The organism is Streptomyces sp. NPDC001914 (assembly GCF_042891215.1).
In the GTDB taxonomy this organism is placed as follows: Bacteria; Actinomycetota; Actinomycetes; order Streptomycetales; family Streptomycetaceae; genus Streptomyces.
Genome location: NZ_JBIASW010000010.1, coordinates 170937 through 286279 on the forward strand (window position 1 = coordinate 170937; position 115343 = coordinate 286279).

General features: G+C 72.1%; 95 protein-coding genes, 2 tRNA genes and 2 pseudogenes (2 of these 99 cut by a window edge). 28 read left to right on the forward strand and 71 right to left on the reverse strand.

Going from position 1 to position 115343, the window contains the following annotated elements; genetic code table 11:
• The 3 genes in view from ACFYYF_RS27290 to ACFYYF_RS27300 are tightly spaced (each overlapping or abutting the next) and all read left to right on the forward strand, a layout consistent with a single transcriptional unit that may run on beyond the window.
• On the forward strand, window positions 1-439 hold the 3' portion of the coding sequence (locus ACFYYF_RS27290) for a dipeptide/oligopeptide/nickel ABC transporter permease/ATP-binding protein (RefSeq protein ID WP_388780159.1). 1538 nt of this gene lie to the left of the window's left edge; 439 of the gene's 1977 nt are visible here — the last part of the coding sequence; the start codon falls outside the window, past its left edge; the stop codon is at window positions 437-439.
• Window positions 436-1506, forward strand: a complete 1071-nt coding sequence (locus ACFYYF_RS27295; RefSeq protein ID WP_388780161.1) for an oligopeptide/dipeptide ABC transporter ATP-binding protein — start codon at window positions 436-438, stop codon at window positions 1504-1506. The genes ACFYYF_RS27290 and ACFYYF_RS27295 overlap by 4 nt, the downstream gene beginning before the upstream one ends.
• A complete protein-coding gene (locus ACFYYF_RS27300) occupies window positions 1503-2438 on the forward strand; it encodes a dihydrodipicolinate synthase family protein (RefSeq protein WP_388780163.1) in 936 nt (311 codons plus the stop codon). Before ACFYYF_RS27295 ends, ACFYYF_RS27300 begins: the two co-directional genes overlap by 4 nt.
• Window positions 2439-2452: 14 nt before the next feature.
• On the opposite strand, the gene ACFYYF_RS27305 is transcribed toward ACFYYF_RS27300, so the two are convergent.
• The 6 genes and pseudogenes from ACFYYF_RS27305 to leuA all read right to left on the reverse strand — a co-directional run bounded on the left by ACFYYF_RS27305 (window position 2453) and on the right by leuA (window position 11083).
• A complete protein-coding gene (locus tag ACFYYF_RS27305; protein ID WP_388780165.1) occupies window positions 2453-3664 on the reverse strand; it encodes an exo-alpha-sialidase in 1212 nt (403 codons plus the stop codon).
• A gap of 197 nt (window positions 3665-3861) precedes the next feature.
• Window positions 3862-4539 (reverse strand): response regulator, encoded by a 678-nt coding sequence (locus ACFYYF_RS27310; RefSeq protein ID WP_388780167.1) that lies wholly within the window; start codon window positions 4537-4539, stop codon window positions 3862-3864.
• Between the two features lie 404 nt (window positions 4540-4943).
• Window positions 4944-6119: pseudogene (locus tag ACFYYF_RS27315) on the reverse strand (sensor histidine kinase); the annotation flags it as partial.
• An 85-nt stretch (window positions 6120-6204) separates the two neighbouring features.
• Window positions 6205-8286, reverse strand: coding sequence for an MMPL family transporter (locus ACFYYF_RS27320; protein WP_388780169.1), 2082 nt, complete (start codon window positions 8284-8286; stop codon window positions 6205-6207).
• A 164-nt stretch (window positions 8287-8450) separates the two neighbouring features.
• A complete protein-coding gene (locus ACFYYF_RS27325; RefSeq protein WP_388780171.1) occupies window positions 8451-9146 on the reverse strand; it encodes a TerB family tellurite resistance protein in 696 nt (231 codons plus the stop codon).
• Window positions 9147-9331: 185 nt separating this feature from the next.
• Window positions 9332-11083, reverse strand: a complete 1752-nt coding sequence (gene leuA / locus ACFYYF_RS27330) for a 2-isopropylmalate synthase (protein ID WP_361690577.1) — start codon at window positions 11081-11083, stop codon at window positions 9332-9334.
• 320 nt (window positions 11084-11403) lie between these two features.
• Here leuA and ACFYYF_RS27335 point away from each other — a divergent pair, with 320 nt between their 5' ends.
• The 4 genes from ACFYYF_RS27335 (at window position 11404) to ACFYYF_RS27350 (ending at window position 15587) form a co-directional block, all read left to right on the forward strand.
• Window positions 11404-12474, forward strand: a complete 1071-nt coding sequence (locus tag ACFYYF_RS27335; protein WP_388780173.1) for a M4 family metallopeptidase — start codon at window positions 11404-11406, stop codon at window positions 12472-12474.
• A gap of 33 nt (window positions 12475-12507) precedes the next feature.
• On the forward strand, window positions 12508-12774 hold the full coding sequence (locus ACFYYF_RS27340; RefSeq protein ID WP_361690571.1) for a protealysin inhibitor emfourin: 267 nt from the start codon (window positions 12508-12510) through the stop codon (window positions 12772-12774).
• A 243-nt stretch (window positions 12775-13017) separates the two neighbouring features.
• The gene (locus tag ACFYYF_RS27345) at window positions 13018-14322 is read left to right on the forward strand and encodes a GH1 family beta-glucosidase (RefSeq protein WP_388780176.1); all 1305 of its coding nucleotides are present in this window, start codon (window positions 13018-13020) and stop codon (window positions 14320-14322) included.
• Window positions 14319-15587, forward strand: a complete 1269-nt coding sequence (locus tag ACFYYF_RS27350) for an MFS transporter (RefSeq protein ID WP_388780178.1) — start codon at window positions 14319-14321, stop codon at window positions 15585-15587. The genes ACFYYF_RS27345 and ACFYYF_RS27350 overlap by 4 nt, the downstream gene beginning before the upstream one ends.
• A 237-nt stretch (window positions 15588-15824) precedes the next feature.
• Here ACFYYF_RS27350 and ACFYYF_RS27355 read toward each other — a convergent pair whose 3' ends face one another.
• The gene (locus ACFYYF_RS27355; RefSeq protein WP_361690562.1) at window positions 15825-16703 is read right to left on the reverse strand and encodes an NAD(P)-dependent oxidoreductase; all 879 of its coding nucleotides are present in this window, start codon (window positions 16701-16703) and stop codon (window positions 15825-15827) included.
• A gap of 119 nt (window positions 16704-16822) precedes the next feature.
• Between ACFYYF_RS27355 and ACFYYF_RS27360 the strand changes: the two genes are divergently transcribed.
• The 4 genes and pseudogenes from ACFYYF_RS27360 to ACFYYF_RS27375 form a co-directional block, all read left to right on the forward strand.
• Window positions 16823-17674, forward strand: coding sequence for a helix-turn-helix transcriptional regulator (locus ACFYYF_RS27360; RefSeq protein WP_388780181.1), 852 nt, complete (start codon window positions 16823-16825; stop codon window positions 17672-17674).
• A gap of 253 nt (window positions 17675-17927) precedes the next feature.
• Window positions 17928-18404 carry a hypothetical protein gene (locus ACFYYF_RS27365; RefSeq protein WP_388780183.1) on the forward strand — a complete coding sequence of 159 codons (477 nt, stop codon included), beginning with the start codon at window positions 17928-17930 and terminating at the stop codon, window positions 18402-18404.
• Between the two features lie 394 nt (window positions 18405-18798).
• Entirely contained in the window at window positions 18799-20088 is a 1290-nt protein-coding gene (locus ACFYYF_RS27370; protein WP_388780185.1) for a beta-xylosidase, read from the forward strand.
• Between the two features lie 127 nt (window positions 20089-20215).
• A pseudogene (locus ACFYYF_RS27375) lies at window positions 20216-21238 on the forward strand (WxL protein peptidoglycan domain-containing protein); the annotation flags it as partial.
• Here the strand turns inward: ACFYYF_RS27375 and ACFYYF_RS27380 are convergent.
• Both ACFYYF_RS27380 and ACFYYF_RS27385 read right to left on the reverse strand, forming a co-directional pair.
• Window positions 21135-21473, reverse strand: coding sequence for a P-II family nitrogen regulator (locus ACFYYF_RS27380; RefSeq protein ID WP_361687070.1), 339 nt, complete (start codon window positions 21471-21473; stop codon window positions 21135-21137). The pseudogene ACFYYF_RS27375 and the gene ACFYYF_RS27380 sit on opposite strands and share 104 nt — an antisense overlap.
• Window positions 21470-22777, reverse strand: a complete 1308-nt coding sequence (locus ACFYYF_RS27385; RefSeq protein WP_388780187.1) for an ammonium transporter — start codon at window positions 22775-22777, stop codon at window positions 21470-21472. Before ACFYYF_RS27385 ends, ACFYYF_RS27380 begins: the two co-directional genes overlap by 4 nt.
• Before the next feature lie 249 nt (window positions 22778-23026).
• Between ACFYYF_RS27385 and era the strand changes: the two genes are divergently transcribed.
• The gene (gene era / locus ACFYYF_RS27390; protein WP_361687065.1) at window positions 23027-24019 is read left to right on the forward strand and encodes a GTPase Era; all 993 of its coding nucleotides are present in this window, start codon (window positions 23027-23029) and stop codon (window positions 24017-24019) included.
• A gap of 63 nt (window positions 24020-24082) precedes the next feature.
• On the opposite strand, the gene ACFYYF_RS27395 is transcribed toward era, so the two are convergent.
• Both ACFYYF_RS27395 and ACFYYF_RS27400 read right to left on the reverse strand, forming a co-directional pair.
• Window positions 24083-24436 (reverse strand): cytidine deaminase, encoded by a 354-nt coding sequence (locus ACFYYF_RS27395; protein ID WP_365483597.1) that lies wholly within the window; start codon window positions 24434-24436, stop codon window positions 24083-24085.
• Between the two features lie 43 nt (window positions 24437-24479).
• Entirely contained in the window at window positions 24480-25301 is an 822-nt protein-coding gene (locus tag ACFYYF_RS27400) for a helix-turn-helix transcriptional regulator (RefSeq protein WP_388780354.1), read from the reverse strand.
• Between the two features lie 141 nt (window positions 25302-25442).
• Between ACFYYF_RS27400 and ACFYYF_RS27405 the strand changes: the two genes are divergently transcribed.
• Window positions 25443-26999, forward strand: a complete 1557-nt coding sequence (locus ACFYYF_RS27405) for an MFS transporter (RefSeq protein WP_388780190.1) — start codon at window positions 25443-25445, stop codon at window positions 26997-26999.
• A gap of 35 nt (window positions 27000-27034) precedes the next feature.
• Here ACFYYF_RS27405 and ACFYYF_RS27410 read toward each other — a convergent pair whose 3' ends face one another.
• From ACFYYF_RS27410 to ACFYYF_RS27430, 5 genes are all read right to left on the reverse strand, one after another.
• A complete protein-coding gene (locus ACFYYF_RS27410; RefSeq protein WP_355764430.1) occupies window positions 27035-27394 on the reverse strand; it encodes an MmcQ/YjbR family DNA-binding protein in 360 nt (119 codons plus the stop codon).
• Window positions 27391-28695, reverse strand: a complete 1305-nt coding sequence (locus ACFYYF_RS27415) for a hemolysin family protein (protein WP_361687052.1) — start codon at window positions 28693-28695, stop codon at window positions 27391-27393. Before ACFYYF_RS27415 ends, ACFYYF_RS27410 begins: the two co-directional genes overlap by 4 nt.
• On the reverse strand, window positions 28692-29189 hold the full coding sequence (ybeY, locus tag ACFYYF_RS27420; RefSeq protein ID WP_361687049.1) for an rRNA maturation RNase YbeY: 498 nt from the start codon (window positions 29187-29189) through the stop codon (window positions 28692-28694). The genes ACFYYF_RS27415 and ybeY overlap by 4 nt, the downstream gene beginning before the upstream one ends.
• A gap of 12 nt (window positions 29190-29201) precedes the next feature.
• Window positions 29202-30260 (reverse strand): PhoH family protein, encoded by a 1059-nt coding sequence (locus ACFYYF_RS27425; protein ID WP_361687046.1) that lies wholly within the window; start codon window positions 30258-30260, stop codon window positions 29202-29204.
• A gap of 189 nt (window positions 30261-30449) precedes the next feature.
• The gene (locus ACFYYF_RS27430) at window positions 30450-31553 is read right to left on the reverse strand and encodes a PfkB family carbohydrate kinase (RefSeq protein ID WP_361687043.1); all 1104 of its coding nucleotides are present in this window, start codon (window positions 31551-31553) and stop codon (window positions 30450-30452) included.
• Window positions 31554-31937: 384 nt separating this feature from the next.
• On the opposite strand from ACFYYF_RS27430, the gene ACFYYF_RS27435 reads away from it, so the two are divergent.
• A complete protein-coding gene (locus ACFYYF_RS27435; protein WP_388780194.1) occupies window positions 31938-33263 on the forward strand; it encodes an MFS transporter in 1326 nt (441 codons plus the stop codon).
• A 58-nt stretch (window positions 33264-33321) separates the two neighbouring features.
• On the opposite strand, the gene ACFYYF_RS27440 is transcribed toward ACFYYF_RS27435, so the two are convergent.
• The 10 genes from ACFYYF_RS27440 to hrcA form a co-directional block, all read right to left on the reverse strand.
• A complete protein-coding gene (locus tag ACFYYF_RS27440) occupies window positions 33322-34314 on the reverse strand; it encodes an adenosine deaminase (protein ID WP_388780196.1) in 993 nt (330 codons plus the stop codon).
• Window positions 34315-34375: 61 nt separating this feature from the next.
• A complete protein-coding gene (locus tag ACFYYF_RS27445) occupies window positions 34376-35281 on the reverse strand; it encodes a ribonuclease Z (RefSeq protein WP_361687034.1) in 906 nt (301 codons plus the stop codon).
• A 6-nt stretch (window positions 35282-35287) separates the two neighbouring features.
• Window positions 35288-35653, reverse strand: coding sequence for a histidine triad nucleotide-binding protein (locus ACFYYF_RS27450; RefSeq protein ID WP_361687031.1), 366 nt, complete (start codon window positions 35651-35653; stop codon window positions 35288-35290).
• Between the two features lie 109 nt (window positions 35654-35762).
• A complete protein-coding gene (locus tag ACFYYF_RS27455; protein WP_388780199.1) occupies window positions 35763-38975 on the reverse strand; it encodes a S41 family peptidase in 3213 nt (1070 codons plus the stop codon).
• A 74-nt stretch (window positions 38976-39049) separates the two neighbouring features.
• Window positions 39050-39613 (reverse strand): hypothetical protein, encoded by a 564-nt coding sequence (locus ACFYYF_RS27460; RefSeq protein ID WP_388780201.1) that lies wholly within the window; start codon window positions 39611-39613, stop codon window positions 39050-39052.
• Window positions 39614-39758: 145 nt separating this feature from the next.
• Window positions 39759-40151: a VOC family protein gene (locus ACFYYF_RS27465; RefSeq protein WP_388780203.1), complete on the reverse strand. Its 393-nt coding sequence runs from the start codon at window positions 40149-40151 to the stop codon at window positions 39759-39761.
• Between the two features lie 52 nt (window positions 40152-40203).
• Window positions 40204-40953 carry a 16S rRNA (uracil(1498)-N(3))-methyltransferase gene (locus ACFYYF_RS27470; RefSeq protein ID WP_388780205.1) on the reverse strand — a complete coding sequence of 250 codons (750 nt, stop codon included), beginning with the start codon at window positions 40951-40953 and terminating at the stop codon, window positions 40204-40206.
• Window positions 40950-42044 carry a nitronate monooxygenase gene (locus tag ACFYYF_RS27475; RefSeq protein ID WP_388780207.1) on the reverse strand — a complete coding sequence of 365 codons (1095 nt, stop codon included), beginning with the start codon at window positions 42042-42044 and terminating at the stop codon, window positions 40950-40952. The genes ACFYYF_RS27470 and ACFYYF_RS27475 overlap by 4 nt, the downstream gene beginning before the upstream one ends.
• Window positions 42045-42153: 109 nt before the next feature.
• Window positions 42154-43293 carry a molecular chaperone DnaJ gene (gene dnaJ / locus ACFYYF_RS27480; RefSeq protein ID WP_388780209.1) on the reverse strand — a complete coding sequence of 380 codons (1140 nt, stop codon included), beginning with the start codon at window positions 43291-43293 and terminating at the stop codon, window positions 42154-42156.
• Window positions 43294-44310, reverse strand: a complete 1017-nt coding sequence (gene hrcA, locus ACFYYF_RS27485; protein ID WP_037618735.1) for a heat-inducible transcriptional repressor HrcA — start codon at window positions 44308-44310, stop codon at window positions 43294-43296.
• A 176-nt stretch (window positions 44311-44486) separates the two neighbouring features.
• Between hrcA and ACFYYF_RS27490 the strand changes: the two genes are divergently transcribed.
• Together ACFYYF_RS27490 and ACFYYF_RS27495 are read left to right on the forward strand one after the other, a co-directional pair.
• Window positions 44487-45215 carry an MBL fold metallo-hydrolase gene (locus ACFYYF_RS27490; protein ID WP_388780211.1) on the forward strand — a complete coding sequence of 243 codons (729 nt, stop codon included), beginning with the start codon at window positions 44487-44489 and terminating at the stop codon, window positions 45213-45215.
• Between the two features lie 31 nt (window positions 45216-45246).
• Window positions 45247-46053, forward strand: a complete 807-nt coding sequence (locus tag ACFYYF_RS27495) for a DUF3097 domain-containing protein (protein ID WP_388780213.1) — start codon at window positions 45247-45249, stop codon at window positions 46051-46053.
• A gap of 231 nt (window positions 46054-46284) precedes the next feature.
• Here the strand turns inward: ACFYYF_RS27495 and hemW are convergent, their stop codons facing one another.
• Window positions 46285-47523, reverse strand: a complete 1239-nt coding sequence (gene hemW / locus ACFYYF_RS27500) for a radical SAM family heme chaperone HemW (RefSeq protein WP_388780215.1) — start codon at window positions 47521-47523, stop codon at window positions 46285-46287.
• 87 nt (window positions 47524-47610) lie between these two features.
• Window positions 47611-49755, reverse strand: coding sequence for a SpoIIE family protein phosphatase (locus ACFYYF_RS27505; RefSeq protein WP_388780217.1), 2145 nt, complete (start codon window positions 49753-49755; stop codon window positions 47611-47613).
• Window positions 49756-50046: 291 nt separating this feature from the next.
• On the opposite strand from ACFYYF_RS27505, the gene ACFYYF_RS27510 reads away from it, so the two are divergent.
• Complete coding sequence (locus tag ACFYYF_RS27510; protein ID WP_361686999.1) at window positions 50047-50631, forward strand: response regulator; 585 nt, start codon at window positions 50047-50049, stop codon at window positions 50629-50631.
• Between the two features lie 59 nt (window positions 50632-50690).
• Here ACFYYF_RS27510 and ACFYYF_RS27515 read toward each other — a convergent pair whose 3' ends face one another.
• The gene (locus tag ACFYYF_RS27515; RefSeq protein ID WP_361686996.1) at window positions 50691-52562 is read right to left on the reverse strand and encodes an AMP-dependent synthetase/ligase; all 1872 of its coding nucleotides are present in this window, start codon (window positions 52560-52562) and stop codon (window positions 50691-50693) included.
• Window positions 52563-52788: 226 nt separating this feature from the next.
• Complete coding sequence (lepA, locus tag ACFYYF_RS27520; RefSeq protein ID WP_388780219.1) at window positions 52789-54657, reverse strand: translation elongation factor 4; 1869 nt, start codon at window positions 54655-54657, stop codon at window positions 52789-52791.
• Window positions 54658-54972: 315 nt separating this feature from the next.
• Between lepA and rpsT the strand changes: the two genes are divergently transcribed.
• Window positions 54973-55239: a 30S ribosomal protein S20 gene (rpsT, locus tag ACFYYF_RS27525; RefSeq protein ID WP_103553320.1), complete on the forward strand. Its 267-nt coding sequence runs from the start codon at window positions 54973-54975 to the stop codon at window positions 55237-55239.
• A gap of 358 nt (window positions 55240-55597) precedes the next feature.
• Here the strand turns inward: rpsT and holA are convergent, their stop codons facing one another.
• The 8 genes from holA to leuS form a co-directional block, all read right to left on the reverse strand.
• Window positions 55598-56584 (reverse strand): DNA polymerase III subunit delta, encoded by a 987-nt coding sequence (holA, locus tag ACFYYF_RS27530; RefSeq protein WP_388780222.1) that lies wholly within the window; start codon window positions 56582-56584, stop codon window positions 55598-55600.
• 201 nt (window positions 56585-56785) lie between these two features.
• Entirely contained in the window at window positions 56786-57031 is a 246-nt protein-coding gene (locus ACFYYF_RS27535; protein WP_361686991.1) for a hypothetical protein, read from the reverse strand.
• A 98-nt stretch (window positions 57032-57129) separates the two neighbouring features.
• Window positions 57130-57960, reverse strand: coding sequence for an arylamine N-acetyltransferase (locus ACFYYF_RS27540; RefSeq protein WP_361686988.1), 831 nt, complete (start codon window positions 57958-57960; stop codon window positions 57130-57132).
• 4 nt (window positions 57961-57964) lie between these two features.
• Window positions 57965-60808 carry a ComEC/Rec2 family competence protein gene (locus ACFYYF_RS27545; protein ID WP_388780225.1) on the reverse strand — a complete coding sequence of 948 codons (2844 nt, stop codon included), beginning with the start codon at window positions 60806-60808 and terminating at the stop codon, window positions 57965-57967.
• Between the two features lie 122 nt (window positions 60809-60930).
• Window positions 60931-61701, reverse strand: a complete 771-nt coding sequence (locus ACFYYF_RS27550; protein WP_388780227.1) for a ComEA family DNA-binding protein — start codon at window positions 61699-61701, stop codon at window positions 60931-60933.
• 659 nt (window positions 61702-62360) lie between these two features.
• Entirely contained in the window at window positions 62361-63206 is an 846-nt protein-coding gene (locus ACFYYF_RS27555; RefSeq protein ID WP_361686979.1) for a DegV family protein, read from the reverse strand.
• A 72-nt stretch (window positions 63207-63278) separates the two neighbouring features.
• Complete coding sequence (locus ACFYYF_RS27560) at window positions 63279-64010, reverse strand: hypothetical protein (protein ID WP_388780228.1); 732 nt, start codon at window positions 64008-64010, stop codon at window positions 63279-63281.
• A 143-nt stretch (window positions 64011-64153) separates the two neighbouring features.
• Window positions 64154-67045 carry a leucine--tRNA ligase gene (gene leuS, locus ACFYYF_RS27565; protein ID WP_388780230.1) on the reverse strand — a complete coding sequence of 964 codons (2892 nt, stop codon included), beginning with the start codon at window positions 67043-67045 and terminating at the stop codon, window positions 64154-64156.
• Between the two features lie 421 nt (window positions 67046-67466).
• Here leuS and ACFYYF_RS27570 point away from each other — a divergent pair, with 421 nt between their 5' ends.
• Window positions 67467-68756, forward strand: coding sequence for a cytochrome b/b6 domain-containing protein (locus tag ACFYYF_RS27570; RefSeq protein WP_388780232.1), 1290 nt, complete (start codon window positions 67467-67469; stop codon window positions 68754-68756).
• The gene (locus tag ACFYYF_RS27575) at window positions 68753-70369 is read left to right on the forward strand and encodes an NADH-ubiquinone oxidoreductase-F iron-sulfur binding region domain-containing protein (RefSeq protein ID WP_388780234.1); all 1617 of its coding nucleotides are present in this window, start codon (window positions 68753-68755) and stop codon (window positions 70367-70369) included. Before ACFYYF_RS27570 ends, ACFYYF_RS27575 begins: the two co-directional genes overlap by 4 nt.
• Window positions 70370-70483: 114 nt before the next feature.
• Here ACFYYF_RS27575 and ACFYYF_RS27580 read toward each other — a convergent pair.
• The 9 genes from ACFYYF_RS27580 to ACFYYF_RS27620 form a co-directional block, all read right to left on the reverse strand.
• Window positions 70484-70556, reverse strand: a tRNA-Ala gene (locus ACFYYF_RS27580).
• Between the two features lie 313 nt (window positions 70557-70869).
• The gene (locus ACFYYF_RS27585; RefSeq protein WP_361686964.1) at window positions 70870-71103 is read right to left on the reverse strand and encodes a hypothetical protein; all 234 of its coding nucleotides are present in this window, start codon (window positions 71101-71103) and stop codon (window positions 70870-70872) included.
• 639 nt (window positions 71104-71742) lie between these two features.
• A tRNA-Ala gene (locus ACFYYF_RS27590) sits at window positions 71743-71815 on the reverse strand.
• Window positions 71816-71931: 116 nt separating this feature from the next.
• Entirely contained in the window at window positions 71932-72615 is a 684-nt protein-coding gene (locus ACFYYF_RS27595) for a histidine phosphatase family protein (protein ID WP_361686961.1), read from the reverse strand.
• Window positions 72612-73055 carry a ribosome silencing factor gene (rsfS, locus tag ACFYYF_RS27600; protein WP_361686958.1) on the reverse strand — a complete coding sequence of 148 codons (444 nt, stop codon included), beginning with the start codon at window positions 73053-73055 and terminating at the stop codon, window positions 72612-72614. Before rsfS ends, ACFYYF_RS27595 begins: the two co-directional genes overlap by 4 nt.
• Before the next feature lie 126 nt (window positions 73056-73181).
• Window positions 73182-75002 (reverse strand): LytR C-terminal domain-containing protein, encoded by a 1821-nt coding sequence (locus tag ACFYYF_RS27605; protein ID WP_388780237.1) that lies wholly within the window; start codon window positions 75000-75002, stop codon window positions 73182-73184.
• A 17-nt stretch (window positions 75003-75019) separates the two neighbouring features.
• On the reverse strand, window positions 75020-75754 hold the full coding sequence (gene nadD, locus ACFYYF_RS27610; RefSeq protein WP_388780239.1) for a nicotinate-nucleotide adenylyltransferase: 735 nt from the start codon (window positions 75752-75754) through the stop codon (window positions 75020-75022).
• Between the two features lie 68 nt (window positions 75755-75822).
• Window positions 75823-75984 carry a hypothetical protein gene (locus ACFYYF_RS27615; RefSeq protein WP_355774590.1) on the reverse strand — a complete coding sequence of 54 codons (162 nt, stop codon included), beginning with the start codon at window positions 75982-75984 and terminating at the stop codon, window positions 75823-75825.
• 127 nt (window positions 75985-76111) lie between these two features.
• Entirely contained in the window at window positions 76112-76270 is a 159-nt protein-coding gene (locus ACFYYF_RS27620; RefSeq protein WP_361686949.1) for a hypothetical protein, read from the reverse strand.
• 103 nt (window positions 76271-76373) lie between these two features.
• On the opposite strand from ACFYYF_RS27620, the gene ACFYYF_RS27625 reads away from it, so the two are divergent.
• Window positions 76374-77531 (forward strand): M48 family metallopeptidase, encoded by a 1158-nt coding sequence (locus ACFYYF_RS27625; protein WP_388780242.1) that lies wholly within the window; start codon window positions 76374-76376, stop codon window positions 77529-77531.
• 69 nt (window positions 77532-77600) lie between these two features.
• On the opposite strand, the gene ACFYYF_RS27630 is transcribed toward ACFYYF_RS27625, so the two are convergent.
• The 5 genes from ACFYYF_RS27630 to proB form a co-directional block, all read right to left on the reverse strand.
• Window positions 77601-78671: a hypothetical protein gene (locus tag ACFYYF_RS27630; RefSeq protein WP_388780244.1), complete on the reverse strand. Its 1071-nt coding sequence runs from the start codon at window positions 78669-78671 to the stop codon at window positions 77601-77603.
• Window positions 78672-78794: 123 nt separating this feature from the next.
• Entirely contained in the window at window positions 78795-79409 is a 615-nt protein-coding gene (locus ACFYYF_RS27635; protein ID WP_388780246.1) for a hypothetical protein, read from the reverse strand.
• Window positions 79410-79645: 236 nt separating this feature from the next.
• Entirely contained in the window at window positions 79646-80932 is a 1287-nt protein-coding gene (locus tag ACFYYF_RS27640) for a glutamate-5-semialdehyde dehydrogenase (protein WP_355771252.1), read from the reverse strand.
• Window positions 80933-80993: 61 nt separating this feature from the next.
• A complete protein-coding gene (locus tag ACFYYF_RS27645; protein WP_361687090.1) occupies window positions 80994-81452 on the reverse strand; it encodes a hypothetical protein in 459 nt (152 codons plus the stop codon).
• Between the two features lie 287 nt (window positions 81453-81739).
• A complete protein-coding gene (proB, locus tag ACFYYF_RS27650) occupies window positions 81740-82846 on the reverse strand; it encodes a glutamate 5-kinase (protein WP_388780356.1) in 1107 nt (368 codons plus the stop codon).
• A gap of 256 nt (window positions 82847-83102) precedes the next feature.
• On the opposite strand from proB, the gene ACFYYF_RS27655 reads away from it, so the two are divergent.
• Window positions 83103-84503, forward strand: a complete 1401-nt coding sequence (locus tag ACFYYF_RS27655; RefSeq protein ID WP_388780249.1) for a polysaccharide pyruvyl transferase family protein — start codon at window positions 83103-83105, stop codon at window positions 84501-84503.
• A gap of 129 nt (window positions 84504-84632) precedes the next feature.
• Here the strand turns inward: ACFYYF_RS27655 and ACFYYF_RS27660 are convergent, their stop codons facing one another.
• The 13 genes from ACFYYF_RS27660 to ACFYYF_RS27720 all read right to left on the reverse strand — a co-directional run bounded on the left by ACFYYF_RS27660 (window position 84633) and on the right by ACFYYF_RS27720 (window position 105029).
• On the reverse strand, window positions 84633-85769 hold the full coding sequence (locus tag ACFYYF_RS27660; RefSeq protein WP_388780358.1) for a glycosyltransferase family 2 protein: 1137 nt from the start codon (window positions 85767-85769) through the stop codon (window positions 84633-84635).
• A gap of 242 nt (window positions 85770-86011) precedes the next feature.
• The gene (locus ACFYYF_RS27665) at window positions 86012-88117 is read right to left on the reverse strand and encodes a hypothetical protein (protein WP_388780251.1); all 2106 of its coding nucleotides are present in this window, start codon (window positions 88115-88117) and stop codon (window positions 86012-86014) included.
• 170 nt (window positions 88118-88287) lie between these two features.
• Window positions 88288-89787 carry a bifunctional cytidylyltransferase/SDR family oxidoreductase gene (locus ACFYYF_RS27670; protein ID WP_361686929.1) on the reverse strand — a complete coding sequence of 500 codons (1500 nt, stop codon included), beginning with the start codon at window positions 89785-89787 and terminating at the stop codon, window positions 88288-88290.
• A 193-nt stretch (window positions 89788-89980) separates the two neighbouring features.
• Window positions 89981-91204 (reverse strand): hypothetical protein, encoded by a 1224-nt coding sequence (locus ACFYYF_RS27675; RefSeq protein ID WP_388780254.1) that lies wholly within the window; start codon window positions 91202-91204, stop codon window positions 89981-89983.
• A 156-nt stretch (window positions 91205-91360) separates the two neighbouring features.
• Window positions 91361-92911, reverse strand: coding sequence for an alkaline phosphatase D family protein (locus tag ACFYYF_RS27680; protein ID WP_388780256.1), 1551 nt, complete (start codon window positions 92909-92911; stop codon window positions 91361-91363).
• 167 nt (window positions 92912-93078) lie between these two features.
• On the reverse strand, window positions 93079-94593 hold the full coding sequence (locus tag ACFYYF_RS27685) for a VCBS repeat-containing protein (protein WP_388780258.1): 1515 nt from the start codon (window positions 94591-94593) through the stop codon (window positions 93079-93081).
• Window positions 94594-94885: 292 nt separating this feature from the next.
• Window positions 94886-96322, reverse strand: a complete 1437-nt coding sequence (obgE, locus tag ACFYYF_RS27690; RefSeq protein WP_388780260.1) for a GTPase ObgE — start codon at window positions 96320-96322, stop codon at window positions 94886-94888.
• 225 nt (window positions 96323-96547) lie between these two features.
• Window positions 96548-96802 (reverse strand): 50S ribosomal protein L27, encoded by a 255-nt coding sequence (rpmA, locus tag ACFYYF_RS27695; RefSeq protein ID WP_037618784.1) that lies wholly within the window; start codon window positions 96800-96802, stop codon window positions 96548-96550.
• A 16-nt stretch (window positions 96803-96818) separates the two neighbouring features.
• On the reverse strand, window positions 96819-97139 hold the full coding sequence (gene rplU, locus ACFYYF_RS27700; protein WP_030601628.1) for a 50S ribosomal protein L21: 321 nt from the start codon (window positions 97137-97139) through the stop codon (window positions 96819-96821).
• Between the two features lie 257 nt (window positions 97140-97396).
• Window positions 97397-101458 carry a ribonuclease E/G gene (locus ACFYYF_RS27705; RefSeq protein WP_388780263.1) on the reverse strand — a complete coding sequence of 1354 codons (4062 nt, stop codon included), beginning with the start codon at window positions 101456-101458 and terminating at the stop codon, window positions 97397-97399.
• A 262-nt stretch (window positions 101459-101720) separates the two neighbouring features.
• On the reverse strand, window positions 101721-102509 hold the full coding sequence (locus ACFYYF_RS27710; RefSeq protein WP_361686909.1) for a TIGR03936 family radical SAM-associated protein: 789 nt from the start codon (window positions 102507-102509) through the stop codon (window positions 101721-101723).
• A 48-nt stretch (window positions 102510-102557) separates the two neighbouring features.
• A complete protein-coding gene (locus tag ACFYYF_RS27715; protein WP_388780266.1) occupies window positions 102558-103817 on the reverse strand; it encodes a hypothetical protein in 1260 nt (419 codons plus the stop codon).
• A 78-nt stretch (window positions 103818-103895) separates the two neighbouring features.
• Window positions 103896-105029, reverse strand: a complete 1134-nt coding sequence (locus ACFYYF_RS27720; RefSeq protein ID WP_388780268.1) for a glycosyltransferase — start codon at window positions 105027-105029, stop codon at window positions 103896-103898.
• 734 nt (window positions 105030-105763) lie between these two features.
• Here ACFYYF_RS27720 and ACFYYF_RS27725 point away from each other — a divergent pair.
• Window positions 105764-106360, forward strand: a complete 597-nt coding sequence (locus tag ACFYYF_RS27725) for a collagen-like protein (protein ID WP_388780270.1) — start codon at window positions 105764-105766, stop codon at window positions 106358-106360.
• A 356-nt stretch (window positions 106361-106716) separates the two neighbouring features.
• A complete protein-coding gene (locus tag ACFYYF_RS27730; protein ID WP_388780272.1) occupies window positions 106717-107478 on the forward strand; it encodes a hypothetical protein in 762 nt (253 codons plus the stop codon).
• Window positions 107479-107620: 142 nt separating this feature from the next.
• Here the strand turns inward: ACFYYF_RS27730 and ACFYYF_RS27735 are convergent, their stop codons facing one another.
• Window positions 107621-109105, reverse strand: a complete 1485-nt coding sequence (locus ACFYYF_RS27735) for an APC family permease (protein WP_388780274.1) — start codon at window positions 109103-109105, stop codon at window positions 107621-107623.
• A gap of 101 nt (window positions 109106-109206) precedes the next feature.
• On the opposite strand from ACFYYF_RS27735, the gene ACFYYF_RS27740 reads away from it, so the two are divergent.
• Window positions 109207-109380 carry a hypothetical protein gene (locus ACFYYF_RS27740; RefSeq protein WP_388780276.1) on the forward strand — a complete coding sequence of 58 codons (174 nt, stop codon included), beginning with the start codon at window positions 109207-109209 and terminating at the stop codon, window positions 109378-109380.
• A gap of 142 nt (window positions 109381-109522) precedes the next feature.
• On the opposite strand, the gene ACFYYF_RS27745 is transcribed toward ACFYYF_RS27740, so the two are convergent.
• Window positions 109523-109987: a hypothetical protein gene (locus ACFYYF_RS27745; protein ID WP_388780278.1), complete on the reverse strand. Its 465-nt coding sequence runs from the start codon at window positions 109985-109987 to the stop codon at window positions 109523-109525.
• 278 nt (window positions 109988-110265) lie between these two features.
• Here ACFYYF_RS27745 and ACFYYF_RS27750 point away from each other — a divergent pair, with 278 nt between their 5' ends.
• Entirely contained in the window at window positions 110266-110736 is a 471-nt protein-coding gene (locus ACFYYF_RS27750; protein WP_388780280.1) for a VOC family protein, read from the forward strand.
• Window positions 110737-110927: 191 nt separating this feature from the next.
• Here the strand turns inward: ACFYYF_RS27750 and ACFYYF_RS27755 are convergent, their stop codons facing one another.
• The 3 genes from ACFYYF_RS27755 to ACFYYF_RS27765 form a co-directional block, all read right to left on the reverse strand.
• Complete coding sequence (locus ACFYYF_RS27755; RefSeq protein WP_361686894.1) at window positions 110928-111776, reverse strand: RNA polymerase sigma factor SigF; 849 nt, start codon at window positions 111774-111776, stop codon at window positions 110928-110930.
• 197 nt (window positions 111777-111973) lie between these two features.
• Window positions 111974-112273, reverse strand: a complete 300-nt coding sequence (locus tag ACFYYF_RS27760) for a SpoIIE family protein phosphatase (protein WP_388780282.1) — start codon at window positions 112271-112273, stop codon at window positions 111974-111976.
• Between the two features lie 615 nt (window positions 112274-112888).
• The gene (locus ACFYYF_RS27765; RefSeq protein ID WP_388780284.1) at window positions 112889-113335 is read right to left on the reverse strand and encodes a MarR family winged helix-turn-helix transcriptional regulator; all 447 of its coding nucleotides are present in this window, start codon (window positions 113333-113335) and stop codon (window positions 112889-112891) included.
• Between the two features lie 109 nt (window positions 113336-113444).
• On the opposite strand from ACFYYF_RS27765, the gene ACFYYF_RS27770 reads away from it, so the two are divergent.
• Both ACFYYF_RS27770 and ACFYYF_RS27775 read left to right on the forward strand, forming a co-directional pair.
• Window positions 113445-114374 (forward strand): alpha/beta hydrolase, encoded by a 930-nt coding sequence (locus ACFYYF_RS27770; RefSeq protein WP_388780286.1) that lies wholly within the window; start codon window positions 113445-113447, stop codon window positions 114372-114374.
• A 24-nt stretch (window positions 114375-114398) separates the two neighbouring features.
• Window positions 114399-114551 carry a hypothetical protein gene (locus ACFYYF_RS27775; RefSeq protein ID WP_388780288.1) on the forward strand — a complete coding sequence of 51 codons (153 nt, stop codon included), beginning with the start codon at window positions 114399-114401 and terminating at the stop codon, window positions 114549-114551.
• A 15-nt stretch (window positions 114552-114566) separates the two neighbouring features.
• Here the strand turns inward: ACFYYF_RS27775 and ACFYYF_RS27780 are convergent, their stop codons facing one another.
• Window positions 114567-115343 carry the 3' portion of a protein kinase gene (locus tag ACFYYF_RS27780; protein ID WP_388780290.1) on the reverse strand. 588 nt of this gene lie beyond the right edge of the window, so only the last 777 of its 1365 coding nucleotides appear in the window; the start codon falls outside the window, past its right edge — the gene reads right to left on this strand; it ends in the stop codon at window positions 114567-114569.

Here is a 115343-nt window from a genome sequence, read left to right on the forward strand (position 1 = left end):
CGTGACGGTCCAGGCGCAGGTCATGGAGCTGCTGTTGCGGCTGCGGGCGGAACTGGACTTCGCCCTGGTCCTCGTCTCGCACGACCTCGCGCTGATCTCGGCGGTCACCGACCGGGTGGTCGTGATGTACGGCGGTCAGATCGTCGAGACGGGGGTGACGGCGGACCTGGTGGAGTCCCCGGCCCACCACTACACGCGCGGGCTGCTGGGCAGCGTCCTGTCCCTGGAGTCGGCGGCCGAGCGCATGACGCAGATCAGGGGGGTCGTCCCCTCCCCCGCAGACTTCCCGGCCGGCTGCCGGTTCGCCGACCGGTGTCCGATGGCCGACGAGACGTGCCGGACGACGGCACCCGACCTCCTCGGCACGCCCGCGCACACGGCGGCCTGCCACCACCCGGCCGTCGACCTGGTGACCACCGAGAGCGAGGCCGTGACATGAGTTCATCCCCGGCGGACCCGCTCGTCCGGCTCTCCGACACGCACGTCGTCCACCGGGCGCGCAGCGGCGGTGTGTTCACCCGGGACCGGGTGTACGCGCTGACCGGCGTCGATCTCACCGTCGCGCCGGGCGAGACGATCGGCGTGGTCGGCGAGTCGGGCTGCGGCAAGTCGACGCTGGCGAAGGTGCTGGTGGGGGTGCAGCGGCCGACGTCCGGCACGGTGACCTTCCACGGCCGCGACCTGTGGTCCCTGAAGCCGGACGAGCGGCGCACGGTGGTCGGTGCCGGCACGGGCATGATCTTCCAGGATCCGTCGACGGCCCTGAACCGGCGGATGCCCGTGCACCGGATCCTGCGCGACCCGCTGGACGTGCACCGGCGCGGCGGCGCGGCCGAACGGGCGGACCGGGTGAAGGAGCTGATGTCCCTGGTCGGCCTGCCCCGGGCGCTAGCGGACGCGCTGCCCGGACAGCTCTCGGGCGGCCAGCGCCAGCGGGTGGCGATCGCCCGCGCCCTGGCCCTGGACCCCGTTCTGGTGGTGGCCGACGAGCCGACGAGCGCGCTGGACGTGTCGGTGCGCGCGCAGATCCTCAACCTCCTGCTGGATCTGCGGGAACGCCTCGGGCTGGCCATGGTGTTCGTGTCCCACGACATCCAGACCGTCCGCCGGATGAGCGACCGGGTGATCACGATGTACCTCGGCCGGATCGTCGAGGAGTCCCCGGCCGGCGAGGTCACCGACGGCTCGCGTCACCCGTACACCCGGGCGCTGTTCTCGGCGACCCCCGGCCTGCTGGATCCCGTCGAGCCGATCCCGCTGACCGGGCCCGTCCCCTCGGCGACGCACCCGCCGAGCGGCTGCCCCTTCCGCACCCGCTGCTGGAAGGCGGACACGCAGTGCGCGACCCGGATGCCGGAGTTCACGGCCGCGTCGGCGCCCGGCCACCGCTTCCGGTGCCACCATCCTGTCGAGGAGGGCCACTCGACGCGCGCCCTGGTGGCGCAGGCCGAGTCCGCCGCCCTGGCCGACGTTCCGTTCCAGCAGCACATCCGGGAGCCTTCATGACCTTCCCCGCCCCGCTGACCGGTGTCGTACCGCCCGTCTGCACGCCCCTGACACCGGAGGGCGAGGTGGACGTCCCGTCGCTCACCCGGCTGATCGACCACCTGGTGGACGCCGGGGTGCACGGCCTGTTCGTCCTCGGCTCGACGTCCGAGGTGGCCTATCTGACGGACGCGCAGCGCAGGCTCGTGGTGGAGACGACGGTGGCGCACGTCGCCGGCGGCCTCCCCGTCCTGGCCGGTGCCATCGACATGACGACGCCCCGTGTCCTGGACCACGCGCGCGCAGCCCGTGCCGCGGGCGCGGACGCGATCGTCGTCACGGCGCCGTTCTACACCCGCACCCATCCCGCGGAGATCGCCCGGCACTTCCGCCTCGTCGCCGAGCGCGCCGCGCTCCCCCTGTTCGCGTACGACCTCCCGGCCTCCGTCCACACCAAGCTGAGCCCCGAACTGGTCCTCGAACTCGCCGCCGACGGCGTCCTGGCCGGTCTGAAGGACTCCAGCGGCGACCTCGGTGCCTTCCGCACGGTCGTCACCGGCGCCCGTGGCCGCCCCGGCGCCGGGGGCTTCACGTCGCTCACCGGTTCCGAGGTGGTCGTGGACTCGGCGCTGGCCCTCGGCGCGGACGGCGTGGTCCCCGGCCTGGCCAACGTGGACCCGGTGGGCTACGTACGGCTGTACGAGCTGTGCGCGGCGGGCGACTGGGAGCGGGCGCGGGCGGAACAGGAGCGGCTGTGCGAGCTGTTCGGCCTGGTGAACGTGGGCGACCCGGCCCGGATGGGCGGCAGTTCCTCGGCGCTCGGCGCCTTCAAGGCCGCGCTGTCCCTGCGGGGCGTCATCGACTGCGCCGCGACGGCGGAACCCCAGGTGCCGCTGTCGCAGGGCGAGATCGAGCGCGTCGGGAAGTACCTGGCCTCGGCGGGACTGCTCTGAGCCGGAGCCCGTCCTCACCCGAGCAGTCCGCTCAGCGGCAGCCGCCGGAACTCGATGGTCTCGTACGGGCCGGCGTCGCCCGTCTCGTAGAGGATGCCGACCCGGGAGGCGCCGAGCTGGACGAGGTCCGAGTAGGCGGCTCGCCGCGCGGACAGCGTGACCGCCTTGTCGAAGTCCGCGCCGGCGGTCGTGCTGCGCCAGACGGCCATGGACCGGCGGACGGTGGGGGCGGAGGGGCCCGAGAAGAGGAGCGGGGCGAAGCGGCCGGTGAGCTGGAGGACGCTGCCCTGGACGACGGGGACGTCGTTCAGGTCGGGCTGGACGGCGAAGGGGCGGTCCAGGGTCTCGGCGCCGTCGCTGGAGTAGGAGTCGAGACGGTTGCCGGTGCTCGTGCCGTTCTGATCGCGCGAGGTGAAGTAGAGCCTGCCGTCGGGCAGTTCGGCCACCGAGCTCTCGTTGGCGTTGTCGGTGCCGTCGTAGGAGTCGTCCACGAAGCCGAGCCGCCAGGTGCGCCCGCCGTCGTCGCTGTAGAGCGCGTGCGCCCCGTAGTACCTGGCCTCCTGGCCGGTGTCCGTGGACCCGGCGGGCGGGGCGGCGGAGTGGTTGGCGGGCACGACCAGGCGCCCCGCGTGCGGTCCGTGGCGCAGCGCGATCGCGTGGCCGGGCCCGGTGGCGTACCAGCGCCAGCCGGGCGGCTTCGCCTCGTCCGTGATGTCCCGCGGGGCGGTGAAGTGCCGTCCGTCGTCGCGGCTGGTCTGGACGAAGACGCGCCGGCTCTGCTCGGCGGTGGCCTCGCCCCGCATGATCTGCGCCTCGGTGACCGCACCGCTGTTGTAGGAGGTGAGCAGGACGATCCGGCCGGTCCTGGGGTCCACCACCGGCGCCGGGTTGCCGCGGGTGTCGCCGTCCCCGGAGGCGACGACCCGCATCGGGCCCCAGGTGCAGCCGCCGTCGAAGGAGCGCCTGAGGACGACGTCGATGTTCCCGGTGTCGCCCGCACCGCTGTGCCGCCCCTCGGCGAAGGCGAGCAGGGTGCCCGCCCGGGTCGTGACGGTCGCCGGGATGCGGTAGGTGTCGTAGCCGTCCTGGCCCGCCGTGTACGGAACGGAGGAGACGCAGTCCCCGGCGCCGCGGGGCGCGGCCGAGGCGGCGTGACCGGTGGCGGCGAGGGCGGTGAGGACTCCGGCGGTGGCGGTGACCGCGACCATGCGGCTCATGCTGGTCATGACACTCCCTGGACTACGTCGACTGTGTCAGACATGGAACGTGGGACGTGGGATGTCCCGGTGAACCTAATGTGCCCAGGGGGTCGCGGCAATACCCGTGGCCGCACGACGTGGTGACGGGACGTCAGTCGATTCCGGTCTCGCTTTCGGCCGCTGCTGACGGGGTGGGAGCGGCCCCGGTTCTCGGCCGCCTCCGGTCAGGCCCGGCCCGTGTCTCCGGGAGTCACCAGGCCCGACTCGTACGCCACGATGACGAGCTGGGTCCGGTCGCGGGCGCCCAGCTTGCCCATGATGCGGCTGACGTGGGTCTTCGCGGTGAGCGGGCTGAGCCCCAACGCCGCGGCGATCTCGGTGTTGTTGAGGCCGCGCGCGACGAGGGTGAGCACCTCGCGCTCGCGCCCGGATAGCTCCTCGGGACCGCCCGCCGCGAGCGCGGGGGCGGAGGGGGCGCGCAGGAAGCGGGCGACCAGCCGGGCGGTGGGGCCCGGCGAGAGCAGCGCGTCCCCGGCGGCGACGGTGCGGATCGCGTCGAGGAGTTCGGCGGGCCGGGTGTCCTTCACCAGGAAGCCGGAGGCGCCCGCGCGCAGCGCCTCCACGATGTGCTCGTCGGTGTCGTACGTGGTGAGCACGAGCACCCTGACCCCGGCCAGGTTCTCGTCGGCCGCGATGAGCCGGGTCGCCTCGATGCCGTCGAGGTCGGGCATGCGGATGTCCATGACGACCAGGTCGGCGCGTCCGGCGCGGGCCAGCTCGACGGCCTCGCGGCCGGTGGCCGCCTGCCCGACGACCTCCATGTCCCGCGCGGACTCCACGAGCATGGCGAACGCGGCCCGTACGAGGTTCTGGTCGTCGGCGAGAACCACGCGAATGGTCATCGATCCCCACCCTCGCCCGTCCCGGCCCCGGGACCGCCTGCGGGAGGCCCACCGCGCACGGCGCCCGAGCCCCGCACGGACAAAGCCCCGGGCACCTGCCCCGGCACAGCCGGCCGACCCGACACCGGGCGCCGGTCCGGCTCGGTGAGCTGGTGTGGCTCCGGAGGCTGATCCCGCTCAGGACGCTGGTCTGGCACCCGGCGCTCATCCGACGCCGGACGCTGGTCCGGCTCGGGACGCTGATCCGGTACCGGAGGCTGATGCGTCGCCGGGCGCTGGTCCGGCGCGGGGATGTGGTGTTGCTCCGGGCTCTGATCCGACGCCAGACGCGGATCCCGCTCAGGGTGCCGGTCCGGCTCGGGGAGTTGGTGTGGCTCCGGACGTCGGTTCGGCGGGGGCGTGCGGAGGGGGAGGATCGCCTGTACGGCGAATCCGCCCTCCTGCCGGGTTCCCGTCTCCAGGGTGCCGCCCACGCTGCGGGCCCGCTCCCGCATCCCCACGAGACCGAAGCCGGGCGGGCCGCCCGCGTCCCCGATGCCGTCGTCCGTGACCCTCACCCGCAGGGCCCAGCCGTCCGTCTCCAGCTCCACGCGGACGCCCGCCCCGGGCCCCGCGTGCCGCACCGCGTTGGTCAGCGCCTCCTGGACGATGCGATAGGCGGCGGCTCCCACGGCGGTGGGAACACCGTCGGCCCCCGCCACGGACGGCGCCTCCACCCGCGCGCCCGCCGAACGTGCCGCCGCCACCAGGTCGGGCACGCCGTCGAGGCCGGGCAGCGGGCCCCGGCCGTCGCCGCCGCCGTGCTCGGTGTCGCGCAGTACCTCCAGCGTGCTGCGCAGTTCGCCGCGCGCGGTCCGGCAGGTCTCGGAGATGTCGTCGAGGGCCTGGGCGACGGCCGTACGGTCCAGGCGCTCGGGGTCGGCGGCCAGGACGTGCGCGGCGACGGAGGTCTGCACACCGATCAGGGTGATGCTGTGGGCGAGCAGGTCGTGCAGGTCCCGGGCGATACGCAGGCGCTCCTCGGCGACCCTGCGGCGGGCCTCCTCCTCGCGGGTGCGTTCGGCGCGCTCGGCGCGTTCGACGACCGAGGCGAAGTACTGCCCGTGCACCCGGACGTACACACCGAGCACGATGAACGCGACGATCCAGCCGGTGATGCGCAGCGCCTGGGCGCCCTCGGCCGCGCCCTGCCCGAACTTGACCGTGAGCATGATGCCGATGACCCCGCCGCCGACGGCCAGGGAGCGCAGCGGGCTTCCCGTGACGGCGACGGTGAACAGCGCGGTCATCGAGACGAGCAGCGGTGCGCTGTGGTCGAAGTCGAGCGCGTGGTAGGGGGCGACGCAGGCGACGAGCCCGAGGAACGCGGGGAGCGGGGCGCGCCGGCGGAAGACCATCGGAGCGTGGGCGGCGACCAGCAGGGTCCAGCCGAGCGCGTCGGGCCGCCGGCCGTCCATCGGCACGGTGAGCGCCACGGTCGTGTCGAGGAGCAGCAGCACGCCCGCGATCAGCGCGTCCTGGCGCAGGACCCGCGCCGGGTCGGTGGTGCCCCGGTGCCCGAAACCGGTGAGGTGCAGCATGCGTTTGACGTCCACCGCTTCATCTTCCGTGAGGGGGCGCCCCTCCGGGAGAGAGAGGGGCGCCCGATGTCCGGTGTACGACCGCTCAGCCGACGCCGACGGGCTCCTGGCGCCCGGCCGCCTCGGGGGCCGGTTCGCGCGAGAGGCCGCCGGGCCACCACACCTTCCGCCCCAGGGCCACGCTGGCGCTGGTCACCAGGTACGTACGGACGAGGAAGGTGTCGAGCAGCACCCCGACCGAGATGACGAAGCCGAGTTCGACGAGCTGGAGGAGCCCCATGTTCGTGAGCACCGCGAAGGTGGCCGCGAGGACGAGGCCGGCCGAGGCGATCACGCCCCCGGTGGTGCGCAGCGCGGTGAGCGCGGCGGCGGCCGGTTCGGCGCCGGAGAGGGATTCCTCGCGCATCCGGTGCATGAGGAAGATTCCGTAGTCGACGCCGAGGGCGACCAGGAACACGAAGGACAGCAGGCCGAGGCCGGGATCGGTCCCCTCGAACCCGAACAGCGGGCCGAAGACGAGTCCGCCGAGGCCGAGGGCCGCGCCCCACACCGCGATGACGGCGGCGACGAGCAGCAGCGGCGCCACGAGCGAGCGCAGCAGCAGGACCAGGATGAGCAGCACCGAGAGGAGGACGATCGGGACGACGACGAGCCGGTCGCGGGCGTTCGTGTCCTGGAGGTCGAGCTGCTGGGCGCTCGGGCCGCCTACGTACGATCCGCCGAGGTCCGCCCGCAGGGCCTTGATCGTGGCGGTCTCGGCCGCCGACTGCGGGGCGCCGCGCGCGATGACGGAGATCTCGGTCCAGCCGCCGCCGCTGCGTCCGCGCTCGGCGCTCGCGACACCGGTGTGCCCGCGGACGGCGGACAGTGTGGCGTCCGTTCGTCCGGTGGGGGTGATCACGGTGATGGGCTGGGTGCCCTGTCCGGGGTAGGCGCGGGCGAGTGTCTCCATCGCGGTGACCGAGTCGGGCCGGTGGACGAAGGCGTCCTCCTGCTTGAGCGCACCGGGCAGGTTCAGGGTGCCGAGGGCGAGCGCCCCGAGCAGGACGGCTCCGCTCGCCAGGACGACGAGCGGCCGGCGGCCCGCCGAGGACCCCATGGCCGCGAACAGGCTCCGGCGCCGCACCGGCTCGCTGCCGAAGGCGGGGACGAGGGGCCAGAACACCCGCCGGCCGAGCAGCACGAGTACGGCGGGCAGCAGGGTCAGCATGGCGAGAAGGGCGCAGAGCACGCCGATCGTGCCGGTCGGTCCCATGCCCCGGCTGCTGTTGAGGTCGGCGGCGAGCAGGCAGAGCAGTCCGGCCGCGACGGTCCCGGAGGAGGCGAGCACGGCGGGCCCGCAGCCGCGCAGGGCCACCTTCATGGCGTCGTAGGGCCGCTCGACGCGCCGCAGTTCCTCCCGGTAGCGGGAGATGATCAGCAGGGCGTAGTCGGTTCCGGCGCCGAAGACGAGGATCGTCATCATGCCCGAGCTCTGGCCGGAGACGCTCGTGCCGAACGCCTGGTGCAGGCCGTAGGCGACGCCCATCGACAGATAGTCCGCGACCCCGGCGACGGCGAGCGGCACGAGCCACAGCAGCGGGCTGCGATAGATGAGGACGAGCAGGACGGCGACGACGGCGACCGTGGTGTAGAGCAGCGGTCCGCCGAGCGAGTTGTAGACCTCGGACGCGTCGGTGGCCAGTGCGCCGGGCCCGCCGACGACGACGCTCATCCCGTCGGTGTCGCGGGCCACGTCGCGGACGTCGTTCACGAACGCGTCGCGCTTCTTCTCGTCGGTGCCGGGCGCGGTGCTGGCGACCGGGTACATCACCGTGCTGCCGTCGGAGGACGGCACGGCCCGGGGCGTGCCGGTCAGCGGGTTCGCGCGGGTGATCGCGGCGACCTGGCGGGCCGCGGTGTCCCGGTCGGCCTGCCGGAGCCCTCCGTCGCGGTGGTAGACGAGCACCAGTTCGGTGCTCTCGCCGCCGGGCAGTCGGTCCTCGATCTTCGCGACCAGCGTGGAATCCGCGCTCGACGGCAGATAGTCGACGGCACGGTCGTGCTGCACGTCGGACAGCTTGGCCGCGAACGGGCCGACGACGGCCAGCAGCCCGATCCACAGCGCGAGCACCGCCCACGGCACGGCCCGCCGCCGCGACCGCGTACTTGTCTCTCCGGCCCCCATGGACAGGGCCTCCCTTCGGTCCGGATGTCTGTTACCGCTTCCAGACTTCCGGCCCGAGGCCCCCCTTTCGTCGCCCGCGGGAGCGAGCCGGTCCCTACTGCGCCGGGTGTGCCGGGGCCGCCGTTACTCCCCGGGGAGTACGGCGGCGTCGGGCGTCCACGCCGTTACGACGGGGTGCGGGCCGTGGCCAGGAGGTGGGTCACGTCGTCCGAGCAGATCGTCAGGGCCGCGCCGACGGTCGTGAGGACGTCGCGTTCGGCGGGGGTGTAGGGGCCGTCGGCGAGGGCGATGCGGGCGCCCTGGAGGAGGATCGCCTCGCGGCCCGTCACGGCGAGGTGCGGGGCCAGCGGGTCCAGGGCCTCGTGGAGCTCTATGGCCAGACTCGCTCCGCAGGGCTCGCCGAAGAAGCGGCCCGTGTCGGCGGCCAGCGCCTCGACGAGGGCGCTGAGCTGGTCCTCGGTGCAGTCGTCGAAGCCGGCCGAGCGGACGGTCGCGGCGGCGGTCTCAAGGGACGAGCGGGCGCAGCCGCCGCCCGCCGCGAGAACGGCGAGGGCAACGGTGTGGACGGCGTCGCGGAGCATCGCGGAGAAGCGGGTGGTGGTGGGGTGGTCCAGGACGTCGGCGCCGTAGTGGCTGCGGCAGGCCGCGCATTCGACGACGGGCCCGGTCTCGCCACGCGGCAGGACGGGAACACCCAGAAGAGTGAAGCGGCGCCGGCCGGTCAGCCGCTGGTAGTTGCGGTCGCCGCCGCAGCCGGGGCAGAAGAACTCCCCGTCGCCCACGGTGCTCCACGCCGTACGGGTGCCCAGGATGCGGGGAACCTGAACTGCACGACCGTTTCGTCCCCATCCTGGCAGCACGTCGCACACCTCCGTAACCACGCGGCAACATCGCCGCGCTGGCGTGATGTTAGCCACATTGGTGAGGTGTAGTCAGTACCTACGACGAGACCTGCTTGTGACCTGCACACGAATTGGCCGGGACACGACCCGGCCCCGCCCCCCTCGAAAGGCGGACGGGGCCGGAAAGAACCAGGTGAACGAGGTCAGCGGGCCGCGCGGTTGACGGCGGAGACGACGGCCTTCAGCGAGGCGCGTGTCGTGTTCGCGTCGATGCCGATTCCCCACAGGACCTTGTCGCCGATCGCGCACTCGATGTACGACGCGGCCTGCGCGGAGGCGCCCTCGCTCATCGTGTGCTCCTGGTAGTCCAGCAGGCGCACGTCGATGCCGATGGACTGCAGGGCGTCGAAGAAGGCGGAGATCGGACCGTTGCCGGTGCCGCCCAGGACGGTGTCGGTGCCGTCGACCGTGGCCTCGACGGTCAGGGTGTCCACGCCGTCCTTGTCCGTGGTGGACTGGCCGTTCCTGACCTGGATACGGCCCCACGCGTTGCCGGGGTTGGGCAGGTACTCGTCCTGGAACGTCGCCCAGATGTCCTTCGGCGTGACCTCGCCGCCCTCGGCGTCGGTCTTCGCCTGGATGATCTTCGAGAACTCGATCTGCATCCGGCGCGGCAGGTCCAGCTTGTGGTCGTTCTTCAGGACGTACGCGATACCGCCCTTGCCCGACTGCGAGTTGACCCGGATGACGGCCTCGTAGGAACGGCCGACGTCCTTGGGGTCGATGGGCAGGTACGGGACGGCCCACTCGATGTCGTCGACGGTGACGCCCTTCGCGGCCGCCTCGGCCTCCATGGCGTCGAAGCCCTTCTTGATGGCGTCCTGGTGGGAGCCGGAGAAGGACGTGTAGACCAGGTCGCCCACGTACGGGTGGCGTGCGTGGACCTCCATCTGGTTGCAGTACTCCCACGTACGACGGATCTCGTCGATGTCGGAGAAGTCGATCTGCGGGTCGACGCCCTGGGAGAACAGGTTCATGCCCAGGGTGACCAGGTCGACGTTGCCGGTGCGCTCGCCCTGGCCGAACAGGCAGCCCTCGACGCGGTCGGCGCCGGCCATCAGCGCCAGCTCGGCGGCGGCGACGGCGGTGCCGCGGTCGTTGTGCGGGTGGATCGACAGGCAGACGTACTCGCGTCGGGACAGGTGGCGGCCCATCCACTCGAAGCGGTCCGCGTGCGTCGAGGGGGTCGAACGCTCCACCGTCGCGGGCAGGTTGAGGATGATCTCGCGGCCCGGGCCGGGCTGCCAGACGTCCATGACCGCCTCGCAGACCTCCAGGGCGAAGTCCAGCTCGGTGTCGGTGAAGATCTCGGGGCTGTACTGGTACCCGAACTCGGTCTCGGGGCCCAGCAGTTTCTCCGCGTACTCGACGACCAGGCGCGTGCCGTCGACGGCGATCTGCTTGATGTCGTCCTTGGAGCCGCGGAAGACGACACGGCGGAAGACCGGCGCGGTGGCGTTGTACAGGTGCACGTTGGCGCGCTTGGCGCCCTTCAGCGACTCGACGGTCCGCTCGATCAGGTCCTCGCGGGCCTGGGTCAGTACGGAGATCGTCACGTCGTCCGGGATCGCGGTCTCGTCCTCGATGATCGAGCGGACGAAGTCGAAGTCCGTCTGGCCCGACGCCGGGAAGCCGACCTCGATCTCCTTGTAGCCCATCTTGACCAGCAGGTCGAACATCTCACGCTTGCGCGCGGGCGACATGGGGTCGATCAGGGCCTGGTTGCCGTCGCGCAGATCCGTGGAGAGCCAGCGGGGGGCGACGGTGATCCGGTTGTTCGGCCAGTCGCGGTCGGGGATGTCGACCTGGTCGTACTGGCCGTACTTGTGGACCGGCATCGACGTGGGCCGCTGACGGTTGGTACGGGCGTGCTGGCTGATCTGGCTGTCCGCCATGATGCGTAGGCTCCTCAGGATGTCCGAAAGGACGGCCGACGGCGCAACGCCAGACTCCGCGGGGAGGGGGTCGGCCTCGACTACAGGCCCTCGCCGCGGCAGCTAAGAAGAAGCAGCCCGAAACGCATGATGCTCCGCAGCCTAGCGGAGCCGCGCTCCGTGCGGAGGGCTGTATCAGTATGCGGGACCGCGCGCCCCAAAAAGGACAAAAAGTGCGCCATACCACTTCCGACCGGAATCCCCGGCTCCTTATCACCCCATTTCACTGATCATGGTTGCACGTAGTGACATGTGCGTCACTCAGTGCAAGGGTGCCGGGCATGAAGACCCACGGGGGCCACGAGCCCGTCCACTGCACCATCGTTCCTCCCCACGTCCTCGACCAGCTCGCCCGGCACGAGGACCCCGCGCTCTCCGGTCCCGCTCGACTGACCCTCGAGCGTGACGCCTACGAGCGCACCCACCGCCGGCTGACCACCGTCATCGGAGCGCCCGCCGTCGCCGCGCCACCGGGGGCCGGGGAACACACGCCGCACCGGACGATCTACGACGCCCGCCACCGCCAGGACCTCCCCGGCAAGAAGGTCCGCGGCGAGGGCGACAAGCCCGGCAAGGACGCCACCGTCAACCGCGCGTACGCCGGGCTCGGGGCGACCTTCGACCTCTATCTGAACGCCTTCCAGCGCACCTCGATCAACGGCGAGGGCCTGCCGCTCGACGCCACCGTGCACTTCGACACCGACTACAACAACGCCTTCTGGAACGGCGAGCAGATGGTGTTCGGCGACGGCGACGGCGAGATCTTCCTCGACTTCACCATCCCGGTCGACGTCATCGGCCACGAACTGACCCACGGCGTCACCCAGTACACGGCGAACCTCACCTACTTCGGTCAGCCGGGCGCCCTGAACGAGTCCATGTCGGACGTCTTCGGCTCGCTGATCAAGCAGTACACGCTCGGCCAGACCGCCGCCGAGGCCGACTGGCTGATCGGCGCCGGGCTGCTCGCCCCGCGGGTCACCGGCACCGCCCTGCGCTCCATGAAGGCACCGGGCACCGCGTACGACGACGACGTGCTCGGCAAGGACCCGCAGCCCGGGACGATGGACGGCTACGTCCGCACCGGCCGGGACAACGGCGGCGTCCACATCAACTCCGGCATCCCCAACCACGCCTTCTATCTCGTCGCCCAGGCCCTCGGCGGCCACGCGTGGGAGCGGGCCGGGCAGATCTGGTACGACACGCTGACCGGCGGGGAGCTGCCGGAGCAGGCCCTCTTCTCGGACTTCGCCCGGCTCACGCTCGCCGCCGCGCGGACGCGGTACAACGAGGGCGAGGAACTGCAGGCGGTCTCCAAGGCCTGGGAAGAGGTCGGAGTGACGCCCGCGTAACCCGGGCACCCGAGTCGTACGAGGAAGGACCCCATGCGTATCGAGGTACGGCGTACGGGCGGGTTCGCGGGCATCGAGCGCCGTGCCGAGGTGGACACCTCGGCACGGCCCGACGCCGCCGAGTGGCACGCCCTGGCCGAGCGGGCGCTCGCCGCCGGACGGGACACGCCCCCGGCCGGCATTCCGGACGGCTTCCACTACGAGATCACCGTGGGCGGCAGGACGGTCCACGCCGCCGACCCACGGCTCACGGAGGCCCAGCGCGAGCTGGTCTCCAGGGTGCTGAAAGAGGGGGCGTAGGGGCGGGGGCGGTGAGGCGGGGGTAGGGGCGGGGGCGTTGAGGCTGGGTCCAGAGGCGGGCCTGATGGGGTCCAGAGGCGGGGCCTGACGGGGGCGGCCCGAGCGAGGGCACTCGCGGGCGAGGCCCGACCAGGTTCCGGGGGGCACGCGCACGGCATGGGCCCGCGGGCGGACAGGGCACCGTCGGCCGCCGGTTCACGCCGAACCGTTGACTTCCGTTACCGCGGGTACAGATGATCGCGCATGGCGACCAACCCCCTCCCGCAGTTCCCGTCCGGCTTCCTCTGGGGCGTGTCCACCTCGGCCCATCAGATCGAGGGGGCCGTGGACGAACGCGCCCCCTCCGTGTGGGACGCCTTCACCGCCGGACCCGGTCACATCAAGGACGGCTCCACGGCGGCGGTGGCCTGCGACCACGTCCACCGCTACCCCGAGGACGTGGCGCTCCTCGCCGGCCTCGGCGTGGACGCCTACCGCTTCTCCGTCTCCTGGCCCCGGGTGAACTCCCCCGGCGGTCTCGACTTCTACGACCGCCTGGTCGACGCGCTGTGCGCGGCCGGCGTACGGCCCGTGCCGACCCTCTTCCACTGGGACCTGCCGGCGGAGCTGGACTGGGCGGACCGGGACACCGCCGAGCGGTTCGCCGCGTACGCCTCGGTCGTCGCGGAACGCCTCGGCGACCGCGTCAAGAAGTGGATCACTCTCAACGAGCCCGCCGAGCACACCCTGCTGGGGCACGCCCTCGGCGCGCACGCCCCCGGCAAGCAGCTCATGTTCGACGCCCTGCCGGTGGCCCACCACCAGCTCCTCGCCCACGGTCTCGCCGTACGGGCGCTGCGCGCGGCCGGGGCGGGCGACATCGGGATCGCCAACTCGCACGGCCCGACCTGGGCGGCCTCGGACCGCACCGAGGACGTGGAGGCCGCCGACTTCTACGACCTCCTGCTCAACCGGCTCTTCGCCGACCCCGTCCTGCTCGGCCGCTACCCCGACGGCATCGACGCGTTGATGCCCGGTGACGTCGAGTCGGACCTGAAGATCATCGGTGAACCGGTCGACTGGTACGGGATCAACTACTACCAGCCGACGAAGGTGGGCGCCCCCGAGGGCGCGGAGATCGAGTTCGGCGGACTCACCCTGCCCGCCGAACTGCCCTTCACCGTCAAGGAACTGGAGGGGTACCCGGTCACCGACTTCGGCTGGCCGGTGGTGCCCGAGGCGCTCACGGAACTGCTCACCGGCTTCCGCGAGCGCTACGGCGACCGGCTCCCGCCCGTCGTCATCACCGAGAACGGCTGCAGTTACGAGGGCATCGACGACCAGGAGCGGATCACCTTCCTGGACGGTCATGTCCGCGCGCTGCACCGGGCGCTGGAACAGGGCGTCGACGTACGCGGCTACTTCGTCTGGTCGTTGATGGACAACTTCGAGTGGGCGGAGGGGTACGCGCGCCGCTTCGGTCTCGTGCACGTCGACTACGACACCCTGGAGCGGACCCCGAAGGCCTCGTACGGCTGGCTGCGGGACGCCCTGCGGGCGCAGAGATGACCGCGGCCGACCCCGTCGTGCCCGCGCCCGTGTCCGCGCTCGCCGAGCCGACCGAACGGGTCGGCCGGGGCTGGACGTCCGCGCTCTCGCTCGCCAACGGGGCGATCTGGGTGGGCTGGTACGGCCCTTTGCAGATCCTCCTCGCCTCCCAGGCGGAGGACTTCGCGCCCGGCTCCGGCATGTCCAAGGAGACGATGCTGGCCTGGGTGACGGGTGCGGGCGCGGTCGTCTCGCTGGTCGCCAACCCGCTCTTCGGCGCGTTGTCCGACCGGACGACCGCGCGACGGGGCCGCCGGACGCCGTGGATCGCGGCCGGTGCGGCCGGGGGCGCGCTGTCCCTGCTGCTCCTCGCGGGCGCGGGCGGGGTGTGGACGATGGCGGCGGGCTGGTGCCTGGTCCAGCTCACCCTGAACGCCGCCTTCGCCGCGGTGACCGCGGCCGTGCCCGACCGGGTGCCGCGGCTCCAGCGCGGCAGCGTGGGCGGCTGGCTGGGGGCCGCGCAGATCCTCGGTGTGGTCGGCGGCACCGGGCTCGCGACGGCGGCCGGTGGAACCGGCGGCGGGTACGCGGCATGCGCCGTGTTCACGCTGGTGGGCGTCCTGCCGTACGTACTGCGCTACGAGGATCTGCGGCTTCCGGAGTCGGCCCGGCCGCCCTGGTCGGGGCGGGAGTTCCTCGCCTCCTTCCGGCTGAGTCCGCGCGAACACCCCGACCTGGCGTGGGCCTGGCTGACCCGCTTCCTGATCAACCTCAGCAACGCCCTCGTGCTGCTGTACCTGCTCTACTACCTGCGCGACCGGCTGCGCCTCGACGACCCCGAGCAGGGCGTCCTGGTCCTCACGGCGGTGAACGGGATCACGCTCCTGGCCACGGTCGTGGTGGGCGGGGTGTGGTCGGACCGGCTGGGGCGCCGCAAACCGTTCGTGATCTGGTCCGGGGTGCTGATGGCGGTGGCCACGGCGGCGCTGGCCTGCTGGCAGACCTGGCCCGGGGCGATCGCCGCCGCGGCCGTCCTCGGCATCGGCTTCGGCGTCTTCACCTCCGTCGACTTCGCCCTGATGACCGACGTCCTGCCCAAGGCCCTCGACCGCGGCAAGGACCTCGGCGTCATCAACATCGCCAACGCCCTCCCCCAGGTCGCGGCCCCGGTCCTGGCCGCGCCGATCGTGACGTACCTGGGCGGCTACCGGGTCCTGTACCTGGTCGCGGCGGTCGTCGGTCTGGCGGGGGCGGTGCTGGTGGTGCGGATCAAGGGGGTGGACTGACCCGGCGGCGGACCGGACCGGCGCCGCTCACCCGGGCGTCCGCCGGGCCAGGTCCGCCGACCCGGTCAAAGGGTCTCGGTCCCGGCCCGCCGACAGGGCCTCGGCAGCCCGGTCGCAGGGCCCCGCCCCGGTCTCAGGGTCTCGGCCTCGGCCCGCTCACAGGGCCTCGGCCGCCCGGTCGCAAGGCCCGGCGCCGGTCACAGGGCCCAGGACCGGCCACAGACCTCGGCAGCCCGGTCACAGGGCGCCGGCGTCGCGGGCCGTCCACAGGGACGGGTACACCGGGCGGAAGCCCAGGTCGTGGCGGATGCGGTCGGTGGACACGATGCCGTTCCAGGGGTCGGGGTCGGTGCGCTCGTACAGGGCGGGCGGCACCTCGACGCCGTTGATCCGGTGCAGGTCGACGGTGGTGACGGGGGCGTCGTCGGCGATGTTGTAGACCGGGGTGGCGCCCACGGCGGGGGCGTGCAGCAGCCGGAGCAGGCCCTGGGCGACGTCCGCGTGGTGGACCATCTGGAGCCGCTGGGTCGCGGCCCACCGCCCGGCCCACCGCAGCGAGGCGGCGAGATGCGGATCGCCCTCCCCGTAGACGAAGGGGAGGCGGCCGATCCGTACCTCCATGTCCGTGTCCAGGGCGAGCAGACCGCGCTCGGCCTCCGCCTTGGAGGCCGGGTAGGCACCCCACATCTCCCCGCCGGGCACGCTCGGGTCGTCCTCGGTGAGCGGGCGGCCCCGGCCGGTCCCGTACACCAGGTTGGTGCTGACCTGCACGAACCTGCGCACCCCCGCGGAGACGGCGGCGCGGCCCAGTTCCAGCGCGGCGTCGCGGTTGACCGCCCAGGCCTCGTCGTCCGGCACCCCCCGGAAGGCGGCCGCGATGTTCACCACCGCGTCGGCGCCCGCGAGGGCCTTGCCCAGCGTCTCGGCGTCGCGCAGGTCCCCGACGGCGATCTCCGGCCCGAGCCCGGTGGGGCCGGTGAGCCCGGCCAGGGGCGCCGCCCGGGACTCGTCGCGGACCAGGATCCTCACCCGGTCGCCGGCCGGGGCCTGCCGCAGCAGGCGGGGCACGAAGCGGCGCCCGACCTCGCCGGTGGTTCCGGTCACCAGTGTCAGCATGATGTGCTCCTCTCGTCGGGCTCCACCGTCCCCCCGTGCCGGGCGGGGCGGGAGAGACCTGCTGATCCGGGGAGCGGCGGTCCCTGGATAAGACCGGCGGCCCGGGTCACGCTGGAGACATGGACCGACCCGAGGTAGCCGACTTCCTGCGCCGCGGCCGCGCCCGTCTGGAGCCCTCCGACGTGGGGCTCCCGGCCGGCTCCAGGCGCCGCACCCCTGGCCTGCGCCGCGAGGAGGTGGCGGCACTCGCGGGCATGTCCGTGGACTACTACACCCGGCTCGAACAGTCCCGCGGTCCGCGCCCCTCCCGTCAGATGCTGGGCGCGCTGGCGCGGGCACTGCGGCTCACCGGCGACGAGCGCGACCATCTCTTCCACCTGGCCGGGGAGGAACCGCCGCGCGCCGCGGGCGCCTCCTCGCACGTGCGCCCCGGACTGCTGCTGATCCTCGACCGGCTGCACGACGCGCCCGCCCAGGTCGTGACCGACTACGGCGAGCTGCTCGCGCAGAACGCGATGGCGGCGGCCCTGACGGGCGAGGCCGAACCCGGGCGCAATCTCGTCCGCCGGTTCTTCACCGACCCGGCCTCCCGCACCCTCTTCCCGCCCGAGGACCGTCCCGGGCACGCCCGTTCCCACGTCGCCAACCTGCGCGCGGTCACCGCGGCCCGCCCCGGGGACCCGGCCCCGGCCGCCCTGGTGGCCGAACTCCGCTCCACGAGCGAGGAGTTCGCGGAGCTGTGGGAGTCCCACGAGGTCGCCGTGCGGCGCTCCGCGACGAAGCGCTTCCTGAACCCCACGGTCGGTCTGCTGGAACTCGACTGCGAGATCCTGCTCAGCTCCGGCGACAACCAGCTCCTCGTCGTCCACACGGCACGCCCCGGCACCGAGTCCCACGAGCGGCTGCGGCTCCTGCGCGTGGTGGGCCTGCAGGACCTCACCCCCGGGTCGGACTTCGGCCACTTTCGATGACCGTCGAGGGAAAGGGCTTCCCTTCCCTTGCAATCGCGAGGCGCCCGCGCCTCAATGGAACCGCACGTTCCGACGGACCGTCAGACACGCCTCCGCACGGCGTCCCGCACCCCGCACGCGGACGGTCCTCGTACACGTCTCCCCGCACCCTCACCGCGCACGGAGGTGAGGAGTCCGTGTGCCCGGACCAGGGCGGACGGCTCCGTCCCGACCATCCCCACATGGCAATTCCCCCACAAGGGAAGGGATTTCGATGAGAGGCAAGCGACTCGCAACGGTCTCGGCGTTAGCCGCCGGCACCCTCGCCGCGGCCGGCCTGGCCTTCGCGCCGGCCGCCGCGGCCGTCACTCCCCAGACGGCCACGATCAACGCGACCTGCACCATCGGCGGGGGTGGCGCGGCCACCCTGACGGCCACCCAGGACGGCACGGCCGCGACCATCACCCTCAGCTCGACCGCCATCACGGCCCCGATCCCGATCGCCGCGGACTCGGTGGCCTCGACGCTCTCCCTGATGAACGCCGGCGGCGGGACCACCGCCTTCAGCGGCAAGAGGAACCCCGCGATGGCGGCCGGCAGCGGAGTGTCCGTGGGCCCCCTCGACGGCACCGTCGCCCCGGGCGACAGCCTGGAGTTCTACGGCGGCTCGCTGAAGATGACGATCTTCGGCATCACGATCACCTGCACGGCGGACGCACCGCAGTCGCCGGGCCCGTTCGTCTTCGCATGATCCGCCGATCCGGCGATCCACTGATCCACTGATCCACTGATCCACTGATCCGCTGATCCGCTGATCCACTGATCCACCGCGCCACGACGTGAAGAGGGCCGGTGCCGCCCGCGCGCAGCGACACCGGCCCGGCTCCCCCTCCCCCTCTCCCTCCCCCTCGATCACCGTGCCGCCACCTCCGCGCCGGACAGCGACTCCAGTGCCCGTGAACCGAGTTGGTGACCATGACAGAAACTGATGGCCCATCAGTCGCTGGGCCGGGTCTCCATTGACTTCTCACACGACCGGCACATCAATGTCCCCCTGGCGGCGCAGACGAGCCGCTGCGCCCGCATCCCTCAGGAGGGGGGCAACACCCATGTCAACCACGGGTCCGACAAACCGAAGACGCCGCATGGCGGCACTGCTCGGGGCGACCGTACTCGCGCTCACCGTGGGAGGAGCGCTGGCCGCTCCGGCCGGAGCCGCACCCACGAACGTGGACTTCGCCACGCACTGCATCCCGCCGGCGATCGCGGGCATCCCGCCGATCGACGGCACCACCACCGCGAAGATCGCGGTGGACAACGCCAGTCCCCAGGTCGGCGACACGGTCACCGTGACCTACACGGTGGTCAGTCCCGCCGCCAGCAACCCCGTCGACCTCGCCCTGCCGGCCGACATCATGACGCCCACCGGCAAGGTCACGCTGGGCGGGGCGCAGACCGGAAGCGTCACCGTCGCCGGCCCCAAGAAGAACGACCCGGTGCCCGCCAAGGGCGCCTTCCCGTCGTTCAGCATGACCGGCACCTTCACCGTGACCGCGCCCGGCGCGATCACCCTGTCGCCCGGTGACTACAACATCCACACCAGCTACATCATGGAGCTGGACACCCCGTGCACGGTCACCAACCCGCCCGCCCCGGTGTCGGAGACGGTCACCGCGACGGGTGGACAGACCAACACCCGTGCCATCCAGCTCGGTTCGGCCTCCGGCAACCCCGGTGACAGCGTGACCGTCACCGGCAGCGACTTCACCCCGGGTGCCAGCGTCACCCTCGCCGGACGGTCGGGTGCCACCCAGACCGCCGACACGGCGACCGTGACCGCGAACGCCCAGGGCTCCTTCAGCGGCTCGCTCGTCGTCAACGACAAGACGACGACCGGCGTGATCGCGTACGAGGGAGGAAGCTGGGACCCGGGCACCGGAGCCGGTCCCGCCGTCTATGTCGTCATCGACAACACGCCCGTGCCCGACGGCAGCCAGAAGCTCACCACCACGGTGAGGGCGGGAACCCTGTCGATGACCCAGGCCGGGGACGCCGTCGCGCTGTCGGCGGTCGACTACGGCACGGGCGGCGCCTCCACGGGCGCCCTGAAGACGGTGACGGTCAAGGACTTCCGCGGCGGGCCCGCGGGCTGGTCCCTGACCGGCAAGGTCACCGACTTCACCGGCCCCGGCGCGAAGATCGACGCCGGTGCCCTGAGCTGGACCCCGGCCTGCGCCACCAAGGCCGGCAGCCCGAGCACCTGCCAGGCCGGCTCGTCCGGCACGGTCGGGACCTCGGGAGCGACCCTGGCGTCCACCCCCAACGGGACACTCACCGGTGGTGAGTTCACCGTCGACGCCGGACTGTCGCTGAACGTGCCGGAGTTCACGCCGCCAGGCTCCTACTCCGGTGTGCTCACGCTGACGCTCAGCTGACCGGTCCGCCACTCGACCGGTCGTCCGCACCCCGGTGGCCGGGCGCGCACCCGCCCGTCCACACAGGGACGCTCACGCACGACGAGAGCCGCCAGTCCGCCCATGCCGTCCGCGGGGGTCCGCACCCATGCGCAAGCCGTACGCCCTCCTCCTGAGCGTGTTCCTGGTCCTGCCCGCCCTCGTGGCCCTCATGGCCACGCCCTCGTACGCGGCCGACAACGGGAGCTGGTCGGTCTACCCGGTCTCCTCGCGCATCGCCGAGCGGCCCTACTTCTACCTCTCCGCCGACCCCGGCCAGACCCTCCGGGACAAGGTCACCGTCGCGAACAAGACCGACGGACCGCTGACGTTCCGGCTGTACGCGGCCGACGCCTACAACACCGCCCGCGACGGCGGTTTCGCCGTGCGCACCCTGGCGGAGAAGCAGCGCGGGGTGGGGGCCTGGGCCGAGCCCGCCCGCTCCCGGGTCACCGTGCCCGCGCACGGCCGGGTCACCGTGCCCTTCACGCTCCATGTGCCGCAGGGGGCCGAACCCGGCGACCATCCGGGTGCGCTGGTGGCGCTCGACGAACGGATCGAGACGGGCTCGGGCTCCCTCTCCGTCGGGGTGCGACGGGCCGTCGCCGCCCGGGTCTATCTCCGCGTCGGCGGGCCCACGGTCCCCGCCCTCGCCGTGGAGAAGGTCCGCCTCACCCACCACCAGCCGCTGATCCCCGGCATCGGATCCGGCACGGCCACCGTCTCGTACACCCTCCACAACACGGGCAACGTGACGCTGAACCCGAAGGTGCGCCTGAGGGCCGAGGGGCTCTTCGGGCGGACGCTGCTGTCCCGCGAGCTCGCGGACATCCCCTCGGAACTGCTCCCCGGCCAGCGGGTCCGGCTCACCGAGCCCTGGCACGGGTCGCCCCAGCTCGACTGGGGCGACGTGACGTTGACGGCCAGCGCGCCGGGGACCCGGGAGTCGGCGAGCGTGTCGTTCCTCGCGCTGCCGTGGCTCGTGGCCGTGCTGACGGTTCTCGCGTTCGCCGCGGCCGTGGTGACGCTCAGAGTGCGTCGGGCCCGCGTTCGCCCGTCCGTACCCGTACGACCGTCTCCACGGGTACGGACCACACCTTTCCGTCTCCGATCTTTCCGGTCTGCGCGGCCTTCACCACCGCGTCGATGACCGCGTCGGCCTCCGCGTCCCCGACGACGACCTCGATCCGGACCTTGGGGACCAGGTCGACCTGGTACTCGGCGCCGCGGTACACCTCGGTGTGCCCGCGCTGACGCCCGTAGCCGCTGGCCTCGGTGACGGTCATTCCGTGCACACCGAGCTCCTGCAGGGCGGACTTGACCTCGTCGAGTCGGTGGGGCTTGACGATCGCGGTGATGAGCTTCATGCCTGGGGCTTGACCTTCTGCGCGGCGGGAAGGGACGACGACACCGGGGCGCCGTGGCCCAGGACCCCGTGATCGTAGGCGCTCTCGGCGTGCACCGTAAGGTCCAGGCCGGTCCGCTCGTGCTCCTCCTCGGCGCGCAGGCCCATGAGCCGGTCGATCGCGCGGCCGATGCCGTACGTGGCGGCGAACGCGTACGTCCCGACGGCCGCCACACCGACGAGCTGCCGGCCGAACTGCCCGAACCCTCCGCCGTACAGCAGCCCCTCGGGTCCGCCGGTCATCGAGTGGACCGCGAAGACGCCGATGAGCAGCGTGCCGATGACACCGCCGACCAGATGCACCCCGACGACGTCCAGCGAGTCGTCGTAGTTCAGCTTGAACTTCCAGCCCACCGCGTACGAGCAGACGCCGCCGGCCGCGAGCCCGACCGCGAGCGCGCCCAGCAGGGACACCACCCCGCAGGAGGGGGTGATGGCCACCAGACCCGCGACCGCGCCCGAGGCCGCGCCCAGGGTGGTCGGGTGGCCGTCGCGGCGCTGCTCGACGAGGAGCCAGCCGAGCAGGCCCGTGCAGCCGGCGGCGAGGGTGTTGAGGAACGCGGCCGCGGCCAGCCCGTTGGCCCCGAGGGCGGACCCGGCGTTGAAACCGAACCAGCCGAACCACAGCAGTCCGGCGCCGAGCATGACCATCGGGAGGTTGTGCGGGCGCATGGCGTCCTTCTTGAAGCCGAGGCGCGGGCCGAGCACCAGGCACAGCGCGAGGCCGGAGGCTCCCGAGGCGATCTCGACCGGCATGCCGCCCGCGAAGTCGAGGGCGCCGAGGGAGTCCCGTATCCAGCCGCCCGGGCCCCACACCCAGTGCGCGACGGGAACGTATACGAGCAGGGCCCAGACGGGCACGAACACGAGCCAGGCCCCGAACTTCGCCCGGTCGGCGACCGCCCCGCTGATGAGCGCGGCGGTGATGACCGCGAAGGTGAGCTGGAAGGTGGCGAAGAGCAGGGTGGGGACGGACCCCTGCACGCTGTCCGGCCCGAGCCCGGCCATCCCGGCGTGCTCCAGCCCGCCGACGAGCCCGCCGAAGGCGTCCTCACCGAAGGCGAGCGAGTATCCGGCGGTCAGCCACACCACGGTGACCAGGGCGATCGACACGAAGCTCATCATCAGCATGTTGAGCACGCTCTTCGCGCGGACCATGCCGCCGTAGAACAGGGCGAGTCCCGGGGTCATCAGGAGCACGAGCGCGGTGGCGGCGAGCAGCCAGGCGGTGTCGCCGGTGTCGATCCGGGAAGCGGCCAGGGTCACGGTCTCTCCAGCGGAGTGGGGGGCACGGGGCCGGGGGCACGGGCGGGGGCGTCGTCAGAGCGTCGTGGGCGTGCGTTTCCGGTTGCGCACGCCCACGTTTCCGATGTGTTTCATTGCGGCGTGATTACCGATTCCTCACCATCCGGGCGGGCGGTTCCCGGCCCGGATCACCCCGCGCACGGGAAGCGGAACGACGGCTTCATGGGCGTCGGACGGCTTGGTACGGCGGGCGCCCGACGATCAGGGACAATGGGCGCCATGAGCGTTCGCAACCAGTCATCCGAGCCGTCCGAGGACAGGGGCACCTCCGGCGCCCCCGACACGGTGGAGAACCACCGCGCCGGCTTCGCCTGTTTCGTGGGCCGCCCCAACGCGGGCAAGTCCACCCTCACGAACGCTCTGGTCGGCCAGAAGGTCGCGATCACGGCGAACCAGCCGCAGACCACCCGGCACACCGTGCGCGGCATCGTGCACCGGCCGGACGCGCAGCTGATCCTCGTGGACACCCCCGGCCTGCACAAACCGCGCACGCTGCTGGGCGAGCGGCTCAACGACATCGTCCGCACCACCTGGGCGGAGGTCGACGTGATCGGCTTCTGTCTGCCCGCGAACGAGAAGCTCGGCCCGGGTGACCGTTTCATCGCGAAGGAACTGGCGTCGATCAAGAAGACGCCGAAGATCGCGATCATCACGAAGACCGACCTCGTCGACAGCAAGACGCTCGCCGAGCAGCTCATCGCGATCGACCAGCTCGGCCGGGAGCTCGGCTTCGAGTGGGCCGAGATCGTCCCGGTGTCGGCGGTCGGCGACAAGCAGGTGGGTCTGCTGGCCGACCTGATCGTCCCGCTGCTGCCGGAGGGGCCCGCCCTCTACCCCGAGGGCGATCTGACGGACGAGCCGGAGCAGGTCATGATCGCGGAGCTCATCCGCGAGGCCGCGCTGGAGGGCGTCCGCGACGAGCTCCCGCACTCCATCGCCGTCGTGGTCGAGGAGATGCTGCCGCGTGAGGACCGCCCGGCGGACAAGCCGCTCCTGGACATCCACGCCTTCGTCTACATCGAGCGCCCCAGCCAGAAGGGCATCATCATCGGCCCCAAGGGCAAGCGCCTGAAGGACGTCGGCATCAAGTCCCGCAAGCAGATCGAGGCCCTGCTGGGCACGCCGGTCTTCCTCGACCTGCACGTGAAGGTCGCCAAGGACTGGCAGCGCGACCCCCGCCAGCTCCGCAAGCTCGGCTTCTGAGGCGGCACGCAAACGTACGGCTCCGCCCCGGGGGACATCGCTTCCCCCGGGGCGGAGTCATGCTCAGCCCGCGGTGACCGTCGTGTGCACGACGCCGTCGAGCCCGGCCAGCAGCACCGGCGTGGCCGGCCCGCCGAGATCCCGTACGGCCGCGCGGTCCTCGTCGGTGACGGCCTCGGCCCCGGACACCACGGCCGCCGCCTCCAGGGACTTCGCCCCGGACGCCACGGCCATCGCCACGGCCGTCCGCAGGGCGCTCAGCCGCAGGGACTCCAGCTCCACGGTCCCGGCGACGTAGGTACGTCCCGTCTCGTCGCGTACGGCCGCGCCCTCGGGCACACCGTTGCGGGCCCGCGCGGAGCGGGCCAGGGTGACGATCTTGCGGTCCTCGGGGTCGAGCGCGCTACTGTCGGTCATGACCTGAGCATACGAAGTGCCGCCGCGGCCCCGTGCCGACGGGTCAGCCGGCCACCGGATACATCGAGCCTCGGCGCCCCTCCGGCGAGGCGAGCCACTCCAGCTTCGCGGCCGTGTTCGCCTCCGGCAGCGGGGTGTGCAGCACGATCGTGAGGTCGGGCCTGACCGGGACCTTCATCGCGGTGGACTCGACGGCCAGCAGTCCCACGAGGGGGTGGTCGAGTTCCTTGCGGATCTGCCCGGCGTCCTCGATGTCCCGCCGTCGCCACAGCTCCGCGAACTCGGAGCTGGCCCCGGTCAGCCGGTCCAGCAGTTCGCGGAACCCCTCGTCGTCCGGCGCCGCGGCGCACGACGCGCGGAACTGGGCCACGACGGTACGGGCGTTGCGTTCCCAGGTGCGTGAACGGCCGCGGTAGAGCGGGTCGGTGAAGAAGTCGAGGATGCAGTTCTGGGTGATCTCCGGGCGCATGCCGAGGACCACCGCGGCGGCGTCGTTGTACAGGACGCAGTTGTAGTACGGGTCCATGATGTGCGCCGGATACGGCATCCACGTGTCGATCAGCCGCCGCAGCCCGTCGCACATGTCCCGGTCCCCGGGGGCGACTTCGGGTGCGGGCGGGTTCAGTCCGGCCAGCGTGTACAGATGGCGCCGCTCGGTGTTGCTCAGCCGCAGCACGCGGGCGACGGAGTCCAGGACCTGCGGGGACACGGAGATGTCCCGCCCCTGTTCGAGCCATTGGTACCAGGAGGCGCCCACGCCCGCGAGGACGGCGACCTCCTCGCGGCGCAGCCCCGGTGTGCGCCGGCGGGCTCCGCCGTCCGGGAGACCGGCCTCGGCCGGCGACACCCGCGCCCTGCGGCTCATCAGGAACTCACGCAGTTCCGGGCGTCGTTGGGTCTTCGGCGCGTCCTCCGTCACGTGTCTCCCCCTTCGGTGACTGGTGGTGCGGCCACCAGCATAAGTTCCGGCTCCCCACGGATATTCCGGCCGCCGCAAGCTCTTGCCATGACCACAGAGACGACCACCGGGACGACCACCGAGTCCACCGCCCGCACCCCTGGCACCGGCACACCGGGCATCGATCCGGGCACCACGAACGGCCCCCGGGCCGACACCTCCACCGCCGCCCCCTCCCCCTCCTCCGCTTCCGCCAAGGACGGCCCGCCACCGCGCGCGGACCGGCTGTCCGGGCGCGACGCGCTCGTGCTCTTCGTGCTGTGCGCCGCCCAGTTCATGGTGGCGCTGGACTTCTCCGTCCTGAACGTGGCGCTGCCCGTGCTCGGCCGGGACCTCGGCATGAGCCCGTCGGCGCTCCAGTGGGCGGTCACCGCGTTCGCGCTGCCGTCCGGCGGCTTCCTGCTCCTCTTCGGACGCATCGGCGACCTGTCCGGCCGCCGGGGGCTGTTCCTCGCCGGGCTGACCGTGTTCGGGGCGGCCTCACTGCTCGCGACCTTCGCCTGGGACCCGGCGTCGTTCCTGGCCGGACGGGCCCTGCAAGGACTCGCCGCGGCGGCCATCGTCCCGACCGGCATGTCGCTGCTGACCACGACCTTCCCCGAGGGTCCCGCACGGGACCGCGCGCTCGGCATCTCCGGCACGCTCCTGTCCCTCGGCTTCACGGTCGGCATGGTGGCGGGCGGTGTCCTGACCGACGTGCTGGGCTGGCGTTCGACGATGGGGCTGCTGTCGCTGTTCGCGCTGGTCGTGCTGCCGCTCGCCACGGGCCTGCTGCCCGCGTCCCGCCCGCGGCACACGGACGCGGCGGACCGCCCCCGCCTGGACGTCCCCGGCGCGGTCACCGTCACCGGCGGCCTGCTGGCGCTGATCTACGCGCTGTCGACGGCGGCGGACCGCGGCTTCGGCGGGGCCGACGTCGTCACGACGCTCGCCCTGGGCGTGCTGCTGCTCACCGCCTTCGTCCGGATAGAGTCCCGCGCCGCCGCCCCGCTCGTCAGCCTGAGGATGCTGCGCCGCCCCACGGTGGCGTGGGGCAACGTGGGCGGTCTGGTCACCTTCTCGATGATGTCGACGGTCGTCTTCGCGCTGACCCTGTACCTCCAGGAGACGCTCGGCCTGTCGGCCTTCGAGACCGGTCTGGTCTTCGGCGCGCAGGGTCTGCTGTCGGCCGTCGCCGGGATCTGCGCGCCGAAGGTCATCGGCCGCTTCGGCGCCCGGCGCACGCTGGCGGGCTCGCTCGCCGGCCAGGGTCTGTTCGTGGCGGCGATGCTGCTGCTGAACGCGCACACCTGGTCGGTCTGGATCGCCACCGCCGGGGTGTCGCTGGCCAGCATGTGCCACCTGGGCGCGATCATCTCGTACGGCCTGACCGTCACCTCGGGCGTCCCCGACGAGGAGCAGGGACTTGCCACCGGTCTGGTGACCTCCACCCAGCAGGTGGGCATCACCGTCGGCATCCCGCTCCTCGGGGTCCTCGCGACCACGTCGGACGACCTGCTGAGCGGCGTCCACACGGTCCTCGCCCTGGACGCGGCGATCGTGCTCGCGGCGGCGGCCCTGGTCGCGGCCGGACTCCGGCGGCGCGGCGCGGCCCGCACCCGCTGAGACGGCGCCCGGCCGCTGAGACGGCCCGAGCCGGGTCAGGGACGGTCGAGGCGCAGCCGCTCGGCCCGCGGCAGACCGGCCACCACGAGATCGTACGAATCCTCGACGAGCTCCCGGACCAGGCGGTCCGGGAGCTCGCCGTCGACGGTCACCGTGTTCCAGTGCCGCTTGTTCATGTGATAGCCGGGGACGATCAGTCCCGGGTGCTGCTCGCGCAGCCGGAGCGCGTCGTCCGGGTCGCACTTCAGGTTGACCGTGAGCGGGCGGCCGTCGAGGTGGGTCAGCGCGAAGAGCTTGCCCAGCACCTTGAAGACCGAGGTCTCGGGGTTGAAGGGGAAGTCCTCGACGGTGGCGTTGAAGGACAGGCAGAACGCGCGCAGCTCCTGAGGGGTCACTCCGGTTTCTCCTCCCGAGGGGGTCCGGCCGGGCCGACGGGCTCGACGAGCACGGTGACGATCTTGTTCCGGCGGCCTGCGGCGGCCTCGGCGGTGAGCCGCAGCTCGCGTCCGTCGGGCAGTTCGACCACCGAGGAGGCCCCGGCGATGGGCACCCGCCCCAGGGCCTTGGCGAGCAGCCCGCCGACGGTCTCCACGTCCTCGTCGTCGTAGGCCTCGAAGCCGTACAGCTCGCCGAGGTCGGTGATGTCGAGGCGGGCGGTCACCCGGAAGCGGTCGTCGCCGAGCTCCTGGACGGGCGGCAGCTCGCGGTCGTACTCGTCGGTGATCTCGCCGACGATCTCCTCGAGGATGTCCTCGATCGTGACGATGCCGGCGGTGCCGCCGTACTCGTCGATGACGACGGCGACGTGGTTGCGCTCCTGCTGCATCTCGCGCAGCAGATCGCCGGCGTTCTTGGTGTCGGGCACGAACGTGGCGGGCCGCATCGCCGTGGACACCAGCTCGGACTCGGCGTCCCGGCTGATGTGCGTCTTGCGGGCCAGGTCCTTGAGATAGACGATCCCGACGATGTCGTCCTCGTTCTCGCCCGTGACGGGTATGCGCGAGAAGCCGGAGCGCAGGGCGAGGGTGAGGGCCTGCCGGATGGTCTTGTAGCGCTCGATGACGACGAGGTCCGTGCGGGGCACCATGACCTCGCGCACGAGGGTGTCGCCGAGTTCGAAGACGGAGTGCACCATGCGGCGCTCCTCGTCCTCGATGAGCGACTCCTTCTCGGCGAGGTCGACCATCGCCCGCAGCTCCGCCTCGGAGGCGAACGGGCCGCGCCTGAATCCCTTGCCGGGGGTGAGCGCGTTGCCGATGAGGATCAGCAGCGGCGGGATCGGGCCCATGATCCGGGCGAGCGGCAGCAGGACGTACGCCGCCGCGGTCGCGGTGTTCAGCGGGTGCTGGCGGCCGATGGTGCGCGGCGAGACACCGACGGCGACGTACGACACGAGGACCATGACGGCGATGGCGACGGCGAGCGCCTGCCAGGTCTTGTCGAACTCCTTCAGACAGGCGTAGACGACGAGCGCGGCGGCCGCCATCTCGCAGGCCACGCGGAGCAGCAGCGCCACGTTCAGATAGCGGGTGGGGTCCGCGGTGACCTGCGCGAGCTTGGCGCTGCCGCGCCGGCCGCTGCGGACCGCCTCCTCGGCGCGGAAGCTGGAGACCCGTGCGAGGCCGGCCTCCGCGCAGGCGGCGAGCCAGGCGACGACGACGAGGACGATGGCACCGACGACAAGCTGAGGGCTCATGACACGGTCGGGGCCGGAGACGGACCCGTGATGCCCTTCTCCGCGCGCCAGCCGTCCACGATGGCGGCCTGCAGACCGAACATCTCGGCCTTCTCGTCGGCCTCCTCGTGGTCGTAGCCGAGGAGGTGCAGCACGCCGTGGACGGTGAGGAGCTGGAGCTCCTCGTCCATGGAGTGCTGCGTCGGCGCGTCCTTGCCCTGCCGTTCGGCGACCTCGGGGCAGAGCACGATGTCGCCGAGCAGCCCCTGCGGAGGCTCGTCGTCGTCCTTCGACGGCGGGCGCAGCTCGTCCATCGGGAAGGACATGACGTCCGTCGGTCCCGGCAGGTCCATCCACTGGATGTGGAGCTGCTCCATGGCATCGGTGTCCACGACGATCACCGAGAGCTCGGAGAGCGGGTGGATGCGCATCCGTGCGAGCGCGTAGCGGGCGATGTCGAGGATCGCCTGCTCGTCGACCTCGGTTCCGGACTCGTTGTTGACGTCGATCGACATGGGGGTGCTGGTCTACTTCCCTTTGTGGCCCCGGCTCTTGTGGGAGCCGTTCTCGGTGCCGTTCTCGCTGTCGTACTTCTCGTACGCGTCGACGATACGGCCGACCAGCTTGTGCCGGACGACATCCTGGGACGTGAGCCGCGAGAAGTGGACGTCCTCGACACCCTCCAGGATGTCCTGGACCTGGCGCAGACCCGACTTCGTACCGCTCGGGAGGTCGACCTGCGTCACGTCACCCGTGATCACGATCTTCGAGTCGAAGCCGAGCCGGGTGAGGAACATCTTCATCTGCTCGGGGCTCGTGTTCTGGGCCTCGTCCAGGATGATGAAGGCGTCGTTCAGGGTCCGGCCGCGCATGTACGCGAGCGGCGCGACCTCGATCGTGCCCGCCGCCATCAGGCGCGGGATCGAGTCCGGGTCGAGCATGTCGTGCAGCGCGTCGTAGAGCGGGCGCAGGTAGGGGTCGATCTTCTCGTAGAGCGTGCCGGGCAGGAAGCCGAGACGCTCGCCGGCCTCGACCGCCGGGCGGGTCAGGATGATCCGGTTGACCTGCTTGGACTGGAGCGCCTGGACGGCCTTCGCCATGGCGAGGTACGTCTTGCCCGTACCGGCGGGGCCGATGCCGAACACGATCGTGTGCTTGTCGATGGCGTCGACGTAGCGCTTCTGGTTGAGCGTCTTGGGGCGGATGGTGCGGCCTCGCGAGGACAGGATGTTCTGCGTGAGCACCTCGGCCGGGGTCTCCTGGCCGTCGCCCTCCCCGTTCCCGCTCGCCCTGAGCATGGCGATCGAGCGTTCCACTGCGTCCTCCGTCATGGGCTGCCCCGTGCGGAGCACCAGCATCATCTCGTCGAACAGGCGCTGGACGAGGGCGACTTCACCGGCGTCGCCGACCGCACTGATCTCGTTTCCCCGGACGTGGATGTCGGCCGCCGGGAAGGCCTTCTCGATCACACGCAGCAGGGCGTCTCCGGAACCGAGAACGGTCACCATGGGGTGCTTGGCCGGGACGGTGAAGTGTGCGCGCGCCTGCCCCTGGGCGGGGCCGTGAGCTGTGGGTGTCTGAGTCATGGGCCGGCTCTGTAGGCCTGCGTATCCTCCTCGGTCGGCACGCTTGCCACACGGGCAGCCTTGCGGTTCCCAGCGTACGTCGCGGCGCTCACGGACCCGTAGGGCTTTTCTCGCGGTGACGAGGTCGTGACCTGAGGGCACGCCCGGCCCGGTCCGCCCGGGCCGGTCCGCCGGGCCCGCGCGGCCGTCTCAGACGGAGCGGCCGAAGCCGATCGTCGGGACCGCCCTGCGCAGCGGCCAGGGGCGGGTGACCTCGGGAAGCAGACCCTCCAGGAAGGCGTACCGGCTCAGGGCCGCCGGGTCCTGGTCGGCGACCGACTGCACCCGGCGCCACCAGGCGGCGATCTCCGACCAGCCGGGCGCCGACAGCGAGCCGCCGAACTCCTGGACCGAGAGCGCGGCGGTCAGTCCGGCGAAGGCGAGCCGGTCGGCGAGCGGCCAGCCCGCCAGGGTCCCGGTGACGAAGCCGGCGACGAAGACGTCCCCGGCGCCGGTGGGGTCCAGCGCCTCGACGGCGATCGCCGGGACCTCGGCGCTCTCCCCGGTGCGTCCGTCCACGGCGTAGGCGCCGTCGGAACCGAGGGTGACGACCGCCAGCGGCACGTGCTCGGCCAGCGCGTGCGCCGCCGCGCGGGGACAGTCGGCGCCGGTGTAGCGCATGGCCTCCTCGGCGTTCGGCAGGAACGCCTCGCAGTGCGCCAGATCGGCGAGGCCCGCCAGGTCCCAGCGGCCGGTGTCGTCCCAGCCGACGTCCGCGAAGATCCGGGTGCCCCGGCCCGCTGCCTGCTCGATCCAGGGCGCGCGGACCCCGGGGGTCAGCGAGGCGACGGCGGCACGCGCGTGCGGCGGGAAGTCCGGCGCGGGCTCCTCCGAGGGCGGCTCGTGCCCGTGGCTGACCATGGTCCGCTCGCCCTCGTACGCCATCGACACGGTGACCGGCGAGTGCCAGCCGGGCACGGTCCGCGACGGTGTCAGGTCGATGTGCTCGCCCTGCTCCAGGGCGTCCCAGCAGTACTCGCCGTAGTGGTCGTCGCCGAAGGCGGCGGCGAGGGAGGTCCGCAGGCCGAGACGGGCGAGGGCGGTCGCCATGTTCGCGACGCCGCCGGGGCTCGAACCCATGCCCCGCGCCCAGGACTCGGTGCCGCGCACGGGGGCGGAGTCGAGTCCGGTGAAGATGATGTCCAGGAAGACCGTGCCCGTCAGGTAGACGTCCCAGGGCGGTTCGTCGGCCGTGCGCAGCGCGGCGAGCGGGTCGACATGGGCCTGGCGGAACGGTCCCTCGCCGTTGATCACGGTGCGCTCCCTGGGGTGGTGCGGATCTGGCCAGTGTGCACCACGGCCGCCACCCGGGCCCGTGGTTCACGCCGGGCACCACGGCTCCACGGGGCACCCGGGCCCCGTCCCACCCGCCTGACCTGCGTGATGCGCTCCGGCGGCCGCTCGGGCGGGCGCCGGTGGGCCCGGGCCCGGCGCCCGGCTCCGCTCCCCGGTCGGTGGCCGGAAGGCGCGTTCTTACCCCGGGCCCACCGGCGCAAACAAAGAGTGCTCCAGATCACACCTGCGCGCCTTTTTCGCGCACCCCCCACCTTGATACAAATTGCCCGCGCGTTCCTGTCCGTCGACAGCCGCCCCTCCCCCTCTCTTCTTGAGCCGCTCTCGCATGCCCTGGGAACGCCCGTGTCCGCCCGCACCGCCACGCCCTGGCCCCTCGTCGCCCTTTTCACGGCCGGGTACCTCGCCGCGTATCTGCTCCCCACCACCGTCGGCCGCCTCGACGCAGGCCTCCCGCTGTCGGCCACCCAAGCCGGAGCCGTCGGCAGCGTCCTGCTGCTGAGCTCGGCCTCGGCCGGTTTCCTGCTCGCCTCCCGCGTCGACCGCTTCGGCCCGCGCGCCCTGGCCCGCGCCGGACTGCTCCTCGCGGCCGCCGGCTTCGGCACCGCCGCGCTCTTCTCGGCCGTCCCCCTGGTGATCGCCGGCGCGATCGTCGGCGGTTTCGGTTCCGGCACGGCCACCACGGTCGCCGCGACCGGGATCGCCGGCCGGTCCGATGCGCACCGGGTCACCACCCTGGGTCTGTTCGGCGTCTCCGGCCTCGCGGGCGCGCTGTATCTGACCATCCCCCACCTCGGCCCGGGGCACGGTCATCCGCTCGCCGCGATCGCCTGCACCGCGCTGCTCGCGCTCTGCCTGACGGGGCGCCTTCCCGCCCGCACCCCCGCCGACCGCGCCCGGCGCGCCACCGGCCCGCTCCCGCACCGCCGTTCCGGGCTGCTGCTCGCCGGCACGATGCTCTTCTGGTCCCTCGCACAGAACTCCCTGTGGGGCGTGAGCGGCCGGATAGGCCTGGCGCAGGCGGGGCTCACCGAGGTCGAGGTGGGCGCGGTCTTCGCGGTGGCGCTCGGCGCCGGACTCCTCGGGACGATCGGCGCGGGTGCCCTCGGCCCGCGGCTCGGCCGCGCGCTGCCGATCGGACTGGGCACCGCGCTGATCGCGGGCTGCATCGCGCTGAGCGCGGCGGCCACCGATCTGACGTCCTTCGCGACGGGCGAGATCGCCTGGAACGCGCTGTACCCGGTCGTGCTGTCGTACGTGATCGGCCTCGCCGCGTCCATGGACCCGCGCGGCCGGTGGGCGGTCCTCGTCGGTTCCGCGTCCTCGCTCGGTACGGCGTGCGGCCCGCTCACCGGCAGCCTGCTGTCCGAGCGGGCGGGCTACCCGGCCATGGGATCGGTCCTGGCGGCCGGCCTGCTGGTCATCGGCGTCCCGATGACGCTGGTGGCCCTGCGCCCGCGGGGAGCCGGCCAGATCGTCGAGATCCCCGTCGCCGAGATCCCCGTGGCGCAGCTCCCCGTCGTGGAGATCCCACCGGCGGAACTCCCCGCCGTCGAGATCCCCGTCGTGGAGATCCCGCTGGAGGGCGTGCCCGCCCAGCGGGAGGCGTACGGGACGGCAGGGCCCCTGCAAACGGCGGCCGCGCCCGCGCCCGGTCCCGTGAGCGTCTGACCGCCGCGAGCGCCCGCCCGGCCCGGCAGGAGGGGAGGCCGGGCGGGCGCTCGGCCGGCTACGGGAACACGTACGCCTCGACCTCGGCGATGTACCGTGCCCGCCGCTCCTCGTCGTGCTCCAGGAAGGACGCCTCGAACGAGTTGCGCGCCAGCTCCCGAAGCCGCTCCTCACCGAGTCCGAGCGCCTCGCGCACGGCGCCGAAGTTGTCGCCCGCGTAACCGCCGAAGTAGGCCGGGTCGTCGGAGTTGACCGTGCACAGCAGCCCGGCGTCCATCATGGCGGGCAGCGGGTGCTCCGCCAGGACGTCCACGGCGCGCAGCCGTACGTTCGACAGCGGGCACAGGGTCAGCGGCACCCGCTCGCGGACCAGCCGCGCGACGAGCTCGGGGTCCTCCATGCAGCGCAGCCCGTGGTCGACCCGCTCGACGCCCAGGATGTCGAGGGCCTCGGTGATGTACGCGGGCGGCCCCTCCTCGCCGGCGTGCGCGACCCGCCGCAGACCGAGTTCGGCCGCGGCCTCGTAGACCTCGCGGAACTTGACCGGCGGGTGGCCGACCTCGGCGGAGTCGAGGCCGACGCCGCTGATCCGGTCGAGGTAGGGCTTCGCGGCCCGAAGGGTGTCCATGGCGGACTCCGCGGACTCGTCGCGCAGGAAGCACATGATCAGCTGGGTGGAGACGCCGTGGGTCTCCTCGCTGCGCCCGAGCGCCCGCCACAGCCCCTCGACGACCGTCCCCATCGGCACGCCCCGGGCGATGTGCGCCTGCGGGTCGAAGAAGATCTCCGCGTGCCGTACGCCCTGCGCGGCGGCGCGCGCGAGGTAGGCGTCGGCCAGGTCGGCGAAGTCCGCCTCGGTCCGCAGGACGGCCATGAGTTCGTAGTACAGGTTCAGGAAGCTCTGGAGGTCGTCGAAGAGGTACGCCTTGCGCAGCTCCTCGGTGTCCGCGTACGGCAGGGTGACGCCGTTGCGCGCGGCGAGCGCGAAGGCCAGCTCGGGTTCGAGGGTGCCTTCGATGTGCAGGTGCAGTTCGGCCTTGGGGAGGGACATCGAAGCATCGTACGGTTCCTCCCCCGACGTACCGAAAACGGCGCCTTCCCGGTACGGCGTCTCAGTGCCGCTTCGGGACCGGCACCCGCACCAGGTCCTGCGCCACCGTCAGCTCGCCGTCGAACCCCGCGGCGCGGGCCTCGCGCTCGAACTCACCGGGGTCGGGGTAGCGCTGGCTGAAGTGGGTGAGCACGAGGTGCCGCACCCCCGCCCGCCTGGCCACCCGGCCCGCCTGGCCGGCCGTCAGATGACCGTGATCGGCGGCGAGCCGGCTGTCTCCGTCGAGGAAGGTCGATTCGATGACCAGCAGGTCGCAGCCCTCGGCGAGCGCGTCGACTCCCTCGCACAGCCGGGTGTCCATGACGAACGCGAACCGCTGCCCCCGCCGGACCTCGCTGACGTCGTCCAGCGAGACGCCCCGCAGCGTGCCCTCCCGTTGCAGCACGCCGACGTCGGGCCCCTTGATCCCGTGCTCCCTGAGCCGCTCCGGCAGCATCCGCCGCCCGTCCGGCTCGACCAGCCGGTATCCGAAGGACTCGACGGGGTGGGAGAGCCTGCGGGCCTCCAGGGTGTAGGCGGGGGTCGTCGCGAGGACGCCGTCGTCCGCGACCGGTGCCTCGGTCAGCGGGACCGTCTCGCGGTAGGCGGTGGCGTACCGCAGCCGCTCGAAGAAGTGCTGCCCGGAGAGCGGGTAGTGCGCGGTCACCTCGTGCGGGACGCGGTCGAGGTTGATGCGCTGGATCACCCCGCCGAGGCCGAGCGCGTGGTCGCCGTGGAAATGCGTGACGCAGATGCGGTGCAGGTCGTGCGCGGCGACCCCGGCACGCAGCATCTGGCGCTGGGTGCCCTCGCCGGGGTCGAAGAGCAGGCCCTCACCGTCCCAGCGCAGCAGATAGCCGTTGTGGTTGCGGTGCCGGGTCGGAACCTGGCTGGCGGTGCCGAGGACCACCAGTTCGCGTGCGGACAAGACCGGTTATCCCGGCGGCCACTGCATGCCGCGGCCGCCCAGGAGGTGGGCGTGCGCGTGGAAGACGGTCTGGCCGGCACCGCTGCCCGTGTTGAACACGACGCGGTAGCTCTCCAGTTTCTCCTCGGCCGCGACCTCGCCGGCCTCGCGCAGGACGTCCGCCGCGACGGCGGGCTCGGCGGCGGCCAGGGAGGCCGCGTCGGGGTAGTGCACCTTGGGGATGACCAGGATGTGGGTCGGTGCCTGCGGATTGATGTCGCGGAACGCCACGGTCGTGTCGCTCTCGCGCACCAGCGTCGCCGGGATCTGCCCCGCCACGATCTTGCAGAACAGGCAGTCGTCCTGGGGTTCCCCGCCCGGATCCTGCGCCATGCGTGTGCCTCCTCACGCCAGCCGATCAGTACCTCCGCATGCTAGCGGCCCCGCCGGGCGGACGGCTCGTGCGCGGCTCGCGCCGCCGCCGTCCGCCCGCGGGCAGAGGTCACAGCGGCGGCAGCGTGGGCGCGGCCTTCGCCGGGTTCTCCTCCAGGGCGGCCAGCGCGATCGCGACCGCCTCGTCGAGCTGGGTGTCACGGCCTGCGGCGTGGTCCTGCGGCGCCTGGACGACCTCGACGTCGGGATCGACACCGTGGTTCTCGACGCCCCACTCGTAACCCTCCATCCAGAAGGCGTACTTGGGCTGGGTGACGAGGGTGCCGTCGACGAGGCGGTAGCGGCTGTCGATGCCGATGACACCGCCCCAGGTGCGGGTGCCGACCACGGGTCCGATGCCGAGCGCCTTGATCGCCGCGTTGACGATGTCGCCGTCGGAGCCGGAGAACTCGTTGGCGACGGCGACGACGGGTCCGCGCGGCGCGTCCTCCGGGTAGCTGTAGGCGCGCAGTCCCCGGGGCAGGTCCCAGCCGACGATCCGCCGGGCGAGCTTCTCCACGACGAGCTGGGAGGTGTGGCCGCCGCGGTTCTCCCGGACGTCCACGACCAGGCCCTCGCGGGCCACCTCGACCCGCAGGTCGCGGTGGAGCTGGGCCCACCCGGCGCCGACCATGTCCGGCACGTGCAGATAGCCGAGGCGCCCGCCGGAACGCTCGTGGACGTAGGCGCGCCGGTCGGCCACCCACGCGTGGTAGCGCAGCGGCTCCTCGTCGGCGAGCGGTACGACGACGGCGTGCCGCGGGTCGCCGCCACCCGAGGGCGAGATCGTCAGCTCGACGGGCTTGCCCGCGGTGCCGACGAGCAGGGGCGCGGGCCCGGCCACCGGGTCCACCGGCCGGCCGCCGACGGCGACGATCGCGTCCCCGGCGCGCACCGCGACGCCGGGTGCGGCGAGCGGGGCCCGCGCCTCCGGGTCGGAGGTCTCCGAGGGGAGGATCCGGTCGATGCGCCAACTGCCGTCCTCGTGGCGGGAGATGTCCGCCCCGAGGAGACCCTGCGCCCGCTCTCCGCCGCTCCAGCCGCCGCGCGGGGTGACGTACGCGTGCGAGGTGCCGAGTTCGCCCTGGACCTCCCACAGCAGGTCGACGAGGTCGTCGTGGGTGGCGACCCGCTCCAGGACCGGCCGGTACCGGTCGAGGACGCCGTCCCAGTCGACCCCTCCGAGGTCCGGGCGCCAGAAGTTGTCCCGCATGAGGCGGCCGGTCTCGTCGTACATCTGGCGCCATTCGGCGGCCGGGTCGACGCTCTGGCGCACCCGCGACAGGTCGACGGTGATGTTCGTGTCGCTCTCGTCGTCGTTCGAGGCACGCCGGTCGCTGGGGACGACCTTGAGCTTTCCGTCGGTCCACAGCAGGACCCGCTTGCCGTCGCCGGTGACGGTGAAGTGGTCGGCGTCGGCGGCGAGATGCTCGATGCGCTGCTGGGCCAGGTCGTAGCGCTCCAGCTCGGTCTTGGGGTCCGGGTCGTCCGGGGTGGCGCGGGAGGCGCCGAGCACGCCGCGCACCGGGTGGCGCAGCCACAGCAGCCCGTCCTTGGCGGCGCGCAGCGTGGAGTAGCGGGCGGCCTCGACGGGGAACGGCACGATCCGGTCGGCGAGTCCGTCCAGGTCGATGCGGGTGCTGGGGGCGCCCTCGCTGTCGGGCGTCTCGTCCTTGTCGGGCGCCTCGAAGGGTCTGCCGTGCCGCTGCGGTCCGAAGGGGGACGGGGTCGTGGCGGCCAGGGTGATCAGATAGGGCCGGGAGCCGCCGACGAAGGCCAGGTCGAAGACGTGCTCGTCGTAGACGGGGTCGAAGGCGCGGGCCGACAGGAAGGCGAGGTGCTTGCCGTCGAGGGTGAACGCCGGCGCGTAGTCCCGGAAGCGCAGCGGGGTCGCCTCGGTGACCGACAGGTCGGTGGTGTTGGCGAGCTTGAGCTGGCGCAGCGGGCGGGGGCCGGGGTGCGACCAGGCGAGCCAGGCCGAGTCGGGCGAGAAGACGAGGCCGCTGACCTCGCCGTCCTCGCTGCGGTCGACCTCGCGGACCTCACCGCTCTCGCGCTCGACGAGCAGCACGCGTCCGTCGTGCGAGGCGACGGCGGCGCGGCTCCCGTCGGGTGCCACGGCGAGACCGAGGACCCGGCCGAGCGCGCCGGCGGCGAGCCGTCGCGGGGTTGCTCCGGGGGCGGCTCCGGTGGCGGGGGCGAATTCGAGGGCGTCGTCGCCCTCCGCGTCGGTCACCCACACCACGTGCTCCTCGCCCTCGGCGCGGAAGGCGCGGGGCATCCGGGCGCGGACGCCGGGTTCGGCGGCGAGCGCGCGGGCCGGGCCGGAGCGGTGGGTGACCCAGTGGACCGCGCCGCGGACGGAGACCGCGCTGCCGCGTCCGGTGTGGTCGGGGGCGGCGGAGGAGAACCAGCGCGCGGCGCTGACGGGGTGCGGCTGCTGGTCGACGCGCTGTCCGCCGAGCCGGATGCCGAGGCGGCGCGGCTCGGCGCCGTCGAGGTCTTCGAGGAGCCACGCCTCGCCGCCGGACACGTACACGACGCGGCTGCCGTCGGTGGCCGCGTGGCGGGCGTAGAACGAGTCGAGGGGTGTGTGGCGGCGCAGGTCGGACCCGTCGGCGAGGGAGGAGTACAGGGCGCCGACGCCCTCGTGGTCGCAGAGGAAGGCGATCCGCTCGCCGACCCAGAAGGGGTATTCGATGTTGCCGTCGACGTCCTCGTGCAGCCGGACGAACTCCCCGTCGCCGTCCCGGTCGATCCACAGCTTGCCCGCCGTGCCGCCCCGGTACCGCTTCCACCAGGCGGCCTCGCGCCCCATCGGGGCGGAGAGCAGGACGACACCGTTCCCGCCGTGGGCGACGTCGCCCACGGGCCCGTACGGCAGGGTCGTCGCGGGGCCCCCGTCGAGCGGGACGGCACGTGCCCAGGTGCGGCGCAGGCTGGCCTGTCCCTGGGTGCTGAGGGCGAGCACCTGCCCGTCGGGGGTCCAGCCGCGCACCTGGGTCTTGACGCTGCCCCAGTAGGTCAGCCGTTTCGCGGGGCCGCCGTCCAGGGAGGCCGCGTGGACCTCGGGGGCTCCGTCACGCGTCGACGTCCAGGCGACGGTCGTACCGTCCGGGGAGATGCGCGGATGGCTGACCGGGACGTTGTCGGCGCTGACCCGCCAGGCGCGGCCGCCGCCGTCGAGCGGGGCGGCCCAGATGTCGTCCTCGGCCGTGAAGACGACCAACTCGCCGTGCAGATGGGGAAACCGGATGTACGCGGAGGCTGCGGAATCGGTCACCCGATCACCCTATGCAGGGCGTGCGGGGCCCGGGTAGAGGTTCGGATCACTTGATCCCTGTACGGTCCGGCAGGTCACTTGCCCTGTGAGGGCCAGCAGGTGGGGTCGCCCTTGCACCACATCGTCCTCGTCACGGTGACGGTGACGGTGGGGTCGGGCTGCCCGCCGGTGGGACGGTAGGTGGCCGGCGGGGTGCGTCCGGCGCCGCAGTCGCCGAGGCCCTTGACGTGGAAGACCTGCTTTCCGCCGACGGTGGCGCGCAGATCGCCGCGTACGCAGGCGCCGTTGACGGCGCGGGTGACCTTGCCCTTGACGGTGATGGCCCGGCCGTCGCCGGTCTGGCCCTGGCAGTCGACGGTCGCCACGGTGTTCTCGCTCGGCGAGGGCGACTTTCCCGGCGTGTAGGCCTTGCCCGCGTTGCCCAGGCTCGCGGTGCAGGTGAGCCACCTCACGTCCACGTGCCGGTTGTTCAGCTCGCTGGTCGCCGTCTTGTCGGTCGTGTAGGCCACGGTCGCGGTGCTGAGTCCGTCCATGGGCTCGCAGCCGGTCATGGCGAACACCGCGACCGCGCCCAGCCCGGCGGCCGTCAGGACCCGCCCGTGCCTCGTCCGGTGTCTGGAATACCTCAGAGCCCCCATGGACCGCAGCGTGCCACCGCGCGGCGGTGCGCGGTAGACCGCATGCGGCCATCGGGGGCACAACCACCCGAAGGTGTTGCCCGGCGGGCCGGGGAAGCCGTAAGGTTCCCCGTTTGCCCGGTCCCGGCGGGCTCCTGACCGGCCGTCAGCCGAGCATCAGCAGCCACTCCTGGAGCTCCACCAGGTTGCCCTCGGGGTCCTTGAGGTGGGCGACGCGCATGCGGTCCGTCATGGGCGCCGGACCGTGCAGGAGGGTCGCGCCGCGCGAGACGACCTGCTCGCAGTAGGTGTCGAGGTCGTCCACCCGCAGCACGACCAGCGACCGGTGTCCGGTCACGGGGTCGCCGATCTCACCCAGTATCTCCGTCATCGCGGCCCGGTCCTGAAGGGCGATGCCCGCGGACCCGATGACGGGACTGAACTTCTCGTACGGTCCCTCGGCGGCGCCCGACTGGGGCTTGAGGCCGAGGACTTCGGAGTAGAAGCGGTAGCAGGCGGCGAAGTCGGAGACGAGCAGTCGTACCTGGGCGAGTTCCATGGGCTTCCCGTTCGATGTGCGGACGGTCGTGGTCGGGCCGGCGGGCGGTGGGTCAGGACCAGCGGCCGGTGCGGGCCAGCAGCAGCGCGGTGGCCACGGTCCCGGCCGTGGAGGTGCGCAGCACCGTGCGCCCCAGGTGGAAGGTCTTCGCGCCGGCCTCGGTGAAGAGGGCGACCTCGTCGGCGGAGATCCCGCCCTCGGGGCCGACCACCAGGACGATCTCGCCGGACGCGGGCAGCGCGGCGGTCGCGAAGGGCTCGGTGCCGAGCGCGGTGTCCTCGTGGAGCACGGCGGCGAGATCGGCTTTGGCGAGAAGTGCGGCAACCTGTCTGGTCGTCATCGCGTCCGCGACCTCCGGGAAGCGCGCCCGGCGGGACTGCTTGCCCGCCTCCCGGGCGGTGGCCCGCCACTTGCCGAGCGCCTTCAGACCCCGCTCGCCCTTCCACTGCGTGATGCAGCGGGAGGCGGCCCAGGGGACGATCGCGTCGACGCCGGTCTCGGTCATGGTCTCGACGGCCAGCTCGCCCCGGTCCCCCTTGGGCAGGGCCTGGACGACCGTGATGCGCGGCTGTTCGGGCGCCTCCTCGGTGACCTCGCCCATCCGCACGATCAGCCGGTCCTTGCCCTCGGTGCCGAGGACCACGCACGCGGCCCGGCGCCCGGCCCCGTCGGTGAGCACGACCTCCTCACCGCTGTGCAGCCGTTTCACGGAGACGGCGTGCCGTCCCTCGGGTCCGTCGAGGACATGGCGTCCCTCGCCGTCCGCGTCGAAGTGCTCGACCAGGAACACCGGTGCCGTCATCGGTCCGCACCCTCTTCCGGGATCTCGGCGGCGGCCGACAACGCTGTCTCGGCGGCCGCGATTTCTGCGTTCAGTACCTCCACGAGCTGCCCGGCGGGCAGGTCGCGGGCCATGCGGTGGCCCTGCCCCGCCCACAGGGCCATGCCCTGCGCGTCGCCCGCCTTGGCGGCCGCCTTGCGCAGCGGCACGGTGAGGTGGTGGACCTCGGGGTAGGCGGCGGGGGCGTAGGGGCCGTGCTCGCGCATGAAGCGGTTGGCCAGCGCGCGCGCCGGGCGTCCGGAGAAGGCGCGCGTGAGCTCCGTGCGGACGTAGAGGGGGTCGGTCAGCGCCCGCTTGTGCACGGCGTCCGCGCCCGACTCGGGGGTCGCGAGGAAGGCGGTGCCGAGCTGGGCCGCGTCGGCGCCCGCGGCGAGGACGGCGGCGATCTGGCTGCCGCGCATGATGCCGCCGGCGGCGACGACCGGGATGCCCACTCTCTCGCGGACCTGTGCGACCAGTGTGAGCAGGCCGACGCCCGTGCCGTCCGTCTCCGGGTTGTCCCGGTGGGTGCCCTGGTGTCCGCCGGCCTCGATGCCCTGCACGACGACCACGTCGGCGCCGGCCCGCTCCACGCCGACGGCCTCCTCGGCCGTGGTCGCGGTGACCAGGGTGAGGGTGCCGGCGCGCCGCAGCGACTGAAGCACCTCCGGCTTCGGGACGCCGAAGTGGAAGGAGACCGCCGCCACCGGCTTGTCGAGGAGGACGGCGAGTTTGGCGTCGTAGCCGTCGTCGCGGCCGTTGTCCGGGTCCCCGAGCTCGGTCTCGTACCAGGCGGCCTCGCCGGCGAGCTGGTGGGCGTACACCTCGACCGCCGCGGCGTCCGCGTGCTCGGGCTGCGGGAGGAACAGGTTGACGCCGAAGGGACGGCCGGTCAGCCCGCGCAGCTGCTTGATCTCCTGGTACATGCCGTCGGCGGTCTTGTACCCCGCCGCGAGGAAGCCGAGCCCGCCGGCCTCGGACACGGCGGCCGCGAGCTGCGGGACGGAGACTCCGCCCGCCATGGGGGCCTGCACGATCGGGTGAGGGAAGAGATCGGTCAGCGCGGAGGACATGACGGCATGTTGTCACGTCCCCCGGGCAAGTCCGAATCCGGTCGTCCGGCCGGATTCGGCCTCCGACGTGGAGGGCACGGGACGCGTCGGGCCCCGTGCCCCGCCTGGATCACCGGCCGTTGAAGGCGTCCTTCAGCCGGGAGAAGAGCCCCTGCTGACCGGGCTGGAACTGACCGGTGGGCCGCTCCTCGCCGCGCAGCTTGGCGAGCTCGCGCAGCACCCGCTCCTGCTCCGGGTCGAGCTTGGTCGGCGTCATGACCTCGACGTGCACGACGAGGTCGCCGCGGCCGCCGCCACGCAGGTGCGTGACACCCCGGCCGTGCAGCGGGATCGACTGGCCGGACTGCGTGCCCGGACGGATGTCGACCTCCTCCATGCCGTCGAGCGTCTCCAGCGGCACCTTGGTGCCGAGGGCCGCCGCGGTCATCGGGATGGTGACCGTGCAGTGCAGGTCGTCGCCGCGCCGCTGGAAGGTCGAGTGCGGCAGTTCGTGGATCTCCACGTACAGGTCGCCGGCGGGGCCGCCGCCGGGGCCGACCTCGCCCTCGCCCGCGAGCTGGATGCGGGTGCCGTTGTCCACACCGGCCGGGATCTTGACCGTGAGGGTGCGGCGGGAGCGGACCCGGCCGTCGCCCGCGCACTCGTGGCACGGGGTCGGGACGACGGTGCCGAAGCCCTGGCACTGCGGACACGGCCGCGAGGTCATGACCTGGCCGAGGAAGGACCGCGTCACCTGGGACACCTCGCCGCGGCCGCGGCACATGTCACAGGTCTGCGCGGCGGTGCCGGGCGCGGCACCCTCGCCGTTGCAGGTGCCGCAGACGACGGCCGTGTCGACCTGGATGTCCTTCGTGGTGCCGAAGGCCGCCTCGTCGAGCTCGATCTCCAGGCGGATCATGGCGTCCTGGCCCCGGCGGGTGCGCGAGCGCGGTCCGCGCTGCGACGCCGTGCCGAAGAACGCGTCCATGATGTCCGAGAAGTTCCCGAAGCCGCCCTGGCCGAAGCCTCCGGCACCGGCGCCGCCGCCCTGCTGGGACAGCGGGTCGCCGCCGAGGTCGTAGACCTGCTTCTTCTGCGGGTCCGACAACACCTCGTACGCGGCGTTGATCTCCTTGAACCGCTCCTGCGTCTTCGGATCGGGATTGACGTCCGGGTGCAGCTCGCGAGCGAGCCTCCGGAACGCCTTCTTGATCTCGTCCTGGGACGCGTCGCGGCGCACGCCGAGTACGGCGTAGTAGTCCGTGGCCACTTACGACTCCGCCAGGATCTGTCCGACGTACCGTGCCACCGCTCGTACCGCTCCCATCGTTCCCGGGTAATCCATGCGGGTCGGGCCGACCACGCCGAGTTTGGCTACTGCCTCGCCGCCCGAACCGTAGCCGACGGAGACCACGGACGTGGAGTTGAGTCCCTCATACGCGTTCTCGTGCCCGATTCGCACGGTCATGCTCGAATCCCCGGCCTCTCCAAGCAACTTGAGGAGCACGACCTGCTCCTCCAGCGCTTCGAGCACCGGCCGGATGGTGAGAGGGAAGTCATGTCCGAAACGCGTCAGATTGGCGGTACCGCCGATCATCAGGCGCTCCTCGGTCTCCTCGACGAGCGTCTCCAGCAGTGTGGAGAGCACCGTCGAGACCGTACCCCGGTCCTCCGCCTCGAAGGCTTCCGGGAGGTCCTGGACGAGCTGCGGGACGTCCGCGAAGGGACGCCCCGCGACCCGGCTGTTGAGCCGGGCCCGCAGGTCCGCCAGCGACGTCTCACCGAACGGCGCCGGACAGTTGATCATGCGCTGCTCGACCCGGCCGGTGTCCGTGATCAGCACGAGCATCACCCGCGCGGGGGCGAGCGAGAGCAGCTCCACGTGGCGCACGGTCGAGCGGGTCAGCGAGGGGTACTGCACCACGGCCACCTGCCGGGTGAGCTGCGCGAGCAGCCGCACGGTCCGGCCGACGACGTCGTCCAGGTCGACGGCGCCGTCCAGGAAGTTCTGGATGGCGCGGCGCTCGGGCGCGGTCATCGGCTTGACGCCCGCGAGCTTGTCGACGAAGAGGCGGTAGCCCTTGTCCGTGGGGATGCGCCCGGCGCTGGTGTGCGGCTGGGCGATGTACCCCTCGTCCTCCAGGACCGCCATGTCGTTGCGGACGGTCGCCGGCGAGACGCCGAGGCGGTGCCGCTCGGTGAGCGCCTTGGAACCGACCGGCTCCTCGGTGCCCACGTAGTCCTGGACGATGGCGCGCAGCACCTCGAGCCTGCGTTCGCTGAGCATCGCGCACCTCCAGAAGTCGACTCGGTGGTCTTCGTGGCCTTCGTGGCTTTCGCCTGGCACTCAGCGCACGCGAGTGCCAACGTTCCCCGGTTCAGTGTACGGCGGTGAGGCACACCCCGGGCAAGGGCGGGCCTGCGATGTCGTGCGCGGCACCCGCTCACCGTTAGCGTCGCCGCATGAGGCTGACTTGGGAAGAGCTCGGGTGGGAAAGGGTGGCGCCCCGGGTGGGGCGACAGCGGCTTCCGGACTGGGACTGCACGGTGGGACTCGTCGTCGGCGAGGGGGCGGCGCTGATGATCGACGCCGGGTCGAGCCTCGCGGAGGGCGCGAAGGTGCGCCGGGAGGCGCAGGCGCTCACCGGCCACCGTGTGACCCTTCTCGCGCTCACCCACCCCCATTTCGATCACGTCTTCGGCGCGGCGGCGTTCGCCGGCGCGCGGATCTTCACCGCGGGCGGCTCGTCCGCGGTGTACGAGGACGGCCGCGAGGAGCTGTACGCGGACGCGGTGCGCAACGGCCTGGACCCCCGGGCCGCGGAGGAGGCGGCCGACGCCCTCGTACGCCCCCGGGACCTGTTCGTGTGGGACACCTGGCGGCTGGACCTCGACGGCGGCGTCCAGGTCCTGCTGGTGCGGATCGGCGAGGGACACACCGGGCACGACCTCGCGGTCGTGGTGCCGGGCGACCCGACGGTGGTGTTCTGCGGCGACCTGGTCGAGGAGTCGGGCGAGCCGCAGGCGGGCCCCGACGCCGTACCGTCGCGCTGGCCCGCCGCGCTCGACCGGCTGCTCGGACTGGGCGGCGAGGACGCGCTGTACGTCCCCGGCCACGGGGCGGTCGTGGACGCCGCGTTCGTACGGTCCCAACGGGACGCCCTGGCCGAGCGTTTCGGCGTGTCGCGGTGAGGGCGGCCGGGCTTCTCCTATCGTCATCCGAATGCGCCAGTACTCTCCGGACCTGACCCCACCGTGGAAGAAGCCCCGGCCCGTGCCCGAGGTCCCGGCGGACCCGGGTCTGGTCGTCGAGGAGCCCGGCACCGGCTTCTGCGGCGCTGTGATCCGCTGCGAGGCGGGCACGGTGACCCTGGAGGACCGCTTCGGCAAGCACCGGGTGTTCCCGCTGGAGCCGCGCGGCTTCCTGCTGGAGGGCAGGGTGGTGACCCTGGTCCGCCCGACGGCCTCCGCGCCGGTGCGCCCCAGCCGTACGGCGTCCGGCTCGGTGGCGGTCCCCGGCGCACGCGCCCGGGTCGCACGCGCCGGGCGCATCTACGTCGAGGGCCGTCACGACGCCGAACTGGTCGAGCGGGTCTGGGGCGACGATCTGCGCGTCGAGGGCGTGGTCGTGGAGTACCTGGAGGGCGTGGACGACCTCCCCGCTGTCGTGGACGCGTTCTCCCCGGGCCCGGACGCCCGGCTCGGCGTCCTCGTGGACCACCTGGTCCCGGGTTCGAAGGAGTCCCGGATCGCGGAGGCGGTCACGAGCGAGCACGCCCTGGTGCTCGGCCACCCGTACATCGACGTCTGGGAGGCCGTGAAGCCGTCCTCGGTGGGCATCCCGTCCTGGCCCCGGGTCCCGCACGGCCAGGACTGGAAGACGGGCGTGTGCCGGGCCCTGGGCTGGCCGGAGAACACCGGCGCGGCCTGGCAGCACATCCTGTCCCGGGTCCACTCCTACAAGGACCTGGAACCGGCCCTCCTGGGCCGGGTGGAGGAACTGATCGACTTCGTCACGGCTCCGGAGTGACGGGCGGGACGCCGAAGTGACGGCCGGACGCCGGACTGACGCGTTCGGCACCGGAGTGACGGGCCGGGCGCCGGACTGACGGATTTCGCCACCGGAGTGACGGGCCGGGCGCCGGCGACGGGAGGGCGCCCGTGTCCCCTTCGGGGCCGGGTCCCTTCCGGGGCCGGGTCCCCCGCCGCGGCCTGGGTCGGCCGTCGGCCGGGGCAGCCCGCCGTCACGGCGTCCCGTCGTTCAGTCCACCAGATCCCGGACGACGGCGTCCGCCAGGAGACGGCCGCGCAGGGTGAGGACGGCACGGCCGGCGTCGTACGGGCCGGCTTCGAGGAGTCCCTCGGACAGGGCGCGGCGGGCTGCCGCGAGGCCGTCGGGGCGGAGCAGGGAGAGCGGGCAGCCCTCGCGCAGCCGCAGCTCCAGGAGGATGCGCTCGACCCGGCGGTCCTCCTCGGAGAGGAGTTCGCGGCCCGCCCCGGGGGAGCGGCCCTCGGCCAGTGCCGCCGCGTACGCCCCCGGATGCTTCACGTTCCACCAGCGAACGCCGCCGACGTGGCTGTGCGCCCCGGGCCCCGCGCCCCACCAGTCGGCGCCCCGCCAGTACAGCTCGTTGTGCAGACAGCGGCTGTCCGGCGAGCCGGCGGTGGCCCAGTTCGACACCTCGTACCACTCGAAGCCCGCCGCCGACATCACCTCGTCCGCGATGAGGTAGCGGTCCGCGTGCACGTCGTCGTCCGTCATGGGGACCTCGCCCCGGCGGATCCGGCGCGCGAGCTGCGTGCCCTCCTCGACGATCAGCGCGTACGCGGAGATGTGGTCGGGACCGGCGCCGAGGGCCGCCTCCAGGGAGGCCCGCCAGTCGTCGTCCGACTCCCCCGGCGTGCCGTAGATCAGGTCCAGGTTCACATGTGCGAAGCCGGCCGCGCGGGCCTCGGCGACGCAGGCCTCGGGGCGGCCCGGGGTGTGCGTGCGGTCGAGCACCTTCAGGACGTGCTGCCGGGCGCTCTGCATGCCGAAGGAGATCCGGTTGAAGCCCCCGGCGCGCAGAGTCGCGAGGTACTCGGGGCCGACCGACTCGGGGTTCGCCTCCGTCGTGACCTCGGCGTCGTCCGCGAGCCCGAACTCGTCCCGGATCGCGCCCAGCATCCGTACGAGATCGTCGGCGGCCAGCAGCGTGGGCGTACCGCCTCCGACGAAGACCGTGCGGACCGGGCGGGGGTCGTCGCCGAGGACCTTGCGGGCGAGCCGGATCTCGTCGGTCAGGGTGTCCGCGTAGTTGTCGCGGGAGGCGAGCACGCCGCCGCTGCCCCGCAGCTCGGTCGCCGTGTAGGTGTTGAAGTCGCAGTAACCGCAGCGGGTCGCGCAGTACGGAACGTGGAGATAGAACCCGAGGGGCCGCTCGGCCGCCCCGGCCAGGGCGTGCGAGGGCAGCGCCCCGTCGTCGGGGACGGGCTCACCGTCGGGAAGTGCGGAAGGCATGCGTTCCATTGTCCAGCACGCCCGGGGTGGACGTGTCCGGCGAGCCTTTGGCCGGGCGGCCGCGGTGGGCCGGGCGGCCGCTGTGGGCTAGTCGGCCTGTAACACCAGCAGGGCCATGTCGTCCTCGGGCGGGCGGGGGCCGAAGGCGTGGACCAGCGCGCGGATCCGTTCCGCGATCATCTCGGCGTTCAGGCCGGCGCAGCCCGCCAGGGCGTGCGCGAGACCGTCCTCGTCGTCGAACTGGCGGGACCCGTCGCGCCGCTCCGTCACCCCGTCGGTGACGCACAGGAGCGTGTCCCCGGGGTACATCTCGAAGGTCTCGGAGGTGTACTCGGGGTCCTCGAAGACGCCGAGCAGGGTCTGCGGCCGGGCCATCTCCCGTACGTCGCCGTCGGGACCCAGCAGCAGCGGCAGCGGATGCCCCGCCGAGGCGAGGGTGCAGCGCACACCGCCCTCGAAGGGGACCAGCTCGCCGTAGAGCATGGACAGGAAACGCGTCTGCGGGCCGAGGTCGGCGCCGAGCCCGGGTCCGCCCGCGGCCACGAGCGCCCGGGCCGCCGCGTCCGCTGCCTCCGTCGCGTCGTCGAGGAGGAGCTGGTTGAGACGGTCGAGGACGTCCGCGACGTCGTAGCCCTCACGGGCCAGCAGTCGCAGCCAGGGCCGGGCCAGGCCGATCACGACGGCGGCCTCGGGCCCCTTGCCCTGGACGTCGCCGACCGCGAAGCACCAGCGTCCGTCGCCCGCCGGGAACACGTCGTAGAAGTCGCCGCTCGGCCCGCCCTTGTCGAGCGGTTCGTAGACGAGGGCGCTGCGCACCCCGGGGATCTCGGCGACCGCGCCCGGCAGCAGCCCGCGCTGCAGGACCCGGCTGATGGTGGCCTGGCGCGCGTACTGGCGGGCCGCGCCGATGGCCAGCGCGATGCGGCGGCTGAGGTCCTCGACCAGTCCGGTGACCTCGTCGGGGAAGTCGGGCGGTCCGGCCCGCCCGATCACCAGCGTGCCCAGCGGCCGGCCGCCCGCGATCAGCCGGTACGCCAGTGCCGCCCCGCTCGCCCCGCGGGCGCCCAGCGCCCCGCCGGGCCAGGGCACCGGGACGGCCCGCGAGCGCACGGCGTCGGGCAGCCGCGGCGGGTCCTTCTCCAGTGCCTGGCGCAGGCCCTCGATCAGGTTCTCGCTCCCGTGCCAGACCCGGGCGAGGCGGGGGCCGAGGGCCAGGCCGAACCCGCCGGCCCGGTCGGTGGCCTCGTCCTCCAGCCATACCGCGCACCAGTCGGCGAGGCGCGGGACGAGGAGCTGCCCGGCCAGCGCGGCGACCAGGTCCTCGTCGAGCTGCCCGGCGAGCAGGTCCGAGGCCTCGGCGAGGAAGGAGAGGGCACCCCGGTCGAGCCAGTCGTGGCCCCGGGCGGCGCTCAGGTCCGCCCCCGCGGCGGCCACGGGGCGATACGGCTCACCGCCGGCTCCCGGTCCGTACCCCGGGACCCGGCCCTCCGCGTACGCGGTGGCCCCGGCGCCGGCCGCGTCCGGACCGTCCGCCGCGCCGGTGAGAGCGTCGGCGCCGGCGAACCCGCCCGGTCCCGCGAACGCTCCGGGGAGCCCGCCCGTGAGCCCGTCGTCGTCCACGAAGGCGCCCCTCGCGGAGAGACCGTCCACGTCGTCGAAGCGGCCCGGCCGGCGCAGGTCGTCCGCGTCCGTGAAGACGCCCGCCCCCGGCAGGGCCCCGGCGGCCCCGTCGACCAGCAGCCTCGACCACACCGTCTTGACGCCCGGACGGTAGGTGATGCCCCAGGCCTCGGAGAGCGCGGAGACCAGACGCAGGCCCCGTCCGTACTCGGGTGTCCCGTACGACGGTTCGGCGCCGTCCTCCCGTATGGCACGCGAGGGATGGTGGTCGGAGACCTCGACGACCAGCGGGCCGGGCGGGCCGTCGGCCGCGCACTCCAGACGGCACAACAGCTCGACGTCGGTACCCGCGTGGACGACAGCGTTGGTGACGAGCTCGCTGACCACCACGCACGCGTCCTCCGTGAGCCGGTCGTCGATGATCTCGGCGCCGGGCAGGGGCGGTTCGGCCCAGCTCAGAAGCGTGTCACGGAGGAACCGGCGCGCGGCCGCGGGAGCAAGCGGAGTGCCCGGCAGCGATGTGCGCGACACGACGTCCCGGCCGGTGGGGTGGTGCGCGAGCGTGTCCGGTGCGCACGCCGTGGACTCCCGTTGCGTCGGAATGGCCCCCACTGTGCGGCTCCCTGGGCAGTTCGGACGAAGACACCTCGGACGATGCGGCCAGGGTGACAGACTGGCGGCACTCATAAGCGGCGAGTCACCGAAGTGGGCCGTCATGAGTGAGAACAGTGGTATGGATGTGCTCGAAGACGGACAGAATCGAGCATCCGATCCACGTCCACCGCCCGCCACTGCGACGGCGCGGGACGGCGACTTCGGCGCGGCGCACGGGGCGGGTCGGGGACCGGCCGCCGGACCCGCGAGGCACCGAGAAAACCACGGACCGAGTGAGGCACCGTCATCATGAGCGCTGAGGCGACGACCGGCGAGGGAGCGAGCATCCTCCTCGTCGACGACATGGAGGACAACCTGGTCGCGCTGGAGGCCGTCCTGCGTTCCCTCAACGAGCCGCTGGTGCGGGCGCGTTCGGGCGAGGAGGCGGTGCGGGCGCTGCAGCGGCAGCGGTTCGCGGTCGTCCTGCTCGACATCCGCATGCCGGGCATGGACGGATTCGAGACGGCCGCGAACATCAAGCGGCTCGACCGGACCAAGGACGTGCCCATCATCTTCCTGACGGGCACGGACGCCGACGCGGGCTACGCCTTCCGCGGCTACGCGACGGGGGCCGCCGACTATCTGACGAAGCCGTTCGACCCGTGGGTCCTGCGCGCCAAGGTCAGCGTCTTCCTCGACCTGCACCGCAAGAACCGTCAGCTGGAGTGCCTGCTCGCCCGTGAGCAGGACCAGTTCGACGAACTCGCCGCCCGCCTCGGGAGGATGGACACGGACCTGGCGGCGGGCACCGCACCCGACGTGCCCGCGCTCCGCGACCAGATACGGCGGATGGACGAACTGCTGGGCAGGATGCGGCGCAGGCGGGACGGTTAGGAGCGAACACCACGGCTGCCGGCCCCCGCGGACCGGGGCCGGCAGCCGGGTGCGGGGTGCTACGCCTCGCGGGAGCCCGCGTACATCTCGTCGATCAGGTGCTTGTACGCCTTCTCGACGACCGGGCGCTTCAGCTTGAGGCTCGGAGTGATCTCGCCGTGCTCGACGTCCAGGTCACGGGGCAGCAGACGGAACTTCTTGATGGTCTGCCAGCGCTGCAGGCCCCCGTTGAGCTCCGTCACGTAGCCCTCGACGAGGGCGATGGTCGCGGGCGCCGCGACGACGTCGGCGTACGACTTGCCCGCCAGGCCGTTGTCCTTGGCCCAGTCGAGGATGGACGGCTCGTCGAGGGCGATGAGCGCGGTGCAGAAGTTCCGGTCGGCGCCGTGCACGAGGATGTTGGAGACGTACGGGCAGACGGCCTTGAACTGGCCCTCGACCTCGGCGGGCGCGATGTACTTGCCGCCCGAGGTCTTGATGAGGTCCTTCTTGCGGTCGGTGATCCGCAGATAGCCGTCCGCGGACAGCTCGCCGATGTCGCCGGTGTGGAACCAGCCGTCCGCCTCCAGGACCTCGGCGGTCTTCTCGGGCAGGCCGTGGTAGCCCTCCATGATGCCGGGGCCGCGCAGCAGGATCTCGCCGTCGTCCGCGATGCGCACCTCGGTGCCGGGCACCGGCTTGCCGACCGTGCCGGTGCGGTAGGCCTCACCCGGGTTCACGAAGGAGGCGGCGGAGGACTCGGTGAGTCCGTAGCCCTCCAGGATGTGGATGCCGGCGCCGGCGAAGAAGTAGCCGATGTCCGGCGCGAGCGCGGCGGAGCCGGAGATGCAGGCGCGCAGGTTGCCGCCGAAGGCCTCGCGGATCTTGGCGAAGACGAGCGCGTCGGCGACCTTGTGCTTGGCGCCGAGCGCGAACGGCACCGAGGCCGAACCCGTGCGGCGGAAGTTGTCCTGACTGGCCTTCGCGTACTCCCGTGACACCTCGGCGGCCCACTGGAAGATCTTGTACTTGGCGCCGCCGCCGGCCCGTGCCTTGGCCGCGACCCCGTTGTAGACCTTCTCGAAGATGCGCGGGACGGCCGCCATGTACGTCGGACGCACCACCGGAAGGTTCTCGATGATCTTGTCCACGCGGCCGTCGACGGCGGTCACGTGACCGACCTCGATCTGGCCGGAGGTCAGGACCTTGCCGAAGACGTGCGCGAGCGGCAGCCACAGGTACTGGACGTCGTCCTGGCCGAGCAGACCGGTCGAGGCGATCGCCTTCGCCATGTACGACCAGTTGTCGTGCGGCAGCCGGACTCCCTTGGGGCGGCCCGTGGTGCCGGAGGTGTAGATGAGCGTCGCGAGCTGGTCGGCGGTGATCGCGCCGACGCGCTCCTTGATCAGCTCGGGGTGCTTCTCCAGGTACGCGGAACCGCGCGCCTCCAGCTCGGCGAGGGTCAGGACCCAGTCGTCGGTCTCGACGCCCTCGGGGTCGATGACGACGACCCGGGTGAGCTCGGGAAGCTCCGCGCGCTTCTCCCGGGCCTTGGCGAGCTGGGCGGCGTCCTCGGCGATGAGGACCCGGCTCGCGGAGTCGGACAGGATGAACGCCGACTCCTCGGCGTTGGTCTGCGGGTACACGGTCGTGGTGGCCGCGCCGGCGCAGAGGATGCCGAGGTCGGCCAGGATCCACTCGACCCGGGTCGAGGAGGCGAGCGCGACGCGCTGCTCCGGCTCGACGCCGAGTTCGATGAGGCCGGCCGCGATGGCGAAGACCCGTTCGGCGGACTGCGCCCAGGTCAGCGACTTCCACTCGTCGGGCCCTTCGCCCGAGGCCGGTACCGGGTAGCGGTATGCCTCGGCGTCGGGTGTGGCCGCCACGCGCTCCAGGAAGAGGGCGGCGACGGACGGCGGACGGTTCTCGATCAGGGTCTGTGTGTCGCTCACGACATCCTCCGGGGCCCGCGGCGTTGCGGCTGGCTCAATTGCGGCTGTTGTTTAACTCGCGAGTAACTACCGAGCAGAGATCAGACTAGAGCGCGTCCGGCCGGTGCGTAAGAGGCGGCGGCAGGTCACTTCCCGGCCACTTCCCGCTGGACACACCCCTGAGACAAGCACAGGGCCCGCCGCGCCGGAGCGCGACGGGCCCTGAAATTCCCGGGATTCGGCGTGGCTACTTCTTGCCCTTGGCCGAACCGGCGCTGTCGTCGCTGGACAGCACGGCGATGAAGGCCTCCTGCGGAACTTCCACAGAGCCCACCATCTTCATCCGCTTCTTGCCCTCCTTCTGCTTCTCCAGCAGCTTCCGCTTACGCGAGATGTCACCGCCGTAGCACTTGGCGAGGACGTCCTTGCGGATGGCGCGGATGGTCTCGCGGGCGATGACCCGGGAGCCGATGGCCGCCTGGATGGGCACCTCGAACGCCTGCCGCGGGATCAGCTCGCGCAGCTTGGCCACCAGCCGGACGCCGTACGCGTACGCCGCGTCCTTGTGGGTGACCGCCGAGAAGGCGTCGACCTTGTCGCCGTGCAGCAGGATGTCGACCTTGACCAGGCTGGAGGCCTGCTCGCCGGTGGGCTCGTAGTCCAGCGAGGCGTAGCCGCGGGTCTTGGACTTCAGCTGGTCGAAGAAGTCGAAGACGATCTCCGCGAGCGGCAGGGTGTAGCGGATCTCGACCCGGTCCTCGGAGAGGTAGTCCATGCCGAGCAGGGTGCCGCGCCGGGTCTGGCACAGTTCCATGATCGCGCCGATGAACTCCGAGGGCGCGAGGATCGTCGCCCGCACGACGGGCTCGTACACCTTGTCGATCTTGCCCTCGGGGAACTCGCTCGGGTTGGTGACCGTGTGCTCGCTGCGGTCCTCCATCTCGACGCGGTAGACCACGTTCGGGGCGGTCGCGATGAGGTCGAGCCCGAACTCGCGCTCCAGCCGCTCACGGATCACGTCGAGGTGCAGCAGCCCGAGGAAGCCGACACGGAAGCCGAAGCCCAGCGCCGCGGAGGTCTCCGGCTCGTACACCAGCGCCGCGTCGTTGAGCTGGAGCTTGTCCAAGGCGTCGCGCAGCTCGGGGTAGTCGGAGCCGTCCAGCGGATACAGGCCCGAGAAGACCATGGGCCGGGGGTCCTTGTACCCGCCGAGCGCCTCGGTGGCGCCCTTGTGCAGGGTGGTGATCGTGTCACCGACCTTGGACTGGCGGACGTCCTTCACACCGGTGATGAGGTAACCCACCTCACCGACACCGAGTCCGTCGGCCGCCTTCATCTCGGGGGCCGAGACACCGATCTCCAGCAGCTCGTGCGTGGCGCCGGTGGACATCATCCTGATGCGCTCACGCTTGTTGAGCTGACCGTCGATCACACGGACGTACGTCACGACACCGCGGTACGAGTCGTAGACCGAGTCGAAGATCATCGCGCGCGCGGGGGCGTCCTGGACGCCGACCGGGGCGGGGATCTCGGCGACGACCTTGTCGAGCAGCGCCTCGACGCCCAGGCCCGTCTTGGCGGAGACCTTGAGAACGTCCGAGGGGTCGCAGCCGATGAGGTTCGCGAGCTCTTCGGAGAACTTCTCCGGCTGGGCGGCCGGCAGGTCGATCTTGTTCAGTACGGGGATGATCTTGAGGTCGTTCTCCATCGCCAGGTAGAGGTTGGCGAGGGTCTGCGCCTCGATCCCCTGGGCGGCGTCGACGAGCAGGACCGTGCCCTCACAGGCCGCCAGGGACCGCGACACCTCGTACGTGAAGTCGACGTGCCCGGGGGTGTCGATCATGTTGAGGATGTGGGTGCGGCCCGGCTCCTGGGACGGGGCCCAGGGCAGCCGGACCGCCTGGGACTTGATCGTGATGCCGCGCTCGCGCTCGATGTCCATCCGGTCGAGGTACTGAGCACGCATCTGCCGCTGCTCGACCACCCCCGTGAGCTGGAGCATGCGGTCGGCGAGCGTGGACTTGCCGTGGTCGATGTGCGCGATGATGCAGAAATTGCGGATCAGAGCCGGGTCGGTACGGCTCGGCTCGGGCACATTGTTAGGGGTCGCGGGCACGCAGGGTCCTGTCTCTTGAGGCGCCTGTCGCCTCGGGTCGGATCGATACGTAGATTCCATGGTCCCACGCGCGGCGGGCTGCGACCGGTGTGGGCCGCGCGAGAGGGACGGCGGTGCCCGTCCCGAAGGCCGCGACCGGGGCACCGGCAAGGGCCGCCCGGACCGGCGGAGCACGGCCGGTTTGGGCCGGTCGCGCGGGGGCTGGTAGCCTGGGTGGCTGTGTCTCATGCCCTCTCTGCAGGGGACGCACCCAAGAAAATCAAACGGCGGGTGAGACATGCCGTCTCACGCGCCTGAACCTGTAAAGGCTCATCAGTGGCGAACATCAAGTCCCAGATCAAGCGGATCAAGACCAACGAGAAGGCCCGGCTGCGCAACAAGGCCGTCAAGTCCTCTCTGAAGACCGCGATCCGCAAGGCCCGCGAGGCTGCTGCCGCGGGTGACGTCGAGAAGGCCACCGTCGCGGCGCGCGAGGCTTCGCGCAAGCTCGACAAGGCCGTCTCGAAGGGCGTCATCCACAAGAACCAGGCCGCCAACAAGAAGTCGGCGCTTGCTTCGAAGGTCGCCTCCCTCCAGGGCTGAGTCGGCTGGGCTCTCCGGAGCTCGATCCTGACTTGCTTGACGTGACCGTCGGCCGGACCCGAGCGGGCCCTCTCTCTCCGCTCCCGACCGACACCCCCGGATTCGCGCACGATCTGCGTTCGCCACGCGGGCGTGAATCCACCGGCTTGAACCGAAGGCCCCGCTCCTCCCTTCCCCGGGAGAACGAGCGGGGCCTTCGGTGTTGTGACGGCCTGTGTGTCGCGGTGGCGGCGGCTGAGCGGGCCGGCCGCTCCTGCCGACGTGAAGGGGCCGGCTGCTCCTGCCGATGTGGAGGGGCCGGCTGCTCCTGCCGATGTGGAGGGGCCGGCTGCTCCTGCCGATGTGGAGGGGCCGGGTGCTAGCGCCGGCCTGAACGGGCCGCGCGGGCGATGGCCACGACGGCCTTCTCCAGGGCGTACTCGGGATCGTCCCCGCCGCCCTTGACCCCCGCGTCCGCCTCCGCGACGGCCGTGAGCGCCATGGCGACCCCGTCCGGCGTCCAGCCCCGCATCTGCTGCCGCACACGGTCGATCTTCCACGGCGGCATCCCGAGCTCACGGGCCAGATCGGCGGGCCGCCCGCCCCGCGCGGAGGACAGCTTGCCGATCGCCCGCACTCCCTGTGCCAGCGCACTGGTGATCAGGACGGGGGCCACACCGGTCGACAGCGACCACCGCAGCGCCTCCAGCGCCTCGGCGGCCCGCCCCTCCACGGCCCGGTCGGCCACGGTGAAGCTGGACGCCTCGGCCCGCCCCGTGTAGTACCTCCCGACGACGGCCTCGTCGATCGTCCCCTCGACGTCCGCGGTGAGCTGCGACACGGCGGACGCCAGCTCCCGCAGATCGCTCCCGATGGAGTCCACCAGCGCCTGGCAGGCCTCCGGAGTGGCCGCCCGGCCCAGCGTCCGGAACTCGCTCCGCACGAACGCCAGCCGGTCCGCGGGCTTGGTCATCTTGGGACAGGCGACCTCCCGCGCGCCCGCCTTGCGCGCGGCGTCGAGCAGCCCCTTGCCCTTGGCCCCGCCCGCGTGCAGGAGCACCAGGGTGATCTCCTCGGCGGGAGCCCCCAGATACCCCTTGACGTCCTTGATCGTGTCGGCCGACAGATCCTGGGCGTTGCGTACGATCACGACCTTGCGCTCGGCGAAGAGCGACGGGCTCGTCAGCTCGGCGAGCGTGCCCGGCTGCAACTGGTCCGGGGTGAGGTCCCGGACGTCCGTGTCGGCGTCGGCGGCCCGGGCGGCGGCCACCACCTCCTGCACGGCACGGTCGAGCAGGAGATCCTCCTGGCCGACCGCCAGCGTGACGGGGGCGAGAGGGTCGTCTTGTGCGGTCTTCTTGGCCATCACGGAAAGCATCCCACGCGCCACTGACAACCCACGCCGCAAGCGGACAGGGGAGGAGAAGCGGGCTCGGGGTGAGGGCGAGGGGGAAAGCAGGCTGGGGAGGGAGGAACAGGCAGGTTGGGGGAGGAAGGGGGAGGCCGCGACCAGGCCCGGCCACGGCTCGCCGTGCCAGCCGACCCACTCGGCCGCGACCAGGCCCGGCTAGGGCTCCTCGTGCCAGCCGTCCCATTCGGCCGCGAACTCGTCCAGTTCCTTCGGGTCGAGCCGGGACTCGGGGTCCGTCAGCACCACCAGCCACTGCGCGTCCTCGGCATCGTCCTCGCCCGCGAGTGCGTCCCGCACGAGCTGCGGCTCCTCCGCCAGCCCGAACCGGTCACCGACGGCCTCCGCCGCCTCCTCCGCCGCGTCGCGGTCGGGCAGCACCAGTACATGTCTCACATCGCTCACCCGGACATCTTCCGGCACGCCCGGCGGGGCCGACGCCGGGATCCCGGTCGGGCACGTGTGATCTGCGCTGCTTCCCGGCCGGGGCCGCCCGGCGACGGCTACCCGAATTCCCTGACCACCGGCACCCGGTCCAGCTCGATCCCGAAGCGCTCCCGGTACGTGGCCAGCACTTCCTCGTCGCTCGCCAGCTCCGACACCTCCTTCGTCCCGTCGGCCGCCGACACGGTGAACCTGCGGCCGCTGAGCGTGATCCGGCCCCCGTCCTCGGTGACCCGCGAGCAGACGAGCGACCGGGTGAAGTGCGACAGCGGCGAGGTGCCGTGCCACCAGGCACCGACACGGAAGTCCGCGAGGACACGCGGCCGTACCTCCAGCCGGTACTGCCGCTTGTCGCCCAGAAGGACGTCCAGGTCCTCGAACTCCCTGGAACCGCCCGCCCCGCGCACCCCGGCCGCGTCCGGCCCCGACTCCACGACCCGGAACATCCCGCCCGGGTCCCGCTGTTCGCCCCGCTCCGTGAACGACAGCGGATAGTGGCTGTGCGCGCCGAACCCGACGTCGGTCAGCCAGTCGCCCCCGTCCACCGTCCGCACCCGCAGCGCGAGATGGTCGTAGGGGATCCCCGGCTGCCCGTCGTCCCCGTACACCCGCGCCGCGAGAAGCGTCACGTCGTAGCCCAGCACCGCCAGCAACGCCCCGAACGCGCCGTTCAGTTCGTAGCAGAAGCCCCCTCTGCGGGCACCGACCACCTTGTCCAGCAGCCTCTTCTCCTCCAGCACGATCTCCTCGCCGAGGTGGATCGACAGGTTCTCGAACGGCACGGTCCGCAGATGACAGAGCTGCAGCTCACGGAGCACATCGGACGTGGGCCACGCAGGGTGCTGGGCCCCGATGCGGCGAAGGTAGGCGTCGGCCTGTGCGGAGTTCATGCGTTCAGTGTCGCGCCACCCCCAGCCCTTCGCCCCCACCGATGACGGCGAGATCACCGTCCTCGTCGGTCCGCAGCACCGCCGCGCCCCCGGCCCGCAGCGCCGCGACCGTGCTCGGGGCGGGGTGGCCGTAGGGGTTGTCGCCCCCGACCGAGATGAGCGCGAGCCGCGGAGCCGCCCTGCGTATGAGCTCCGGGTCCTGATACGCCGATCCGTGATGGGCGACCTTGAGCACGTCCACACCGTCCAGTCCCCCGGCGGCCCGCGATCTCGCCAGGGCCCGCTGGGCGGGCGGCTCCAGGTCTCCGAGCAGCAGGAGCCGCAGCCCCGCGGACCGCACGAGCAGCGTGACGCTGGCGTCGTTCGGGCCGTCCGGCGGCGGAACCGGATCCGGCGGCGGCCACAGCACCCGCCAGTCCAGGCGTCCCACGCCCCTCCGCTCCCCCGCCACGGCCCGGGTCAGCGGGATGTGCCGTGCGCGCGCCTCCCTCCGCACGAACTCGGCCTGATCCGGCGGCTCTTCGAAGCCGGTCGTCTCGATCGCGCCCACCGAGCGCCCCCGGAGCACGCCGGGCAGGCCCGCGACATGGTCCGCGTGGAAGTGCGTCAGGACGACGAGCGGGATTCTGGTGACCCCGAGCGTGCTCAGACAGCGGTCGGCCAGCACCGGGTCGGGCCCCGCGTCCACCACGACCGCGCTGCCGTCGCCCACCGCGAGCACGCTCGCGTCGCCCTGCCCCACGTCACACACCGCGAACCTCCAGCCGGGCGGCGGCCACCCCGTGATCACCCGGGTGAGCGGCGGCGGCTGCACCACGAACAGCAGGAGCAGCACCGCGACGGCACCGCTCGGCAACGGATGCCTCAGCAGCCGTCGGCCCGCCGTCACGCAGGCCGCCGTGACGAGAGCCAGCAGCAGGGCGCCCGCCCACGTGTCCGGCCAGTCCACTCCCCCGCCGGGCTGGGCCGCCCCCGTCCGCGCGATACCCGCGATCCACCCGGCGGGCCAACTCGCCCACCACGCCAGCACCTTGGCCACGGGCATGGCCAAGGGCGCGGTCGCCAGGGTCGCGAACCCCAGCACCGTGGCCGGCGTGACGGCGAACTCCGCGAGGAGATTGCACGGCACCGCCACCAGGCTCACCCGGGCCGACAGCACGGCGACCACCGGCGCGCACAGCGCCTGCGCGGCGGCGGCCGCGGCCAGCGCCTCGGCCACGCGCGGGGGGACCCGGCGCCGCCGCAGGGCTGCGCTCCAGCGCGGGGCGAGCGTGAGCAGGGCTCCGGTCGCGAGGACGGAGAGCAGGAACCCGTGACTGCGGGAGAGCCAGGGGTCGTACAGCACCAGGACGAGGACCGCGGCGGCCAGTGCCGGGATCAGCGATCTGCGGCGCCCGGTCGCGATGGCGAGCAGCGCGACCGATCCGCAGGCAGCCGCCCGCAGCACACTCGGGTCCGGCCGGCACACGACGACGAAGGCGAGCGTGAGCGCTCCGCCGAGCAGCGCGGTCGCCCGGAGCGGAACCCCGAGGCGCGAGGCGAGGCCCCGGCGCTCCGCCCGCTGGGCGAGGCCGGGCGGTCCGATGAACAGCGCGAGGACGATGACGAGGTTGCCCCCGCTGACGGCGAGGAGATGCGTGAGGTCGGTGGCCTTGAAGGCTTCGTCCAGCTCCGGCGTGACACGTGAGGTGTCGCCGACCACCAGCCCCGGCAGCAGCGCCCGCGCGTCCGCGTCCAGCCCGTCGGTGGCCCCGCGCAGCCCTTCGCGCAGCCGACCCGCGAAGCGCTGCGGACCGGACGGCCCTCCGACCACCTCCGGAGGCGCGCTCCCCCGTACCCGCAGCACCGCCGCGATGTCCTCCCCGTCAGAGAGGGCGGGCACGACCCGCGCCGCCACCCGCAGCCGGGTCGAAGGCAGCAGCGACAACCAGGGCGACCGCGCACCGGCCTCCCGGGCAGCACCGATTGGCAGACGCCCTTGCCCGCCGCTCTCCCGGGGCTCACCGGTTCGCAGCCGCCCGCCCATCTCCTGGGGCACGCCGGTTCGCAGGTGCCCTTGCCCGCCGCTCTCCCGGGGCGCACTCCGCCACGAGCCGGCGTCGGTCTTCCGGGGGCGGGCGTCGACGATAACCAGCACCGGCGTCCGGGTGGCCAGCACCGTGCCGTCCGCCTGCGTCACCCGCGTGACGTCGGCGTCGAACAGCAGGGCTGTCGGGGCGATGTGGTCTCCCCTGATCCGGGGGCGGGTCAGACGGGGATCGGAGGTGATCTCCACCTCCGCGGTCACCTCGGCGAAGTCCTCCGCGAGCGCGGGCACGGGTCCGCGCCGCAGGTCCGCCGCGTGCAGGCCCGCGGAGGCCGCGGCGGCACCGACACAGAGGAGCACGGCGGCGACGGACCCCCACAACCCGGACCACACCGCCCCTCGCCCCCGGCCCACGCCGACGCGTCCCCGCGCAGCGCCCGCGAGACCCTGCCGAACGCCCTCCACGGCTCCCCACCGGACGCCCGCGCGTCTCCGTACCCCACCCGCGTCTCGCTGCCCGGCGCCACCCGCATCTGCCGGCCGGACGCCATCCACATCGCCCCGCCCGACACCCGGCCCTCCTCGCCCTGCGCCCACCTCTCCTTCTCCAGCCCTGTTGTCCCGCCACCACCCCATCGTCAGCAGTGCGCCCGCTGTGACCAGGGACGCCGCCACGACAACCGTGACCCAGCCCGGCGATGCTCCGACGCTCACGGCCGCCGTGAGCCAGGCCGCCGCGGCGGGAGCCACCAGCCGTAGATCGGTCGGTCCCTCCGTCCTGGGGTGCGAGGCCCCCAGCCGTCTTCCCGAGGCCGCGTGCACGGGCCTCCGGCCAGGGACACCCGGGAAACCCTCGGGACGTTTCAGGGACTCCTGCGACTCCCCGGGCTCCGGCATCCGTACCGGGCCCGCCCGTCGGCCACTCCTCCCGGGACCGGAACCGTTCATGGCCGCACCAGGTCCCGGAGGTCGGCGAAGCGACGGTCGCCGATCCCCTTCACTTCGCGGAGCTCGCCGACCGAGCGGAAACCGCCGTGCGCCGTGCGGTAGTCGACGATGTGCCGGGCCAGGACGGGTCCGACCCCCGGCAGGCTGTCGAACTGGTCGACGGTCGCCGTGTTGAGGGGAATCGGTGCGGACGGCACCACCCCCGCCACGGCTCCCGGGACGCCGAACGAGCCGGAAGCGCCGGGGCCACCCGATCCGGCCCCCGATCCGGCCCCCGACGGAGGCGGGGAAGCACCGACCATGATCTGTTCCCCGTCCACGAGGAACCGGGCGCGGTTGAGGCTGTCGGTGTCCGTGCCGGGCTTCAAACCGCCGGCCGCACGCAGGGCGTCCTCGACGCGGGACCCGGCCGGCAACCGTTGGAGTCCGGGGGCCCGCACCTTTCCGCCCACGTCCACGACGACCACACCCCCGGCAGCGGCGCTCGGCCCTCCGGCCGGGGAACCGGACTCCCCTCCCGGACCGTCGCCCGATCCGTCGCCCGGCGTGTGCTTCCCCGCGTACGGCGCGGCGGCGCTCAGCACCTCGGGGGCCCGGACCGGCCGGGTCCGGCCCGCCCAGAAGTGCTGCACGGCGAAGACGGCGGCTACGACCAGCAGCACGGTCAGCGCGGCGACGCTCCTGCGTTCCAGACCACACCGCGACTGCAACCACAGCGGCAGCCGCTCCCGGACCGCGAGCCCGGCCCGGTCCCGCCATCCACCCACCTCCCCCGCCGGATCACGCGAAGCCGCATGGTGCGAAGCCGGATCATGCGAAGCCGGATCGTGCCGGGTCGGATCGTGCCGGGTCGGATCGTGCCGGGTCGGATCGCCCACGGCCGACCCGATCGCGGACCGCCCGCCCGACGCCGCCGCGCTCGTGGTCAGCTCACCGACCGCCGGCCCCATCGCGAAGGACCCGCCCGACGCCGCCGCGCTCGCGATCAGCTCATCGGCAGCCGGCCCGCCCGCGTCCCCGTTCCCCCGGTCCGTCCGCGGAGGCGGCCCGGTCCCCGACTCGCTTGGCTCCTGGGCGTGTTCGGTGAAGAGTGCGTCGGCGCGCAGACGGAGGGCCGTGGCCGAAGCCTCGTGGCGACGGGTCCGGGTTCGCCGGTCGCCACGGCGGTGCCGGCTGCGGCTGTCGGAGTGGGGGCCACGACCCGGGCCGCTGGTCGACGTCGCGGTGCGTGAACTCGATCGAAGTGCCATGCGGCGAGGATGCGCCAGAGCGGCAACCTCGCGATGATCATGCTCAATTCCGGTGGAGCGCAGCCCAATTGTGGATAACTCCATCACCCGCACGAGCGACGCCCACCGGTGACGCGGGTGGCGCCGGTGACGCCGGTGACATGAACGACGCCGGTGACCTGGGTGCCGAACCGCTCTCAGCGGGGCGACACGACCGCCGCCAGCAACCCGGGCCCGGTGTGGGCTCCGATCACCGCGCCCACCTCGCTCACGTGCAGCTCGGCGAGCCCTGGCACCCGCGCCCGCAGGCGGTCCGCGAGGGCCGACGCCCGCTCGGGGGCCGCCAGATGGTGAACGGCGATGTCGACCTGGGCGCTGCCCGCCCGGTCCACGACGATCTCCTCCAGGCGAGCGATCGCCTTGGACGACGTCCGGACCTTCTCGAGGAGTTCGATGCGGCCGTCGTGGAGCTGGAGCAGCGGCTTCACGGCGAGCGCGGAACCCAGCAGGGCCTGCGCGGCACCGATCCTGCCGCCCCGCCGGAGGTAGTCGAGGGTGTCGACGTAGAAGTGGGCGGACATGCCCGCGGCCCGCTTCTCGGCGGCCGTGACGGCGTCGTCCACGGTTCCGCCCGCCTCGGCGGACTCGGCGGCGGCCAGCGCGCAGAACCCGAGGGCCATGGCGACCATCCCGGTGTCGACGACACGCACCGGCACGGGGGCTTCGCGCGCCGCGAGCACCGCGGCGTCGTAGGTGCCCGAGAACTCGGAGGACAGGTGCAGCGAGACGATGCCGGTGGCACCGGACTCGGCGACTTCGCGGTAGGTCGCGGCGAAGGTCTCCGGGCTGGGCCGGGACGTCGTGACGGGACGGCGCTTCTGGAGCGCCTGGGCCAGGGAGCGGGCCGAGATCTCGGTGCCCTCTTCGAGCGCCTGGTCCCCGAGGACCACGGTGAGGGGGACCGATGTGATGCCGTGGCGCTCCATCGTCCGCGGCGGCAGGTAGGCCGTTGAATCGGTGACGATCGCGACATGGCGGGACATGACCTGGAGGTTACCTGGCTGGGCCGGTGCGCGGCAGCCCGGCCCCTTCCACCTGCGGTCGGAACGGCCGGATCATGTCGTGCTCTCGGGACGGGGCTTCTTCTGCCAAGGGTAGGTGGGCCGTTGGCCGGGCGGATTGATGGCCGAACGGCCGGCCCGGTCCTCGGGACCGGCCTGCCGGTTCCCGGGCGTGCTCCGTCCCTCGGAGGTCTCCGCGTCCGCCGACGGTTCGTCGGGCCAGGACCTGGGCGGACCCGGCCCCTTGCTCCAGTGACGCAGCGCTCCGGCCTCCATGTCGATCTGGGCGCTCAGGGTGTCCAGGTCGTCGCCGGCGAAGCGGTGGGCCCGGTCGCGGGCCGCCCAGCGCAGCGAGTCCGCCGACCGCGTGATCCTCTGGGTGCGCTCGCGCAGGCCCGGGAGCCGGGTGGCGAGCGTGTTCCGGTCGGGCTCGGTCTCCAGACGCTTCAGTTCGGCGTCCAGCTCGTGCCCGTGGGTGCTGAGCCGCTCGAAGAGGCTCAGGGACTCCTTGAGGGACTCGTCCTCCGCGGCGCCCGCCTGCAGCGCGTCCTGGGTGGCGCGCATCGAGGTGCGCAGCGACAGTCTGAGCTGGGCGAGCTCGCCCTGGGGGCCGGGCTGGGCGAAGGTCTTCGCCCGCAGGGTGGTGTCCTCGACCGTGCGGCGGGCCTGCGAGATGGTGCGGTCCACACCGCGCTTGGCGGCGCCGACCACCTTCACCGTCGCATACGCGCCGAACACCACGATCAGCAGGAAGAGCAAGGCGATTACGGTGATCACGGTGCCCATCACACTCCTCCTCCGGCCGGCCGCGGCAGCTTTCGCCGCGCTCTCAACGGTAAACGCTGCGGGCAGGTTCGGAGTTCCGGAAGAACCCCGAACCTGCCCGTAGGGGACTACCCCGAGCCGTCACGCGGCCCGGACCTGCGCGACTACGCGGTGACGATGTTGACCAGCTTCGGCGCGCGCACGATCACCTTGCGGATCCCCGCGCCGTCCAGCGCCGCGACGACCTTCTCGTCCGCCAGCGCCACCTTCTCCAGCTCCGCGTCGGTGATCGACGGGGAGACCTCCAGGCGCGCCTTGACCTTGCCCTTGATCTGCACGACGCAGGTCACGGCCTCGTCGACGACGTACGCGGGGTCGGCGACGGGGAAGTCCTGGTGGACGACCGAGTCGGCGTGGCCCAGCTTGCGCCACAGTTCCTCGGCGATGTGCGGCGCCAGCGGCGCGACCATCAGCACCAGGGCCTCGGCGACCGGACGCGCGATCGGGCCGCCCGTCTTGGTCAGGTGGTTGTTCAGCTCGGTGACCTTGGCGATGGCGGTGTTGAACCGCATGCCCTCCAGGTCCTGGCGCACACCGTCGATCGCCTTGTGCAGGGCACGCAGCGTGTCCTCGTCCGGCTCGGAGCCGACGACCGTGACGTCACCGGTCGCCTCGTCGACGACGTTGCGCCACAGCCTCTGCAGCAGGCGGTACTGGCCCACCACCGCGCGGGTGTCCCACGGGCGGGACACGTCCAGGGGACCCATCGCCATCTCGTACAGGCGCAGGGTGTCCGCTCCGTACTCGGCGCAGATCTCGTCCGGGGTGACCGCGTTCTTCAGGGACTTGCCCATCTTGCCCAGCAGCCGGGAGACCTTCTCGCCCTGGTAGTAGTAGGCGCCGTCGCGCTCCTCCACCTCGGCGGCCGGGACCGCGATGCCGCGGCTGTCGCGGTACACGTAGGCCTGGATCATGCCCTGGTTGAACAGCTTGTGGAACGGCTCGGCCGACGAGACGTGGCCCAGGTCGAACAGGACCTTCGACCAGAAGCGGGCGTACAGCAGGTGCAGCACGGCGTGCTCGGCGCCGCCCACGTACAGGTCGACACCGCCGGTGGGCTGCCCCTCGCGGGGCCCCATCCAGTACTGCTCGATCGCCGGGTCGACCAGCTTCTGATCGTTGTGCGGGTCCAGGTAGCGCAGCTCGTACCAGCAGGAACCGGCCCAGTTGGGCATGGTGTTGGTCTCGCGGCGGTACTTGCGCGGGCCGCGGCCGTCCTCCAGGTCCAGGGTGACGTTCACCCAGTCCTCGTTGCGGGACAGCGGGGTCTCGGGGGACGTGTTCGCGTCGTCCGGGTCGAAGGTGCGCGGCGAGTAGTCCTCGACCTCCGGCAGCTCCAGGGGCAGCATCGACTCGGGCAGCGAGTGGGCGACGCCGTCCTCGTCGTAGACGATCGGGAAGGGCTCGCCCCAGTAGCGCTGGCGGCTGAACAGCCAGTCGCGCAGACGGAAGTTGACGGTTCCCTCGCCGATGCCCCGGCGCTCCAGCCACTCCGTGATGCGCGCCTTGGCGTCGACGACGCCCAGGCCGTCCAGGGAGACGTCGTCACCGGCGGAGTTGACGATCTTCGCGTCGTACGAGGCGAAGGCGTCGTCCCAGGTGGAGGCGTCGGTGCCGCGGTCGTCCGAGGGCTCGACGACACAGCGCATGGGCAGCTCGAAGGCGCGCGCGAACGCGAAGTCGCGGGTGTCGTGCGCCGGGACGGCCATGATCGCGCCGGTGCCGTAGCCCATCAGCACGTAGTCGGCGATGAAGACCGGGACCTTCTCGCCGTTGACCGGGTTGGTGGCGAACGCGCCGGTGAAGACACCGGTCTTGTCCTTGGCCTCGGCCTGGCGCTCGACGTCGGACTTCGAGGCGGCCTGCGCGCGGTAGGCGGCGACGGCCTCGGCGGGCGTCGCGTGACCGCCGGTCCACACGTCGTGGGTGCCCTCGGGCCAGACGGCCGGGGTGAACTTCTCGACCAGCGGGTGTTCCGGGGCCAGCACCATGTAGGTGGCGCCGAACAGGGTGTCCTGGCGCGTGGTGAAGACCGTGATCGCTTCGCCGTCGATCGGGAAGTCGACGCGGGCGCCCTCGGAGCGGCCGATCCAGTTGCGCTGCTGCAGCTTGATGGCCTCGGGCCAGTCCAGCGCGTCCAGGTCGTCCAGCAGGCGGTCCGCGTAGGCGGTGATGCGCATGTTCCACTGGCGCAGCTTGGCCTTGAAGACGGGGAAGTTGCCGCGCTCGCTGCGGCCGTCGGCGGTGACCTCCTCGTTGGCCAGGACGGTGCCCAGGCCGGGGCACCAGTTGACCGGCGCGTCGGAGGCGTACGCCAGGCGGTAGCCGCTCAGGACCTCGGCGCGCTCGCCGGCGCCCAGTTCGTTCCACGCGCGCGGGATGCCGTCGACGGCGGGGACGCCGCGCTCACCGCTCTCGAACTGGGCGATCAGCGCGGAGATCGGGCGGGCCTTGGCGGCCTCGTCGTCGTACCAGGAGTTGAAGATCTGCAGGAAGATCCACTGGGTCCACTTGTAGTACTCCGGGTCGATCGTGGCGAACGACCGGCGCTTGTCGTGGCCCAGGCCCAGCGCGCGCAGCTGGACCTTCATGTTCTCCATGTTGGCCTCGGTCGACACGCGCGGGTGCGTGCCGGTCTGCACGGCGTACTGCTCGGCGGGCAGGCCGAAGGCGTCGAAGCCCAGGGTGTGCAGGACGTTGTGGCCGGTCATCCGCTGGAACCGGGCGTACACATCGGTGGCGATGTAGCCCAGGGGGTGGCCGACGTGCAGACCCGCACCCGAGGGGTACGGGAACATGTCCATGATGAACTTCTTGGGCCGGGCGGCCAGCTCGGGGTCCCCGGCCAGGTCGCCGGTGGGGTTCGGGGCCTCGTACGTACCCTCGGCGTCCCAGAAGTCCTGCCAGCGTGCCTCGATGTCGGCGGCCAGCGCGGCCGTGTAGCGGTGCGGCGCGGCCGACTCGGCGGTGGCGGCAGCGGTGTTCGTCTCGCTCATGTCCTCAAAGCTCCATCGATCGTCTCTGCCAGCGGCTGTGACACTCAAGAAATGAAAAAACCCCTCGCACAGGAGGGGACGCCGCGCTGATGCCGACCACGATGTGTCAGCGGTCGGGGCTGATCAGCGCGGCTCGCTAAGCAGAAGGCGTACGGCACGCATGGCGTCAGGGTACCGCAGCGCCCGCGCGGGCCGCGACGGGCTTCCGGGGCCGCGGGCGCGCCGCGCCGCCGGTGCGGACGGCAAAGAAATGTTGACCGATGTTCAAATTTTACTTCGCTTAACGGACGCTTGCGGACAACACAAAGACCTGATTGCCCTTTGGTAACAACGCAATAACTCAAACGTGGAGCTCGGCGCCATTTCTCGACCTAGAGTGCGCCTTCGGGACCGCTTCCCCGAACCGTAGGGAGTACCCCTCATGAACCCTCGTCGTAACAACAGCTCGCTTCCCCGGGTGGGCCGTTCGGCCTACGGGGCGGCCACGGCTGTCGTCCTGGTCGTCATACCCGTGATCGTGGTGGTGGGAGGAAACGCAGTCCAGGACTTCCTGAACTTCGGCGCCGGCGTCCTGTCGCTGGTCTCCCTGTCCTGCTCGGTGATCTGGGGACTGGTCGCGACCGACCGGATCTTCCTGAACACCCGCCAGCGGCTGGTGGCCCAGGCCGTGCACCGGACGACCGCCGTCTCCTCGGTCGCCTTCCTGCTGCTGCACATCACGGTGAAGATCGCGCTCGACCACACGAGCCTGCTCTCCGCCCTGGTCCCCTTCAGCCTCGGCGTCACGGGCATCGGCGGACTCATCGGCCTCGGCTCCCTGGCCGGCCTGCTCATGATCTTCACGGCCGTCACCGGCGCCCTGCGCAGTGCCTTCGCCTCGCCGGCACCGGTCGCGGCCCGCTGGCGCGCGATGCACATGCTGGCCTACCCGGCCTGGTGCGCCGCGCTCGTGCACGGCCTCTACGCGGGTCGCGCGGCGAAGCCGATCTTCACGATCCTCTACAGCCTGTGCCTGCTCGCGGTCATGGGCGCCCTGGCCCTGCGGACCTCGCCGCCCGCCTTCAAGCACAAGGTCGCGGCACAGGTCCTGGCGCTCATCGGCGGCGGCAACCCCCGCGGGTTCCGCGAGGACCTGGAGGCGTCCCGCGCCGCCGCGATGGAGTCGCAGCAGGGTCCTGGAGGCCGCTCCGACCGGCGTTCCGCGGGCGACGACGGCGTCCCGTCCCCCCGCAGGGAGCGCAGGGAGTCCTCGTCCACGCTGTTCGGCGGCGCGCAGGGAGCAGCGGACACGGCCGGCTTCGCGGCGGCGTACCGGACCGCTGCGGCACCCGGCGACGCGGCGGCACCCGGGACCCAGCAGTTCCAGATGCCCGCGAACGCGCAGCCCACAGAGACGTTTCCCCGCGTCGGCAACGGCGGTGCGCAGAGCGCCTGGCCCGTCCCCCAGTCGGCCCCCGTCGGCGAGGCCCCGGCATCGGCGTACGACCCGCTCAACGACACCGGATACACCACCCCCGTCTACGGCAATCAGTCCGCCGGCGGATACGGCACGAGTGATGTGTACAACACCGGTGAGACGAACGTGTCCTACCGCACGTACAACACCAACGACACGTACGACAGCGGTCCCACGACTGACGTACTGCCGGGCGCCTTCGACGCTCCTGGCTCCGGTGAATCATGGAATGCCCCTTCCGGAGGCTTTAAGTGAACGAGGCCCTGCCCGACGTCCCGGAAGTCCGCGTGGTCGGACTTCCGCAGCTCACGTCGGGTTTCGACCTGGTTGAACGTCTTGATCTGGCCATGCACCTCAAGGTGCACGGCCCGCTCGAACCTCTGGGCGGGGAAGAGCTCGCCAGCCTCGCCGAGGACATCAATCTGAAGGGGCGCGGCGGGGCGGGCTTCCCGTTCGGCAAGAAACTGCGCTCGGTCGCCGAATCGGCCATCAAGAAGGGCATCCGCCCGGTGGTGGTCGTCAACGGAAGCGAGGACGAACCGGCCTGCCGCAAGGACACGGTGCTCATCAACCGTGCCCCGCACCTCATCCTGGACGGCGCTCTCCTGGTCGCGGAGGCCATGGGCGCCCGCCAGCTCGTGATCGGCGTGACCCGCGAGTCCACCCAGCGCTCCATGGAGGCGGCTCTGGACGAGCGGGGGCTGAGCAACCGCAGGGGATCGCCCCTTCGCGCGCGCGTGCAGCGCAACCCGGTCCGCATGGTGACCGGCGCGGCGGCGTCGCTGATCCGCTCGATCGACGGCGGCCCGCCCATCCCGCCCGGCCGCAAGGTCAGCGCCTCCCAGGCGGGCGTCGGGGGCGCGCCCACCCTGCTGTCGAACGCCGAGACCTTCGCGCAGCTGGCCATCGCCGCCCGCATCGGACCCGACCGCTACCGCAACACGGGCCTGTACGACGAGCCCGGCACCGTCATGCTGACCGTCTCGGGCGCGGTCGCGCGCCCCATGGTGATCGAGGTCCCCACCGGCGTCCCCCTGCGCTACGTGCTCCAGCTCGCCGGCGCCCCGGCCATGCCCCAGGGCGTGCTGACCGGCGGCTACCACGGCAAGTGGCTGGACGCGGCGACGGTCAACGAGGCGATCGTCTCGCGGGACTCGCTGGCCGCGGTGGGCGGCGCGCTCGGTGCCGGCGCGATCCTCCCCATCACCCAGGAGACCTGCCCCCTCGGCGAGTCGCTGCGCGTGGCGCAGTGGCTGGCCGACGAGAGCGCGGGCCAGTGCGGCCCCTGTTACCTCGGCCTGCCCGCCGCGGCGCGCGGCCTGGCCGACATCCTCAACGGCGGCGGCCCGGCGGCGCTGGAGGCCGTGAAGCAGGTCGCCAAGTCCGTGAAGCGGCGCGGTGCCTGCTCGCACCCGGACGGCTCGGCGATGTTCATCGAGTCGACCCTGAAGGCGTTCACGGACGACCTGGCCGCGCATGTCCTCGGAAACGGCTGCGGAAGGCCCGTGGAGGGCGTTCTGCCGCTCTTCGAGGGCGGCCAGGCGCCCATGGGCATCCTGAGCGGCCCGGGTGCGCAGGAGGCGGGTCCCAGCCGCCAGAAGATCTTCGTCGACTGGACGCTGTGCCGCGGGCACGGCCTGTGCGCCGATCTCCTGCCCGAGGTCTTCGAACTGGGCGCCGACGGCTTCCCCACCGTCGCTCAGGCTCCGGTGCCGGCCTTCGCCGAGGCGAAGGCCCTGCGTGCGGTGCGGCGCTGTCCGGCGCTCGCCCTGCGGATCGAGGAGGACACCAGGGGCTCGGCGCCGGCGCGCAACCTGCCGGTCCTCTCCCAGGGGCGTGGGCGCCGCGCGCTCGGCAGCGGCCGCTGACACGAAGGAGCGGGCCACCAGGAACCGGTGGCCCGCCTTCGGCATGTTCCGCGTGAGGACCGGGAGAACGAAGAAGCGGACCACCCTGATCGGGTGGCCCGCTTTCAACGTCTGTGGAGCTAAGGAGAATTGAACTCCTGACCTCCTGCATGCCATGCAGGCGCTCTACCAACTGAGCTATAGCCCCTTGTGGCCACGCGGCTGGACCGCGTTTTCACCGTGTCGCCCGGTTTCCCCGGCGGCGACGCCAACATTACACGGTTCCCCTGGTGAACCACCAAATCGTTTCCCGTGTGTACCGATTCGGGCCTGATGTCGCATTTTTACGAGCTGGAGCCGCCGGCGGGCGACCGCCGGGAGACGCTCGCCCGACCAGCACGCCCCGGGAGACGGCCCGGGGGACGCCCCGACGCGGCCGGACGCGGCCCCTGGGGGGCCTCACGGGCCTCGTGACGGCCCAGCGGACCTCCGGGGCACGGGAAAGGGTGCGCGGCGGGGGGTCAGGCCGTGGCGAAGGAATAGAAGCGCTTGAGGGTGCAGAGCTCGTCGAGGAGCCGTGCGTAGATCGGCTCGCCCTCCAGCTCGCGGTACGTCTCGATCGGGTCGCCTTTTATGATCAGCGCCCGCGCGCATTCCTCGCACCAGTACTGGTAGTCGTGGTTGACCGGCTCCATGTCGCGGACGATCGGCGTACCACTGCCGCACCAATCGCATTTCCGCCTGTGCGCACCCATCAGTCAGCTCCAGCTGTGGCCGCAGGCCGTGCACACGTAAGAGACTCCGCCGTTGTCACCGAGAACCTGGGCAACGTGGACCGATCCGCAGGAAGGGCAGTCAAGGAGGTTGGCTTTCATGCTGTTGGGTGCCACTTCGAGGAGATCGTGGACCTCCTCGAGGATGCTGGCAGGCATCGCTACTCCCTCCCGTCGGGCCGCGCCCCCTTCCGGCCGTTTGATTCTGCCACGGCCGGAGCAATACGGTCAGCGACGCCTTCGTACCAGTCCGGACACGAGCCCCCCTGCGCGGCTCTGGCGACCGGCGCATACGAGCACGCCAGGAGCGCGTCCGCAAAGGTATACGCCCCGGGGACCCCAAGTGACTCAAGCGGGTTCGAGATGAGTGTGCCCAAGACCACGGCGCTTCATGGGCCGGCGCAGGCCGCGCGGCCCGGACGGCGCCGGGGCTCTCGCCGGGGCGAGGCGTCCGGCGGGTCCGCGACGCGGCTTTCGGTATCGATCCGCCCAACTGCGCCCGCTTCGGCATGTTCTTCGGGGAAACGGACTCAACTCCGGGGCGGACAACGAAAAATCCCGCCCCCTCGCGGGAACGGGATCTTTCTTCACTCTGTCCGACAACTCGGAAGAGTCGGTCTGTGGAGCTAAGGAGAATTGAACTCCTGACCTCCTGCATGCCATGCAGGCGCTCTACCAACTGAGCTATAGCCCCTTGCGTTCTTCCCGCCCTGCGGGCCGAACAAGAAGAACTTTAGCCTGCGACCAGCCGGAAAGTGAAATCCGGTCCCTCCGGGCCCCCGCGCCGGACGGAGAGCCGCCCGGCGCACCTCAGTCGTCGTCGCCGAGGACCGGCTCCGGCAGCGTGCCGGCGTTGTGCTCCAGGAGCCGCCAGCCGCGCACGCCCTCACCGACGACGGACCAGCAGCAGTTGGACAGACCGCCGAGGCTCTCCCAGTGCCGGGACTCCAGCCCGAGCAGCCGGCCGATGGTGGTGCGGATCGTGCCGCCGTGGCTGACGACGACGAGGGTGCCGTCGTCCGGGAGCTTGTCCGCGTGGCGCAGCACCACGGGGGCCGCACGGTCGGCGACCTCGGTCTCCAGCTCGCCCCCGCCGCGCCGCACCGGCTCACCGCGCTTCCACGCGGCGTACTGCTCGCCGTGGCGGGCGATGATCTCCTCGTGCGTCAGCCCCTGCCAGACGCCCGCGTAGGTCTCGCGCAGGCCCTCGTCGTGGGTGACGTCGAGGCCGGTGAGAGCGGCCAGCTCGGCGGCCGTGGCCGCGGCGCGCTTGAGGTCCGAGGCGACCACGGCGTCGGGCTTCAGGGAGGCCAGCAGCCGGGCGGCGCGCCGGGCCTGCCCGATGCCCGTCTCGGTCAGCTCGACGTCCGTGGAGCCCTGGAAGCGGCGGTCCACGTTCCAGGAGGTCTGGCCGTGCCGCCACAGGATGATGCGACGGCCCCTGCCCGGCTTCGCCTCGGCCGCTCCCGCGGCCCCGCGGGCCTCGGCGGTCACCGCAGCTCCTCCAGGCCGGCGGAGTCCTCCTCGGCCTGGAAGCGGGCGTGCTCGGCGGCCTTGCCGCGGGTCGCCTTGGCCTCCTCGGGCAGGTCGAGCTCCGGGCAGTCCTTCCACAGCCGCTCCAGGGCGTAGAAGACGCGCTCCTCGCTGTGCTGGACGTGCACCACGATGTCGACGTAGTCGAGGAGCACCCAGCGTGCCTCGCGGTCGCCCTCGCGGCGCACCGGCTTGGCGCCGAGCTCCTTGTTCAGGCGCTCCTCGATCTCGTCGACGATCGACTTGACCTGACGGTCGTTGGGCGCGGACGCCAGCAGGAAGGCGTCGGTGATGGAGAGCACATCGCTCACGTCGTAGGCGATGATGTCGTGCGCGAGCTTGTCTGCGGCCGCCTGTGCGGCGGTGTTGATGAGCTCGATGGAGCGGTCCGTGGCGGTCACTACGCGGCTTTCCGTCGGCGGTCGGTTACGACTCAAGGGTCTCACGGACCGCCGAGGACACCCCACGCGTTTCTCCGGCCACGCCCCGGGGACGGCCCCCGGGGCGTGATGCCGGTCACCCGCGGGTCACCCTGTCGAGCTGCTGGTGATCTTGTAGTCCTGGCCGAGGACGACGGACACGTCCGCGTTGCCGTCGGCCTTGCCCTTCTTCACGCTGCCGGTCGGCAGCCCCAGGGTCTTGGCCACCTCGACCGCGTCCTCCTTCTTCGCGGCGTCGCCGTAGGTGATGCGGGACACGCTCTGGGCGGTGGAGGTGCCGGAGTCCAGGAACGTGTAGCCGCCGTTGACCAGGGCGACCCGGGCCTGGCCGGTGGCCGCCTTCTGACCGGTGGCGTTCTCGATGCCGACGCGGACCGCGGAGCCCGCCTCCGGGCTCTTCGCCGTGCCGCCGAGGACGTCCTTGACCACGCTGTCGGAGGTGCTCGCGGTCAGCGTGCCGTCCTGCTGCACGGGCAGCAGCGCGGTCTTGTAGTCGCCGCCCTTGGCGAGGTCGGCGAGCTTGGCGAGGAAGGCGCCGAGGTCCTGGTCGGTCAGGGACGGGTCGAGGATCTGGGCCAGCGTCTGCACGGTGGTGGTCGCCGCCTGCTTGTCCGAGGACAGCTTGCGCATCACGCCCTGCATGACCTGGCCGAACCGCTCGAGCTGCGCGTTCTGGGCCTCGTCCGGGGCTCGGTAGGTGGCGTAGGCCACCGCCGACTTGCCGGTCAGGGTCTGGTCCTCGCCCTTCTTGACGAGCGGGGCTTCGCCCTTCTTCTTGGCGTCGGGGTCCGGCACGTCGGTGTTGGTGGTGACCTCGATGTTGCCGACGAGTTCGACGAGGTTGTTCAGGTAGGGGGTGTCGAGCCGCCAGGTGCCCTGGATGCTGGTGCCCAGCACGGTGTCGAGCGCGTCCCGCGTCCCCGAGGAGCCGTCCGTGTCGACGGACTTGGCGAGCGTGGTCGTCGAGCCGTCGTCGTCCGTCAGGGCCAGGGAGTTGGGCAGCAGGACGGTGGTGCCCTGCTCGGTGGTGGTGTTGTCGACGAGCAGGGCCGTGGACGTGCCGCCGCCCTTGGTGTTGTGCAGATGGACGACGATCACGTCGCGCTTCTGCGCGGCGACGGGTGTCGTGGTCCCCGGCTTGGCGTCCGAGGCGGTGCCGGGCAGCTTGCCCGCGTACCAGAGGTAGCCCGCGCCGCCGACGAGGGCCAGCGCCATGACGACGACCAGGGCGACGACCCGGCTGCGGGCGCGGCGCTTGGCCTCCTCGCGGCGCTCGGTGCGGTTCTCGGTGAACTTCAGCCAGTCGATGACGTCCTCGGACTCGGTCTCCTGGTCCTCGACGAAGGCGAACTGCTCGGTGCGGTAGTCCCGGTCGGGCCCGGGGGCTTCGTCCCGGGCCGGCCCGGCCTGCTGCGGGATGCGGGCGGTCTGCTCGGCGACGCGGGGCTGCCGCCCGGTGCTCGCGGGGCCCGCCGTGTCGGCATTGCCCCCGTAGCCGTCGTACGACCCCTGGGTGGTACCGCTCCCGCCCGCCGGCGGCGTGTTCGTGCCGAACGGGTCGAAGGAGTCGTACGAGGGGACGGACGGCTGCTGACCGGTGTCGTAGGGCGACACGGGTGCCTGCCTGCCGGTGTCGTACGGCGACACCGTCTCGTGCTGACCTGTGTCATAGGACGACACGGGCGGCTGGTGGCCCGTGTCGTAGGGCCGGCCCGGTTCCTGACGGCCCGTCGCGTAGGGGTCGTAGCCGTACCCCTGCTGCTGCCGGGCGTCGTAGCCTTCGTAGCCGTCGTAGCCCTGGGCAGGCTGCTGCGGGACCTGCCGGTACACAGGCTGTCCGTACTCGTCGTAGCCGACGAGCTCGTAACTCTGGTCGCCGCCCGTGTATCCGTCGTATCGGTCGTTCACCGGGTGCCCCTCTCGGCTCACTGGCCGCGGTACAGCTCACGCTTGTCGATGTAGCGCACCACACCGTCCGGCACCAGGTACCAGACGGGGTCGCCCTTGGCGACTCTCGCACGGCAGTCTGTGGACGAGATGGCGAGCGCGGGAACCTCGACCAGCGAGACACCGCCCTCCGGGAGTCCCGGGTCGGTCAGGGTGTGACCGGGCCGGGTGACGCCGATGAAGTGCGCGAGGGAGAAGAGTTCTTCCGTGTAGCGCCAGGTGAGGATCTGGCCCAGCGCGTCCGCGCCGGTGATGAAGAAGAGGTCGGCGTCGGGATTGAGCGCGCGCAGGTCGCGCAGGGTGTCCGTCGTGTAGGTCGGGCCGCCGCGGTCGATGTCGATCCGGCTGACCGAGAACTGGGGGTTCTCGGCGGTCGCGATGACCGTCATCAGATAGCGGTCCTCGGCCGGGGTGACCGAGCGGTCGGTCTTCTGCCACGGCTGCCCGGTCGGTACGAACACCACCTCGTCCAGGTGGAACTGCGCGGCGACCTCACTGGCCGCGACCAGGTGCCCGTGGTGGATCGGGTCGAAGGTTCCGCCCATGACGCCGAGCCGGCGCTTGCCCGGACTCGACGAGGGGCCGTTGCCGGGACCGGCCGCGGCGCGTTCCGCCGCACCGCCGGCCGCCGCGCCCGCGCCGCCCGTGGCGTCGCCGACGGCGCCGCTCTCCGTGTCACTCGCCGGACCGGTAGGCATGTCCTGCTCTCCCATGCGTGCAGACCCTACCGGCCCGGTCGACGGGCTCCGGCCGACAGGGGCCCCGAGCGGGCCCTCGGGGCTCAGCGGTCGCGGTTGAAGCGCGTGGTGATCCACAGCAGCAGAAGCAGGATGAACAGGGCCCCGCCGCCGGTCAGGTACGGGCTGAGGCTCTCGTGGTTGCCCCCGTTCTCGCCCTCGGCGACGACGGTGACCATCTGTGCGGCGGTGTGCTGGAAGCTCATCTCGGCAGGACCTATCCAGTGTGTGCGGGATAAAGACGTCGGCCCATCGTATGCGGGCGCCCACGGAGCGAACACGCCGACTCCGCCGTTGGGGACGGCACTCCGGCCGCCGGCCGCGAACCGGTCGTCAGTCGTCGCGCTTGTAGCCGCGCAGCAGGAACCAGGCCGCGAAGACCACCCCGATGACCATGACGACCAGCACGACGCGGAGCAGATTGCCCGGACCCTGCTTGTCTGCCGCCGCGGCGGCTTCCGTGAGCCACGTGGCTGCGGGGATGTGCTCCATGTCGTACGACTCCTTCTCTGTACTGCCCGTCCACGGTATCTCCGCCTAGGCTGGGCTCTGCCTTGGGGGCACAGAGGGCACTCAGACGCACATGGGGGAACACATGTCCGACGGCGACCACGAGCGGAACGGGCACGAGAACGTGCCGAGCAGGCAGCGCAGGCGGTTCGCGGGGATCTCGTCCCGGGCCTACGAGCATCCGGCGGACCGCTCGGCCCTGGTGGCCCTGCGCAAGCTCAGCGGTTTCGACACGGTCTTCAAGGCACTGAGCGGCCTGCTGCCCGAGCGCAGCCTGCGGCTGCTCTTCCTGTCCGACTCGGTGCGCGTCTCGGACGCCCAGTTCGCGCACCTCAACGACATGCTGCGGGACGCCTGTTACATCCTGGACCTGGAGAAGGTCCCGCCGATGTACGTGAACCAGGACCCGCAGCCCAACGCGATGTGCATCGGCCTGGACGATCCGATCATCGTGGTGACGACCGGGCTCGTCGAGCTGCTGGACGAGGAGGAGATGCGGGCGGTCATCGGCCACGAGGTCGGCCACGCGCTGTCCGGCCACGCGGTCTACCGCACGATCCTGCTGTTCCTCACCAACCTGGCCGTCCGGGTCGCCTGGATCCCGCTGGGGAACCTCGCGATCATGGCGATCGTGACCGCGCTGCGCGAGTGGTTCCGCAAGTCGGAGCTGTCCGCCGACCGGGCCGGGCTGTTGGTCGGCCAGGACCTGCGGGCCTCGATGCGCGGCCTGATGAAGATCGCGGGCGGCAATCACCTGCACGAGATGAACGTGGACGCGTTCCTGGAGCAGGCCGAGGAGTACGAGTCGGCGGGCGACCTGCGGGACTCCGTGCTCAAGATCCTGAACGTGCTGCCGCGCACGCACCCCTTCACCGCGGTCCGGGCGGCCGAGCTGAAGAAGTGGGCGGAGTCCCGCGACCACCAGCGGATCATGGACGGCCACTACCCGCGGCGCGACGCGGACAAGGACACCTCGGTCTCGGACTCCTTCCGGCAGTCGGCGGCCAGCTACGCCAGCGACGTGAAGAACTCCAAGGACCCGCTGATGAAGCTGGTCAGCGACATCGCGGGCGGCGCGGGCGACCTCGGGGGCCGGGTACGGCGCGGCTTCGGGGGCTTCGCGGGCGGCGCACCGAAGGACGGAGCGAGCGGCGCGGACGCCGGCGACACCGGGAACGGCGGCGCCGCCCAGACGCCGCGAGAGGACCACTCCGAGGACGAGGGCCCCGAGAGCCGGGCCTGACCACCCGCCGCCCCTCACAGGACCGCCGGGGCGATGGCGTCCCGGGGGTCCGGGGGTCCGGGGGTCCGGTCACAGTTTTGGTTGGGCGCTCCTGGCCAGGGAGCCGCACACGGCGGTGGCGCTGCCGGTGGCGTACGGGTCGGTGCCGGCCGGGCCGCCCGCCTTGGCCGTCTCCCCCGCGAGCAGCGGCCGCAGCCGGCTCACCGAGTCCTCGGAGCAGGACAGCGGGCCGGCCTGGACGTAGGACACGGCCAGTTCGGCCTGGTGCATGCGCAGGTCGTCGCGGTCGAAGCGGAAGGTCAGCTCGCGCCGGACGGTGAACAGGGAGGCCTTGGCCCCGGCACTCGCGCCGGCCGGCTTCAGCGCGTAGACGAAGGTGTGGTCGGCGACGACCTCCAGGGTGTCGGAGTCGGTCTCGGCCGCCTGGAGGGTGCCCTGCACCCGGATCCCCTTGTCGGCGAGCTGCGTCCGGGTCGCGTCGAAGCGGATCAGCCAGCCGGTCGGGGCGTGCCGTCCGTCGGCGGCCGGGTGGTCGAAGCTGCGGTCGAACTGGTCGAGCTGCCGCGGGTCGAGCAGGATCCGTACGGGCCGGGTGGCGCCTCCGGTCAGGACGCTCGGGTCCAGCGACGACTCGACGAGGTAGTCCTTCGCGGTGGTCAGGGCGGTGACGACCTGGCTGTCGGAGAAGTGCGAGGTGCGCCGCACGGCGGGCATGGTGATGCCGTCGGCTCCGGTGCGGAACTGGGCGGCCGGGCTGCCGGTGTACAGCGCGTCGGTGCTGGCCGAGCCGGGGACGGCGCTCTGCGGAGCGAGCGGGATCACGGTCATGCGCACCGGTTCGGCCGACCGGGTGGCGGGGGTCGTCGGGTACGGGTGGCGGACGCCCATGTAGATCGCGGTGCCGAAGGCCATGGCTATCAGCAGGACGAGGATCAGGGCCTGCCGGGACAGTCCGCGCTGCAGGGGCGGGCGGCGGCGTACGGCCGGGCTGTGGTCGGCCATGCGTTCCTGGGCGGAGAACTCCTGGAGGCGGGCAGCGCGGACGAACGACTCGTCGAAGACGACGGATCGGTACTCGTCCTCGCCACCGGCGGGAGCACCCTCGGGTGTCCCCTCAGGTGGGTCTCCAGGCCCGCCCATACCTTCAGAGTAGGTCTCCGGGGGCTCCGGTAAACGCTGTGGTGCGCGACAAGTTCTGACAGGTTCCCACCAGGACGGTCACGCTGTGCGACGGACGTCGGTGCTCCGGCGGGAACGCCCGCGTCAGGGTGTCCGCGGCACGGCCGACACCGTCGGCCGGGGCGGACCGGCGGAGACGGAGGGGCCCGGGCCGGTGAGCTTCTCCCGGCCCTGTTCGAGGCCGGAGGAGGCGGGTGAGGGGACCTGGTCCTGGCTGCCGGAGGAAGCGCCCCGGTAGACCGCGGTGAAGGCGAGGGCGACCATGCCGATGCCCATGACGAGGGCGAGGAGCCAGGCGACGGGGCGGTGCCAGCGGGTCTGCTTGCCGTAGGGCCGGCCGTACATTCCCTGGAAGCCGCGACGGCCCTCCAGGACCTCGGAGTCGTCCGGGTCGTCCAGGTCGGGATCGTGGGCGAAGTCGCCGTGGTCGTCCGGGCCGAAGCCGTCGTCGTAGCGCTCGTCGTCGCCGCGGGCGCCTCGGGCGTGCGCCCGGCGCGCCTCGGCCTCGGACGCCTCCGCGCGGGCCTGGGCCGCCGCGAGCAGCCGCTCCACGGCGGTCGGTTCGTGGAACGCCGCCGCCCGTACGAAGTCCTCGTCGAACACCACGGAGGCGAACTCTTCGTCCGCGCCCCCGCGGTCGTGGTCGTCGTCGGGCTCCCAGCCGTCCGAGAACGGCGTGCCCCCCACGTCCTCCGGCACGGATCCAGAGTAGACCTGAGGGGTCAATTTGGGCAGACGGTACGGAGATTCGTCCGCAGGAGGGACAGCGCCCCGGTGGACCGCGGGCCGTGAACCGTCCGCCGCGCGCCCCGGCGCCCCGTGCCGCCGCGCGCGCCCCGGCGTCCCCTCCGGGCCGGAAGCGGACTCCGTGGGCGTGAGCGGGGCCGCCTGCGGGCTTCGGGGGCGCCGGTTCGGCCCGCGCCCCCGGCGGTGTCTCAGCGGCGGATGTGGCCGTCGCCCGTGACGATGTACTTGGTGCTCGTCAGCTCCGGCAGTCCCATCGGACCGCGCGCGTGGAGCTTCTGCGTGGAGATGCCGATCTCGGCGCCGAAACCGAACTGGCCGCCGTCGGTGAAGCGGGTCGAGGCGTTCACGGCGACGGTCGTGGAGTCGACGAGCTGGGTGAAGCGGCGGGCGGCCTGCTGCGAGGTGGTGACGATGGCCTCGGTGTGGCCGGAACTCCACAGCCGGATGTGCGACACGGCCTTGTCGAGGGAGTCGACGACGGCCGCCGCGATGTCGTAGGAGAGGTACTCGGTGTCCCAGTCCTCCGCCGTCGCCTCCACGACGGTGGCCTTGGAGTCCTTGGCGAAGGCGAGGACCCGCTCGTCGGCGTGCACGGTGACCCCGGCGTCCGCGAGGGCGTCCAGGGCGCGCGGCAGGAACGCGGCGGCGATGTCCTGGTGGACCAGGAGGGTCTCGGCGGCGTTGCAGACGCTGGGCCGCTGGGCCTTGGAGTTGATGAGGATGTCGACGGCCATGTCGAGGTCGGCCTGGGCGTCGACGTAGACGTGGCAGTTCCCGGTGCCGGTCTCGATGACCGGCACGGTGGACTCCTGGACGACCGTGCGGATCAGGGACGCGCCGCCGCGCGGGATGAGGACGTCGACCAGGCCGCGGGCACGCATCAGCTCACGGACCGACTCGCGGCCCTCCCCGGGCACGAGCTGGATGGCGTCGGCGGGCAGTCCGGCGCCGCCCACGGCGTCGCGCAGGACCCGTACGAGGGCCGTGTTGGACTCGTAGGCGGAGGACGAGCCGCGCAGCAGGACCGCGTTGCCCGACTTCAGGCACAGCGCGGCGGCGTCGACGGTCACGTTCGGGCGGGCCTCGTAGATGATGCCGACGACACCGAGGGGGACGCGGACCTGGCGCAGGTCGATGCCGTTCGGGAGGGTCGAGCCGCGGACGACCTCGCCGACCGGGTCGGGCAGTGCCACGACGTCGCGGACGTCGGAGGCGATCGCGCGCACGCGCTCGGGGGTGAGCGTGAGCCGGTCGATGATGCTCTCGCTGGTCCCGGCCTCGCGGGCCTTGGCGATGTCCTTGGCGTTGGCGGCGACGATCTCGCTCGTACGGACCTCCAGCGCGTCCGCGATCGCGAGCAGCGCGTCGTCCTTCTCGGCCCGCGGCAGAGGCGCCAGGTCGGCGGCGGCGGACTTCGCGCGATAGGCGGCCTGGGCCACCGGGGACATGGAGTCGTACGGCGAGAGCGTGGTCATGGGGGAAGGGTAGTGCGCCCGGCGGGCCGGTTCCGTGGTTGTCCCAATCGTCGAGACGGGCTCAAAAGGGATGAACCCCCACAGGGGTCGCGGGCAGCGGTCCGTACCCCTCGGCGATCCGCTGGTGGTAGGTCTCGCGGTCGATGACCTCCAGGCCGACGATCTCCCAGGGCGGGAGCTGGGCGGTCTGGCGGTGCTCGCCCCACAGGCGCAGCGCGACGGCGGCCGCGTCGTGCAGGTCGCGGGCCTCCTCCCAGTAGCGGATCTCCGCGTGGTCGTTCGCGTACCGGCTGGTCAGCAGGAAGGGGTGGTCGTGGGCGAGCTGTTCCAGACCGCGTCGCACCTCGGTCAGCGGGGCCTCGCCGCCCGACACGCTCAGCGTGACGTGCCACAGCCGGGGCTGGTCGGCGGGCTGTTCGCCGCCGTAGCTGTCGCCGGCCGCGACACTGGTCAGGGCCCGTTCCTCGCCCATCGCGCGGGAGCCGGGACCACCGCGGGACGCCGCCACCCCAGGGCGCACTCGTCTCACGACGGCCTCCTTTACCCGATGGTCGTACCGAATTCCGGACTCTCCCTGCCACAAAGTTGAGCAGGTGAGAAGCCGCCGTGTGGCGGTTTTACGGAACGTCCACCGGTGGGGGCGGGGGATTCGGCCGTTTACGGATGTAGCGGACAGCCGTTTCGGCGGTGCCCCTGGGGCGCCGGTACCGGTGTCGGGCGGATGGGACGGTCGTGACATCCACCGGCCGGGACGCGCGTCTCACGGACATGGCCGACGGGACACGTGCCCGTCACGGGTCCGGCGGCCTACGGGTTCAGCAGGACGAGGTCGTCGCGGTGCACGACCTCGCGCTCGTACGCGGGGCCCAGCTCGCGCGCCAGCTCCCGGGTGGAGCGGCCGATGAGCTGGGGGATCTCCTTGGCGTCGAAGTTCACCAGCCCCCGCGCGACCGCCCGGCCGGTGCCGTCGCGCAGCTCGACCGGATCACCCGCGGTGAACTCGCCCTCGACGCCCGCGATGCCCGCCGGCAGCAGCGAGGTGCGCCGCTCGACGACCGCGCGCACGGCGCCGTCGTCCAGGGTGAGCGCGCCCTGCGGTGTGGAGGCGTGCTGGAGCCACAGCAGCCGGTCGGCGGACCGCTTGCCGGTGGCGTGGAAGAAGGTGCCGGTGTCCCGGCCCGCGAAGGCGTCGGCGGCGTGGACCGCGCTGGTCAGCACCACGGGGATGCCGGCCGCCGCGGCGATCCTGGCCGCCTCGACCTTGGTGACCATGCCGCCGGTGCCGACGCCCGCCTTGCCGGCGCTGCCGATCTCGATGCCGGCGAGGTCGGCGGGCTCACGCACCTGCGCGATCCGCGAGGTTCCGGGCTTGCTGGGATCCCCGTCGTAGACCCCGTCCACGTCCGAGAGCAGGATCAGCAGGTCGGCGCGTACGAGATGGGCGACGAGCGCGGCGAGCCGGTCGTTGTCGCCGAAGCGGATCTCGTCGGTGGCCACCGTGTCGTTCTCGTTGACGACCGGAAGGGCGCCCATCGCGAGGAGCTTGTCCAGGGTGCGCGAGGCGTTGCGGTGGTGGGCGCGCCTGCTGGTGTCGTCGGAGGTGAGGAGCACCTGTCCGACGCGGATGCCGTAGCGGGCGAAGGATGCGGTGTAGCGGGCCATCAGGAGGCCCTGGCCGACGCTGGCGGCCGCCTGCTGGCGGGCGAGGTCCTTGGGACGGCGGCGCAGTCCGAGCGGTGCGAGCCCCGCGGCGATGGCTCCGGAGGAGACGAGGACGATCTCCTTCTCGCCGCCGTCGCGCGCCTTGGCGAGGACGTCCACGAGGGCGTCGACCCGGTCCGCGTCGAGGCCGCCGGAGGCGGTGGTGAGCGACGAGGAGCCCACCTTGACGATGATCCTGTGGGCCTGCGCCACAGCGTCCCTGTCGGTGTGCGTCTCGGTCTGCCTTGCCGCTGCCACCTGCGGTGTGTCCCCTCGCGTCGGTCCCGGTGCCCCGCCCCGCAATCTACGCGAAGAGGAGGGTTCCCGGCCCGCCGGTCCAGCAGACGGACGGCGCCGCGTAGTTGTGTGATCACGAGGTGCTTACGCGAAAAAGGTTGTACGGGTTCCTCATGGGAATTAAAGGCACCGCAAAGTTAAGTTGAACAATGTGTCACCTACCGTTCCCCCCGTGAAGCGCATACTCCTGAGATCGGGCAAGAGCCCCTACGACGTCGTCCCCGTGGAAGAGGCTCTCCACCAGGACGTCTTCGCCACCAACTCGGGCAACCTCATCTTCAGCGACGCCGCGCACAAGATCCTGGAGACCCCTCGCACCGAGGTCGTCTCCAACGGCATCCGTACCGACGTGGCCGCCGCCGGCCGTATCAACGAGGAGTTCGACGCGTTCGTCGTCCCGTTGGCCAACGCGTTCCGGCCGTCGTTCGAGCCGCAGCTCAGGCGGCTGACACGGCTCATCGGCAAGCTGAAGATCCCGGTGATCGTGCCGGGCATCGGCGCGCAGACCGGACTGAGCTACAACCCGGCGCGGCTCAAGCCGATCGAGCCCGCCGTGCGGGAGTTCGTCTCCGCGGTGCTCGACCGCAGCGCGTCCATCGGCGTGCGCGGCGAGTTCACCGAGAAGTACCTGCGGGACATGGGCTTCAGCGACGTGGAGGCCATCGGCTGCCCGTCCCTGTTCCTGTACGGGGAGCGGCTCGACGTGCGCAAGCGTGCCGAGGCGCTCGGGCCCGAGTCCCGGATCTCGGTCAACGGCTCGCACAGCGCGATGCGGACGCAGGGCCTCGGCTCCGTCGTCCGCAACGCCCACGCGCGCTATCCGCACCTGCGGTTCATCGGCCAGAACCTCAGCGACGCGCGCCAGCTGCACTGGCGCGACCTGTCGGACCCGAACGGCGCCGTGACCGAGATGCCCACGCATCCGGAGCACCCGATGTTCCGGGAGGACAAGGTCCGCGTCTACATCGATCCGGTCACCTGGATCGACGATCTGCGTGACTTCGACTTCTCCTTCGGCTCCCGTATCCACGGGAACATCGCGGCGCTGCTCGCGGGCACGCCCGCGACCGTGCTGTGCGGCGACTCCCGCACGCTGGAGCTGTGCCGCTACTTCGACATCCCGCACCGGCAGATCACCAAGCTGGCCGCGGACCTCGATCCGGCCGAGCTGTACGCGGAGGCCGACTTCGGCCCGCTGATCCGCGGGCACCAGGAGCGCTTCGAGCGTTTCACCGGGTTCCTGACCCGCAACGGCCTGGAGAACACCTTCACGCACGGCGACGGCGGCGCGGCCCACGAGGAGCGGCTGCGCTCCCTGGCCTTCCCGCCCGGCATCCGGCCGTGGAACGACGCCGACATCGCCTCGCTCACCACGCGCTTCGGCTTCCTCCAGAACCAGATCACCGAACTGTCGACGGAGAACGTCCGGCTGAAGCGGGAACTGACCCGCGGCCCGAAGGTCCTGAAGCTCGCTCCGGGGCCGGCGGGAACGCCCGGACGCTCGGTCTACCGGATGGCGAGGCGCGCGGTGGGCAGGCCCCTGCGCAAGGCGCTGCAGGCGGGCCGCCAGTAGCGGCGGATGGGCGGCCGGCACGGGGGCCGGCACATCACGTCCTGGCGGCGGTCTCCGTGGCGGACGCCTCCCATGACCGTCCGGGGCGTGGTGCCGGTGCCGGTACCCGCGCTCGTGCGGATGCCGGTGTCAGCGCCGGGGGCCGAGCACCCGCCGGGCCAGTCGGCGCAGACGCCGCAGCGGGGCGGGACGGGGCCTGAAGCCCTCGATGGTGACCGTCTCGCGGGTGGTCGGGACGTAGCAGCTGTCCGGGACGCCCGCGGCGGCGTCGCGGAAGTGCGGATAGGCGAGGTAGACCTTGCGGCCGCGTGACTCCAGCACGACCCCCGGGGCCTTCTTCGATTTCACGAACTCCACCACGTCCAGCAGGAGATCGCCCCGGCCGCGGGCCACCAGATGCAGCCGCAGCCGCTCGTGGACCTTGAGGCGGCGGGCGACGCCCTCATGCCAGTAGGCGTCCATCAGCGGCTTGGCCAGTTCGAGCTTGTGGTCGCGCACCTTCTCGCTCTGCTTGACTAAGCCCGGCCCGAACTGCGGGAGCAGGGTGATCAGGAACGGCCGGACCATCAGATCGTCGCGGCGCGGCCCGGCGGGCACGTGTTCGGCGATGAGGTTCATCAGGGCGCGGGCCGAGTCGAAGCGCAGGACGTAACCACCGCTCTTGGTCACGTGCTTGCCGTCGTCGCGGCCGACCAGGTGGTAGCAGTCGTGGTCGGCGACCACGGAGACGCCGTCGGCGCGGAGGTAGGCCTCCATCGTGAACAGCGCGTCCTCGCCGGTCTTCAGCGACTCGTCGAAGACCATTCCGTGCCGGGTGAGCAGGTCGCGACGGAAGAGCTTCTGCGCGCTGAGCGTGAACTTGATGTTCGAGGAGAAGACGTCGGTGCGGGGCAGGGTCTTGCCCCACATCGACTTCGGAGCCGACCTGTTGACCCCGACGATCTTGCCGAGCACGACGTCCGTGCCCTGTTCGTCCGCCATGGAGACCATGCGTTCCAGGGCTTCGGGGCCGAAGTAGTCGTCGGAGTCGAGGAAGAAGACGTAGCGCCCCCGCGCCTTCCCGAGGCCGACGTTGCGCGGGCCGCTGGGGCCGCCCGAGTTGGCCTGCCGGATCACCGTGACGGACATGGCCGCGCGCTCGGCGAACTCTTCCAGGTACTCCCCCGTGCCGTCCGTGGACCCGTCGTCGACGGCGATGACCTCGATGCGTTCCGGTCCCAGCGTCTGTTCCTCCACGGATTCCAGGCACTTGACCAGGTACGGCATCGCTTCGTACGCCCCGATGACGATGGTCACGTCAGGCTGCGTCACGTTTCCCCCTCGTTAGGGAAATGCCACGAGAACATTTCCCTCTTATCACCTCAATCGCTACCTAGAAGACGGTTGAAAGTACGGACGGGTTGCCCGGAACGCCTCATTTCGTGACCCAGGTCACAGGAACGGGAAACGGGCGTGGCCCCGGGGATTTCTCCCCGGGGCCACGCCCGTGTGCGCGCGTGCGGACCGGATCAGCCGGTGACAGCGGCTCCGTCGGTCTCGTCGGCCGCCCGCTGGGCGGGGACCACGTCGGCGAGGTCGACGTCCACGACGTCGGCCGCCGTGACGCTCTGCTGACCGAGGTTGCGCCGCTCGGCCTCGAGCGCCAGTTCCCGCACCGCGGTGTTGAACTGGTCGATGGAGGCCGGCTCGTCCGGGCCGAGCAGGTAGCGCTTGAGCTCCTTGCGGCCCTCGGCCTGCGCGTCCGCCGCGGGGTCGGTCACCGCCGCGAGCAACTCGCCCAGTTCGGCGGCCGAGTTGGTCAGGATCACGGCGGCACGCACCGCGGTGTTCTGGCGCTTGAACTCCTCGGCGCCGAGCTCCGCGGAGTCGGTGACGGCGTACGGCTTGCCGCTCGCGATGAAGTCGGAGACGACACTGGAGATGTCCGAGACCATCGCGTCGGAGACGTTGAAGCAGTCGTACAGACGCGGTTCCGCACCCGTGATGACACGGTGCTCGGCGGTACCGAAGGAACGCCAGTAGGTGTCGTTCCACTCGGCGCGCAGCCGGGCGATCTCGGCGTGCCGGGCGGCGTCGACCATGCCGTCGCGGGTGGCCTCGGCCTCGTCGCCCTTCTCGCCGCCGGTACCGGACAGCTCGGCGACACGGGCCTCGATGCGGGCCAGCTCGGCCTTGGCCTGCGCCTGGGCGGCCGCGTCGACGGCGAAGCGGGCGTCGCCCGCGCGCTCGGCGCCGGCCTTCTCGACCAGGGCCGTGATCCGCTTGTGCGCGGCTCCGGCCTCGGCGCTGACGGTGCCCGTGAAGGGGTGCGGCTTGTACAGGACACGGACCGGCGGGTCGGCCGCGACCAGCTTCTTCACGATGTTCTCGCCGGCGAGAACGATCGAGGTGTTGCCGGGGTTGCCGTCCCAGCCCTCCCAGGTCGGCGCGTACAGCACCGTCGGGATGCGGCCGTCCGGCACGCCCTGCCAGGTCTGGATCGGGGCGAGCTGCGGGCGGCCGACCTCGACGATGTCGTCGTCACGGACGCCGACGTCGGCTATGGCGTAGCGGTCGCGGCCGGCGCGGCCCGCGGTCCACACCTCGTCGTAGGCCTTGCTGAACGGGTTGACGCTGGCGAGCTTGTCGCTGTCGCCGTGGCCGATGAAGACGTGCTGGATGGTGGGCACGCGCAGCATGTGGATGTTCTTGCCGACGTTCGCCGCGTAGAGCGCGACCCGCACCGTGGACAGGTCCATGTTCATCAGGTGCACCCCTCCGGGCACGCAGATGACCGGCACGGTGGTGGGCGCCATGCGCTCCAGGATCGCCCGCTCGCGGAGGATGATCAGCGGCCGGGTGTCCAGCTGCTCCATCGTCTCCAGCCACATGTTGACCTGGTAGGCGGAGTCCTTGGAACCCGAGAAGTAGAGCAGCGTCTCCGGGCGGTAGTCGGCCAGCCAGCCGTCGACGGCCGCCAGGACCTTCTCGGCGTTCGGCGGGACCTTCCGGCCGCGCACGAACGGGACGAGGGCCGCGACGTAGCCGAAGGCCAGCAGCAGCGTCGCTCCGACACCCGCGAAGCCGTAGACGTTGTCGTCGGTCGCCCCGGCGACCAGGAGGCCGACGACGGCCACGAGGTCGAGGTGGAGCATCTTCTCCGCGGACCGGTGCAGCAGCCTGCGCGGCGGCGCGTCCGGGATGCGCACGCGCGACTTCAGGTCCACGTTGCGGGTGGCGACGGGCATCTTGCGACGCAGCCGTATCAGCGTGATCAGCGCGCCGTGCGGTGCCTGGAAGCCGTAGAAGGCCAGGAAGCACGCGATGGCCGCGTAGAAGACCATGCTGTTGGACAGGTCGAGCCGCGCCAGGAGCAGGACGAGCAGCAGCTGCCGGATCAGGAACCTGATGGACAGACCGGCCCGCACCTTGCTGAGGCGGTTGACCAGATAGCTGCCGCGCCGGTGCAGATAGTGGTCCGCCAGGTAGGTCACGGCGGCCGCGGCCGCGAAGGCGCCGACGCTCGGCAGGAGCGCGGCGAGCATCAGAGCGGGGAAGCCCAGCATCATGAGGGCCGCCGCCGCCAGCTCGGCCGCGCTGCCCACCCGGGCGACGCGAATAGCGGTGGAAATCACGGAGAAACCTGCTCTTGAGGGGTGAGTGCCGGTTTTGATACCAAAAGGACTTTTGATACCGAAAGGGAACCAAAAAGCGAAAAGTCGACTCTACGGACTCAGGCCCTTGTGAATACGCGGCGAACGCGCGGACACAAAGGCCTGAATTCCGAAAGACTATTCGTTTTTGATTATGCCACGCCGTCCTGGCGGTCCAGGACCGCGGCCAGAGCCGCCTCGAAGCCGGAGGCACGGCCCGCGCCGGCCGTCGGGTCCTGCTGCCGGACGTCGATGACGTGACCGGTCAGTTCGGAGAGCAGGACGTCCAGCGAGGTGTGCGCGACGGCCTCGGAGGAGAGCAGCGATCCCGCGGGCTCCTGGCCGAACGCCTTGGTGCGCATGGGGGTCGCGGTGCGCTCGGGGTTGATGCAGTTGACGCGGATTCCGTCGCCGGCCCACTCGTCGGACAGCGCCTGGGTGAGGTTCACCATGGCGGCCTTGGTCGAGGAGTACAGGCTGTACTCGGCGCGGCCGCGGGTGTAGCTGCTGGACGTGTAGAGCAGGAGCTGGCCCTTGCTCTCGGCCAGGTACTTGTACGAGGAGCGGGCGATCTGCACCGGGGCCAGGTAGTTGACCTTCAGCGCTTCCTCGATGGTCGCGTTGTCGGTCTCGGCCAGCTTGCCGATGCGCAGCACGCCCGCGGTGTTGATGACGTAGTCGATGCGCCCGGTCTCCGCGTACGCCGCGGAGAGCGCGTCGTCGACCTCCTCGGGGTTCTCGACGTGCGTGCCGGTGGTGGAGCGGCCGAGCGCGTACGTCTTGGCGCCGTAGCCCTCGGCGAGCTCGGCTATGTCCTTGCCGATGCCGTACGAACCGCCGAAGACGACGACGGTCTTGCCGGTGAGCAGCTCGCGGTAGGCGGCCTCGTCGGCCTGCTCCGGCGCGGTGGTGGAGGCCAGCTGGAAGAGCTTGTCGGCGATGAAGACGTCGACGGGCTGGGTGACCTTCATGTTGTACTCGTCGCCCGCCACGACGTGGATCGGCACGTCCGGCAGGTACTTGAGCACGACCGAGCAGTCGTCCGTGGCCTGGAAGTTGGGGTCACCGGCCGCGACCTTGTAGGCGCGGCGGATGGTGGACAGCTTGAACGCCTGGGGCGTCTGGCCGCGGCGCAGCCGGGCGCGGTCCGGGATCTCGGTGATGAACTCGCCGTCCTCGCCGTGGGTGCGGGTCACGATGATCGTGTCCGCGGACGGGATGGCGACGTCGACGGCCTGGTAGCGCTCCAGGGCCGTGACGCAGTCGTCTATGACGCGCTCGGACAGCAGCGGGCGCACGGCGTCGTGGAACAGGACGTTGGCGTCCTCCCCCTCGGCAAGGCCCTCGCCGAGGGCGGCGATGGCGCGCTCGGTCGTCTCGTTCCGCGTCGAGCCGCCCTCGATGACACGGGTCACCTTGGTGAAGCCCGCCTTCGCGACGATCTTCTCGACGTCCGGCACATAGCCCGGGGCCATGAGCACGATGATGTCGTCGATCGAGTCGGCCTGCTCGAAGGTGTTCAGCGTGTGCTCGATGACCGCCTTGCCGGCGATCTTCAGCAGTTGCTTCGGAATCGACAGACCCACGCGCTGGCCGGTCCCGCCGGCCAGGATCACTGCGGTGGTACGGGGCTTGGCAATGTGCTCAGACACAGGTGACCTACCTTGGGGCGACAGGGAACCCGGGAATGGTCCCACCTACGGTTACTGCCATGCAAGGTGAGCGCCGTCCGCTGCATATGTGCGCGCAACCGGCCATTCACCTTGCACACAGGCTACTTCGGGGACACCGGGTCGAATTGTCCGGATTTGATGTGAGTAACTGCACACGTCCCGCGCGGGATCCTCACGCTCTTCTCAGGCGCTTGAGGACCCGGTGTCCGAGCACTCTCACGAGTTCCCTCGACGGCGTCCGGTGAACCGGGCGGATCCCGGCGGTGGGCCCGGGATCGGCGGCCACCGCGGCGAGCACTCCGTAGAGCGCCTGGGCGGCCGCCTCGGGATCGATCCGCGGCACGGCCGGCGCGTCACCGTCGGACGAGGGCGACGGCGACGGCGACGGCGACGGCGACGGCGACGGCGACGGCCGAGCGGACAGCAAGGCCGGGTCGCCCAGGACCCGTACGCCCAGGGCCCCGATCCGTCCGGCCATCTCGGCGCCGACGGCCGCGGCCGCCTCCAGGGCCCACTCCGGGGTACGGATGCGGTCCTCCTCCGACGCCGGACGGCAGACGTTCTTCATCCGCGGGACCGCGCCGCCGCGCACGAGCTTCGAATAGATCTCGTCCGGCAGCCCGTTGCCGCGGAACTCCCTGTTGAGCATCCGCAGCATCTCGGTCTCGGCCGGTGTGAGGGAGCGGTTGGCGGTGTCCGGGACCTCCTCCAGGAGCCCGCCGGGCAGCCCGAGCAGCGACTCGAAGGTGCGCATCAGACCACCGCGGTCGCGGTCGTCGACCACCACGACCGTCAGGTTCGCCGCACCAACGACCCCCGCCCAGCGCTCGACCAGGCGGTCGTGACGATGCCGGCGCCAGAAGCTCGGGTTGGGCTTCTCGTACGGGGCCCTGCGCAGCATGTGGTCGAGCCAGTCCTCGTATCCCATGCGCAGCCCGTTCTGGACGTACTGCTGCCACTGCGAGGGCATGATCTTCGCCAGCGGGCGCAGCGTGACCAGCACGTGCACACGGTCGCGGCCCAGGCCGTCGACGACCCGCGCGACGGTCGCCGCGTCGGGGGCGTCCGCGAAGAACTCGCTGCTGACCAGCGAGGTCCGCTCGCCGGTGGCGTGCACCGCGTCGGCGAGCCGCCGCCAGTGCCGCTCCACCGGCCGGACGTCGCCCATCATGCCGGGCCGTCCGCAGACCGCGAGGGCGGCCTCCATCGGGTGTCTGCTGTGCGCGGGGAAGTCGACGCCGTGGACGGCCATCGTCTCCTTCGCGGCGAACAGCGCGCCCTGGATCGAGGTGGTCCCGGTCTTGTGCGGGCCGATGTGCAGCAGCCGGGTTCCGGCGGGCAGCCGCCCGGGGGTCACGGGAGCTGTCGTATCAGGTGTCGAACAGTCGGTCTCCATGGTGAGAGGACGGTAAGGACGGATGCTGAGCACAGCCTGAGAACGGCCTGGGACTCCGGTGAGTCCCAGGCCGGTTCTCCTTCGTACGGGCCCCGCGCCCCGTTCGTCGTACGGGCCTCGCGCCCGGTTCGCCCTACGGGCCGTACGTCCCGTTCGTCACACGAGACGTACGCCCGGATCCCCCGCTTCGACCCGCAGGCGGGCCAGGGTGGCGGAGGCCGCGTCGGGCTCGAGCACGGTCTCCGCGACGCGCACCTGGGCGTCGATGCCGTCCCGCCGGATGTCGAAGAGGTGGTAGCCGCGGTGGGCGTCGACGAACTTCCAGTGCGGGTTGTCCGGCATCCGCGGGTCCCACTCCTTGTGGAAGGCGGCCTGGTCCTGGTCGCCGCCGCTGGCGATGGACGTGCCCACGAACTCGGCGCCCACGACGGCGGATTCCGGGTCGGCGAAGTCCGCCTTGAGGTCGCTGACCATCGTGAGATGCCGGTCGCCGGTGAGGACGACGGGGTTGCGGATGTCCGCGAACTCCCCCATGAGAGCGTTGCGTTCGGCCTGGTAGCCGTCCCAGGCGTCGTAGTACCAGAGCTTGCCCTCGCCGACCTTGAGGTCGGTCTCGGCCATCATGATCTGCGAGGCGACGAGGTTCCAGCGGGTGGGCGAGTGGTGCATCCCGCGCAGCAGCCACTCCTTCTGCGCCGCGCCGAGCATGGTCAGCGCGGGGTCCTTCGCGCCCTCCTGGCTCGTCGCCTGGTTGCTGCGGAACTGCCGGGTGTCGAGGACGTTGAGCCGGGCGAGGCGTCCGAAGTCGAGCCGCCGGTACATCCGGATGTGCGGTCCGTCCGGGATCGCGGTGGCCCGGACCGGCATGTGCTCGTAGTACGCCTGGTAGGCGGCGGTCAGCCGGGCCACGAACGCGTCGTGCGTCTGCTTGTCCGGGTCCTGCGGGATCTCCCCGGCGAAGTCGTTGTCGACCTCGTGGTCGTCGAAGGTGACCACCCAGGGGGCGTTCGCGTGCATCGCCGCGAGGTGCGGGTCGCTGCGGTACTGGGCGTAGCGGTTGCGGTACTGGACGAGGGTGTACGGCTCCCCGGTGCCCTCGTGGCGGCGCACGGCCGTGGCCGCCGGCGAGGACTCGTAGATGTAGTCGCCGACGAACAGGACGACGTCGGGGTCCTGGTCGAGCATGTCGGCGTACGGGGTGAAGTAGCCGTTCTGCCAGTTCTGGCAGGAGGCGAGGGCGACGCGCAGCGAGCCGCCCGCGCGGGCGGGGTGCGGCGCGGTACGGGTGCGGCCGGCCGGGGAGAGCTGACCGTCCGCGCGGAAGCGGTACCAGTACGCGCGCCCCGGGCGCAGCCCGCGGACGTCGACGTGGACGCTGTGGCCGTACTCGGGACGCGCCTGCGCGGTGCCGCGGCGCACCGGCTTGCGGAAGCGGGCGTCCTCGGAGACCTCCCACTCCACCGGAACCGCGCGGTCGGGCATGCCGCCGCCGTTCAGCGGGTCGGGGGCGAGCCGGGTCCACAGCACGACCGCGTCGGGCAGCGGGTCGCCGGAGGCCACCCCGAGGCTGAACACACCCTCGGGCAGCGGGGTTTCGGCCGCCCGGGCGGTGCCGGGAAGCCAGAGCTGGGCGGAGGCGGCGGCGCCGAGTACGGCGGCCGAGGCGGTGAGAAAGTGGCGACGATCGCGTGAGACTGCTCCGGTCATCGGCGAACTCCCTTGCGTCGGTTGCCTCTTGGACACCGGGAAGCCCACACGGCACAGCGGCCCACCTCTTGAACAGAGCGCATCGTATTCATGACGAACACACGAGCAACGAACGACCCGCCGCGGCAGGGCGTTTCGATGTTCCTCCGGACGCTCCTGAGGACGGGTCAGTCGCCGAGGGCTTGGCCGAAGCCGGCCGATCCGGGGAGGCCGAGCGTGGCCCCGCCGAAGGAGACCGAACCGCTCGCGGTGATGCCGCCGGAGCGGGCGGAGAAGGTCCACACGGCCCCGGTGCCCGCGTTCTCGGCCGGGTCGCCGACGATCAGGCCGTCCCTCTTGTCGCCGTCGCCGTCGACCAGGGCCGTCTCGGCGCCGAAGCGGTCCAGCTTCTCGGCCGTGCCGGGCACGCCGGAGGTGCTCTGGGTGAAGGACTTGGCGCCGGTGCCGGTCAGCCCCGAGGCGCCGCCCCTGAGGACGAGCACGCCGCCCGCGTCGACGGTGGTGCCGAGGTCCTCGCCGGGCAGCCCGGTCGCCACGTCGAGGTAGCCGTCGCCGTCGGTGTCGCCGACGGAAAGGCCGGAGCCCATGCCGTCGCCCTTCTCGTCGGTGCCGGGCACACCCGGGGTGTCCTGGCTGATCCACACGGGCTTGCGGGTGGCCGAGACGCCCGCGGGGCCGCCGTGGACGACGCTCAGGCCGCCGCCCTTGGTCGCCGCTCCGGCGTCGCCCGCGCCGCCCGGTGCCGAGCGGCCGACCACGATGTCGCCGTAGCCGTCCTTGTCCAGGTCGCCGATCACGATGTCCTCGCCCCCGACCGCGCGCCCCTGGGCGTCGTGCAGCAGGCCCTTGCCGGTGAAACCGTCCCTGCCGCCGACGAGCAGCGACGTCGTGCGCGCGCCGGTGTCCCCGGCGCTCACCACCAGGTCGTCCACGCCGTCCCCGGTCACGTCACCGGCCGCCATCACGGGGTTGAACAGGTACTTGCCCGGATCGACGGTGAAGTGGTCCTTGCCCGCGTTGCCGCCGCCGCGGGTGAACGGGCCGTGCCGCACCGTCCCGTCCTCCGCGACCGGGGCGTCCGGGTCCTCGGAGAGCCACTGGTCGGCGCCCGCCGTCACCAGGTCGGGGTGCTTGTCGCCGTCCACGTCACCGACGGCGAACTGCCCCTGCCACTCGGCCCCCGGACTCCAGGCGAGGGACGTGGCGGCCGCCGAGAGCCCCTTGGGGCCACCCCAGTTGACGACCACGGCGTAACCGCTGCCCACGTCCATCATCGACACCGCCACGGACGAGAGCAGATCCGCGTATCCGTCGCCGTCCAGGTCGGCGCTCCGCAGCCCGGAGCCGTAGCCGTACTCGGGTGTGTCGCCGCTGCCGTGGCCGGGCCAGGTCAGGACCTGCCTGCGCGCGGTGGACAGTCCGCCGGCGGCGCCGTACAGGACGCTGACGGCCCCGGCGTTCTTCAGACCGCTCTCCGTGGTGCCCGGCGCCCCGATCGCGAGGTCGGCGAAGCCGTCGCCGTTGAAGTCGTCGTGCAGCCGCTCGGCGCTCGGCGTGGAGGCGGTCTGAGGCACGGGCACGGCGTTGACGGCGGGCACGGCGAGTGCGCCCGCGGCCAGGGCGGCACCGGCGCCGATGACGAAGGGCCTGCGGCGGGCGAGGAAGGAACGGCGACGGGACATGGGGTTCCTGACCTGGGGGGAGCGTCCGCTTCCGGCGCGGAACGCACGACGGGCGCGGAGAGGAAGATCCTCTCCGCGCCCGTTACGACTGACGGCCCGGTCGATTGGTTGTCCTGGCCATGCCCCGGGTTTCCCCGGCGTTCACCCCGGGGGCCGCGACGTCGGGCACGCGGCCCGCCGGTGCGGGGCCCGGAGCCCGTCGTCCGGCATCCGTTCGGCCGGGAACAGACTCCGGAACGGCTCGAGGCCGTCGTGCTCGAAGTCGTCGTACGCCGTACGCCGTCCGCGAGGCCTAGAACGGCTCGAAGTCGTCGTACTCCTTCTCCGACTCGTCGCGCTCGGCCTGACGGTCCCGGCGGCGCTGGGCGGCGGGGCGCGGGGCCTCGAAGCGGTGGTCCTCACCGCGGCGGCCCAGCATCTCCGCACCGGCCATGACGGTCGGCTCCCAGTCGAAGACGACCGCGTTCTCCTCGGGGCCGATCGCGACGCCGTCGCCGGAGCGGGCGCCCGCCTTCATCAGCTTCTCCTCGACTCCGAGACGTGCGAGCCGGTCGGCGAGGTAGCCGACGGCCTCGTCGTTGTTGAAGTCGGTCTGGCGCACCCAGCGCTCGGGCTTCTCTCCGCGCACGCGGAAGAGGCCGTCCTCCTCCTGCGCCACGGTGAAGCCGGCGTCGTCGACCGCCTTCGGACGGATGACGATCCGGGTCGCCTCCTCCTTGGGCTTCGCGGCGCGGGACTGCGCGACCAGCTCGGCGAGCGCGAAGGACAGCTCCTTGAGGCCCATGTGGGCGACCGCGGACACCTCGAAGACGCGGTAACCGCGCGATTCCAGGTCGGGGCGGACCATCTCCGCGAGGTCCTTGCCGTCCGGAACGTCGATCTTGTTGAGGACGACCATGCGCGGACGGTTGTCCAGACCGCCGTACTGCTTGAGCTCCTCCTCGATGATGTCGAGGTCGGAGACCGGGTCGCGCTCGGATTCGAGGGTGGCGGTGTCCAGGACGTGGACGAGCACGCTGCACCGCTCGACGTGGCGCAGGAACTCCAGACCGAGGCCCTTGCCCTGGCTCGCGCCGGGGATGAGGCCGGGCACGTCGGCGATGGTGTAGACGGTCTCGCCGGCGGTGACGACGCCCAGGTTCGGGACGAGGGTCGTGAAGGGGTAGTCCGCGATCTTCGGCTTGGCGGCGGACAGGACCGAGATGAGCGAGGACTTGCCGGCGCTCGGGTAGCCGACGAGGGCCACGTCGGCGACGGTCTTCAGCTCCAGGACGATGTCCTGGAGGGTCCCGGGCACGCCGAGCAGCGCGAAGCCGGGCGCCTTGCGGCGGGCCGAGGCCAGCGCCGCGTTGCCGAGGCCGCCGCGGCCGCCCTCGGCGGCGACGTACGTGGTGCCCTGGCCGACGAGGTCCGCGAGGACGTTGCCGGCCTTGTCGAGCACGACCGTGCCGTCCGGCACGGGCAGGACGAGATCCTGGCCGTCCTTGCCGGAGCGGTTGCCGCCCTCGCCGGGCTTGCCGTTGGTGGCCTTGCGGTGGGGCGAGTGGTGATAGTCGAGCAGCGTGGTGACGGACTGGTCGACGACCAGGATCACGTCACCGCCACGGCCGCCGTTGCCGCCGTCCGGGCCGCCGAGCGGCTTGAACTTCTCCCGGTGCACGGAGGCACAGCCGTGGCCTCCGCTACCCGCGGCGACGTGCAGCTCGACGCGGTCCACGAAGGTGGTCATGTGGGGTGCCTCCAGCACTTCGGTTACATCGGTTACTTCAGCGCGTACGCACTTCGGATACTTCAGTACGTACGGAATGTCTCTTGCGTAACACGCGAAAGGCGGACCCGCTTCCCGTGGGGGAAGTGAGGTCCGCCTCGCGAAGAACTTCGGTTCTACGGAGCCTGGGCCCCGAGGCCTTCGATCCGGTGCGCGTGGAACCGGCTCAGCCTCGACGGGACTGGATCAGGCGACCGGAACGATGTTCACGACCTTGCGGCCACGGTGCGTGCCGAACTCGACCGCACCGGCGGCCAGCGCGAACAGCGTGTCGTCCTTGCCACGGCCGACGCTGACGCCGGGGTGGAAGTGGGTGCCACGCTGGCGGACCAGGATCTCACCGGCGTTGACGGTCTGACCGCCGAAGCGCTTCACACCGAGCCGCTGAGCGTTGGAGTCGCGACCGTTCCGAGTGGACGATGCGCCCTTCTTGTGTGCCATGTCTCAGTCCCTACCCTTACTTCGCAGCCGCGGGGATCTCAGTGACCTTGATCGCCGTGTACTGCTGGCGGTGGCCCTGACGACGGCGGTAGCCGGTCTTGTTCTTGTAGCGAAGGATGTCGATCTTGACGCCCTTGTGGTGATCCACGACCTCGGCCTGGACCTTGATGCCGGCAAGGACCCAGGGGTCGCTCGTCACGGCTTCGCCGTCGACAACGAGCAGGGTCGAGAGCTCGACCGTGTCGCCAACCTTGGCGGTGGAAATCTTGTCAACCTCAACGATGTCGCCGACAGCAACCTTGTGCTGGCGACCACCGCTGCGCACGATGGCGTACACGCGGATCTCTCTTTCGCTCGGAACGGAACCCCGCAGTCCAGCCCACCGGGAACGAACACGGAGGGCCTCTCCCGGTCACCGGGGTGTCCGAGAGGAAGAGGTTTACGGGGTGCGGCGCGTCAGGAGACACGCCGACGGTCAAGGTTACGGGGCCACGGCCGAAAGGGTCAAACCAGGCCGGGCCCCGCGGGTGTGCCACCGGTCACGCGACGTCCCCGGCCCGCTGGACGCGCGGGCCGGGGACGGACGCGGGAGCCTCAGCTCTCGTCGGTGGACGCCGTGACGGTCGAGAGCGTCTGCTCCGCCGCCGCGGTCTTCTTCGCCGTGGACTTGGTGGCCGCCTTCTTCGCGGTCGCCTTCTTGGCCGTGGTCTTCTTCGCGACCGTCTTCTTGGCGGCGACGGTCTTCTTGGTGGCGGCCTTCTTCGCCGTCACCTTCTTGGCCGTCTTGCGGGCGGCCGCCTTCTTGGCGGCCGGTGCCTCGGCGTCGGCCTCGGCGGCCTCCGGCTCGGCGGTCCCGGACTCGGCGACCGGCTCCGCGGCGGCCGACGGGACGACCACGACGGCCGCCTCCGCGGACGCGGTGGGCGCGGTGGCCTTGCGCACGGCACGGCGGCGCGGACGGGCCGGCGCGGCGCTCTCGGCGGGGGCCTCGGCCGCCGCCCCGGACACCGTCTCCGCCTCGTCAGCCGCTGGCGCGGGCGTCTCGGCGACGGGCGCCGCGACGGTCTCCGTGACCGTCACGACGGCCTCCTCGGCCGACTTGGGCGAACCGGCGGGCGCCGACACCTTGCGGGTCGCACGACGGCGCGTACGGCCCTGGGGAGCGGCCTCGGCCTCCGCCACGGCGGCCACCGGGGCCTCGACGGTCTCGGCCGGAGCCTCGGCGACCGGCTGTTCGGCCACCGGCTGCTCGGCGGCGGGCGCCTCGACGACCGGGTCCTCGGCCGCGAACGGCTCGGCCTCGGCGGCCTCACGGGACCGGGCGGCGGCCCGCTCGGCCCGCTCCTCGCGCCGCGTCCGGGGAGCGCGCTCCTCGGACCTCGGCGCACCGGCCGGAGCGGACGCGCGCCGGGAGGCGCGGCGCCGCGAACGGCCACGGGTGGCCGCGGCCTCCGCCTCGGCGGCGCTGCCGTACAGCTCCTCGTCCGGCTGGAACTCGGTCTCGGCCAGGGCGACCGGCGCGGCGACCTCGGCGGCCACCTCGGCCTCGGTCTCGGCCTCCGGCTCCTCGGCCGCCTCGTGCGTGAGGTCGTGCTCGTGGTCGTGGTCCTGGACCTGCTCGGCCCCGCCACGGCCGCGCTTCTTGCGCTTGCCGCCGCCACCGATGGACGTCGGCTGCTCCATGTGCACGATGACACCGCGGCCGTTGCAGTGGACACAGGTCTCGGAGAAGGACTCCAGCAGACCCTGGCCGACCCGCTTGCGGGTCATCTGCACGAGGCCCAGCGAGGTCACCTCGGCCACCTGGTGCTTCGTACGGTCGCGGCCCAGGCACTCCAGCAGGCGCCGCAGCACCAGGTCGCGGTTGGACTCCAGGACCATGTCGATGAAGTCGATGACGACGATGCCGCCGAGGTCGCGCAGCCGGAGCTGGCGCACGATCTCCTCGGCCGCCTCCAGGTTGTTCCTGGTGACGGTCTCCTCGAGGTTGCCGCCCTGACCGGTGAACTTTCCGGTGTTGACGTCGACCACGATCATGGCCTCGGTCTTGTCGATCACCAGCGAGCCGCCGCTGGGCAGCCAGACCTTGCGGTCCAGCGCCTTCATCAGCTGCTCGTCGATCCGGTACGTGGCGAAGACGTCGACCTCGGAGGTCCACTTCGACAACCGGTCGGTCAGGTCGGGCGCCACGTGCGAGACGTAGCCGTGGATGGTCTCCCACGCCTCGTCGCCGCTGACGATGACCTTGGAGAAGTCCTCGTTGAAGATGTCGCGGACGACACGGACGGTCATGTCCGGCTCGCCGTACAGCAGGGTCGGGGCGTTGCCGCTCTTCGCCTTCTTCTGGATGTCCTCCCACTGCGCCTGCAGACGCTCGACGTCACGGCGCAGCTCGTCCTCGCTCGCGCCCTCGGCGGCGGTGCGCACGATGACGCCCGCGTCCTCGGGGACGATCTTCTTGAGGATGGTCTTCAGACGCGCGCGCTCGGTGTCGGGCAGCTTGCGGCTGATGCCGGTCATCGAGCCCTCGGGCACGTACACCAGGTACCGGCCCGGGAGGGAGACCTGGCTGGTCAGACGGGCGCCCTTGTGGCCGATCGGGTCCTTGGTGACCTGCACGAGGACCGACTGGCCGGACTTGAGGGCGGACTCGATGCGGCGCGGCCCGTTGGCCATGCCGAGCGCCTCGAAGTTGACCTCACCGGCGTAGAGGACCGCGTTGCGGCCCTTGCCGATGTCGATGAAGGCCGCCTCCATCGACGGCAGCACGTTCTGGACCTTGCCCAGGTAGACGTTGCCGACGTACGAGGTCGCCTGCTCCTTGTTGACGTAGTGCTCGACGAGCACGTTGTCCTCGAGGACGCCGATCTGGGTGCGCTCGCCGCTCTGGCGGACGACCATCACCCGCTCGACGGCCTCACGGCGGGCCAGGAACTCGGCCTCGGTGATGATCGGAACGCGGCGGCGGCCCTGCTCGCGGCCCTCGCGGCGGCGCTGCTTCTTCGCCTCCAGGCGCGTGGAGCCCTTGATGGACTGCACCTCGTCCGAGGGCTGCTCCTCGCGCCGTCCGCGCGGCTCGCGGACCTTGACGACGGTGCGCTCGGGGTCGTTCTCGCCGGGCTGCTCGGCCTCGCCACCGGAGTCACCGGCGCGGCGACGACGACGGCGACGGCGACGGGAGCTGCTGGAGCCGCCCGACTCCTCGCGCTCGTCCGCCTCCTCGGCGTCCTCCTCGGCCTGCTCGGCGGCGTCCTCGGCGTCCTGCGCGGCCTGCTCGGCGGCGAAGTCGTCCTCGCCGGCCTCGCCGTCCGCGTCCGACTCGGCGGACTCTCCGCGACGGCGGCGACGGCCACCGCGACGGCGGCGGCGACGGGAGCCCGCGGACTCCTCCTCGCCCTCGTCGCCCTCGGCCGCGTCCTCCACGTCCTCGGCGGCTTCCGCGTCCTCGGCGGACTCGGCGGACTCGGTGTCCTCGACGCTCTCCTGCGGCTCCTCGGTCACGGCCTGCGGCTCGTCCTCGAAGCCCCGGCGACGGCGGCGCCTGCGGCCGGCGGCCGGCTCCTGGACGGGCTCGGCCGCCTCGGGGGCCTCAGCGGCCTCGGCCGCCTCGGCGGCAGCCGCGGCGGCGGCCCGCTCGGGCGTCTGGAACATCGGCTCGGTGAACACCGGCGCCTGGAACACGGCGACGGCGGGACGGCCGGGGCGCCGCGAGGACTCCTCGGTGTCCTTCTGCGCGGGCGCGGAGAAACCGACGGCGGCCTTGCGGGTGGCGCGGCGGCGGCTGCGGCGCGGGCCGCCCTCCTCCGGCTGCGCGGCCTCGGTCTGCGGGGCCTCGGTCTGCGGGGCCTCGGTCTGCGGGGCCTCGGTCCGCGGGGCCTCGGTGCGAGCGGCCTCGACCGCCTCCTCGGGCTTGCTCTCGCTGCTCACGGGCGCCTCCACACGCTCGTCGGCGGTGTCGCCCTCGGGCGCGCCGGCGGGAGCGGAGGCCCGGCGGGTGGCGCGACGGCGGGTCGTGCGGCGCGGGGCGGCCTCCTCGGCGACGGGCTCGGCGGCGGGCGCCTCGGCCTCGGCGGGGGCCGCCACCGGCTCGGCGGCGGTCGTGACGGTCTCGACGGTCTCGGCCGCGGCGGGCGCACCGGCGGGAGCGGAGGCACGACGGGTGGCGCGGCGGCGCGTACGGCCTGCGGGCGCGCTCTCCTCGGTCGCGGCCGGGGTCTCCTCGACGGGCCGGCTCTCGGGCTCGGCGACGGCGGCGGGCTCGACGGTCTCGTCGGCCCGGACGGTCTCGGCGGGGGCGGCCTCCGCCGCGGCGGGCGCACCGGCGGGAGCGGAGGCGCGGCGGGTGGCGCGGCGGCGCGTACGACGCGGGGCGGCGTCGTCGGTCTCGGCGGCGACGGCCTCGGCGGGTGCCTCTTCCGTCTCCTCGACCGCGGCCGTCTCGACGGCCTCCTCGGTCTCTTCCGTCTCCTCGGCCGCGAGGTCGGCGGACGCCACGGCCGGTATGGCCGGCGCGGTGGTCTCGGCCGCGGCCTCGGAGGCGGCGGTCGGCGGACCCGCGGGGCGCGACGCCGCACGGCGGCGGCGCCGCGGCGGCAGGGTGTCGCTGGGGGTGTTGTTGTTGTCGGAACCCTCGGTGGGTTCGGTCGGCTCGAGCATGCGGGTGGATCTCCCGTCAGGCTCCCGGGCGCCGCGCCTGGTCCGGCGATGCCGGTGACGTCCGCGGCTCGCGCGTTGCGCGGTGCCGCCGTCCGGGGCGCGGGCGCCGCACGGGAGCTCTCTGTGTCCTGTCTCGCCGGTTCCGTACGCCATGTGTGCGTACGGCCTGGCGAAAGTCTTTAAGGTCGGTGCGCCGCCCGACCCAGGTGGCTCCCGGATACGAGGGCTGCGCTACGACAACGGTCCTTACGCGGGACCTTCCTTACGCCGACGCCTTCGCGGCGGCAGCTTCGGCGGCCCCTGTGCGATCGGCTGGGGCGGCTGCGACTGCCTCGCGGTCGGGCGCGAGCGGGTCGGTCACCGTGCCGGTCTCTTCATCGAACAGCCCCTGCGCCAGCCTGGTCACCGCAGCGGCGACCGGCGGCGCCAGGTCGGCCACGGCGCGAAGACCGGACAGGACGTCGTCGGGTCGAACGGCAGGCGTCACGTGCCGAACAACCAGCCGCAGTATCGCACAGGGCTGGTCGGTCGGCCTATCAGCCTGTGGACTGTGCGTCTCGGAGGTCGTCCCGAGGCTCGCCACGGCGCTGCGGGCGTCGAACGTCCGCATGCCGTTCTTGGTCTTGCGGCTGACCTCCACGGTCCCGGCCGCGTTGAAGGCCTCCACCGCGCGCTCCGCGTCCGCCGGGTCCACGCCGTCGAGGCGCATCTCCCACACGGAGGCGGTGAGCCGCTCGGCGAGACCCGAGACGCGGGCCTCGACCGCCTCGGTGATGTCGAGGCCCTGGGGCATCGACTCGTCGAGGAGCTCGCGCAGCTTCTCGGGATCGCGCCGGTCGGTCAGCGCGATCTCCAGATACTCCGCCTCGCTGCCCGTGCCGGTGGGTGCGGCATTGGCGTACGACACCTTCGGATGGGGCGTGAACCCGGCCGAGTACGCCATGGGTACGGCGGCGCGGCGCAGGGCACGCTCGAAGGCGCGCTGGAAGTCACGGTGGCTGGTGAACCGGAGGCGGCCGCGCTTGGTGTAACGCAGTCGGATGCGCTGCACCGCGGGTGCGGGCGGCGGGCCTTCGGGCTGTCGCTTGCCCAGTGTCGCTCAGTCCTTCATGAGTGCGGTCGTACTGCTACCAAGAGTACGTGTCTCACCGCCCGCCGGTTCCCGCCGGGCGAGGGGCTCCGGCTCCGGGGGCGTCCCGAAGAGCATCCGCCGGAAGTCGGCGCGGGCCTGCCGGGCGCCGTCCCGGGCGGACTCCAGCGCCTGCCGCACCGTCCGGCGGATCCCGCGCGCCGCCTCGGCCGCGGGCTTCAGCACCAGATCACGTACGGCGTGCCCGACCGGTGTCAGCACGGTCCGGTAGGCCCAGCGGGCCGGCTCGACGAAAGTCCACCGGAAAAGACGCGCGAGGAACCGTCCGACGGCACGCGACACGTACCCGGCGACCCGCCACGCGTGCCCGAGGGCGTCGGCGATCTCCCGGGCCACGACGGCGAGGGCCCGCCCCACGGGCACGAGGATCCAGCGCCACACGGCGAGCGCGGGGAGCACCAGCAGGACGCGGGCGGTCCAGTAGAGCGCGACGCCGATGCCCGCGAAGATCATCCGAACGATCCGCGCGAACCACCCGGCGAGGAAGGCGATCGCCCTGCCGACGGGTGCCAGGACCCAGGTGTACAGCCACACGGCCGGGACCACGAGCAGATACCGCACCAGCCACGCGATCACGGTGTAGACCCCGAACGCGACGGCCGCGAGGACCATGCCGAGGCCCTTGAACACCCAGGCGACGGCACGCCCGACCGGCGTGAGCAGCCGCGCGTACACCCAGCCGCAGGCGGCCTCGACACCGCCGAGGACCAGGTCGAGCACGATCACGACACCGCGGACGCACCACAGGAACACGGCGCCGGTCCCCCGGGCCAGCCAGGAGAGGGCGTGCCCGAGCGGGGTCAGGACCGCGCGGTAGAGCCAGACCGCGGGAACGACGAGCAGTACGTACCCGAGCCGGGCCAGCGCTTCGCCGACCGGGCGGAGGACGTACCGCCACAGCGCCACCCAGGGCCACACGAACAGCGCGCGTGCCACCCATCCGAGGGCCAGTCCGAGTGCCCGCCCCAGCGGCCGCAGCAGCGTGTCCCGAAGAAACCTTCCACCGACGACGAGCGCGTCCCACACCATCCGTACCGGCACGACGAGGACGAGCACGACGATCCGCACCGGGAGGCGGATCGCGACCGCGAGACATCCCTCGGCCTGCGTACCGGGCCGGGCGGCGTGCATACCGGGCCCGGCGGCGGGCGTGCCGGACCGTTCGGCGGGTGTACCGGCCCCCGCGGCGGGCGGCTTTTCCAGATCCATACCTGCGTAGACGCACCGGCCGCCGCAATGGATGCGACCTGTCCCCGTCTCCGTGGCGCGCCCCGCGCCCGCCGGTGACTACCTCTCGCCCTCCCCGGACACCGCCGCAGGGCCCGGAGCCGGGGTCGGCGGGGGGACGGTGGCCAGGCGCTGGACGGAGAACTCGCGGTTGATCCCGGTCTGGCGCCGGACCGCCTCGGGCAGCTCGGGCAGGGCCAGCAGCCGGTCGCAGGCCCGGACCGAGCCCAGGTGGTCGCCCACCCAGTAGGCGGTGATCGAGTACTCGAAGAGCAGACCCCAGCGGTAGACCCAGCTCCGGGTGAAGAGCAGGTCGTCGGGTTCGGGCCGGTCGAGGACGGTGCCGAGCAGGGCGTGCGCGGTGTGGTGCCGGCCCTGGACGCGCAGCCGGGAGGCCAGTTCATAGCAGGCTTCGAGCCGTTGTGGACGCGCTTCCCAGGCACGGGAGAACGCGTCCATCGCACCGGGCCAGTCCCCGGTGCGCTCGGCCTTGAGGAGACCGGCCTCCAGGAGCGAGCAGTAGACCTCCTCCGGCCAGCCGCCCATCGCCGCCCGCCGCTCGTACAGCGCGATCGCCTCCTCGGCGTTCCCGAGGTCGCGTTCGGTGTTGGCGAGGTAGAACACCGTGCGGGTGTTGGCGGGGTCGCGCTCCAGCTCGCCGCGCAGCAGGCGGGCGTCGCGTTCGAACTTGTCGGAGCGGCAGCCGCCGTCGGCGTGGTCCTCGATCACCAGCGCGTCCAGGTTCTCCTGGACGTCGGGCTCGTCGGTGCAGGGGTACTCGTGGGTGACGCCCTCGTAGCGCCAGTCCCTGTCCCCCCGCATCAGGTGCTTGAAGCGGTGCTGGGTGCCCGGGGTGTCGTAGCGCAGCATGTACGAGGTCGCCGTCAGCGGGGGCAGCGGGGCGTCCTGGCGCAGGACGTGGTCGGCGTCGACGGTGAGGAGGAAGTCGGCCCGGCCGCGGGCGTGGCGGATGTTCCGGGTGCGGTTGTGGCCGAAGTCGACCCAGGGGTCCTCGTGGAGCTCGCCCGGGATGCCGGCGAGTGCCGCGCGGACCAGGTCCTGGGTGCCGTCCGTCGAGCCGGTGTCGGAGATCACCCAGGTGTCGATCAGGTCGCGCACCGAGCCGAGGCAGCGTTCGATGACCCGCGACTCGTTCTTGACGATCATGCAGAGGCAGATGGTCGGCGGCTTCACGGCGGCCAATGTGGCACACGCCGGGCGTCCGGGGACGTGCCGTGCGTGACCCTTCACCGGAACAGCGCCCGATTGGCCGCAGGCGGATCCAACTTCGTCTCGGCGGGCAGCAATTGCCGCACCGGGAAGATCCTCCCGATTAGGCCGGGGCCGCAGGGGACCAAGGTGCCCCTGGGGCGACTGGCGCTACGGGAGCGACAGGCGCGACCGGAACCCAGGGCGACGTCGGAGCCACGGGCGCCGCAGGAGCGAAGGGCGACACCGGAGCCACCGGGGCCACCGGCGCCGCGGGGGCTCAAGGCGACCCCGGGGCCACCGGAGCCACCGGCACCCAAGGTGTGACGGGAGCGACCGGGGCCACGGGCCCGATGGGCACCCAGGGTGTCCCTGGAACCGTCGGAGCCACGGGAGCGACCGGAGCGACGGGTGCGATGGGTGCGACGGGTGCGACCGGCACGCAGGGCACGCCCGGAGCCACCGGGGCTGCGGGAACCCAAGGCCTTCCTGGAGCCACCGGGGCCACGGGCGCGGCGGGAGCCACCGGGGCCACGGGTCCGGTGGGCACTCAAGGCATCCCGGGGACGACCGGCGCCACAGGCGCCACAGGAACCCAAGGCATCCCCGGAACCACCGGCGCCACAGGTGCCACCGGGGCCGCAGGTGCCACGGGGGCAGCAGGAACCGCCGGCATCCCGGGTGTCACCGGAGCCACGGGTGGCGCGGGAGCGGCGGGTGTGGCCGGGGTGACGGGGGCGACCGGCGCGACCGGGGCTCAGGGCACGACCGGGGCCACCGGAGCGACCGGGCCCACCGGTACCCAGGGCGCCGCCGGAACGAGCGGTGCGACCGGCGCCACCGGTCCCACGGGCCCGACCGGAGCCGCGGGCTCGGCGGGCATCAACGGCCTCAGCGGCGCCACCGGCGCGATCGGCCCCTGCACGACCGTCGATTCCGCCCAGGAGTCGAACGACTTCGAGCTCCGTGCCGTGCTGACCGCCGACGGCAAGGCGTACGCGGGCATCCGCGACCAGCGGAGCAACGAGACGCAGAACTTCCTGTGGACCGAACTCAGCAACCACCCCGGCTATCCAGCGACCACACCCGTCAGTCGCCCCTGCGGCATCTCCGTCAACGGGCACGGCCAGAACGCCAGCTCCCCCGTCAAGTTCTCCATCGTGACCACCGCGGGCCAGGTCCTGGAGACCACCTGCGTGGCCCGCACCAGCACCCACCCGGCCACCCTGGTCTGCACCGACGCCAACAACGCCCTCATCCCGTGGACACCGGTGACCCTCCAGCCGGCCACCGGCGCGGTCAACGGCGGCGCATGATCATCGGTTGCCCACCGCCGGTTCCGCGCAGGCCCCGGACCTGATCCCGGACCCTTCGGCGAGCCGACGTGGGTGAGGGGTGCCCGGCGGGACGCCACCGCTCCCCCGGACACCCCTCACCGGATCCCGCCCTCCGGGCAACCGGGCCGCCGCACGGCACCCGGCCGGGCACGACAGGTCCAACGTCGAGCGACCGGCCGACAGTTGGACAAGATCCACCATCCAGCCCCCAATTGGGCTGATTTGATGATATGTAGGGCGCGTTTCCATGGAATGCGCCGGTCCCACCGGCGTCCACGGTCAAGCTCGCGATCGGCTTCAGGAAGATTCCACCGATCGGCAAGGAGCGCCCCCGTATGAGTCCTGAGTCCCGGACCGCCCGCCTGCCGGGCCCGCCGGCCCGCGGCCGGTTCAAGAGGGTGGGCGTCGTCGCCTCGCTGGCGCTGGTGATGGCGTCGGGAGTGGTCGGCCCCGCGACACCGGCGGACCTGACCGGGTCGGGCCGTACGACGGCCGGCCCGGACGGCGGATGCAGACCGCGCCACCTGGAAGACCGGACCCCGGTGAGCGGACGCCCCGACGACGGAAGGTGGTGCAGAGGTCCCCGGGGCCCGAGAGGCGCGACCGGGCCCGCCGGACCCCAGGGCCTGCCCGGCCCGGCCGGAGCCACCGGTGCCACCGGCCCCCGGGGCGAGAGCGGCCCGACGGGTCCGACCGGCCCCTGCGTCGGGGTCGACGCCGCGCAGGAATCGGCGGACTTCGAGATCCGTCTCGCGCTGACCGGCGGACGGACGTACGCGGGCATCCGCGACCAGCGGACCGGCGAGAAGCAGACCTTCCTGTGGACCGACCTCACCGCCCGTCCCGACTACCCCGCGGGCGGTGCGGCGGGACTGCCCTGTGACGTCACCGTCAACGCGCACAACCGGTCCGCCACGGTGCGGCGCGTCAAGTTCGACGTCATCACCACCACCGGCCAGATCTGGGAAGCGGCCTGTGTCGCGTTCACCACCACCCACCCCGCGACCCTGAACTGCGCCGACCGCACGGGCCGCCCCAAGCCCTGGATCCTGGTCTCCCGGCAGCCGGTGCCCGACGCGCTCAACGGCGGCGTGTGACCGGCCCGCAGCGGGTGTCCGAGGGGCCCCGAGGGTCCTGAGAAGCCCGGCCGCACGGCGAAGCCGCCCACCCGGAGGTCCCGGGGCGGGCGGCTTCGTCCATGCCTTCGGAGATCCGAGTCGGCGCGGGCGGTGCCACCCGCTACACCGCGTCCGTGTCCCCGTCCGAAGACACCGTCACCCCTGGCTCGGTGTCCAGCGCCTGACGGTTGAACAGCAGCAGGCCGGCGAAGAACAGTCCGCCCACGACGATCAGTCCCACGACGATCAGCGAAGGAACCAGTGCCTCGGACGGCGACACCAGCATGACCAGGGACGCCACCGTCCAGACCAGGGCGCAGATCGCGACCGGCAGCTCGAACCGCCCCAGGTCGAAGGCACCCTTGTTGCGGTCCAGCCGGCGGCGCACCGCGAGATACAGGACGATCGTCGCGCCGTAGACGAGCGCGGGGATGATCGTGCTCGCCGTGATGAGCTGCAGCAGCGCGTCACCCGGCAACGACACCATCAGGGCGACCCCCACGACGAGGATCAGGACCGTCGCGGGGATGGGCGTACGGGTGCGGGGATCGACCCGGCGCATCATCTGATGGGCGGGGAACCGTCCGTCGCGCGCCATCGCGAAGACGATCCGCGAGCACGAGGCCATCACCACCGTCCCGGCGCCGAAGAACGCGACAGCGATCGCCGCCAGAAGCAGCTTCTCCGTCTCCGGCCCCAGCCGCTCACGCATGATCGCCGCGACCTGTGACTCGCTCGCGGTGACCCCCGGGATGTCCTCGATCGCCACCGTGAGGCAGACCAGGAACGCCATCCCGAGCACACCCGCGGCCACGACGGATCCCACGATCGCGCGCGGGATGCTGCGGAAGGGGTCCTTCGCCTCCTCGGCGAGGTTCGCGGCGGAGTCGAAGCCCACGAGCGTGGCGAGGCCCATGATCATCGCGATCATCAGCCCGCCGCCGACGTCGAAGTAGTGGGGCGCGTGCTCGGTGACACCGCGTGAGGTGAGGTTGCCGAGGGAGCCGCGGCCGGTGACCGCCACCACGATGGCGAGCGTGAGCGCCAGGACCACGACCAACGTCAGCTCGAGCCCGACGGCGGTCGAGTTGATCAGGCTGACGATGCGCGTCGAGGCCACGACGAGCGCGGTCTGGATCACCAGGACGACAAGGGTGATCGCGCGAGCGGTGCCCTCGTCCGGCTCCATGCCGACGAGCGGCATGAGCGCCTGGCTCGCGAGGGCGTTGGCGATCGCCGTCACCGCGATGGCCAGGTAGCAGAAGGTCAGCCAGCCGAATCCCCATCCGACCCTGGGACTGGCCAGCCGCGAGGCCCACTGGTACGACGAGCCGCTGAGCGCGATGCGCCCCGCGAGCTGCGCCACCACCAACGCCACCAGCACCTGTCCCACCGTCGCGAGTGCCCACAGCCAGATCCCCACCGGGCCCGCGTGCTGGAGTACGTCGTCGTAGGTGGAGAAGATGCCGACCGCCACGGAGATGAACGCGAACGAGATCGCGAACACCTGGAAGGATCCGAGCGTCCGTTTCAGCTCGGGCCGGTAGCCCCCGAGGGCAGCGGAGTCCTCGGTCTCCTCGGAGCTCTGCGGAGCAGCTTCCACCACGTCGGTACCCGCCTTCCGTGCCGGCGGACGCGTACCGCCGGATCAGTGTTTCCCCCCTGCCACCAGGGAACCCGACGGTCGGATGCCGCGGAGGTACTGCCATGAGTGCCGGAGAACGAGCCAAGGCGAAGGCCGAGCAGGTCGTCGGAAAGACCGTGCGGAAGGCGGCCCACGCGATGCACAAGGAAACGCTCGCGGCGAAAGGCGCCGCTCTCGAGACACGGGGCAGGCTGCGCGGAGCGAAGGAACGGGCCAAGGGCTCCTTCAAACGCTGACGGATCCCGGCAGGAACCTGGCGCCGATGCAGCCCGTGAAGCCCGTAGAGCTCCAGAGCTGCCCGAAAGCCCCGGAACGCGCGGGCCCCGCACGATCCGTCGGTGTCCTCGTGCCGTCGTCGCCGAGGGACCCGGCGCCGGTTCAGTCGTCCACGTCGGCGCAGACGGCGTAGAAGTGGCCGTCGGTGCGGGGCATTCCGGCGGAACCGACGACCGAGGCCTTCCAGGCGGTGGCGTCCAGGTTGGGTCCGGACTCGACCAGGTCGAATCCGGCGGAGTCGCCGCTGTCCGCGTCGGCTCCTCCGCCGAGGACCTTCTTGCCCGCGGGGCAGGCGAGGGTCACCTTGGCGGTGCCCTGTCCCTCGATGGAGAAGGCGCTGGTCACGACCTCGTACCCGCTGATTCCACTGCCCGTGGTCGTCGTCCCACAGCCGCCGGATTGGCCGATGACACCGTTGACGGTGCCCTCGACACCGCACACCAACGGCGACACGAGCCCCAGCACGGGGCCGAGGGGACCGTCCGCCGCCTGGGCCTGTGCGGCCCCCACGCCCGTCAGGGCCATGGCTGCGACCAGCGTTGCGATGATCCGACCGGTTTTCCTCATCTGGAACTCCCTGTCCGGTAAAGCCCTGGGGGTGACCAGTCGGAAAATCTACGGTCGGACAATCGCACCATCACGCGACATGACGGGTTCAGCCATTAGGCCGCCGAACCACCCCAGGTCAGAGGCCGTCCAACCACCTGCGTGACGGAATCCCGTCGCATGTCCCTGAGCCCCGCCCTTACCCAGACCCGGACCCGGCCGGGTGCCACCGATGAGTTCCGGCGACTCGGCCGGTCTACCAGGACGTACGCCATCGAGCCACCGACTGGAGAGCCACCATGACGACCCCCGCACACCCCGGCCGCATGCTGTTCGTCAACATCCCCGTGGCGGACCTCGAGCGCAGCAAGGCGTTCTTCGCCGGGCTCGGGTTCGGCTTCAACCCGAACTTCACCGACGAGACCGCCGCCTGCATGCTGGTCGGCGAGCACGCCTTCGTCATGCTGCTCACCAGCGAGAAGTTCGCGCAGTACGCGCACCTGCCGATGGCCGACCCCACCACGCACACGCTGGCGCTGTACTCCTTCAGCGTGTCGTCACGCGAAGAGGTCGACACGGTCGGCGCCGCCGCGCTCGCCACGGGCGGCACCAAGGCGGATGACGCCGAGGACTACGGCTTCATGTACTCACGCAGCTTCTACGACCTCGACGGCCACGGGTGGCAGGTCATGTGGATGGACCCGGCGGCGGCGGAGCAGGGCCCCGAGGCGTACACGGCCTCCACGCAGAACGCCGACACCCCGGCCTGACCCGCCGCGTTCCGCGCGTACGCCCTCATCGGGCGGCCGGCTCCGACGCGTTGAGCCCCCTCCCGGCCGGGAGGGGGCTCAACGCGTCCGGTCACAGCCTGCCGCCGTCACCGCTGTCGCAGCCGTCGCGGGACTCCGCTCCGTACCCGCCCCGTTCCAGCCGCTCGCGGAGGCCGGGGCGGCGGACGGGATCAGCCGGTGGCCGCCATCCCCTGGCGCAGCTTGGCGAGGGTGCGGGAGAGCAGACGCGAGACGTGCATCTGCGAGACGCCGAGGTGTTCGCCGATCTGGGCCTGGGTGAGCTCGTCGACGAACCGCATGTGGATGATGCGGCGTTCCCGCTCGTCCAACTGTGTGATCAGCGGGGCCAGCGCGTGGAAGTCCTCGACGAGTTCGAGGGCGTTGTCCTCCGTGCCGATGAAGTCGGCCAGCGCGCTCTCGCCGTCGTTGTTCGTGCTGATGGCCGCGTCGAGGGAGCTCGAGTTGTAGCCGTTGGAGGCGAGGCGTGCCTCGTTGACCTCCTCCTCGGTCAGGCACATCAGCTCGGAGAGTTCCTTGACCGTGGGGGTGCGGCCGAGCCGGCTCCGCAGTTCCTCGGTGGCCTTGGCGAGCTGGACGCGGGCCTCCTGCAGACGGCGGGGCACGTGCACGGCCCAGGATGTGTCGCGGAAGAACCGCTTGATCTCGCCGACGATGTAGGGCACCGCGAAGGAGGTGAACTCGACCTCGCGGGTGAGCTCGAACCGGTCGATCGCCTTGATCAGTCCGATCGTGCCGACCTGGACGATGTCCTCCATCTCGTCCGCGCCGCGGCTGCGGAAGCGGGCCGCGGCGAAGCGGACCAGGGAGATGTTCATCTCGATCAGCGTGTTGCGGGCGTACTGGTACTCCGCCGTGCCCTCTTCGAGGACGGCGAGCTGGTCGAAGAACAGCCTGGACATCTGACGGGCGTCCTTGGGAGCCACCTGAGACGGGTCCGCTATCTCCGGCAGCGCCGTCGTGCGCGCCTCGGTCACCTGGGTCACCTCGGTCACCGTCATCTCAGGTCCCTCCCCTGTGTCGTAGCCCCTGTACCGGTGCTCTCGGCGCCCGGCGTGAGTGCGTGTACCCACGTTCGAGGCAGGCATGCCACGCAATCCCGGGACGGATTCCGCGGACCCCGGACGGTCGCCCCGACCGTGAGCATCTGCCGGCCTGCGCCCCGCCCCCTCCGGGCGCTCCCGGCCGGGGCGGCGGCTCAGGCCTCCGGAACGACGCGAAGAAGCATGAGGACGGTGTCGTCGATGGCGTGGCCCCGGGAGTGTTCGGACGCCTCCTGCCAGAGCCGGTCGAGCGTCCTGGCCGCATCGGCGCCGGAGGTGGCCGCCAGGGCGCGCCGGAGACTGTCCTCACCGAACAGGGGACCCCGACCGCCGTCGCGCGCCTCGGTGATGCCGTCCGTGTAGAGGAGTACGGCGTCACCGGGACGCAAGTGGAAGACGGTCTCGCCGAACTGGTCGCGGCCAGAGCCGGTGTCCAGCAGTCCCGAGGCCGCCACGGCTGCCAGCCGTGCGGGATCGAAGACCGCCTGGGCAGTTCTCTCGCCGGAGGGGCGGCTTCCTTCGCCATCATGTGTCGTTCTCTGCCTTCCCCGCGGCGGACGCCCGCACCCTGCCCGGACGTCCGGGTGCCAAGTGACCTGACGCGGAGACTGGACGGCCCCTCGTGCCCCTGCCCAGAGCTGTGGTGCGGCACGGCTCTCGCGGCGCGCGCCCACCCTCCGGACACGACCGTGCCCGCCCGGAGGACTGGAACGGGGCGGGCCGTGGATCGTCGCCGAAGGTGCGGGCGTGGTCAGCGACGGCGCAGCAGCATGACGACCGCGACGACGATGATGACGAGGACGACGGTACCCAGGCTTATGTACACGGGTTTCTCTCTCCGTTCGGGGGACGGCACCCGGCGGTGCCGCAGAGTGCCGAGTGCCCTCGTCCGAGCCACATAGCCCCCCCGCGGAGTGTTTCTGTTGCCCGGTCACCCCTGGCCGCCCCGGACATCGAATCCGTCTACGTGGGGAACGCGGCCCCTGTGCTCACGGACCGGGGTTGCCCCTCAGCGTGTTCGCCGGTCTCCTGTGAGCGTGCGTCAGGACCGTGGCCGTGACGATGTCCCGTCATTCCGGCCGGCCGTGGGGGCCCGCCTCGAGGGTTGCGCGAAGGCCGGCCAGGGTCGAGCCGATACGGGCCAGTTCGTCGGGCGGAACCGAACCGGTCAGCGCGCCGAGTTCGCTCTCGACGATGGGGCGGGACGCGGACAACCGCTCCTCGCCCGCGGATGTGAGACGAAGGACGGACGAGCGACGGTCCTGGGGGTGCGCGACCCGCAGGCACCAGCCCGCGGCCACCAGCCGGTCGACCGCCTTGCTGACGGCTCCCACGGTGATCGCCAGTTCGCCGACGATGTCGAGCACGCGGCACCCGGGCACGCGGTCGATGATCTCCAGAAACTCGAACTGCCCCAGCCCCAGCCCTTGTTCGGCGCGCAGCCGGGCGCTCACCGCGTTGTAGAGCCGGGTCTCGACGCGGACCAGATCGATGAAGATCGGGGTGATGTGGCTCACATTGGCCTTCCAGTAGATTCCTGGGAATCATATTCCTTGGAATCCGGTTGAGGCGGGCAGGTGGATTCCCAGGAATCCATCCTCGCACCCCGACCCATGGAGGCCCCACATGTCCCGACAGCAGCGCGAGGCCCTGGACGCCCTGCTCCGTTCCGCCCCTCGCAGCGAGAAGCCCCCCACTCCCGAGGAGCAGCGCAGCGGTTTCGCCGCGGCCCTCACCCGCCCCGCGCCAAAGGACGTGGCCACCCGCAGGACCGTCCTGGGCGGGCGTCCGGCCCTGGAGCTGGAGCCGGCCGGAGCCTCCGGCCGCGGCCGGCTGCTCTACCTCCACGGCGGCGGCTACGTCGTCGGCTCACCGGACACCCACGCGGGGCTGGTCGGTGAACTGGCCCGCCGCGCCGGGCTGCGCGCGACGTCGGTGGACTACCGGCTGGCGCCCGAGCACCCGTTCCCCGCGGCTCTCGACGACGGACTCGCGGCCTATCGCGAGCTGCTGGCGTCGGGCACCGACCCACGGGACCTCGTCATGGCCGGTGACTCCGCCGGAGGCGGTTTGAGCCTCGCCACGCTGCTGGCCGCCCGGGAGGCCGGGCTGCCGCTGCCGGCCGCGGTGGTCTTCTTCTCCCCCTGGGTCGACCTCACCCTCGCCGGGGACAGCATCCGTTCCAAGGAGGGCGCCGATCCCATTTTCACAGCGGCCGCCGTGCGCGCCTGCGCCGATCTCTACGTCGGCTCGGGCGACCGGGCGCAGCCCCTGGCCAGCCCGCTGTTCGCCGACCTCACCGGACTGCCCCCGCTCCTCGTGCAGGTGGGGGCGAACGAGGTACTTCTCGACGACGCGGTCCGCCTGGCCGGCCGCGCGGGCGCCGACGGCGTCGAGGTCACACTCGAGGTCGGCCCCGGCCTCCCCCACGTCTTCCAGCACCACTACGGCCGCCTCGACGAGGCGGACGCCGCACTCGACCGCGCCGCCCGCTTCCTCACCACCCACCTGAGCGCCGCCCACCCGGACCCCGACCACCTCGAACCGGTCCACTGACACCGCCCCGGCGACCTCACCGTGATGCCGGCGACAGCCGCACCAGCCCCGTCGCCGACATCACGGGTTCACCTCGCACAGAACCTCGCCGCGGCCGACCTCACGCTGACCGCCGACGACCTCGCCCGTATCACCGGGATCGCACCCGACGGCGGACTCGGCGGACGCCTGCGCTGACGCCCACGCCTCGCGTCACTCCCGGTGAGGCTTGCCCTTTTTTCCGGCTCGGCCTTCCCCGCCCGCAGCCCGCTCCTGGGCAGGTGTTCGCTGCTGGGGCCGGAGTTCTCGTCCCGGCCCCTTGTCACCTTCTCCGGCGTGATGGCCTCTGTCACCGGCCGGTTCCGACCGTAGGAACCGAGCCGGGGGCGGCGTCGGCGAGGTCGGGGTCGAGTCCTCGGCCGCTACGGCGACTGCGGGTACCGGCTCTCCCGTCCGGGCAGGCGGGGCAGCGCTGTTCGCGGCCTCGTGCTCCCTGCTTCCGGCGGACGTCGAGACCTTCTGGGGAGTGGACGGGATCGCGGATGCGCCCCGCTCGGCCGAGGCCTCGGAGCTCCACGTCGGCACGGTCATCCCAAGTGCTGCCGCGGCGACCATCGTTCCGGCCGCGGCGAGCGTCAACCTGCGATGCCGGGAAAGCGATCGGCCGCCTTCGCGACGGGTGCCGCACCCGGAGCTGGACTGCCCGCCGTCCGGCAGGACGCCTGCCCTCCTCGAAGCACCGGCGGCTTCCCCGCTCCGCTGCAACCCCGACAGGATCGCCCCGCAGATCTGCGCGTCGGGCCGGTCCGCCGCCTCGATCGCGGTCATGGAGTCCAGGAGGTGGCGCAGTTCCGCCGGCAGCCGTCCGGGTATCCGGGGCGCCCGGTGCAGCCGGGCGACCGCGGACTCCAACGGGGCGCCCTCGTACTCCAGTCGACCCGTGAGGCATTCCAGCAGGACGAGACCGAGTGCGTAGACATCGGCCTTCTG

Excerpts from the sequence above, each read along its gene's own strand:
- ACFYYF_RS27320 (WP_388780169.1), bottom strand. The coding sequence starts at position 8,286 with ATGGGGGCCGGAGAGACAAGTACGCGGTCGCGGCGGCGGGCCGTGCCG.
- ACFYYF_RS27770 (WP_388780286.1), top strand. The coding sequence starts at position 113,445 with ATGTCCCGACAGCAGCGCGAGGCCCTGGACGCCCTGCTCCGTTCCGCC.
- ACFYYF_RS27335 (WP_388780173.1), top strand. The coding sequence starts at position 11,404 with ATGAAGACCCACGGGGGCCACGAGCCCGTCCACTGCACCATCGTTCCT.
- ACFYYF_RS27625 (WP_388780242.1), top strand. The coding sequence starts at position 76,374 with ATGTCCGACGGCGACCACGAGCGGAACGGGCACGAGAACGTGCCGAGC.
- ACFYYF_RS27425 (WP_361687046.1), bottom strand. The coding sequence starts at position 30,260 with ATGACTCAGACACCCACAGCTCACGGCCCCGCCCAGGGGCAGGCGCGC.
- ACFYYF_RS27585 (WP_361686964.1), bottom strand. The coding sequence starts at position 71,103 with ATGGGTGCGCACAGGCGGAAATGCGATTGGTGCGGCAGTGGTACGCCG.
- leuA (WP_361690577.1), bottom strand. The coding sequence starts at position 11,083 with ATGGCGGACAGCCAGATCAGCCAGCACGCCCGTACCAACCGTCAGCGG.
- ACFYYF_RS27490 (WP_388780211.1), top strand. The coding sequence starts at position 44,487 with ATGAGGCTGACTTGGGAAGAGCTCGGGTGGGAAAGGGTGGCGCCCCGG.
- ACFYYF_RS27305 (WP_388780165.1), bottom strand. The coding sequence starts at position 3,664 with ATGACCAGCATGAGCCGCATGGTCGCGGTCACCGCCACCGCCGGAGTC.
- ACFYYF_RS27640 (WP_355771252.1), bottom strand. The coding sequence starts at position 80,932 with ATGACCACGCTCTCGCCGTACGACTCCATGTCCCCGGTGGCCCAGGCC.
- ACFYYF_RS27495 (WP_388780213.1), top strand. The coding sequence starts at position 45,247 with ATGCGCCAGTACTCTCCGGACCTGACCCCACCGTGGAAGAAGCCCCGG.
- ACFYYF_RS27345 (WP_388780176.1), top strand. The coding sequence starts at position 13,018 with ATGGCGACCAACCCCCTCCCGCAGTTCCCGTCCGGCTTCCTCTGGGGC.
- ACFYYF_RS27365 (WP_388780183.1), top strand. The coding sequence starts at position 17,928 with ATGAGAGGCAAGCGACTCGCAACGGTCTCGGCGTTAGCCGCCGGCACC.
- ACFYYF_RS27355 (WP_361690562.1), bottom strand. The coding sequence starts at position 16,703 with ATGCTGACACTGGTGACCGGAACCACCGGCGAGGTCGGGCGCCGCTTC.
- nadD (WP_388780239.1), bottom strand. The coding sequence starts at position 75,754 with ATGGGAGAGCAGGACATGCCTACCGGTCCGGCGAGTGACACGGAGAGC.
- ACFYYF_RS27540 (WP_361686988.1), bottom strand. The coding sequence starts at position 57,960 with ATGAACTCCGCACAGGCCGACGCCTACCTTCGCCGCATCGGGGCCCAG.
- ACFYYF_RS27300 (WP_388780163.1), top strand. The coding sequence starts at position 1,503 with ATGACCTTCCCCGCCCCGCTGACCGGTGTCGTACCGCCCGTCTGCACG.
- ACFYYF_RS27295 (WP_388780161.1), top strand. The coding sequence starts at position 436 with ATGAGTTCATCCCCGGCGGACCCGCTCGTCCGGCTCTCCGACACGCAC.
- era (WP_361687065.1), top strand. The coding sequence starts at position 23,027 with ATGGGCGCCATGAGCGTTCGCAACCAGTCATCCGAGCCGTCCGAGGAC.
- hrcA (WP_037618735.1), bottom strand. The coding sequence starts at position 44,310 with ATGCTCAGCGAACGCAGGCTCGAGGTGCTGCGCGCCATCGTCCAGGAC.
- ybeY (WP_361687049.1), bottom strand. The coding sequence starts at position 29,189 with ATGTCGATCGACGTCAACAACGAGTCCGGAACCGAGGTCGACGAGCAG.
- ACFYYF_RS27450 (WP_361687031.1), bottom strand. The coding sequence starts at position 35,653 with ATGGCGCAGGATCCGGGCGGGGAACCCCAGGACGACTGCCTGTTCTGC.
- ACFYYF_RS27400 (WP_388780354.1), bottom strand. The coding sequence starts at position 25,301 with ATGAGCCGCAGGGCGCGGGTGTCGCCGGCCGAGGCCGGTCTCCCGGAC.
- ACFYYF_RS27475 (WP_388780207.1), bottom strand. The coding sequence starts at position 42,044 with ATGTCCTCCGCGCTGACCGATCTCTTCCCTCACCCGATCGTGCAGGCC.
- ACFYYF_RS27660 (WP_388780358.1), bottom strand. The coding sequence starts at position 85,769 with ATGCCGTACCTGGTCAAGTGCCTGGAATCCGTGGAGGAACAGACGCTG.
- ACFYYF_RS27340 (WP_361690571.1), top strand. The coding sequence starts at position 12,508 with ATGCGTATCGAGGTACGGCGTACGGGCGGGTTCGCGGGCATCGAGCGC.
- ACFYYF_RS27715 (WP_388780266.1), bottom strand. The coding sequence starts at position 103,817 with ATGGATCTGGAAAAGCCGCCCGCCGCGGGGGCCGGTACACCCGCCGAA.
- ACFYYF_RS27310 (WP_388780167.1), bottom strand. The coding sequence starts at position 4,539 with ATGACCATTCGCGTGGTTCTCGCCGACGACCAGAACCTCGTACGGGCC.
- ACFYYF_RS27615 (WP_355774590.1), bottom strand. The coding sequence starts at position 75,984 with ATGAGCTTCCAGCACACCGCCGCACAGATGGTCACCGTCGTCGCCGAG.
- ACFYYF_RS27675 (WP_388780254.1), bottom strand. The coding sequence starts at position 91,204 with ATGGAGACCGACTGTTCGACACCTGATACGACAGCTCCCGTGACCCCC.
- ACFYYF_RS27440 (WP_388780196.1), bottom strand. The coding sequence starts at position 34,314 with ATGTCCCTCCCCAAGGCCGAACTGCACCTGCACATCGAAGGCACCCTC.
- leuS (WP_388780230.1), bottom strand. The coding sequence starts at position 67,045 with ATGAGCGAGACGAACACCGCTGCCGCCACCGCCGAGTCGGCCGCGCCG.
- ACFYYF_RS27705 (WP_388780263.1), bottom strand. The coding sequence starts at position 101,458 with ATGCTCGAGCCGACCGAACCCACCGAGGGTTCCGACAACAACAACACC.
- ACFYYF_RS27395 (WP_365483597.1), bottom strand. The coding sequence starts at position 24,436 with ATGACCGACAGTAGCGCGCTCGACCCCGAGGACCGCAAGATCGTCACC.
- ACFYYF_RS27745 (WP_388780278.1), bottom strand. The coding sequence starts at position 109,987 with ATGAGGAAAACCGGTCGGATCATCGCAACGCTGGTCGCAGCCATGGCC.
- ACFYYF_RS27360 (WP_388780181.1), top strand. The coding sequence starts at position 16,823 with ATGGACCGACCCGAGGTAGCCGACTTCCTGCGCCGCGGCCGCGCCCGT.
- ACFYYF_RS27740 (WP_388780276.1), top strand. The coding sequence starts at position 109,207 with ATGAGTGCCGGAGAACGAGCCAAGGCGAAGGCCGAGCAGGTCGTCGGA.
- ACFYYF_RS27680 (WP_388780256.1), bottom strand. The coding sequence starts at position 92,911 with ATGACCGGAGCAGTCTCACGCGATCGTCGCCACTTTCTCACCGCCTCG.
- ACFYYF_RS27465 (WP_388780203.1), bottom strand. The coding sequence starts at position 40,151 with ATGGAACTCGCCCAGGTACGACTGCTCGTCTCCGACTTCGCCGCCTGC.
- hemW (WP_388780215.1), bottom strand. The coding sequence starts at position 47,523 with ATGCCTTCCGCACTTCCCGACGGTGAGCCCGTCCCCGACGACGGGGCG.
- holA (WP_388780222.1), bottom strand. The coding sequence starts at position 56,584 with ATGGCCAAGAAGACCGCACAAGACGACCCTCTCGCCCCCGTCACGCTG.
- obgE (WP_388780260.1), bottom strand. The coding sequence starts at position 96,322 with ATGACCACCTTCGTGGACCGCGTCGAGCTGCACGTCGCCGCGGGTAGC.
- ACFYYF_RS27630 (WP_388780244.1), bottom strand. The coding sequence starts at position 78,671 with ATGGGCGGGCCTGGAGACCCACCTGAGGGGACACCCGAGGGTGCTCCC.
- ACFYYF_RS27555 (WP_361686979.1), bottom strand. The coding sequence starts at position 63,206 with ATGTCCCGCCATGTCGCGATCGTCACCGATTCAACGGCCTACCTGCCG.
- ACFYYF_RS27510 (WP_361686999.1), top strand. The coding sequence starts at position 50,047 with ATGAGCGCTGAGGCGACGACCGGCGAGGGAGCGAGCATCCTCCTCGTC.
- ACFYYF_RS27750 (WP_388780280.1), top strand. The coding sequence starts at position 110,266 with ATGACGACCCCCGCACACCCCGGCCGCATGCTGTTCGTCAACATCCCC.
- ACFYYF_RS27405 (WP_388780190.1), top strand. The coding sequence starts at position 25,443 with ATGACCACAGAGACGACCACCGGGACGACCACCGAGTCCACCGCCCGC.
- ACFYYF_RS27620 (WP_361686949.1), bottom strand. The coding sequence starts at position 76,270 with ATGGAGCACATCCCCGCAGCCACGTGGCTCACGGAAGCCGCCGCGGCG.
- ACFYYF_RS27755 (WP_361686894.1), bottom strand. The coding sequence starts at position 111,776 with ATGACGGTGACCGAGGTGACCCAGGTGACCGAGGCGCGCACGACGGCG.
- ACFYYF_RS27775 (WP_388780288.1), top strand. The coding sequence starts at position 114,399 with ATGCCGGCGACAGCCGCACCAGCCCCGTCGCCGACATCACGGGTTCAC.
- ACFYYF_RS27560 (WP_388780228.1), bottom strand. The coding sequence starts at position 64,010 with ATGGGCACCGTGATCACCGTAATCGCCTTGCTCTTCCTGCTGATCGTG.
- ACFYYF_RS27460 (WP_388780201.1), bottom strand. The coding sequence starts at position 39,613 with ATGGGGGCTCTGAGGTATTCCAGACACCGGACGAGGCACGGGCGGGTC.
- ACFYYF_RS27685 (WP_388780258.1), bottom strand. The coding sequence starts at position 94,593 with ATGTCCCGTCGCCGTTCCTTCCTCGCCCGCCGCAGGCCCTTCGTCATC.
- ACFYYF_RS27370 (WP_388780185.1), top strand. The coding sequence starts at position 18,799 with ATGGCGGCACTGCTCGGGGCGACCGTACTCGCGCTCACCGTGGGAGGA.
- ACFYYF_RS27570 (WP_388780232.1), top strand. The coding sequence starts at position 67,467 with ATGAACCCTCGTCGTAACAACAGCTCGCTTCCCCGGGTGGGCCGTTCG.
- ACFYYF_RS27350 (WP_388780178.1), top strand. The coding sequence starts at position 14,319 with ATGACCGCGGCCGACCCCGTCGTGCCCGCGCCCGTGTCCGCGCTCGCC.
- ACFYYF_RS27380 (WP_361687070.1), bottom strand. The coding sequence starts at position 21,473 with ATGAAGCTCATCACCGCGATCGTCAAGCCCCACCGACTCGACGAGGTC.
- rpmA (WP_037618784.1), bottom strand. The coding sequence starts at position 96,802 with ATGGCACACAAGAAGGGCGCATCGTCCACTCGGAACGGTCGCGACTCC.
- ACFYYF_RS27730 (WP_388780272.1), top strand. The coding sequence starts at position 106,717 with ATGAGTCCTGAGTCCCGGACCGCCCGCCTGCCGGGCCCGCCGGCCCGC.
- ACFYYF_RS27470 (WP_388780205.1), bottom strand. The coding sequence starts at position 40,953 with ATGACGGCACCGGTGTTCCTGGTCGAGCACTTCGACGCGGACGGCGAG.
- ACFYYF_RS27415 (WP_361687052.1), bottom strand. The coding sequence starts at position 28,695 with ATGAGCCCTCAGCTTGTCGTCGGTGCCATCGTCCTCGTCGTCGTCGCC.